This window comes from uncultured Gilliamella sp. (assembly GCA_945271295.1).
In the GTDB taxonomy this organism is placed as follows: Bacteria; Pseudomonadota; Gammaproteobacteria; order Enterobacterales; family Orbaceae; genus Gilliamella.
Genome location: CALYPG010000001.1, coordinates 230,686 through 314,554 on the forward strand (window position 1 = coordinate 230,686; position 83,869 = coordinate 314,554).

Consider the following 83,869-nt stretch of genomic DNA (forward strand, 5'->3'; position numbering starts at 1 on the left):
TCCACTGGCTAAAAATGGTGATACTCGTTCCATTATTGAAGAAGGGCGCGTACATCTTGATGTGTCATTGCTTGTAGAAGTTAAGGTTGAAGATCGTGAAACTTTGGATGATGACGAACAAAAACAAGCATTTATCAAGCAAATGCAGCAAAAACTGTTTCAACAACGTATTGCCGGTGGTCATGTAATATCAATTGAATCGGTAGAGTTATATTCCGCTTCAGAATCAAAAGATAATTTAATTAATGCATTATTACCAGCTTTTGTCTTAGTTGAAGCACCTCAAGATCTGCACAATATAACCGCGGAACTACAGCAGCAAGATCCTAATGCAACAGCGCTCGATGCATTAATCGAAACGGCAATGTTACATCATAATCCGCAAGAGAAAGATCATTGGCAAACCACCTCGGTTAAACAAGGTCGCGGTTGGCTAGTGCCATTGCATTTGGGTTATCAAGCGATTTCACCTTTATTTGCTGCTGGCAAATTGCAAGAAGCTCGCAGTAATCAGCATCAATCGCAATTTGTCGAATGTATTTATGGCATGGGTAAATGGGTATTTCCGTTACGTTTAAAGGAAGATTTTGCCCAAGCTTTTTGGCGTTATAACTGCAGTGAATTGCAAGCCAATGGCGCAGAAATTTATATTATTAATCAAACAACCAATTAAGTAAGTTTAGAATTATAGAATAAGGAATAAATTATGAGTAAAGATAAATTAACCACCGCAAGCGTACTGGCATTTGAACGTTGTTTTGACATCTCTGATGCGATTTTTGCCCAACAAAATAGTGCCGATACGAATAAATTAACGCCAGTTATTTTAACCGAAAAATCAGTACGCGGTACGATTTCTAACCGTTTAAAAAATGCTGTGGCAAGTGATCCCACCAAATTAGATGCGGAAATTCAAAAAGCTAATTTACAAACTGTTGATGTTGCAGCATTAGATGCCGATAAAGACACCTTAGTAGTAAGTTGGAGCTGTAAAGTATTAGCTTTCTTAGGTAAACCGTCAGTATGTAATGATATTGATTACCAAGAGGAATTAATTAAAACCACTCAAGACTATATAAACTCTGTAGGTATGACAACATTAGCTAAACGTTATGCTATTAATATCTTAAATGGTCGTTGGTTATGGCGGAACCGTATGGCAGCTGAGCATATTAGTCTTTCCATTACTCGTAAAGATAGTGAAGAACCGATAATTGCAGTGAGTGATATAAAACAATATCAGCTTAATTCATTCGATTATGATGATCAATCGGTGAATGATTTAGCCACCTTAATTGAAGCGGGATTAACAGGTAAAGAGTTTGTGATTTTTAATATTCAAGCCAATCTAAAAATGGGGCATGGTCAAGAAGTTTACCCTTCACAAGAGTTGATTTTAGATACCGGCAAAGCCAAAAGTAAAGTGCTATATGAAAAAAATAACCAAGCAGCAATGCATTCACAAAAAATTAGTAATGCTATTCGCACTATTGATACTTGGTATGATGAATCAGTTGAATTTCCAATTGCCATCGAACCTTATGGTGCCGTAACCACTATGGGGCATGCCTTCCGTCAACCTAAACAAAAATTAGATTTTTATAATCTATTTGATAATTGGGTGTTAAAAGGCGAAAAACCGGCGCTAGAACAACAACATTATGTGATTGCGGTATTAATTCGTGGTGGTGTATTTGGTGCCAGCGGTAAGGAGTAAATCATATGCTCACACATTATTTTGAATTGCGAGCGATCCCACAAATTGAGATAACCGAAGTGGATGTAATGAATCAACTTATGCAATCACTACATCAAGTTTTGGTTAATCATCAAGGCAATATTGGGGTTAGCTTTCCCTGTTATAACCTGCATCGTACTTTAGGCGGTATTATTCGCCTGTTTGGTACCGAAGCAGAATTAAATAAGTTGCTCGCAGATCTCAAACAAAAATCGTCAGTGACAGATTATGCTTTAGCGTTACCCATTACACCTATACCAACCAGTGTAACAGGTTACTTACGCTTGATTAGGGTAAATCCAAAAGGGCAAAGTGCTTTAAGGCGAGCCGAAAAACGGTTAACTGCCCAAGGTAAATGGTCTGATGAAGTAAAAAATAAAATGATAGAAAAATGGGGTAGTGTGAATTTAGCGTATCCACATCTACATTTTTCCAGTAAAAGTACGGGTCAACAATTTATCATGTGGTTAAAACAAGAACAATGTACTGAATCAATATCTGGGACATTCAATAGTTATGGACTAAGCCAAACAGCAACCGTCCCTAATTTTTAATTTACCAACCCTTTTTTTGAGACTATTTTTAACTAATTGATTTTTAACATAATTAAATAAAGCTCAAAAAAAGGGTGAAAATGATAAAAAGTATCATATGCTCTTTAACAATCAGGAAATTCTGGAAAAAATTTCTACTTCAATGCCGCATAGGCAGTTTAGAAATGTTACTGTTTTACTGCTGTTTGCTAGGTTTACTTCAATGCCGCATAGGCAGTTTAGAAATTTTGCCCCGAAGTTTGGGGCTTTTTTCGAGGCTTCAATGCCGCATAGGCAGTTTAGAAATTTAATGTGCCAGCAACAGGAGAGCTTGACCGCTTCAATGCCGCATAGGCAGTTTAGAAAAACATCGAGCTTGCAAATGGTATTAGGCTCTGCTTCAATGCCGCATAGGCAGTTTAGAAATTACCGTCGGGCAAATACTTAATATTTGCTTCCTTCAATGCCGCATAGGCAGTTTAGAAAAGCTGGATTAAATTTAAATGTACCTATTTTTACTTCAATGCCGCATAGGCAGTTTAGAAATCTAACCCTTTTAATGATTTGTTCAGTCGTTTCTTCAATGCCGCATAGGCAGTTTAGAAATACGTTAAAATCCATCCCGATGTAAAGAGTATCTTCAATGCCGCATAGGCAGTTTAGAAAAAATAGGTAATCAGAAAATGAATTTAGAGACTCTTCAATGCCGCATAGGCAGTTTAGAAACTATAAAATCACCTACACAAAAACAAAAGGACCTTCAATGCCGCATAGGCAGTTTAGAAAAACCGGCAGATTGATTTTTAATTTCATTCTGCCTTCAATGCCGCATAGGCAGTTTAGAAATCCATCATGGCCAGACATGATGACATTTAAATCTTCAATGCCGCATAGGCAGTTTAGAAATGCTGATGTATTAATTTGCTACAAGGCGCAGTCTTCAATGCCGCATAGGCAGTTTAGAAAATCTCAAGTGGTTTGCATGCATTATTATAAATCTTCAATGCCGCATAGGCAGTTTAGAAAAAATCGGGGAAAGCGCGGGCTTTATTGCTGAACTTCAATGCCGCATAGGCAGTTTAGAAAATATTGCAAAAACGCCTAATGATATTGTTAAACTTCAATGCCGCATAGGCAGTTTAGAAAGACGGCTTTGTTATGAGAAGGGCAGCGGTATGCTTCAATGCCGCATAGGCAGTTTAGAAAGGATCGGCTTCTGCGATAACTATACCGACCATCTTCAATGCCGCATAGGCAGTTTAGAAAGTATGGAAGATGTTGGCGCAAAAATTCGTCAGCTTCAATGCCGCATAGGCAGTTTAGAAATCTAACTTATTTTTAAGTTCTGCTATTTCTCGCTTCAATGCCGCATAGGCAGTTTAGAAAGCGTCGCGACGCTCTTCCGGTATGGGTTCTCCCTTCAATGCCGCATAGGCAGTTTAGAAAAGATTGTCTCAATGATTGAATGGCTAACGCACCTTCAATGCCGCATAGGCAGTTTAGAAAAATAATGATTTAATCAAAGGTAAACAGTGGCTCTTCAATGCCGCATAGGCAGTTTAGAAAAACAAACAAAAAGCGGCGTTCTACTTCGTCAGCTTCAATGCCGCATAGGCAGTTTAGAAAGTGTGTAAACTGTATTGACTCCGTAGGTGTTTCTTCAATGCCGCATAGGCAGTTTAGAAATCTAACCCTTTTGATAATTTGCTCGGTTGTTTCTTCAATGCCGCATAGGCAGTTTAGAAAGCTCATTTCATCACCCTTCGTTAACAACGTAACTTCAATGCCGCATAGGCAGTTTAGAAACCGATCGCAACCCCGCCGGCGGTCAAATCATGCTTCAATGCCGCATAGGCAGTTTAGAAAGCTTACCCAAACCCAGTTGCCGCATACTTCAACTTCAATGCCGCATAGGCAGTTTAGAAAAGATTATTAGAAGCGACATCAAAACTATTGCACTTCAATGCCGCATAGGCAGTTTAGAAACGTCGCCGGATTTGTAATAAGTTCTAAAATTTCTTCAATGCCGCATAGGCAGTTTAGAAAGTTTCAATTTCACGTAAGCTATTGGTCATTTCCTTCAATGCCGCATAGGCAGTTTAGAAATGCCTTATCAAGGTTGAACAACCGCAGGGCGTCTTCAATGCCGCATAGGCAGTTTAGAAAATTATCTCTATTTAAATTTAAATTTAACAATACTTCAATGCCGCATAGGCAGTTTAGAAAAGTCCTGATAAAGATATCCACCAGGGGAAGCACTTCAATGCCGCATAGGTAGTTTAGAAAAACTGATTAAAATATGTAAAACATGATACAATGTTTAGTGCCGTATAGGCAGTTTAGAAAATCTAGTTATTTTAGATAGTTTGAAGACATGGGTTCAATGCCGCATAGGCAGTTTAGAAATTAAGAAGTAATTACACTCTCCAAGTTTTGGGTTCATGGCTGTGTAAGTGATTTATAAAAAATAGTCGATAATTAAGAAACAGCAGAGCAAATAAAGACGAAAAAGTGAATTTAGGCTTTGTTTGATATTATTTATGATGTTAAAACTCCGATGTTTTGGTTTGCGTGTTTAAGGTTAATTTTATTATTATTTTGTTGAATTATTGTTGTTTAATCCTGTGATTATTAATAGAAATATATAAAATACAAATGACCAATATACCTAATAACATAAGATAAAGTTGGTTGTGTAAATAAGGGTATAAGCCCGATCCAATCAGTGGCCCTGCAATAAAACCTAATGACATTGCTGCTTGTAAAATTGCGGTAACTTGTCCTTGAATATTGGCTTCACAGCGTTGTGATGCATGGCTAATAATACCGGGATAAATAAAGCCATTGGCTATGCCAAAAAAAGCGAAAGCAATTAATATCATATAAATGTTAGATGATATAAACAGTAGTATTAAAGTCAGTAATAAAGCCATAATACCTAAATTAATCATTGTATTAGCTGATGGTTTCCAACGTTGGATAATAATCCCTTGGTTAATGACCGAGCTAATTGCACTCACGGTAAAAGCAATACTCACCCATTTAGCCGTCGCTATTGTTGATATTTGGTGATTATCTTGTATAAAAAAAGCGATGGTTTGTTGTGTGGATGAAAACACAATAAATGCAATAGACATAAGCACAATCGATGTTCTGAGTCTTTTATCGAACAAATTAAGCTTGTTAGTTTGAGGTTTGGTAGTTAAATCGGAATAACGGTTTGGTGAGATTGATTTAATTGCAATCGTTAGCGGTAATAACATCACAATTGACGATAAAATGAGTGGAATTAATATTCCCCATGGAATAATAATACTCGCAATTGCAGGGCCTAGTATCATGCCTAAACCAAACATCATGCCAACTATTGCCATTTTTGATGGGCGTTGATTTAACGTGGTGTGATTAATAATATAAGTTTGAGCTGCAGGCATAATGGCGGCAGAAAAAATAGCAAATAAGCAGCGGGTTATCAGTAATAAAGTAATGGTAACCAAGACATTTAAATGACGCAATAAAGCGTACCATAAAATAGCCGCAAATAAGAGATTAAACAGGGCATAGCCAATCACACCGGTAATTAAAACGCGTTTACTGCCAGAACTATCCACTTTACGCCCCCAAAATGTTGACGATAAAAATGAAATCAGTGCTGCCGAACTTATAATGAGGCCAGTTTGAAATTCGGTTATAGTCAGATCACGAGCCAAAGGTGGAAATATGGCAAATACAATCGATTGTCCTGCACCAACCATTAAAATAAAAAAATAAATTGTATTAAAACTGTTTTTTGAATTAATCATTTAATTTCCTTAATTTGGCTGTTTTTTCGGGTGTAACTAATAACAAACTTCTGCAAAAACACCAGAATAGTTGGTTTAGTATTATCTTTAACATATTAACTTTTATTAAAAATTCAGTTTTAAACTGAATAATACTGCAATACTGCGTAATGATGTCATCTTTATTTTTTATCGGATGATTTAAAATTTATGAAGTATTATAATGATAATCATTATCATTATTTTTTGGTAGTAAAAAGATCGGATTTTATTCCTTTAATTTAATGATAGTGGTGAAGTCATGATTGATTGGCAGTGTAAGATAAGAGGGATTTGGGTTGTGATCGTTAATGATCAGAATAACGATGAATCAAAATTAATTTTTAAAGTAAAAAGGTTGGGGGTGTAAGAATAAAATTAATAAAAAAGTCAATGGTTACATTAGGCTTGAGTTTCGCTTTAAATGGTATAAAATTTGAACTCAAATCATTTTTAATATGTTATTAATAAGGTAATGCAATGTTTAATTTAAGAAAATATTTAGTAGGTTTATTTTTGTTTTTTAGTGCATCTTGTTTTTCATTAGATCATGTTGTTACTTTTGTTTGTACTGGTAATACAGGGCGAAGTCCTATGGCCGAAGCGTTGGCAAAGGATTATGTTAACAAGCATGATTTAAATATTGTCGTTCAATCCAGAGGTGTGAATGTGGATCCGAACGAAACTGCCCCAGAGCAAGGTACTGTAACAATTTTAAAACAACGAGGAATTGATATTTCAACGCATAAAGCAGCACAATTGACCAAAGAAGATATTACTAAATCAGACTATTTATTAACAATGACGCAGAAACATAAAGATAAAATATTAACTCAATATCCAGACGTGAAAGGTAAAGTATTTACATTAGCCGAGTTTGCAACAGGTGATAACGATGATCTTTCAGATCCCTATCAACAACCACTTGAGGCTTATAAAAAAGTAGAAAGCCAACTAGATAAGTTTTTACCGCTAGCATTAGATAAAATTGCAAAACAAAAATAGTGTCAGTTAGCTGATAATTTAGTACCAATTGATTAAACAAACCGTCATTAAGGGCGATTTGTTTATTTAGTTTGATGAAAAACGCATTGTTAAATTAATAAAATCAACAGGCTACTTAGCGTTATTTTAGTAAATGTACTGTGTTAAGTTAACATTACCTTGATACGCTGCATTACAGCGCAGTGCCTTTTTTGGGTAGCACAAAATTGCGGGTATCGACGCCTTCAATTTGTAGTAATTTAATTTTTTTATCAATACCACCGGCATAGCCAGTTAAGTTACCGTTAGCACCAATAACACGGTGGCAAGGAATAATGATTGATATAGGATTATGCCCGACAGCACCACCGACCGCTTGGCTGGACATGTTGGGTTGGTTAGTCTGTAATGCAATTTGTTTAGCTATATCACCATAAGTTATGACTTCACCATAAGGAATGTTACATAAAATATCCCACACTTTTTGCCTAAATGGCGAGCCATTTGGTGCAAGTGGTAATTGGTTGATCGTTTGGTTTTTGCCTGCAAAGTAGTTATCTAACCACTTTTTGGTGAGATTAAAGACAGGTAAATTTGCTTTTTCTATTATGTCTGCCGTTACTATCGCACCAAAATACTTTTGCCCGTCAATCCATAACCCAACAAGTTGATTTTGCTGACTTGCTAAGGTTATTTTGCCCAATGGTGAACAATAACTGGCTGAATAAAACATAATCTTTCCTTAGTTTGTTATAATGGCTAAAGTAACGGTAGTAGATTGTATCGCTAATTTTTACATACAATTGATGTTATTACATTTTTTATTTTGTATAAAAATACTCTATTATGATTTATAACGTGTGTTCTTATTTGTGATAAGTAAAACAATTAGAACTAATTAATTCATCAATGCAAATAATCAATCTAGTTAGTCTCTAAAGTAACGCCAACATTCACTTTTCGGCTTGGTTAAGCAATAAAATTACAGGTAAGTTAACCTAATTGATAATTTGGCTATATTGCTTGCACTATTTATGGCTAATTGTATAGTTCCTTGTAGTAGTTTAACTTGCATTGATTTTTATGAATAAGTAGCATGTTAGTGAGCATCCATTGTTAACGGGTAATTAATGTGATAAAAATAGCTCTTTTTTTATGATAAAAGGGTAATGACTCATACAAATGAGTCATTATGCGATTTTTATTTAGCTAGATTTTTACCTTTCTCAACATAACTCATATCACCAAAACTTTCGACAATAAACTTACCATCGTCTGTATAGCGGATTTTTGTTACACTAGCATTACCTAAAGGGCTGGTAATTGGTTTATCTAACATTTCTTGTACCATAGCCATAATTGCCATACCATGTGATACTACAAGAACATTGCCACCACCTTGAGCTTTGGCTGATTCAGCTATAGTTTTTAAAGAATTTTGCATACGTGTTTTTACCGTTTGGTAATCTTCGGCTTCGCCTGATTTTTCTACTGCGGCAATGGCATCCATCATTTTATCTAATGTTGCATTACCTTTGCCTAAATCAGCCATCAACTCTTTGGATGATGGGTAACCTAGATACTGAGCGGCTGGATCCCACATATTAGGATCAAGATCGCCTTCAAATAATCCAAAGCAGGTTTCACGTAATCCTTCCATTTCATTAATACTCATAGTGTCCCCTTTTGATTCCAGAACGATACGAGCAGTTTGTCTGGCGCGACCTGAATCACTGGAATAGACAGCAATAAAGTTAACATCTCTTAAACCTCGTCCTAGTTGCTGTGCAACTTCAATTCCTGGCTTGGTTAATGGTGTATCAGACCAACCTTGTGCTCGGTGAGTGGTATTGAACATGGTTTTACCATGCCGGGTTACATATAGGTAAACATCAGCAGCGATTGCTTGAGATATACCATAAATTAAAATAAATACTAGACTAGTTAATTTAATAAAATGTTTCATTTCTTCATCCTTTGGTTGTAACAAATTAAAGCGATAATCAATATTTAGTTATTTAGGTTTTACCTGTAAATTCAGTAACAATCCTATCAAAAGCCAGAGCTTAATTTAAAGATGCAATTTTTTTTAGAGCTAGTTCTCCACGACTAACGTATGCTTTACTGCCAATCTCATCGATATGATATTGGCCATTTTTATAAGTGATTTTTACTATTGTGGCATTACCTAATGGTTTATTTTTATTAATATCATCAGTTAAATCATCAATCATAATTTGCATCGACATCCCAGAAGAGATCACTAATACTGTTTTATCACCATGTTTAAGTGATTTTTGTACAATTGTATTGAGTGCATCACGGGTTCTTGATTTTACTTGTTGATAATTTTCAGCCATTTTTTTACTGTCAGCTTTGGCAATAGCATTGGTGAGATCTTTTACAGGGATTTTCCCTTGTTTATATGCATCAAAAAAGGTTGCCTTAGATGTGTATCCAAGGTATTTGATACTTGCGGTTACCATGTTGCTATTGGTTTGACCTTCAAATCCACCATAAAAGACTTCACGCAAACCGGTTAGTTCATTAAGTGAATAATTTTTAGTTTCCATTTGCGTGGTGATAACTTGCATAGTTTGCCTTTGACGTCCAGCATCACTGGTATAATATGCATCAAAATGAATATCTTTTAAGCCTTCACCTAAATATTTAGCTACTTTTATACCTTGTTCAGTTAACGGGGAATCTGCCCAACCTTGCACTAAATCGAAGGTGTTAAACAGTGTTTTACCGTGGCGAGCAAAATAGATAGTTAATGTGTCATTATCTGTTGTTTCTGACTGTGAAGCACAACCAGTTAATGCTGTAAATAGGATAAGTGATCCTATAGTTAATAACTTTTTTAGCTTCATTAAGCTGTTTCCTTTAAGTTATTTTTTCAAAGTCTGACCATCAGATTGAATAACAGATTGATACCAATAAAAGCTCTTTTTACGACTACGTTGTAAAGTCCCAGTTCCATCTTGGTTTAAATCAACATAAATAAAGCCATATCGTTTGGTGATCTCCGCTTTCGAGGCACTAATTAAGTCAATTGGTCCCCAACTAGTGTAACCCATTACCTCAACACCATCTTTAATGGCTTCATGTACTTGGACTAAATGATCGTTCATATATTCAATACGATAGTCATCATTGATAGAGCCATCTGCTGCAACTTTATCTTTAGCTCCTAAGCCATTTTCAACAATAAATAGAGGTTTTTGGAAACGTTCATAAAGTAGATTTAATAAATAACGGATACCAATTGGGTCTATTTGCCATCCCCATTCCGATGCTTTTAAATGTGGGTTAGGTACCATATCTAAAATATTGCCTTTTTTGCGCATGGAATCATCTTCAGTACCACAACAACTCATGTAATAACTAAATGAGATAAAATCTACAGTTTGTTTCAGATCTTGTTTATCTTGTTCAGTAATTTCAAGTTTGATGTTATTTTCTTTAAAATAACGTGTCATATAAGTAGGGTAATACCCTCTTGCTTGTACATCACCAAAAAATAGCCAACCATGGTTTTCATTATGTGTTGCCCAAACATCTTGCGGTTTTGGTGTTAATGGATAAGCGATTGCACCTAATAGCATATTGCCTATTTTGGCATCGGGGATCATTTGATGACATAATTTTACTGCTCGGCTGCTTGCTACAAGTTGATGGTGAATAGCTTGATAAATTTGTTCTTTGGTACTGTTTCTTGGCAACCCGACACCAGTAAAGGGTTCGTGTAATGACATATTAATTTCATTAAAGGTTAACCAATATTTAACTTTATCTTTATAACGAGCAAAAACGGTTTTCGCATAATTAGTGAAAAAATCAATCACTTTGCGATTACCCCAGCCACCATATTTTACTGTTAAATTATACGGCATTTCATAATGTGACAGAGTCACTAGTGGAGTGATATTGTGTTTTAACATTTCATCAAATAATTTATCATAAAATGCAAGTCCCTTTTCATTGGGTTGTTGTTCGTCACCATTAGGGAATATCCGAGTCCAAGCAATCGAAGTACGTAAGCAACGAAAACCCATTTCGGCAAACAGGGCAATATCTTCAGGGTAACGATGATAAAAATCTATAGCCTTATCTTTGATGCTGGTAATTGGTTTTTCGTTGCGGTTAATGATGTCGCCAAAAATGCCATTAGGCGTACAATCAGAGGTGGATAACCCTTTACCATCTTCTTGATAAGCACCTTCTACTTGATTGGCAGCAATAGCGCCACCCCATAAAAAATCTTTTGGAAATTGGATAGTCATTTTTTCTCCTTATTGCTTAGCTAATGCTAATAACGCTTGACCACATTGAATATCTTCTTGTTCGAAAATACACTGTACTTGTTGATAGTTATCACTATTGGTAATAATTATTGGCGTGGTAACTTCATAGCCTGCTTGTTTGATGGCCTCAATATCAAAACTGACTAATAAATCGCCTTTTTTTACTTTGTCTCCAGCTTCGATATGAGCTTCAAAATGTTGACCAGCGAGTTTAACCGTATCAATACCAATATGAATTAAAATTTCGGCGCCAGAATCAGTTAAAAATCCAATCGCATGTTTGGTTCTAAATAGCGAAACAACTTCGCCATCTTCAGGGGCAACGGCTTTACCAATTGTTGGGATAATGGCGATACCTTTGCCCATTAATTCACTGGCAAAAGTTTGATCATTAACTTGATTAAGTGGTATAACTTTGCCTTGCATTGGGCTTGAAACTGTTATAGTTTCAACTTCGTCAGCATTTGCTTGATTTTCAGTAGTTGATTCTGTTGAATTTGTTTTTTGGTTATCGGTTTGGGCTTGTTCTTTAGGTATACCAAAGAAATAAGTGACGATAGTAGCAATTAAAAATGATAACAAGGTACCAATTAGAGCCGCATAAAATCTTTCATCAACACCCTCAGTAGGTATGATTTGTAAGAAAGTAAAAATACTAATCAAACCAAAAGAATAAGTTACAGTGTGGAAATAACCGATGATAGCACCACCAATGGTTGCCGAGATGCAACCAATCACAAATGGTTTTTTTAATGGTAGATTTACCCCATAAATAGCCGGTTCGGTCACGCCAAAAATACCTGATAAAACCGATGAACTGGCTAATGTTTTGAGTTGCTTATCTTTAGTGCGAAGTCTAACTGCTAGTACTGCACCTACTTGAGCAAACACTGCAGGTAAGAGAATCGGTAACATAAAGTCTTCATGACTGACAGTTAAGTTATTCATTGCAAATGGTACTAATCCCCAATGGATACCGAAAATCACCATAACTTGCCAGAAAGCTGCCAGAATCATTGAGGCAATAACCGAGTTAAGTTGGTAAACATAGATAATTCCGTAGGCGATTATATCGCTTAAAAATGTCACAACTGGCCCAATCACAGCAAAAGTCAATGGTACAGTGATTAATAATCCGCATAAAGGGGCAATGAAGCGTTTAAAAGAATCATGCATTATTTGATTAAAACTTTTTTCTAATATTGAATAGAACCAGCTTGCTATGATAACAGGGAAAACAGATGACGCGTATGGAATGAGTTTAATTGGAACATCAAACAATTGAGTTGTGACCTGTAACGATTTTCCCATCATGCCAACTATATCTGGATGAACTAAGGCGGCTCCGATCATCATACCGACAAATGGATTACCACCAAATTTTTTAGTGGCACAAAAACCTAAAATAATCGGTAAATAATAAAATGGCGCATCGGCAATGGCCCAAAGGAAATTAAAGTTTGGCGTTTTATCTTGAATAACATTGGTAACCAGTAATAAAGAAATTATACCTTTCAAAATACCGGCAGGGACAATAACGACTAAAGTTGGAATAAATATACCGGAAATAAGATCAATAAGTTTTGATAAAATGTTGGTATTTTTAGGTGGTGCTTCAGCGGCATTTTGCTCGTTCAATTGCGTGAGTTCCATAATGTCGTTAAATACTTCGTTAACATGATTACCAATAACAACTTGGAATTGTCCACCACTTTGTACAACGGTAATAATTCCTACTTGTTTTTTTAAAGATTCCGCATCTGCCTTAAGGTTATCTTTAAGTACAAATCTTAATCTTGTGGCGCAATGTACTAAACTAGATATATTATCTTTACCACCAACATGCGTAATGATTGATTCGGCAAGTTCTTTATTTTTCATGAAAAAAATCCTAAGTTTAAGCCAAAAAAAAGACCTAAATCCCTTCTAGGTTAAGGGATTTAGGTCTTGCCTGTCTATTATTAACAGTAACAATCCAAATTTGCCGTTAGCTTATCACTAAATAAATTAAACAAGTAAGTGAAAATAGCATAAAAACATTAATTTTGTGATCTAGCTCTCATTTTTAAGTGTTTTTTCGATATGTTGTGATTCATTACGTAGTCGTTCAATATGCATGGTTAGATACATGCTCTCTTCATCACTAAGGGGATGTTGATATTGTTGAATTAAATGTAAGTCAATTTGCTTAGTACAATGATAAGATTGTGCATATTTTTGCCGAATTAATTCATATAATGAATCATCTTGTTTGCTTGGTTTTCCGGGATTTAATATACGTTGAGCAAAGAACTTTAAGTGAGTGACGAAACGTTGGTAAGATAGACTTTCTTCATCATATTCGAAATTAAAATGATATTTTACAATATTAAGAATTTCACGCATGATTTTCGTCATATTAACGATATTAGGCATGGTGTCATTAAGTTGGGCATTAATAATGTGGAAAGTAATGAATCCGGCTTCGTCTTCAGGTAATTCAACAGATAAACGTTCTTTTATAATTTTCAAGGCATACAAGCCAATTTGAAACTCTTTAGGATAGAACTTTTTAGTTTCCCACAAAAAATTATTTGGAATATCAAATCCTTGTTTATGCCGTTCTATCGCAAAATGGATATGATCAGTCAGAGATATATAGATACTATCTTGTAATTTTCCATCTAAAAATTGTTTAGCATGATTAATGATAATTTCTGAAGCAGTTAGGACATTAATTGGAATTTCAGAAAGTAACTCAGCAAATTTCGGTAGTGTTTCTTTATTGGATAATGAAAACTTTTTTTCGATGAGTTTTGGATCAATTAAATCACCTTCATGCTTTTTAAATCCTACTCCTCGGCCAGTCACAATTAATTCATTGCCTTTAGGGTCAAGGGTAACAACAACATTATTATTTAGTATTTTATGAACTTTCATGTGTGTTACTGTCTAAATTGAAGTATCGGTATTATGAATTGGCTATTAAAAATAGAAAGAGGGAAAGTAAAAAAGTGTGATGGATATCCCGTTTTTAGTAAAATTATATTGCTATTAATTGAAAAAAAGTAACAAAAAAACCCGATATTAAGGCCAATATCGGGTGGGTAAAATAATAAATTATTCTGCTAATAATTTATTCATAGTTTGTATAAATTTGCTTGGATCATTTAATGAGCCTTTTTCAGCAAGTAGTGCTTGATCGAGTAACAATTCAACCCAATCACTAAATGCGCTGTCGTCTTGCGTATCAGCAATACGTTTAACCAATTTATGATCTGGATTAATCTCAAAAGTATATTTGATTTCAGGTGCTTTTTGTCCAGCAGCAGCAAATAGTTTAGCCATTTGTGTCGACATTTCATCCGCTGCTGTAGTCACAATCGCTGGTGTATCAGTTAAGCGATGAGTTAATTTCACATCTTTGACTTTATCACCTAGAACCGTTTTCACTCTCTCAATAAATGGTTCAAGTTCTTTTTCTGTTTGTTTTTGTTCTTCGTTATTTTGATCTGCAAGTTTTTCAATGGATTCGTCAGATTTACTGATTGATTGGAACTGTTTACCAGCAAATTCAGTTAAGTTGCTCATCATCCATTCATCAATACGATCAGATAACAATAATACTTCAATACCTTTTTTACGGAATAGCTCAAGATGTGGACTATTTTTAGCTGCACCATAACTATCAGCAGTGATGTAATAGATCTTTTCCTGACCTTCTTGCATTCGACTAATATAATCGTCTAATGAAATAGTTTGTGCATCACTATCATTTTGTGTAGAACTAAAACGTAATAATTTAGCAATTGCTTCACGATTTGTGAAATCTTCGCCAGTTCCTTCTTTCAATACTAAGCCAAACTCAGTCCAGAACTGTTGATATTGTTCTTGATCATCTTTAGCCAGTTTTTCTAACATTTGTAATACACGTTTAGTACAAGCATTACGTAAGTTTTGGGTCACTTTATTATCTTGCAAGATTTCGCGCGAAACATTTAATGGTAGATCGTTTGAATCAATTAAGCCTTTTACAAATCGTAAATAATTAGGCATAAATTGCTCAGCATCATCCATAATAAATACACGTTGTACATATAGTTTTAATCCATGTTTATTATCACGGTTCCACATATCCCAAGGGGCTTTTGAGGGAATATAAAGTAAGCTAGTATATTCTTGTTTGCCTTCAACACGGTTGTGGCTCCAACTTAGTGGATCAGCAAAATCATGAGAGATATGTTTATAGAACTCTTTATATTCATCATCACTGATTTCAGCCTTGCTACGTGTCCAAAGTGCTTGAGCTTTATTGACTTTTTCCCATTTTACTTCATTACTTTCTTCATCAGTGGTTTGTACTTCAACCGGTAATGAAATATGATCAGAGTATTTACTGATGATAGAACGTAAGCGCCAATCATCTAAAAATTCTTTTTCTTCTTCTTTTAAATGTAATATTATTTCGGTTCCGCGAGTTTCTTTGGTGTCGTCAGAAATAGTATATTCCCCTTCACCTGCTGATTCCCACTTAACTGCTTCATCAGCTTTAGCCGTTGCAGCTCGAGTTCGGACCGTCACTTTATCAGCAACAATAAAGGCAGAGTAGAACCCAACCCCAAATTGGCCGATTAATTGGCTATCTTTAGCTTGATCACTACCGATAGATTCTAAAAACGCTTTAGTGCCTGATTTAGCTATGGTACCTAAATTTTCAATTACTTCATCTCGCGTCATACCAATTCCGTTATCCGAAATGGTTAAAGTCCCCGCTTCTTTATTAGCCGAAATTCTTACGCCCAATTCACCATCACCAGCATAAAGATCTGGATTTTCCAATGCTCGAAATCGGAGTTTGTCTGCTGCATCAGAAGCATTTGAAATTAGTTCTCTTAAAAAGATCTCTTTATTGGAATATAAAGAGTGAATCATTAAATGAAGGATTTGTTTAACTTCGGATTGGAATCCTCGAGTTTCAGTACCTTGTTTACTCATTGACTAATACCTCAAATATAATTAGCAAACTCAATTAACAAAAAGCAAAGAATCAAATGTTCATTTTTACCGAATAATAAATGTCGGTATTGCGTTTTTAGTTAATTGAAATTTTATAGCTTAATGGTTTGATTAATGGTTGTGTTGATATATGGGAATTAAAAAAATAATTTCAAGAGAAACAATCAATTTTATCGGTTAATCATTACCAAAAGAACAATACTTAAACAAAAAATTTGATTAAAAGAGTTAGTCTCTATCAATAATTTAATAAAAAAGCCTTGATATTATCAAGGCTAATTAACAAAAATAGGTAAAATAAAATATATGACTAGCTTTCAGGCATAAAACCATAAACAAGAATTAATATAACCGCAATAGGGATAATAAAACGAGTTAAGAAAGTCCATACGGTAAACCAAGTTGGACTTAAATTAAGCTCTTGTTTAATAAGTGTTTGTTTCATCATCCAACCACCAAATAAGATGGTGCCAAGACCAGTAACAGGTAGCATTATTTTACTGGTTAGATAATCTAATAAATCAAAAATGTTTTTATTGAATAGTTTGACATCAGCCCATTCATTAAACGCTAACAAACAAGCAATACCTAATGCCCAAATAATAACACTACTTACTATTGTTGCTGCTTTACGTCCTAGCGGTGTTTTTTCTTCCAATAGCTCGACAGTTGGTTCAAGTAATGAGATAGAAGAGGTTAGGGCTGCAAATGTTAAAAAGATAAAAAATAGTACGCCCAAAATGGTACCACCAGCCATATTACCAAAGGCAATTGGTAAGGTTACAAAAATAAGTCCAGGACCAGAACCTGGTTGTAAACCATTAGCAAATACGAGAGGGAAAATAGCCAAACCAGATAACATAGCGACTAAGACATCTAAAATTACCACAGTACGAGCGGTAGAGAGTAAGTTAACATCTTTGCCAAGATAAGAACCATAAGCCATCATGATACCCATGCCTAGTGATAAACTAAAGAAAGCATGGCCTAACGCTGCAAGTACGGCTGTTCCATTGATTGCAGACCAGTTAGGAGTGAATAAAAATTTAAATGATTCACCAAATGCAGGGCCACTTACATAAGCAGCATAGGCAACTAAAATTAATAATAAAATCCCTAAACCAGGCATCATGACTTTACAAGCACGTTCCAGACCAGCACCAACACCCATCGCCACAATAAATGCTGTTGCAGCCATAAATACGGTATGCCATGTTAATAGGTGGTTCACATTACCAAGGAAATCAGTAAAAATTTGTCCAGTTATTTCGCCATTAGCATTAAGGAAAACGCCTTTCCCTGCCAAGAAAATGTAATCTGTGGCCCAACCACCAATTACACTATAGAATGATAGAATTAAAAACGAACCAAGTACGCCGATAATACCAACCCAGCGCCAAGATCGAGAACGACCTTCTGAGGCAGCCACATCTTCCATGGTATGAATTGGATTTTTTTGACCACGTCGACCAATTAACCATTCCATCACTAGAATTGGTAAGCCAATAACAAACATAAAAATCAAATAAGTGAGAACAAATGCAGAGCCGCCCATTTCACCTGCCATATAGGGGAATTTCCAGATGTTACCCAACCCCACAGCAGAACCTGCCGCCGCAAGCATAAATCCCATGCGTGAGCTCCATTGTGAATGACTTTTTTTCATCGTACTTGTCGTCATGAATATTATCCCTTGAATCTTAATTGGTTAATTCTAGTTTAAATGTGTTTATTTATAAAACGAGATCTTTAATCATGCCATGAAATTATGCTAGAAACAAGCAATGTTTTTTGATATTGAATAACAATTAAATTGTTTTTTGCTATTAAGATAACATAATCAAATAAGTCAAAAATTTTATTAAGCATAACAGCTATCTGTTTTCATGAATAATAATTAGGACATTGATTGATAATAGTGATTGCATAGATTATATTTAAACAATTAGGTTAAAATCACTAGAGTAAATAAAGAGAATTTATGTCAAAAAATATTGACGTTAATGAAATAAACAAATTTTCACAACTTGCAAGCCAATGGTGGGATCCTAATGGTCAATGTAAACCATTACATATTATTAATCCCTTACGGGTTGATTATATTCAACAGCAATGTGGTTCATTACAGCATAAAGAAATATTAGATGTTGGTTGTGGTGGCGGTATATTATCCGAAAGTTTGGCTAAATTAGGTGCAAATGTTACCGGCATCGATCTTGCAGACCAATCATTAGCCGTTGCTAAACTTCATGCTGAGCAAAACAGCTTAACGATAACCTACAAAAAACAGACCGTTGAAGATCTTGCTAATCAAACTCCAGCACAATATGATGTAATAACCTGTATGGAATTATTAGAACATGTCCCAGATCCAGCCTCAATTATTAGTGCCTGTGTAAAACTACTTAAACCAAATGGAAAACTGTTTTTGTCTACTATAAATCGTAATCACAAAGCAAGGTTACTCCTGATTCTCGGTGCCGAATATATAGCAAAACTAGTACCTAAAGGCACACACGATTTTAATCGCTTTATTCGTCCTTCAGAATTAATGACGTGGGTTGAGCGGTCAGGATTAGAAGTAAAGGATGTGATTGGTATGGAATATCATTTACTTAGAAATAAGTTTAAGTTAAGTACTAATATAGATGTAAATTATATTTTGTTAGCACAAAAACACGAATTCAATTGTAAAAACGTGATCTAATTCTCATTTTAGATAAATTTTTGAATATTATTTTTAGATTTCTCTATAATCCCCGCGTTACCGATAACATGGAGCAATAATTTTAGTTTAAAAGTAAATCCAATATAACCAAAATGGTGAAGTAAGGATTAATGCTTTTGGCTATTTATGAACTTGTTTCAATACCTCTATTATCTCTTGTTACCGGAAACATTTATTGTTTTATTAAGAGGAATTATTTATGCCGTTAATTATAATCGCTATTGGTGTAGCGTTATTACTTATTTTGATGTTACCACTAAGAGTCAATGGATTTATTGCTTTGATTCTGGTGGCCCTAAGTGTTGGTGTAATGGAAGGTATGCCAGTGATGAACGTAGTTACATCAATAAAAAACGGAGTAGGTGGTACATTAGGTAGTTTAGCCTTAATCATGGGCTTTGGTGCCATGTTAGGTAAGCTGCTTGCTGATTGTGGTGGTGCACAGCGTATTGCAACTACACTCATTACCACATTTGGTGACAAAAAAATCCAATGGGCAGTTACTTTAACTGGTTTTATCGTAGGTTTTGCTCTTTTTTATGAAGTAGGCTTTGTTTTATTGCTACCATTAGTATTGACGATTGCCGCAACCTTACGTATTTCGCCTCTTTATATTGGTATTCCAATGGCTGCCGCTTTGTCGGTAACACATGGATTTTTACCTCCTCATCCTGGTCCAACAGCCATTGCTGAGATTTTCAAAGCTGATATGGGGCGAACTTTACTTTATGGCACTATTATTGGTATCCCAACGGTTATTTTAGCGGGACCAATGTTAGCTAAATTACCATTTATTCGTGCTATTAATCGTCCTATTGAAGATGGATTATATAATTCAAAAAAATTTACTGATGAACAAATGCCAAGCTTTGCTGTTAGTGTTTTCACGGCATTAATTCCTGTCATTTTAATGTCTATCCGTGCGGTATGTGAGATGACATTAGACAAAGGTCACCTGGTATTACCGTATGTTGAGTTTTTTGGCGATCCAGTAATTGCAACCCTGATTTCAGTACTCATTGCGGTATTTACTTTTGGTATTTGGCGAGGACGTTCAATGGCCGAAATTAATAGTACACTTGGTGATTCAATCAAAATTATTGCCATGATGTTATTAATTATTGGCGGAGGTGGCGCATTTAAACAAGTGTTAGTTGATAGTGGTGTTAAGGTATACATTGAAGAAATGATGCATGCATCAAATGTTTCACCAATTATTATGGCATGGTTAATTGCAGCATTATTGCGATTGGCATTAGGCTCAGCAACAGTTGCAGCATTAACTGCTGGTGGTATTGTATTTCCATTAATTGCCACAACCGGTGTAAGCCCTGAATTGATGGTAATTGCCACCGGCTCAGGCAGTGTGGTTTTTTCGCATGTTAACGATCCGGGATTCTGGTTATTTAAAGAGTATTTCAATTTGAGTATAACTGAAACCATGAAATCATGGTCATTACTAGAGACCATTATATCAGTTTGTGGATTGTTAGGTTGTTTGGTTATTAATATGTTTATTTAATAATTATATTTGCATATATACTTCATCGAATTTTTTCGATGAGGTATAAAATAAATGCTTAAATCCAGCAGACTATTATGTTTAAATCCATCATTAAAGGTCGAACTTAACAGGGTTGCAATAAATAAAAAATTAAATTTCACTGGTTTTTTACCTGATAAGTAGGTAAAATGTTTCGGCAATATTTTATCAACAATTCTACTCAATGGTGAATATTGTCATGTCTCGTATAGTTAAAGAAGCCCTCACATTTGACGATGTGTTACTAGTTCCAGCTCATTCCACTGTATTACCTAACTCTGCCGATATTAGTACACAACTTACCCAAACAATCAAATTAAACATTCCTATGCTGTCAGCAGCAATGGACACTGTAACCGAATCTGAGCTAGCTATTGCTCTGGCACAAGAAGGCGGTATTGGATTTATCCATAAAAATATGTCAATTGACAACCAAGCTTACCATGTAAAACGGGTCAAAAAACACGAAAGTGGCATCGTTCAAGATCCAGTCACCGTCCTGCCAACGGCAACTATTAGCGAAGTGATTAAACTGGCAAAAGAATATGGATTTGCTGGCTTCCCGGTAGTGACGCAATCGCAAGAATTAGTGGGTATTATTACTGCTCGCGATGTGCGCTTTGCGACAGATTTATCATTACCAGTAACAGCTGTAATGACTCCCAAAGAACGTTTAGTTACTGTCAGGGAAGGTGAACAACGTGACATTGTACTTAAAAAAATGCATGAACACCGAGTTGAAAAAGTGTTAGTGGTTGATTCCGGATTTCATCTAAAAGGCATGATCACTGTTAAAGATTACAACAAAGCTGAACAAAAACCTAATGCTTGTAAAGACGAACAAGGTCGTTTGCGGGTGGGAGCCGCTGTTGGTGCTGGTGCGGGTAATGAACAGCGTATAGCAGCGTTAGTTGAAGCCGGTGTAGATGTGTTATTAATTGATTCATCTCATGGTCATTCCGAAGGCGTATTACAACGTATTCGTCAAGCTAGACAACTGTATCCAGATTTGCAAATCATTGGTGGTAATATTGCCACAGCACAAGGGGCTAAAGCACTAATTGATGCCGGTGTAAGTGCCGTTAAAGTAGGCATTGGTCCTGGTTCAATTTGTACAACTCGTATTGTAACAGGTGTTGGTGTACCACAAATTAGTGCCATTATGGATGCGGTGGAAATGGCACAAAAATATAATATTCCTGTGATTGCAGATGGTGGTATTCGTTTTTCTGGGGATATTGCCAAAGCGATAGCTGCTGGCGCATCTAGCGTTATGGTTGGTTCAATGTTTGCTGGCACAGAAGAAGCACCAGGTGAAATTGAGCTATTCCAAGGTCGTGCTTATAAATCTTATCGTGGTATGGGATCATTGGGTGCCATGGCAAAAGGATCTTCCGATCGCTATTTCCAAACCGATAATGCTGCTGACAAATTAGTTCCAGAAGGGATAGAAGGGCGCATTGCCTATAAAGGGCTATTAAAAGAAATTGTTCACCAACAAATGGGTGGTTTACGCTCTTGCATGGGGCTTACTGGTTGTGCAACCATTGAAGAATTACGCACCAAATCGCAATTCTATCGCATTACTGGTGCTGGTATGAAAGAAAGCCATGTCCATGACGTACTCATCACCAAAGAACCACCTAACTATCGTGCTGGTTCTTAATTTAAATTATTAAATCGGCGGTGCCAGTTGCCTTAGCGATAATCGCTTATGACCGACAACACCAACACTATGCCAATCAATGCCAGCCAATGCGCTGGCATTTTTATGCTTGCCAAGATGTTTCAGGAAAGCTATACGTTTGCGTATGAAATACCACAATTCATCACACATATTTTTTAAATAGATAATAACTCAATCCTCCCATTAAAATAGTAATGGCATAGAGTTTTATTAAACTTGACCAAATAACGTTAAAGCTGACGTCCTTTAAATAAATCTGTTTGCTCAGTTCAATAAAGTGGCGCACCGGATTGAGTTCGGTTAGGTAGCGTAAGCATAATGGCATGTTTTCAATCGGGGCAATAAAACCTGACAGTAAAATGGCGGGCACCATAAAGGTGATAATACCAATAAATGCCTGTTGTTGGGTTGAACACAGTGACGAGATGAATAAGCCAAATCCCACTAACGATAAGCCATAACTCATCATGCACAGGTAGAACAATAAGCAACTACCTTGAAACGGAATTTGATAAATGTAGACACTGGCAATAAGTATGGCGCTACCTTGTAAGGTGGCAACGATTATTGCCGGCATGGCTTTGCCAATAAAAATTTGCCAAGTGGCTAATGGCGAAATGCGTAACTGGTCAAGCGTGCCTTGTTCACGCTCACGTGCCACGGATAATGAGGTGACAATCATCACACCAATGGTGGTGATGAGTGCCACTAATGATGGCAAAATAAAATATTTATAGTCCAAATTACTGTTAAAACGGTGGCGAACAATCAAACCATTATGGGTTTGCCCTGAGCGTTGTTGCTGATACTGCATGATGATTTGTTGAATATAATTGGCAGCAATTTGCGCGCTATTGGATTTGCGACCATCTAAAATAATCTGCAATTGTGGTGATTCGTCATTGAGTAATTTTCGGGCAAAATCATCCGGAAATTGCACTACCACTAGGGCTTTTTGATGATTAATGGTGTCACAAATGGCTGCTTGCGAATCTAACACCAGTACTTTAGAAAAACTGTTGGCATGTGATAGCCGATTAATCAGCTCGGTACTGGGTTCATCTATATTGGGGCGATACACTGCAATGGTGGCGTTGGTCACGTCCAAGGTGGCGGCAAAAGGGAAGATTATAATTTGCATTAACACCGGCATAATTAGAATAATTCGGGTTTGTTTATCTTGCCATAATAGGGCCAGTTCCTTTTTGATTAAGGTTATGATGCGGTAACAAGTGGCATTGTTGATGAAGTTTAGCATGGTGTGAGTCCTTGTGCCTTAATCTAATTGTAAGCGGGTTTTTTTGAGGATGGCGATAAATAACAGCAACATAAACATCAATAAAAAACCAACATTGACCACTAATACTGAAACAATATCTCCCGCTAAAAACAAGGTTTGCAAGATGTTTACATAATAACGGGCGGGGATAATATAGGTAAAAATCCGTATTACAGCTGGCATACTACTGATTTCAAAAATAAACCCAGAAAGCATGACTGTTGGTAAAAAAGCGACATTTAAGGCGATCATGGCGGCATTAAATTGATTGCGAGCAATGGTGGAAATGAGTAAACCCAAACCCAGAATCACAAATAAAAACAAGCTGCTTAACATAAATAATAGCGTGATCGAACCACGAAAAGGCACTGCTAAGATGAATACCGTTACCACAAAGCAGATAACTAACGCCACTAAACCCAATAAGTAGTAGGGGATTAATTTGGACACAATAAATTCGAGTTTAGTCATCGGGGTGGAAAGTAAGGCTTCCATAGTGCCACGTTCCCATTCGCGGGCAACCACTAGCGAGGTTAAGATAGCGCCAATAACCGTCATAATGATCGTTATCGCCCCAGGTAAAATGAAGTTTTTACTAATTGCCGCTGAGTTAAACCAAGCATGTGAAGTTATGGCAATAGTTGGCGCTGGAGTGGTGAGTTGATTTTGGTTTTGCTGTTGTAACCAAATTTGCCAAATACCGGACAAATAACCTTGCACAAAATTAGCGGTGTTGGGCTCGCTACCATCGGTGATCAGTTGAATATTGGCTTGTTGATTATGCATTTGCTGGGCAAAGTTCACCGGAATAATGACCATGCCACGAATATCACCACGACTTAATTTTGCTGACAAGCTATGGCGGTTATTATCAAAAATGGGTTCGATATAAGCGGAACCCTTTAATACTTGTACAAAGTCATGAGCCGCTTGGCTCGGTTGTTCGATTAACACTCCAAGGCGGACTTTGTTGGAATCCAAACTAATACCATAACCAAACAGGAACAGCAGTAATAAGGGGATAATCACCGCAATCAGCCAACTGCTAGGGTCACGGATGATTTGTTTGAGCTCTTTTTTACACAGGGTAAGCGTGCGCGGTAATGAAAATATCATCAAGTTACCTCCGGCTGTGAATCTAGGACTAACTTAACAAAGGTTTGCTCCATGGTGGCATTGGTTGCGACTTGTTGTTTTAGTTGATTTGGCGAACCTAGGGCAATCACTTTGCCGTGATTAATTAAGGCAATGCGATCACAATATTCGGCTTCATCCATAAAGTGGGTGGTGACCATTACGGTAACACCTTTGTCAACTAAGCTGTTTATGTGGATCCAAAATTCTCGCCGCGTAATTGGATCGACCCCAGAAGTGGGTTCATCGAGAAACACAATTTCTGGTTTATGCATTAGTGCACAGGCAAGGGCTAAGCGCTGTTTAAACCCTAATGGCAAGGATTCCGGAGTTTGTTCTAAAATTGGTGCAAAATTAAAAGCGGTTATCATCTCGTAGATACGTTCGGTTTGTTGATGCCCCATTAAGCCATAAATTCCGGAAAAGAAGCTCAAGTTTTGCTGCACGGTTAATTTGTCGTACAGTGAAAAACGCTGCGCCATGTAACCAATTCGTTGCCTAACTTGAGTAGCACTATGTTTGAGATCCAAGCCTAGTACCAGTGCTTGCCCATGACTAATTGGCAACAAACCGCACATCATTTTAAAGGTGGTCGATTTGCCAGCGCCATTAGGGCCAAGCAGACCAAAAATCTCACCGCGTTTAATGGCAAAATTAACATGATCGGTCGCAACAAACGCCCCAAAAGTGCGAGTCAGATCTTTGGCTTCAATCACTATATCACTAGCTGCACCAGTCACTTTAGGCATGATTTTAGTTAAGATTGACTGTTTACTTTCAATGCCACCAAGTAGATCGATAAAGGCATCTTCAAAGCGCCCTTGGGTGGCAGTGGTAGTAATAGTGGTAGTTGGCAATTTGGCGATCACTTGCTCAATGGTTTGCTCCGGTTTAAGAATCAAACGAATGTTATCGCCCTCAATCACACCATCACTAACTTGCGGTAATTTAAGTGCCGCTTGTAATAGTTGCCGATGGGGGTAAGTGGCTGCCAGCAAATACACCCGATTGGTTACTCGTTGGTTGAGTTGGTTTGGATCGCCTTGATAAATTAGTTGCCCCTGATTGAGGAGCAAAATATTTTGGCACTGTTCGGCCTCGTCAAGGTAAGAAGTACTCCAGATAATCAGCATACCTTGATTAGCCAGTTGGTGCGCCATTTGCCACAATTCTTGGCGGGAAATAGGATCAACGCCAACGCCGGGTTCATCTAGTAACAAGATTTGCGGCTCACCAAGTAAGGTACACGCCAAGCCTAATTTTTGTTTCATGCCACCAGATAACTTGCCGGCGAGGCGATCGGTAAAGCGACCCAAATCGGTAAATTTAAGTAACTTGGCAAACAATGGTTGCCGATCAGCAGCCCCGATACTACGCAAATCAGCAAATAAATTGAGATTTTCTAATACGGTGAGATCTTCATACAAACCGAATTTTTGCGGCATATAACCTAAAATGGCACGTAATTGTGATCTGTCTTGGGTAGGGCTTAATCCGGCTACAGTGATTTGCCCTTGCGTAGGCGAAAGTAAACCAGCTAGCATACGCAGTAAGGTGGTTTTACCGGCACCGTCAGGCCCAACTAAGCCAGTTACCCCTTGACTGGCAATGGTTATTGATAATGGTTGCAGGGCAACCATTGGTGGTTGCTTTTTGCGGGTAAATTGCTTAGTAACATTTTGTAACACAATTTGCTTAGCTGGGTGCATAAAATGACCGTCACTGAGTAAATTTAATGGTTACCGGCATGCCTTGCCGCAACAGATCATCGGCTTGACCGCTGCCGGTAGCATTAATCTGAATGCGTAAGCGATAGACCAGATCGGTGCGTAATACTGGTGTTTCAACGGTTTTAGGCGTAAATTCAGCGGTAGGCGACACAAAGCCAATTTTGCCAATATAGGCCTGATCGGGTCGGCCATCGGTATAAATATAAACTTCACGGCCGGCAATGGCTTGCGCTAAGTTGACTTCGTCAATATAAGCCCGTACCCAAACGGGTTGATCTAAGGATATGGCATAAACAGGCGTGCCAGCGGTTAACATGGTGCCCGGTTCCACTGCGCGGGTTAAAATGGTGCCATTGGACGGGGCATAAAGTTCAGTATCAGCCAAATTAAGCTCTGCTTGATCTAACTGCGCTTTAGCCGCAGCGACGGAGGCCTGGGCTGCTTCAATCTCTTCTTTGCGGTAACCATTAGTTAATTGGTCAAGTTTTTGTTTGGCCGTTTGTAAGTTTGCTTGGGCTTGGTTGCGTAAGGTTAAACTGTTATCAAGCTGATCTTTGGATATCGAGGCGGATTTAATTAATTTTGCCATACGCTGATAATTGCTTTCGGCATAATCATAAGTAGCTTGATATTGTAATACTTGTGCCGCGGCTTGGGCGACTTCTTCTTTACGGTAGCCGGTGGTGACTAAATCAAGCTGGGCTTGTTGCACCATTAAATTGGCCTTAGCTTGCGCCAAAGCAATTTGGTAAGGTTCGGCATCGAGTTTGGCTAGCAGATCGCCTTGTTTAATATGGTCGCCTTCTTCATTGGCTAAGTGCAGTAAGCGCCCGGTCACCCGAAAACTACTATTAACGGTGCGAATGTCGACATTACCATACAATACTAGTGGCGGAGTGCTTTTGCAAACCAGCCACACACCATACCCCAGTGCTGCAATTACCACTAATGCGATTATTATGCTGCGTTTTTTCTTCATTGGTTATTCTCGCTTAGATTATTGGGCAATGTGTTTTAATAGTTTGTGTAAAATAGTGCGTAATTGTTGGCGTTCTTCTGCCGTAATAACTTGCCAGGCAGCAACAATTTTTTTCTCGATTGGTGGCATTTGTTTTTGAAAAAAGTGACTGCCCTTATCAGTTAGGATCAACCAATGCGAACGGCGATCGTTAGGAACTTGTTTACGAGCAACTAAATCGTTAGCAACTAGAGCATCGACAAAGCGGGTGATTTGTACTCGGGAAAAGTTAGTCAGTTCACTAATTTGTGAAGGTTTAACCCCTTCAGGGTGGTGCCATTGAACCACTAAAAGCACGGCAAATAATTTGTCGTCCAGTTGGTGCTTTTTGTAGATTTCATTAAGATTTTCGAGTAAAGCCTCAGTGCTGAACTGTAATAAACGGGTTAAATAGATTTCATCGTATTTGGCAGAAAACCCTTTAGATTGAAATTTATGAATGATCTTTTCTACCGTAGTAATTTCAATAGCCATAATCAGCACCTTATAAAATAGTTTCATTTGTAACTATATCAAATGAAACTATTTTGGCAATTAAATTTTTTGCTTGATTTAAAGTAAGGTTATGTTTTGGATTTGCTGGCTCCTTATTTTTTTATGTAATATTGTTTGGTTCTAAGTCACTGTAACTGTTTATTAGTAATAACTTTTAGGGTAATGACTTATCCTAAAGAAAGGTGCAGTACCGTATACAAATTATGATTGGTAGTAATTGGCCTTTGTTTAAAGAAAGTAAAAGTAACATATTGCCATTTGTCTGGATTATAGATTACGACTTTTGCTAGCTCATCTGGATATTGCATATTTTTAAAACGAAAATCTTTTAATTGTGCTTGTTTAGGAATATTTGCTACCTGCTCCAAAACATATCGGCATTGCGAAAATGACTGACTGAGTTCAATTGTAGCTGCCAGTCCAATATTAATATTTTGCCAGCCAAACGAATCAATAATATTGTCAAAATAACCATCAAAGATAAATTTAGTCATTCCAGTAGTTTGTTGCCAAACATAAAGTGGGCAATAACTATTAGCTAAATTATCGTTACCTTTTTCTGAGATTAGATAGGCTTTAAATAATAAATCTGCAAAACCATCCATTTGGTAACCATGTTGTTTAACCCGATTTTTTATGATCTGCATATCATAATCGGCAGGTAAGTTAATTTTATATTGCATTGCTTGCATAAGGTGTTCCTCATTGATTAAGTTGATTTATTTTAGGCAGTTAATTGAGGTTTGAATAATTCTAATTTATGATTGGGATATCAAAAATAATGATAAGGAGCAATTGATAATGGATTTTAAAGGATTAAAAATTTTTAAAACGATTTATGAAGTTAAAAGTTTGAATAAAGCCGCCAACATTTTAGGGTATACGCAATCTAATGTGACGGCGCACTTAAAAAAAATGGAACAGGAATTGAAAACTACGCTGGTTATTCGTAGCTTTATTGGAATTAAACCAACAGAAGCAGGTGAGCAATTTTACATTTTTGCCAGTCAAACTTTAAATAAATTGGCTAAACTACAACAATCATTTAAATCTATGCGTCCAACTTTACTGATTTCTGAACTACTATTCCAATTTGTGGTTATTGAGAGTGCAAAATATACAATTGAAAGCACGGATATTACTATCAAAAAAACCTGTGAAATGAATAATATTATTAATCAACAGAGTTATGATGACGTAATCTGTTTTACACAACTTAATCATCCTGATTATTATTTGATGCAAACGCAATTGTTACCTGTCTCATTGTTACAAAGTCAATCAGTAACAACGCCGAAGCAATTGCCAATATTGATTAATCATGATGAAGATTGCCCTTTAAGAGCTTTAACTTTAAGATTATATGGTGATTTTGCTAACCTCATTACGGTTGATTCGCTAAGTATGTTATTAAATTTAGTAGAACAAAGTCAGGGCATTGCTTTATTACCGTTGTTTTTGGTGGGTAATAATTATAAAACGGTCGATGATAACCGTTATAACCTTGATTATTATCATTATCGACATAAAATCAGTTAGTTACTTAAACCAGTTTTAAAGTGACTTATTACTATGATTAGGACAATTTACTGTGATATTGGCGGCGATATTCGGTTGGCGTACGTTCGGTTTGTTTGCGAAAAACGCGACAAAAGTAATTGCTGTCTTTAAAACCAGAGGCGAGAGCGATCTCTTTCACATTTAAATCATAATTTTTCAGTAACGATTTAGCATATTCTAGGCGAATTTGATTTAAATATTCATTCAAACCTATATTACCTTCACGCTGGAACAGGTGCGATAAATAATTAGGGGAAATGTAGAACATATTGGCCAAAAAATCGCGAGTCACATCTTCCCGAAAATGGGTATCAATATACTGGCGAATGGCCTCAAATAGGCTGGTTGTTTTTGATGCGGTTTCAACTTTAACATTAAGTAAATCAAGGGTATTACTTAGTAAGCCTTGAATCAAAAAGTGTGCCGTTTGGCTTTGCTTAGCTGGTTGGTTTTGCCAAGTCAGTTCGGATATGGCTTGAATAATAAAAGTACCAATTCTAGGGCCGCGTCGTGGTGTATTGATTTGCCCATAAGGAATCAATTGCTTGCCATCCCAATGTAATAAGCTCAAACCAATTTGCTGCTTACCAAATAAGATACTTAATGTGGTCACCGGCTGTTGCCAGATAGGTTTATTCCAACTGTTAGCAACAATGTAAAGCATGTCGTTAGGATAAAACGTTTTGCTGATCTGTTCACCTTTATCGTTAGCCCATAACATTTCTTGCTCACCATATAAGATGATTTCCAGACGAGGAAAATTAACTTGATAAGCAAGCAACGGTGCTGTTGAGGAATTATTGGCAAAGTAGATATTATTAATATCTCGGCTATTATTGACAAATTGTTGAAGTGTTTGTTCAATTGATATTTCCATATTTTATTCTAGTGATTGCCAATTTTTGCTTCATTATATACATATAGTTACTTGCTGTCAGGAGCATAATCAGGCTTATTGGTTAAAGGGTAGGCTTTAAATTAGGATCAGATATTGCATTAGATTATCTAATCCACAATAATAGTTAGATTTAAAGTTCAATAAAAGGTTTTAGTGAATGACTAAATTAAACGTATTAGCTGTTAGTGCATGTATTAGTGGTGTTGCCCATACTTACATGGCTGCGGAACGTTTGGCAAAACTCGCTAAGCAAGAAAATTGGACCATAAAAATTGAAACGCAAGGGGCTTTAGGTATTGATAATGTGATCACGCCTGAGGATATCCAATCAGCAGATCTGATTATTATTATTAGTAATGTTAATATAAAAAATAGAGAGCGGTTTGACTGTGCAAGGTGTATTGCTATGGATATTAGTCGTTTTTTATTGGATAGTAGTGATCTGCTAAATATCGTCAAACGAGTTGCAAAAGCACCTTATGGCACTTGTGTTCAGCTTTGATATATTGATGGTAGAAACAGTTTAGCTATTATTCCGTCAGCAAGCTATACTGACGGAATTGAGATTGTTTAGACTGGAAAATGCTAAATTTCTAACTCTTTGATTAAAATATTTTCAATTTCCTGTGCACTCGTGCTGGTCGTTAATAAAGTACGGAATTGTTCATGCATAATGCGTCTAGCTAATTTTGAAAAGATGCGCATATGTTGATCGCCTGCAGTATGTTTATTTAAGGTCAACATGATTACAAAGTTTACCTCTTCCTCTCCCCAAATTATCGGCGTAGCTAACTTAGTGACACTAATTGTTGATTGTTCAATATGTTCTGATTTGGTATGAGGAATTGCAAAACCAAAGCCTAATGCTGTTGAAAATACATCTTCACGTAACCAAATATCTTCGGCTAATTTTTGGGGATAACGGCACCTTCCTGCAACTAATAGATTATCAGTCATACCTTTAATCACTTCTTCTTTACTTAACCAGTCAGGGGCAATGGTAATAGTTTGGGTAGTGATAAGGGGGATTTCTGCTTGTTCCATACGAAATTGTGCCAGTAAATGTTCCACTTCTAGCGAAGTTCGACAATCCATGGCTTTATTTAATAATAGCCGGCAATCTGAACGATTTAATTTTGCTAGACGGGCTTTAGTGGCAAGAATATTGGGCGAATTCATACTCAGTTCATCTAATCCTAAGCCAACAAGTAGCGGTAATACTGAACCTTTGCTAGCTAATTCACCGCATATTCCAACCCATTTACCATAGTGGTGAACGGTTTTTACTATATGGTCTAATCCGCGTAAAAATGCCGGATTTAAGCTATTATAGTGTTTAGTGACTTTGGCATTATCACGATCCACGGCTAATAAATATTGGGTTAAATCATTACTGCCAATACTGAAAAAATCAATCTCTTCACAACATTGGTCAATGATGAACATTACCGAAGGAACTTCTAACATAATACCGAGAGGAATTTTTTCATCAAAGGGGATTTTTTGATTACGTAGTGATTGTTTGATGTTGGCTAACTCTTCTTTGATCCATAATATTTCTTCCATTGAAGATATCATTGGGATCATAATTTTTAATTTGCCATGCGCTGAGGCTTTTAAAATTGCCCGTAATTGGGTTCTAAATAAGGTTAAATATTCTTGATAAATACGTACCGCTCGGTAACCTAAAAATGGATTATTTTCACTCGGAATATTCAGGTAATTTACTGGTTTGTCTCCGCCAATATCAAATGTTCTTATAATAATTGTTCGTTGCTTCGCAACTTCAATTGCTTGGCAAAAGGTATTATATAGTTCATCTTCTGATGGTTCATTATGGCGATCCATATACAGCATTTCGGTACGAAATAATCCAATTGATTCGGCGCCACTATTAAATGCAGCTTGAGCTTCGATTGAGTGAGCAATATTGGCGGCAATCTCAACTTTAGTGCCATCAGCAGTTGTGCCTGCAACATCAATAAAGACTTTTTGTTTTTCAGCTAATTTAGCGTTCAAATTAGATTCTAATTGATAATAACGCATCACTTGAGGTGATAGATTATAAGCGATAAATCCTAAATCACCATCAATTTGAACTTGCTTATCCATATGGTTTTTTAATATTTCAATATCCACACCAACCAAAGTTGGAATATTGAATGATCGGGCTAATATCACAGTATGTGAAGTGGTGCCACCTTGTACTAACAAAAGTCCTTTGAGGTATTTTTTATCTAATTCTAAAAATTGACTTGGCGTTAGTTCTTCAGCGATGCAAATGGTTGGGGCGGTGAGTTTTTGGTGAGCAGAAAATTGATTTTCACCATAAATTTGTTGTAGTAGTTGAAAACAGACGTCACGGATATCTAATACTCGTTCTTTTAAATACTCACTACCGGAATTAATCAGTTGATCACTAAAGAATTTTGCGGTGTTGATAATTGCCGCACCAGCCGTTAAATTGGAGCTGAGGTTTAGTTCGATTAGTTCATAAAATGAGGGATCTTCTAAAATTGCTTGATGAGCAGATAAAATATCTTTTGAGGTTTCAGCTGCACACTCAATTTGTAACGCAATGACTTTGGTTAATTTTGTTAGTGCATTTTTGACCTTGTTTTGTTCTTTCTCGATTGATTCAGCTGCCGGGAAGTCACCAATTTTATTAAGATCTATATTAGCAACTTGTTTCAAAACTCCAGTTGCAACCCCACCGCAAACCGCTTTTGCTCGGATAATGTGTGGATTTAAATTACTCAGTGAGCGTGGTAAGGGGGTAATTTCATCATCAGTAGTGGATGTTAATGCTTCATCACAAAATGGAAATTCATTTTCAATAAAAGTGCTCAATCGTTGATAGGCTTGCTCTTCATCTATTCCATCAATTAATAAATGACAGTTATCATTAAGTAAGGTATTGGAACTAATTAATGACAGAACACTTTTAGCATCTGCTGTTACGTTAGTACGTAGATTATGCCACTCAATTGCACTGACGAATTGTTTACAGATTTTTTCAATATTGCTAGCCGGGCGCGCATGTATACCATTTGGTAACACACAGGCAAAGGTAATTTTTTTCACCATATCTATTCTCCTAATTAATTACGGCTAATTAATTACAGTGCTCCTAATTGCACGAATCAAATTAATAATTAATTAAGAGCATAAATGACTAGCTAAATAAAACTATGTGAAAAAATTGACAATAACTGGACAAAAGTAATGTAAAAATTGATTTGTGATCTTTGTCACATTTTATTTAACCTTGTTAATATGGTAAAAACTATAAAATTTGATGTAGATCTCATTTTTTTAGGATGAGTACAAAAATCCAGTAAATAGCATGTTTCTCCTCTGTGGTTGATGGTAAACATTTTCTACTATGATAGCCAATTAATAATAAAAATTAAAAAGTGCAGCAGGAGGTATAAAAAGTATGAAAGATTTAGTTTTAATATTAAAAAATACCCGACAACATTTAATGACTGGTGTTTCGCATATGATTCCATTTGTGGTTTCTGGTGGTATTTTGCTAGCGGTATCAGTGATGTTATTGGGGCAAGGTGGTGTACCGGATCCAGTTAATGATCCTTTTTTAAATAAGTTATTCCAAATTGGTGGAGCTGGTTTAACACTAATGATTCCTTTTTTGGCGGCTTATATTGGTTATTCTATCTCAGAAAGAGCAGCATTAGCGCCTTGTGCTATCGGTGCTTGGGTTGGTGCATCTTTTGGCGCTGGTTTTTTTGGTGCTTTAATTGCCGGGTTATTAGGTGGTATTGTGGTGTTTTACCTTAAAAAAATCAAAGTGCCACCCATTTTTCGTTCAGTTATGCCCATTTTTATTATTCCTATAATTGGTACTTTCCTAACCGCCGGAACAATGATGTGGGCCCTTGGTGAGCCAATTGGTATGTTAACTACCTCTTTAACCACATGGTTACGCGGTATGCAAGATGGCAGTATTGTGGTGTTAGCGTTAATTATGGGAGCAATGTTGGGCTTTGATTTAGGTGGACCAGTTAATAAGGTGGCCTATGCCTTTATGTTAATTTGCGTAGGTGAGGGGATTTACACGATTGTTGCTATTGCCGCTGTTGGTATTGCATCGCCTTCGTTAGGTACTGGTTTGGCTACATTAATTGATAGAAAACTATTTGATACTGAAGAAAAAGAGGCCGGCAAAGCATCGATTGTAATGGGACTGGTTGGTGTTACTGAAGGTTCGATTCCGTTTGCCGCATCCGATCCGTTGAGAGTTATTCCTTCTACTATGTTGGGCTCGGCTGTGGGTGGCGCTGTTGCGGCATTGTTAGGTGCAGAATGCTATGCCGGTTGGGGGGGATTAATTGTTTTACCTGTGGTAACAGGAAAATTAGGTTTTATTTTAGCACTTGCAGTTGGTGCAATTACATGCGCTTTATCTATTGTACTTTTAAAGCGCTTTACTAGTAGCAAAAATAAATCAGTTAGCAATCAATCCAATGATGATGATTTAGATATTACATTTGACATCGGTTAATAATGTTTTTGTTTGAAAAGGAGAAAGATATGGTAAATATTATCGCGGTAACCGCTTGCCCATCTGGAGTTGCACATACTTATATGGCGGCAGAATCTTTAGAAAAAGCTGCTAAAGAAAAGGGTTGGTCTTGCAAAGTTGAAACTCAAGGTTCAATCGGTATTGAAAATGAACTCACTAATGAAGATATTGCAAATGCTGATTTTATTATATTGACCAAAGATATTGGTATTAAAAATGAAGATCGGTTTAAAAATAAACCCATTGCCCGTATCGCTATTAGTGATGCAGTAAAAAAGGCAGATTTAATACTCAATAAAATCGAAGAAAATTTAAATAAATAGTACTGGTCGGTTTGATTATCTATTTTTTTAATTTAAAGTAATAAAGGTTATAGATTCAATGCTATAACCTATTTATCAAGAGGTAAGGTTATGGTCACTCGCATTGAACAATTAAAGGCAGATTTGTTTAGACAAACAAGAGAAATTTCATTAGAAAGAGCACTCCTTTATACCGAGAGCCATAAACAGACGGAAGGTGAGCCGACTATTATACGGCGGGCTAAAGCTACAGCCAATATTTTAGCTAAAGTTGCAATATCTATTCGTGATAATGAACTTATTGCTGGTAATAGAACCATAAAACCACGCTCTGGTATTATTTCACCAGAGATGGATCCTTATTGGTTATTGAAAGAATTAGATGGCTTTCCAACTCGCCCTCAAGATCGTTTTAATATTTCACCACAAGATAAGCAAATTTATCGCAACCAACTTTACCTATATTGGGAAAATCGTTCGATGAAAGACTTTATTAATCAGCAAATTCCCGAAAATGTAAAAGATGCTGAACATAAAGCCATTTTTAGTATTAATCAAACCGACAAAGGCCAAGGCCATATTATTATTGATTACCCAAGATTGCTTGAAAATGGTTTACATCGTTTAAGCGAAGAATTGAGTGAACTGTGCAATAATCACCCTGATAATCATTTTTACCAAGCGGCAAAAATTGTGTTAGATGCCGCGCAGTTACACATTTTACGTTATGCAGAACTCGCTCAAAAAATGGCAGCAAGTTGTCAAGATCGTCAGCGTCAGCAAGAGCTAGAAAAGATTGCGGTTATATCTAAACGAATTGCTCATGATAAGCCAACTGATTTTTATGAAGCTTGCCAGTTATTTTGGTATATGAATATTATTTTACAATATGAATCTAATGCCAGCTCAATTTCATTAGGTCGCTTTGATCAGTATATGTGGCCATTTTATCAGGCTTCGTTAGCCAAGAGTGAAGATCCTGCTTTTTTAAAAGAGTTACTCGCATCATTGTGGGTTAAATGTAATGATATTGTGTTATTGCGTTCTACTTCTAGTGCTAGATATTTTGCTGGATTCCCTTCTGGCTATACTATTTTATTAGGAGGCTTGAATGAAATAGGACATAGTGCAGTAAATGATCTATCAACATTATGTTTAGATGCTTATCAAGAAATTCGCTTACCGCAACCTAATTTAGGCGTAAGAATTAATGAGCTAATCGATCGTCAGTTTTTAATTAAAACCGCTGAAACCGTTCGTTTAGGAACCGGAATTCCACAAATTTTTAATGATGAAGTAATTATTCCTGCTTTTTTAAATCGTGGTGTTTCTTTAGAAGATGCTCGCGATTATTCAGTGGTTGGTTGTGTGGAGTTGTCTATTCCGGGTAGAACATATGGCTTACATGATATTGCGATGTTTAATTTACTTAAAGTAATGGAAATTACTTTATTTGAAAATGAAAATAATCCTAATGTGACTTATGAGAGTCTCTTGGAGCAGATTAAAGAAAATATTCGCTACTATGTCAAATTGATGGCTGAAGGCAGTAATATTTGTGATATTGGTCATCGAGACTGGGCTCCGGTGCCATTGTTGTCCTCTTTTATTTTGGATTGTATTGAAAAAGGTAAAGATATTACCGAAGGTGGCGCACGCTATAATTTTTCTGGTGTTCAAGGTATTGGTATCGCCAATTTAAGTGATTCTTTATTTGCCCTTAAAGGCATGGTATTTGACGAAAAAAGGATCTCTTTCAAACAATTATTAGCCGTATTGAAAGATAATTTTAGCGGGGCAGAGGGCGAAAAAATTAGAACCCGCTTAATTAATCGTTTTGGCAAATATGGTAATGATATTGAAGAAGTCGATAATATTAGTGCCGAGTTACTGCGAGTTTACTGTAAAGAAGTTGAAAAATATGGTAATCCACGAGGAGGTAAATTTACTCCGGGATCGTATACTGTTTCGGCTCATGTTCCTCTTGGTGCGGTTGTTGGGGCTACTCCTGATGGTCGCTATGCTGGTGAGCAGCTTGCTGATGGTGGTTTATCGCCAATGTTAGGACAAGATATGAATGGCCCAACAGCGGTATTAAAATCGGTGAGTAAATTAGATAATTATCTTTTATCCAATGGTACTTTACTTAATGTTAAATTTACCCCAAGTACTTTAGAAGGTGAAAATGGTTTACATAAATTGGCTAACTTTTTACATGCCTTTAGCAAATTAAAATTGCAACATGTGCAGTTTAATGTAGTTAATGCTGATACCTTAAAAGCAGCGCAACAAAGACCACAAGATTATGCAGGTTTAGTGGTGCGAGTTGCAGGTTACAGTGCTTTCTTTGTTGAGCTATCTAAGGAGATTCAGGATGATATCATCCGCCGAACTGCTCATCAATTGTAATGATATGTCTAAGGATTTGAGCAGTAATTCGCATGTTCAATTAAATTGCTCACCTGAAATTACTCAGGTGAGTCACAACAATATTGCTCGAATTTTTAATATTCAACGTTATTCTTTAAACGACGGTAGTGGTATTCGTACCGTCGTTTTTTTTAAAGGTTGTCCACATCGTTGCCCATGGTGTGCAAATCCTGAATCCATTTCCCGCAAAATTCAAATTGTTAGACGAAAATCCAAATGTATTAAATGTCATGTTTGTGCTAATGATTATGATGAATGCCCAAGTGGAGCATTAGAAAAAATTGGTTACGATATTCATTTAGATGAATTGATTAAACAAATTTTAAAAGATGAGATCTTTTTCCGTTCTTCTGGTGGTGGAGTAACATTATCGGGTGGTGAAGTGCTTTTACAGGCAAAATTTGCCACTCAATTACTTCGAAAACTAAAACAATTAGATGTGAATACTGCGATTGAAACCGCAGGTGATGGTCGATTTGCGGATTTTTTAGCGCTAGCTAGTCAGTGTGATGAAGTGTTATTTGATTTTAAAATTATGGAGCCTTTAAAAGCGCAGCAAATACTTAATATTCATTTAACACGGGTATTGGATAATTTTAGGCAATTGTATTTTCATAATATTAATTTAATCCCAAGATTACCATTGATTCCTGGGTATACTTTATCAGAAGAAAATGTCTTAAAAGTATTATCTTTCTTGACGGGATTTGAACGCATTAAAGAAGTTCATATTCTACCTTTTCATAAATTTGGTGAACCGAAATATGAACTTATTCATCAACCTTACCAATTGAAAGAGATAAAGGTACCAACAGCAGAACAAATTAATAATATTAAACAACTTATCGAAAGTTATGGATACCAAGTTGTTAAAGGTGGATAAAATGGTTTTTGAACAGGTACAATGAACAATGAATGTAATAAGTTATCATATTTTAATAGGAGTTAATCATGGAATTATATTTAGATACCGCTGATATTGCAGCCATTAAACGATTAGCCGCAGTTTTGCCCATCAGTGGCGTAACCACTAATCCAAGTATTGTGGCTAAATCTGGAAAGGCTATCTTTTCGTTACTTGCTGAGCTACAAGATATTTTAGGTGCTGATAAATTATTATTTGCTCAAGTCCTTGCTGGTGATGCTAAACAGATGATCAAAGAATCAGAGCAATTAAGAAAAGTCGTCCCTAATTTAGTGACTAAAATTCCGGTTAATGCAGAAGGGTTAATTGCCATTAAAGAGTTGACCAAACAAGGGGTACCAACATTAGGAACAGCTGTTTATGGGGCTGGACAAGGATTTTTAGGTGCACTAGCTGGTGCCAAATATATTGCGCCTTATGTTAATCGCATTGATGCTCAAGGTGGTAATAGTAAAGATACCGTGCAAGAATTACAAAAATTATTGGAATTACATTGCCCGGAATCTATGGTGTTAGCGGCGAGTTTTAGAACCCCAAGACAAGCGTTAGATTGTATGTTGGCAGGCTGTAAAGCCATTACATTACCGGTTGATGTGGCTGAGTTATTTATTGGTGATCCCGCTGTGGATGCGGCGATCACTAAGTTTGATCAAGACTGGTGTGCCGCATTTGGCTCATTAAAGTATTAATAAATTAAATCATCATATTTAAAGTTACTAACCCAACACTATTAATAGGATTGGGTTAGTTGTTTATTTGCTAAAAAGATAGGCTAGTTTTAGCAATTTTAGTGTATGATATTTCGCATATTCATCATGAAGAATGCGGAGTTACATCATGGCAGAGAAATCATCAAGAATAATAGTCAATGGGCTACTAACTGTAAGTAAGGTTGTGCGCTTATCACACAATTTTATTCGCATCTATTTTAGTTGTGATAAATCGTTACAAATAAATCCACTCTGGGTGGGGCCTCATTTAAAACTACTTTTCGCTGATCCTATCACTAAAGCAATTACTTTCCCTGAATTTGATGAAAAAGGTAAAGTACTATTAACCGACAATGTACGTAAACTCGCTCGCACTTATAGTATTCGCCAATATGATAAAATCACTAATCAATTAGTTGTAGATTTTGCTATCCATGCTAATGGTGTTGCTACGCTTTGGGCTCAGTGTGCTAAAGATGGCGATCAAATTGGTCTGATTGGTATGGGATCGAAAACAGTATTTGACAATAGTTATTTGGTTTTAATCGGTGATATGGCAGCAGTTCCTGCTATTTGTTATAGCTTAGAACATTTACCTGACAACCAAAAAGCAAGTGCTTTTATTGAGGTTAATCATCAATCTGACGTAATGCCATTACCCAAAAATGATAACGTTGAAATTAACTGGTTAATAGCAAATAGTCAGCAACCCAACCAATTGATTGAAGCGATATTGAAAGCTGATTTTGCTTATCATCCGCAACTATTATTTTGGGGTGGTATGGAAAGTTCATTAGCTCAGCAGCTACGCCATGCTATAAAAGATAAGTATCCCGATCTTAAGGCTGATGCGGTGCAAATTATCAGTTATTGGCGTGAAGGATTTGCCGAAGGTGAGTTCTGCCGTCGTGATTAATCAATCAACTGACTCATGAATATTCTTGCTCATCTACATTTGGCCACGTTAGCCAATAGTTCCTTAATTGGTAATACGCTGGCTGATTTTGTGAAAGGTGATCCTTATGCCATTTATCCCGATATTATTGCCGATGGTATTATGTTGCACCGTAAAATCGATATGATGACCGATAGTTTGCCCGAAGTTAAACAAGCCAAATCATTATTTCGAAAAACGCATCAACGCGTTGCTGCTATTAGTTTAGATATTGTTTGGGATCATTTTTTGTCTAAATATTGGCAAGATTATGGTGTAACCAGTAATGTCAGTGAATTTAATCAAGCAACACAGCAACAAATCCTACCATATATTGATGTTTATCCATTAGATTATCAGCATTTTATGCAAGCGATGTGGCAAGGTAAATGGTTAGAAAATTATGCCGCAATTGACTTTGTTGGTAAGGTGTTAGCTGGCATGGCGACAAGGCGACCAAAACTGTATTTATTGAAACAGACCATTGATGATATCAAACAACACTATGCTCAATTAGAATCTTTGTTTTTTATGCTTTATCCTAAGATGTGTTTAGCGATAGAGTCGGTTAACGATGCTAACTAGTAGACTGGAATTATCGGGTAAACTATAACAAATTACCCGATAACTATTGCAATAAGATTTTAAAATGGCTTAATTTGGTAGAATAATTTTGCCATTTTGTTTTATGATCAGATTTTTACGATTAGGCAATTGTGATATTGGGATTAATTGTTTAGTTGTTACGCCTGGTGCATAGCCGCTTTTGCCCCCCTGAGCTTTGGCTCGTACTATTTGACTTTCTGGTAGGGTAGCATTGGTGGTTAGGTTTGCCCATAGCCATTCCATGGCATCTTCCCCATAATAATCAATCGGGAGTAAAGTGTTATCAAATGGCACCTCTCCACTTAAATAACTGGTATTTTCAACTTCGATATAACGTAATTGTGATGTTTTATTTTCAACTAGGCTATTCAAGGCTACATAAGCACGCGCGGTATCGGGTAACTGTTTGACATTATTACGGGCATGTACAATAAACGTCTTAATTTCATTTAAATTACCTGTCATTGTTACTTGATTGAGTCCTTCTTGAACGCGTGGATCTTTTAATTTATTACGCAAACAAATTGCCCCATTCGTATTGTAATCAATTTTACCTTTCTGTTGTGAACTTGAATAGAAATCGCGTTTTGGTGAGTCAAGATCTTTATTATTAACTAGATCCAATACAGTAGCATCATCGTTAAGCCATAATGGTAAATGACCATTAGCAAGTCCCCAAAGTTGTTCAAAACTAACTTCTTTTAGGGGCTCTACATCGCCTTTATAGTAAATTGGATTTTGTTGGGTGCTGGCCACTGAATAATTACACATATTGTCATTTACATCAAAGCGACCATATGCACTAATATACTGGTATGGCAAGCCAATGGACTCTTTGAAGTAAAAATAAGGAAGTTGAATATCCATATTGGCTGTCCAACCATATTGACGTAATTTTTTCAATGCTTCTTGCGGCGTTGCTTTTTTTAATAATTTTGCTTTTTTCAGTGCATTACAGCGATTTTTGGCATAAAGAAATCTATCAGCATATGGTATATAGCTTTTAGTATTTTTGGCAACAATTGCTGGCACTGCGCAAGGAATATACAATGCTGCATAAGTGCTGTAATCAGCAATAGATTTTGATGCTATTTTTTTTGCGGAATTTTTACCATACTTAATGGTAATAGGGGTTTTAGGTAAAATAGAATAAATTTGTGGATTAACGGCAACAATTCCTTTGATAATGTTATCTTTATCCAATTCGCCTGCTTTTAGTGCCGCCCCAGCTCCATCACTAGCACCATAAACTAAAACAAGGGTGTTATCTTTGTTAAAAATAATAGTTTGCGTTGTAGAGAATTTTAAATTGAGTTGATAAAACGCAAATTCAATCGATTTTAGGATATATTCTGCCCAATATTGTTCTAAATTCGCTTTAGAATGTAATTGTTTTATTGCAAAACGGTTGGGATATTCTTGGATGAAGCTGTTGTGATCATCAATGGTTGGATGAAATAACAAATTGGTGGTTTGGGTCATCCCCGCTAAACTATATCCACGTTGTTGAGTAATATCATAAATACTGTTTGCTAAGCCTTTGTCATTATACACCACCGCACAGTTATGCCGTAGTCCCCATAAACCACGGATTTGCAGATCTTTGGCGTTAAATAATCCATCTAAATCTGTTGAAGGAACCGCAATAATGCAGGGTTTATTTTTATCAAAATCAAGTGGGATTTGTAATAATAAACCCACTTTTTCATTATTACTCTCGATGGTCGCTAATATTTCAGTGCCGGCTATTTTACCATCAAATAAAGGCGTTAATTCTTGCTGTCTAAAGCCAAACAACGAACCTTCCCCAGTTTTGCTATTGATAAAGCGATTTAGTTTCGCTTGCCTCAGTTCTTGCAAGGTAGGTTGCTTAGGATTAGTAAAAGTTGTTTTAAATGCGTTATTAGATAAACGAGTAAAGCCTAAACCAGCTGTGACTAAATCATCACTATCGCCATCATAGTAAGTTGAACTGATAATGGTTAAATGTTCGGGTGATTTAATTAATTGAGGATTAACACCAGTTAATGTTAGGCGTTTGCTTGGTGTAGCGAGTAAAGTTAATGGCGTAATAATAGCAGAGAAAAGCAGTATAGATATTAAGGTTGTTATTGTTGTTTTTGGCGTATTCATTGTAATTATTTCCTATTCTTTCTTCCGGCAACAACTAAATGATTTCAAATAAGTTGTAAACATTTATGAGTAAATTATATATTTTATGTTAGATATGTGTTGTTATAATTTAATTATACATTAATATTTTAATCGTGTAGTTGTTTGCTTAACGAGTAGTTGTTTGCTTAATTTAGACTAGCAAGTGTCCAAAAGGCTGCAATAATTTTTTCGGATAAACGCCTTTTTTGTACACATATTCCTACATCGAAAGGTTGCATCAAATTGGTTGACCATTCGGTAATACGTTCTCTAACTCTTTCGGGACTGTTTTCCATAACCACTTTAGGCAGTAGCGCAACACCACAACCTAAAGCCACCATAGATACAATTGCTTCATGACCAGCAACGGTGGCATAAATTTTGGGGCTGGTGATTTTTTGTTGTTTAAACCATAAATCAATTCGATGCCGGCTTGGTCCATGTTCCGGTAAAATGAATGGTATATTGTGCCAGTCTGGCTTTTTTTGATGTAATTTGTCACTAAATGAGCTATTTAGTTTTGGTATAAGTAATACCATTTCAATTTCGCCTAATTTTAAAAATTCGACGCCTGCCGGTAATTGTTTTGGCCGACCAGCAATAGCGAGATCTGCTTCACTCGATTGGATTTTTTCAACGGCATCGGCCGCATCACCTGTTGATAATTTAATTTCAACTAAGGGAAAACTAATTCGATATCGATCTAATATATCCGGTAAGTGACTGTAGGCGGCGGTAACTGAACAAAAGAGTTTAAGTTCGCCTATTAATTGTTGATCTGACTGATCAATATCTTGCCGTAATTGTAAATGTTGATTGATAACGTTACGGGCAAAACGTTTAACTTTTTCACCAGCCTGGGTAATTTGTACTTGCCGATTATCGCGAATAAAGAGCGGATGGCCAAAATGTTCTTCCATGCGCTGAATCTGCCGCGACAAAGTTGATGGACTTACATGCATGGCATCGGCGGTCATACCAAAATGGCAGGTTTCACACAAATGTAAAAATAATTTTAAATCACGTAAATTCATTGTCGGTGCCGTTTTATACTCAAACGTTAGGTTAACCTGAAACTTTTTGTCAGGCTATAACCATCATTGTTCAATGTTAGCTAAGTATTATGCATAGATAATTAGCTAAGGTAAATAGCCTGAGTTGTAACATGCATGGCAATATAAAATGATACCTGCTAGAATATGCGATTATTTTTAAATGATAAATACAATTATTTCTATGACTGAACAAGCTTATTTAGATGAAGTTAATGCTCGTCGCACGTTTGCGATAATTTCTCATCCTGATGCCGGTAAAACCACTATTACCGAAAAGGTATTATTATTTGGACAAGCTATTCAAACCGCCGGTACGGTAAAAGGACGTGGTGCCAATGCGCAGCATGCCAAATCTGACTGGATGGAAATGGAAAAACAGCGAGGGATCTCAATTACGACTTCTGTAATGCAATTTCCTTATAACGACTGTTTAGTTAATTTGTTAGATACGCCAGGACATGAGGACTTTTCTGAAGATACTTACCGCACACTTACTGCCGTTGATAGTTGCTTGATGGTGATTGATGCTGCTAAGGGGGTCGAAGATCGTACCCGTAAACTAATGGAAGTGACACGTTTACGTAATACGCCAATTTTAACTTTCATGAATAAACTCGATCGTGATATTCGCGATCCAATGGAACTATTGGATGAAGTCGAGAATGAACTTAATATTATGTGTGCCCCGATTACTTGGCCAATCGGTTGTGGTAAGTTATTTAAAGGTGTTTACCATTTAGCTAAAGATGAGACTTATTTGTACCAGTCAGGTCAAGGGCATACCATTCAAGAAGTGCGCATTATTAAAGGCTTAACCAATCCGCAACTCGATGCCGCTGTCGGTGAGGATTTAGCTCAGCAATTGCGTGATGAACTTGAATTGGTACAAGGGGCATCTAATGAGTTTGATTTAGAGGCGTTTTTATCGGGTGATTTGACGCCAGTATTTTTCGGTACGGCCCTCGGTAATTTTGGCGTTGATCATATGTTGGACGGATTAACCGCTTGGGCACCAACCCCACAACCACGACAGACCGATAAACGTGAAGTGGCGGCAAGCGAAGATAAATTCACTGGCTTTGTTTTCAAAATTCAAGCCAATATGGATCCAAAACACCGCGACCGGGTAGCCTTTTTGCGGATCGTATCGGGTAAATATGAAAAAGGCATGAAATTACGTCATGTAAGAATTGCCAAAGATGTGAACATTTCTGATGCGTTGACCTTTATGGCGGGTGATCGTGAGCAAGTTGAACAGGCTTATGCTGGAGATATCATTGGTTTGCACAATCATGGTACTATTCAAATTGGTGATACTTTTACTCAAGGCGAAGATCTTAAGTTCACAGGTATTCCTAACTTTGCGCCCGAATTGTTCCGCCGTATTCGTTTAAAAGATCCTCTCAAACAGAAGCAATTATTAAAAGGTTTGGTGCAGTTATCCGAAGAAGGTGCAGTGCAGGTATTCCGACCAATAATTAATAATGATTTAATTGTGGGTGCGGTTGGGGTACTTCAGTTTGATGTAGTGGTCGCTCGCTTAAAATCAGAATATAATGTCGAAGCGATTTATGAACCAGTTAATGTAACTACTGCCCGATGGGTTGAGTGTAGCGATACGAAAAAAATGGAAGAGTTTAAACGTAAATGTGAGCAGAACTTGGCATTGGATGGCGGAGATAACTTATCTTATATTGCCCCAAGTATGGTTAATCTTAATTTAACACAAGAACGTTATCCTGATGTTGAGTTTAGAAAAACTCGCGAACATTAATTTTATAATCGGGCACTTAAATCATATTGTTATAAAAAAATAGTGTTAAATTAACCTGGTGCCTTAAAAATTTCTGCTGATCCCATTAAGAGAGTGCTTATTATGATCTATAAAACCAGTAAACTTGTTAATTTGATAAGTAGTTTTTGTTTATCTTTGTTGATTACTGCTTCTTCTTTTACTTTCGCTAGTGAAAACAAGCTTACCCATCCGGTTTTGCTCGAGAAAGTTCAACAAAGTGATCGTGATAATCGCCAATATGAAGTCATTGAATTGGCAAATAAGATGCGAGTTTTATTGGTTTCTGATCCTAAAGCGGTAAAATCTCTTGCAGCACTGGCTTTGCCAGTAGGCTCATTGCAAGATCCAAGTGATCAGCAAGGTTTAGCCCATTATACTGAACATATGGTACTAATGGGGTCTAAAAAGTATCCAGAGCCAGCGAGTTTTTCACAGTTTTTGAACCGTCATTCTGGTAGTTACAATGCTAGTACTGCCCCTCATCGAACTGCTTTTTATTTTGAAGTTGAAAATAGTGCATTAGATACTGCACTTGATTATTTAGCTGATGCGATTGCTGAGCCTAAATTAGATCCTAATTTTGCTGATAAAGAGCGTAATGCAGTAAATGCCGAAATGACTATGGCAAGATCTAATGATGGTTTTCGAATAGAGCAGGTCAATGCTGAAACTATTAATCAAGCGCATCCAGCAGCCCAATTTTCGGGTGGTAATTTACAAACGTTAAGTAACAAACCAAGCAGTAAATTACAAGATGCATTAGTTAATTTTCATAACGACTATTATTCTGCCAATATCATGGTGGGTGTGATTTATAGTAATCAAGCCATGAGTAAATTAGCTAAATTAGCAGCAACTACCTTTGGTCAAATTTCGAATAAAAATATTCAAGCTCCTCAAATTGATAAACCGGCACTCACACCTAATTGCCTAGGTAAACAGATTGCTATGGTACCAGCACAACCGAAAAAATTGCTGTTGTTACAATTCCCTATGGAAAATAATTTAACCAAATTTGCAAGTAAGAGTGATGAATATATTGCTTATTTGCTGAGTAACCGTAGTCAAAATACAGTGTTTGATTTGTTACAAAAACAAGGTTTGATTGAGAGTATTAGTGCAACTAATGATCCAATCCGTTATGGTAACAGTGGTATGTTCAGTATTAATGTGAGTTTAACTGATGACGGACTAGCTCAAAAAGATAAAGTAATTGCTGCTATTTTCAATTATTTACAATTAATTCAAAAACAAGGCATTGCTGATGCTTATTATGAGGAGCTAAAGAAAGTTTTAGCATTAGAATTTAAATATGAAGATATTAACCGTGATATGTCGTATGTAGAATGGTTATCAGATCAAATGTTGTTATATCCGGTTCAAAATGTGTTAAATTCTGATTATATTGCTACTAATTTAGATAAAACAGCAATCATTGCTCGCCTAAAAAGCTTAACTCCAGATAATGTCAGAATCTGGGTGATTTCGCCAGATCAAACCACTAACAAAATGGCTTATTTTGTCGAAGCTCCTTATAAAATCGATAATATTACTGCTGAACAAAAAGCGAATTGGCTAAAGTTAGGTAAATCTTATTCATTTTCACTACCTGAGTTAAATCCGTTTATTCCTGATGATTTTTCAATTACTAAGCAAAATAGTAATCAGGCTCAACCGGCTGAATTTAGTAAACGTGGTAATCATATCCATTTTGTTAGCCAGTATTTTAAAAATGAACCTAAAGCCGCTATTGTGGTTTCGTTACGTAATAATCAAGCTTTTGCATCGGCCAAATCAGATGTCGCTTTTAAATTACTTGATTATATTGTTAGCCGAAATTTAGATAATTTACAATTTCAAGCAGGGGTTGCGGGAATTTCATTATCTACTGGCAGCGATAGTGGCTTGATGATTTCAGCAAGTGGTTTTAGTCAACATTTACCAAAAATGGTTACCGCAGTACTTGATAGTTATCGTAATGTTACTATTGATGAACAAACTTTAGCTTTGGCTAAATCTTGGTATCTGCAAGAACTTGATAAAGCAGAACATGCTAAAAGTTACTGGTTAGCGGTTCAGCCGGTTAATGTGTTGTCAGTATTACCGCGTTATTATGAACGGGATGAAAAACGCCAAATTACCGCTAATATTAGCATTGAAGATATTGTAGCTTACCGTGATAATTTACTTACTCGCTCAGTACCTTATATGATTAGTTTGGGTAACTTGTCTAACGAGGATTCTTTAGATCTTTATCATTCTATTCAAAAAAACTTAGTGCGAGATGTTGAATTTACACCGATTGATAATGTTAAAATTAAAAATTCGTTAGATGCTAAAATTACTCAGCAAGCTAAAAGCACGGATCATGCTTTGATGATGAGTTATATTCCAACCGACTACGATAGAATCAGTAGCGGTATGTTAAGTTATACTTTGTCTAAAATGATATCACCATGGTTTTTTGATCAATTACGTACTAATGAGCAACTCGGTTATGCTGTATTTGCTGGTCCTGTGACTGTAGGTGATTTTGCCGGGATGAGTTTTATTGTGCAAAGTAATCAGTATGATCCAGCATATTTGTTTAAACGTTATCAAGAATTTTATCCGGTTATGCTAAGTAAGTTACAAGCATTGTCTAAACAAGATATTGAGCAATACAAAAAAGCCGTACTTGATGAATTAAATATGCCACCGCAAACATTAGACGAAGAGTTTAGTCGTTATATGCCAGACTATCAAAATTCCCGCTTTACTTTTGATTCTCGGAATAAAAAAATCGCTCAACTCAAAAAAATCACTCAGCAAGATTTGATCGATTTTTATAAACATTCAGTAATGGAATCAAAAGGATTAGTGTTGGCTTCACAAGTATTAGGTAAATCTTCAGATGGTGCTAAACAGCCACAAGCTATTACAGAGTTTACAGAATTCAAAAATGCGTCAGCCTTGCAAGATGTTTTATTAAAATGACATACTAAAACGTATAGCTGACCTGAAACATTTTGACAGAAATTGGCATTGTTATCACCTTATGATACACTGCCAAAAACCGTTTTAATTGAGTTGATTATGATTACAGGTTCGATTGATTATTGTGCTATTGGGCAACGGTTACGTGCTTATCGTATTGCTGCTTCTTTACGAGCAGAAGATGTAGCTGAAAGTCTTAAAATTTCAAGGGCTGCGGTTTATCGGTTGGAAAAAGGTGAGATTGTCAAAATTGAAACCTTAGAACGGTTAGCAATTTTATTAGATACTTCGTTGGCTAGCTTACTTGGTATTGATACTGAATATTATTCAAGTGGTGAGGGCTTTTTTGAACGAATGCGTCAGTTGGAACAGCAATCGACTCATATCTATTCGCATTTTGATCCATTTTCTTTTTTATTAACTTCACCCGATTACTTGAATCATTTAGCTTTAATGTTAGATGAATCAAGTGAATTGCAAAATAAACCTGATTATGCTATTACCTTATCTATTTTAAAAGAACGTAAAAAACAGTTTTATCAGTCAGTTCCAAAAATTATGAATTTGATTAGTTTACGCAATGTAGAACGTTTTTTACATATTGGATTAGTTGGTAATTTGAATATTCCACCAGGTAAAAAATCTGAACGAATATTATTAGCACGTAAAGAAATTTATCATCTAATTGAATTATTAGAGCAACAAACTTTTGCACCAACTATTGCTATTACTAAGGAAGCTATTCCGTCAATTACCTTCCAAATTTTTTATCGTGATAAAGACCCAATCTCACTGGCAATGAGTCCGTTTCGATTAGGCGAATTGCCAAATGTAACCACTGGTATTGCATCTATTACTTCATCTAATGATGCAATCAAGCGCTATCGTCATTTGTTTGATAAGGCATGGCAAAATAGTGCTAAAGATCATCAAGCAATTGATTTGTTAAAAGCAACACTTGAAAAATTTTAAAGAGAGTCATCATGTTATCCTTAACATTACAACCAATCAAAAGATTTAATGGTACGATTAATTTACCTGGTTCCAAAAGTGTTTCAAATCGTGCACTGTTATTATCGGCTTTAAGTAAAGGCTCTACCTGTTTAACTAATTTGCTTAATAGTGATGATGTGCGTTATATGCTTTTCGCCTTATCTGCTCTCGGCGTGTCCTACCAATTATCTCATAATCGCACCATTTGTGATATTGAAGGGAAAGGGGGAATATTACAGACTCCATTTCCTTTAGAATTGTTTTTGGGTAATGCTGGTACAGCTATGCGTCCATTAACTGCAGCTTTGTGTCTGGGGCGCAATAATGTGATTTTAACTGGTGAACCACGCATGAAAGAGCGGCCAATTGGTCATTTGGTTGATTCGCTTCGTCAAGGTGGAGCCAAAATTGATTATCTTGAAACTCACGGTTTTCCACCTTTGCATATTCAAGGAGGCTTTGGCGGAGGTAAGATTCAAGTCAATGGCTCGGTTTCCAGTCAATTTTTAACGGCATTATTGATGGCGGCACCGTTAGCATCTAAAGATACTGAGATCCGCATTATAGGCGATTTGGTATCTAAACCTTATATTGATATTACCATTAACATGATGGCAACATTTGGTGTGACGGTTGTTAACAATAATTATCAAAATTTTGCAATTAAAGGGCAACAATACTATCAATCACCAGGTAACTATTTAGTAGAAGGTGATGCTTCGTCCGCCTCTTATTTTTTAGCGGCAGCAGCGATTAGAGGTGGCACTGTTAGAGTGACCGGCGTTGGTAAAAATAGCCTGCAAGGCGATACCCAGTTTGCCCATGTATTGGAAAAAATGGGTGCTAAAATAACCTGGGCTGATGATTATATTGAATGTACAAAAGGTGAATTAAATGGGATTGATATGGATATGAATCATATTCCAGATGCAGCAATGACTATTGCCACTACCGCCTTATTTGCTAAAGGACCTACTACTATTCGCAATATTTATAATTGGCGAGTTAAAGAAACCGATCGTTTATCGGCAATGGCAACTGAGCTACGTAAAGTTGGAGCGACGGTTGATGAAGGGCAGGATTATATTACTATCGAGCCACCTACAAAATTAAATCATGCCGAAATCGAAACCTATAACGATCACCGTATGGCAATGTGTTTTTCTTTGGTTGCATTATCTGATACCCCAGTAACCATATTAGATCCTAAATGTACCATGAAGACTTTTCCTGATTATTTTGAACAATTTAAACTACTAAGTGAAGAATAAAATGCATAAAACTGTTCCGGTCATTACAGTTGATGGACCAAGTGGCGTGGGTAAGGGCACTTTGTGCCAAGCATTGGCTAATCATTTTAATTGGCACCTATTAGATTCTGGTGCTATATATCGGGTGCTAGCGCTATCAGCACTCCAACATCAAATTGCGTTAGATGATGAGCATCAACTCGCTAAGTTAGCGCAAAATTTGCCTTTAATGTTTGATTCAAGCGGTTCAGAGGTAAAAGTTATATTAAATGGTATTGATGTTTCGCGAAACATTCGTACTGAACAAACCGGTGGAGCGGCCTCTAAAGTGGCGTCACTTAATCAAGTGAGAAGTGCATTATTACAACGTCAACGTGATTTTAGGCAAGCGCCAGGGCTGATTGCTGATGGTCGTGATATGGGCACAGTGGTGTTTACAGATGCGCCTGTGAAGATATTTCTTGATGCTAGTGCTCAATCTCGAGCACAAAGACGCATGAAACAGTTGCAACAAAAACAAAATCATGCTAAATTCGCCGAAATTTTGCAAGAGATAACAGCGCGTGATGAACGTGATCGTAATCGTTCTGTAGCACCGTTAAAACCTGCAAACGATGCGTTAATAATTGATACCACATCACTTTCTATTCAAGATGTTTTTAATCAATCTATTACATATATAACAGAAAAACTCGCATTGTAAGAAGTCTTACTTGGCGAACCAAGCTCCATTATAAGGATGAGTGGAGTATCGTAAACAACCCCACAAGACATGATGTAATGTGGACGTTAATAATTAACTTAAGTAAATTTAATATGACTGAATCTTTTGCTCAACTCTTTGAAGAGTCTTTAAATCAACTAGACACTCGTTCTGGTAATATGATCCGTGGTACTGTCGTTGCAATCGACAAAGATGTGGTGTTAGTTGATGCTGGTTTAAAATCTGAATCGGCAATTCCAGTAGAGCAGTTTAAAAATGCCCAAGGCGAATTAGAAGTACAAGTTGGCGACGAAGTCGATGTCGTACTTGACTCAATTGAAGATGGCTTTGGTGAAACTATTTTATCTCGTGAGAAAGCTAAACGTCATGAAGCGTGGCTAACACTAGAAAAAGCAGTAGATGATGCTGCAACAGTTTTAGGTGTAATCAATGGTAAAGTTAAAGGTGGCTTTACGGTTGATCTTAATGGCGTTCGTGCGTTCCTACCAGGTTCGCTAGTCGATGTTCGTCCATTACGCGATACTTCTCATATTGAAAACCGAGAAATCGAATTAAAAGTTATTAAATTAGATCAAAAACGTAACAACGTTGTGGTTTCACGTCGTGCGGTTATCGAATCTGAAAATAGTGCAGAAAGAGAACAACTTCTTGAAAATCTACAAGAAGGTTCTGAAGTTAAAGGTATTATCAAAAATCTTACTGATTACGGTGCATTCGTTGATCTTGGTGGGGTTGATGGTTTACTACATATCACTGATATGGCTTGGAAACGTGTTAAACACCCAAGTGAAGTGGTTGAAGTAGGTCAAGAACTATTAGTTAAAGTACTTAAATTTGACAAAGATCGTTCACGCGTTTCACTTGGCTTGAAACAATTAGGTGAAGATCCTTGGGTTTCAATCGCTAAACGTTACCCAGAAGGTACTAAAGTAACAGGTAAAGTCACTAACTTAACTGATTACGGTTGTTTTGTTGAAATCGAAACAGGTGTTGAAGGTTTAGTTCACGTTTCTGAAATGGATTGGACTAACAAAAATATTCATCCATCTAAAGTGGTTAGTTTAGGTGATGTAGTTGAAGTTATTGTACTTGAAATTGATGAAGAACGTCGTCGTATTTCTCTTGGTCTTAAACAATGTAAACCAAATCCATGGTTACAATTTGCTGAATCACATAACAAAGGTGATAAAGTTAGTGGTAAGATCAAATCAATCACTGATTTCGGTATCTTTATTGGCTTGGAAGGCGGTATTGACGGTCTAGTTCATCTTTCAGATATCTCTTGGAATATACCAGGTGAAGAAGCGGTTAAAGCTTATAAAAAAGGTGATGACATCGAAGCAGTTGTGTTACAAGTTGATGCTGAACGTGAACGTATTTCACTAGGTGTGAAACAACTAGAAGACGATCCTTTTAATAGCTTTGCAGCTAACTACAAAAAAGGTGCTATTGTTAAAGGTAAAGTGACTGCTATTGATGCTAAAGGCGCAAATGTTGAAATCGCTAATGGTATTGAAGGTTACTTAAAAGCACAAGACATTGCCCGTGAACGTATCGAAGATGCGACTGCGGCACTGAAAGTTGGCGATGAAGTAGAAGCAAAAATTGTTAATATTGATCGTAAAACACGTGCAATTTCATTATCTGTGCGTGCTAAAGATGAAGCTGACGAAAAAGAAGCGCTTGCTGCGGTAAATAATACGACTACTCAAGAAGACGCATCATTTACTAATGCAATGGCAGAAGCATTTAAAGCTGCATCAAAAACTGAATAAAATTATTTATTCTAAAAGAAAAAGAGGGCTTGCCCTCTTTTTCTTTTGTAGTATAGAATAGGTAGAATGATTGCCACATTAATAACTTAGGAGTGACCATGAACAGATCGGATTTAGCAGAAAAGATAGTTAACTGGCGGGTACACCTTCCTGTACAACTAGTTGATGATGCTGTAAGAGATATTATAGAACAGATCGCGTTAGCCATGGAAAATAATGACCGCGTAGAAATTCGAGGTTTTGGTAGTTTTAGTTTAAATTACCGAGCTCCACGTAAAGCAAGAAATCCGAGAACCGGGGGGAATGTAGAGGTTAAACATAAATATATTCCTCATTTTAAACCAGGTAAAGAATTACGTGAAAGAGTTAATAATGCTGCAAAAGCATAGTAGCTAAATATCATTCAGTACAAGCCTTTGATATATATCAAAGGCTTTATTGCTTTATAAGTTAACCCTCACCAATCATTTTGACTCACATTATTCAAAATAATCAAAGCAAAATTCTCAATAATTCGTTTATAATTATTAAATTGGCAGTTTTGCAACAGTATTAAATGAATGAAATAATTTTACATAAATTAATGACAACCCACAATACCGATACTCAGTCGCTAGAAATTAAAACAATTATGGAAAAAATATGGTCGATGATTCAATGCGGTTGAGTCGTTATCCTGATAAAGACCAAATAATTACGTTAATAGTCCCCATTAAGGAGTAAGTTTATATGCTATGGTGGTTAAAACAACCTACAGAATCTCAACAACAAAGCTATCAACAACAGATTAAATGGCAATATCCTGAACAGCCAGTTTCAAAAAGCTGGGCGATTGAAATTAGAGACTATGATACTAAGTCATCTAATTGGATTTATGTTATAGGAAATCTTTTTATTCTGTTACTTTTTGGATCAATCACTTTAGCGGTTGCAAAACCCCCGGAGTACATAGTTTTTATTATTGGCTTTGGTATTGGTTTTTTGCTTCTTCATTGGCTAATATATTCAGTTTGCTTTTCTAAAAAGTTTGTAGTTTATCGTTTTACTCATGACGGCTTTGAAGTGGCAGCATGGGATAGTCATGCAGAAGGGGTGAAAAAAATATTTATTAGCGTGGCGATTATATGTTCTGTTATCGTGTTGTTCATTGTAATATTGGTGCCTCAAGCGTTTTTTCTATTATTTATTGGACCTGGTGGAATGATCTTAACTATGCTTACCCAAACTACTAATAAACAAGTATGGGAACAACAAAAGGACTATTCCCAAAAATATTTTGACTGGGATTTATTTACTGAAATTTTACTGTATAAAAAGCGACATATTTTAACCCTGTTTATTGATGTAAAAGAACGTAATAAACGCTTAGATAAATACTCAAATAAGAAGGTAATTCATATTTTTTGTTACCCTGATAGTTATCAAACCATGATTGAATTTATACAGAGCAAAGTTAACCCTAACACTCCTTGTAAAGAAGGCCATATTGAATTGTATCCCGATGAATGCTGTTAGTTAATCAAGATGCTAGGTTTATAGAGTAATTTAATTTTAATATCTTTAATCATAGTTTAATTGAATCGGCGTTATTAACCCATATGAAAACCGACATTGTATTGACCCCTTTATGGAAATTGAATCATAGAATTGATGTCGGGTTTTTAAGGTGAGGCTTCAATTACTAAGCGTGTAGGCTGAATTGCTTATTAAGCTAAATCCATTATTACTGGAGCGAAGCTTTTAATCGGATGGCTAATCACATAGTATCGCTACAAATAAGTATAAAGAGAGGTTATTTAACCCTAAAGCAGGTCAATGGCTAAATTGATGACTGAATAAAGCTGTCTACCCATTAAAAAACCAACCAATTACAATCAAATAATAACAGACTCAAGCTTAACAGTGATAAAACTGGAAGCTAACTTCAAATTATTACATTGTTTTATTTTTTTGTAATAACAACATGATAGGCTTAATTATCATTTATTTGAAATGTTGTAGTTATTAATGCGTCAATTTTATTCATTTGATTTGCTAGCACTTATTTTTTCATTAGGTTGTTTGCCATTAATGTGGTTATCGGCATTACCTTCTGATAAACAGTGGTATATTACCGCAGGTATGTTAGTTATTATTGTATTAATTGTACCACTCAAATACCGTAACTATTTAATAGTTATTGCGGTATTTACATTAAGTTACTTATGGTCGACGGCTTATTCAAAGCAATATTTAGCTAATATTGTTCCTTATATTGATAAAACCGTATTGGTAAAAGCTAAAGTCATGAGTGTTAATACTCACGAGCAATTCATTCCATCATCACCTTACTATATAAAATTTGCTATTTATGAAATAGATAATCATTCATTAGATTCACAGATCCCTATTTCAGTTTACTGGGACAAATCTGATAATCCTATGGCCGGCCAAATTTGGCAGTTAAAGTTAAAAACTAAAGCGGTACATAGCTATCTGAATCAAGGTGGATTTGATAGCCAGCGTTATGCAATAGCCAATCGTAGTTTGTTAACGGCAAAAGTAGTTAAAGCTAATTTATTAAGTGATAAATGCAATTTCAAGCAGGCAGTGGTTAATCACACTCTGCAATATATTAATTTATTTTTTTATCGGGACATATTACTCGCACTGGCGTTTGGTGATCGCTCTCAATTGAAAGAGGATAATCGGCAGATTATGTTACAAACTGGTGTTGCGCATTTAATGGCGATATCAGGAATGCATATTTTACTGGTTTTTATGATTAGCTCTAGCCTTGCTAAAATTATATTGTTTATTGTTCCGCAACGCTTTATTTATTATGGTATACCAATTGGGTTAGGATGGTTATGTGCCTTTTTTTATGCTTGGTTAACTGGCCTTAATCCGCCTGCATTACGTGCAATTTTAGCGCTGTCTGTGTGGATTTATTTACGTTTTCGCAATTATCAAATTAGCTCGTGGCAGAAGATTAATCGTATCATCGCTATTTTATTGTTGTTTGATCCTTTAATGATTTTATCGGAGAGTTTTTGGTTATCATGTTATGCAGTGGTGAGCTTGCTGTTCTTATTTGAATGGTTACCATTGCCTAAATATATGCGACAACGAAAACGTTGGTACCCCGTTAGATTATTGCATTTACAATTTGGTTTAATATTACTTTTATTACCACTCCAGCTTTTGGTTTTTCATGGTATAAGTTTGGTGTCATTATTCACCAATTTACTCGCCATTCCCATGATTTCGGCGTTAACTTTTCCTGCTATTTTATTCGCTCTATTATTTAGTTTAATTAATTGCTTTGATATGGCTTTAGGTTGTTGGTTTGTTGCCGAACAATCGCTTGAATGGTTATTTTATTGTTTAAATCAGTTTAATTTTGGCTGGCTTAATATTTCTAATGATGGTTATTTATTGAGCGCTATTGGCTGGTTGGTGATTGTTGTTTTACGAACTGAATGTTGGCGTCGCTTCTTTGGCACTTTGTTAGTTATATTGATAATTTTAATTACCCCATTTTATAAACAACAAGACTATTTGTGGCGATTGGATATTTTAGATGTTGGGCATGGACTAGCGGTGGTTATGCATAATGGCAAGTCAGCTATTTTGTATGACACTGGTGCAAAGTGGGAAAAAAGTTCAGCGGCGCAGCGAGTTATTATTCCGTTTTTGCAGTGGCATAATTTAGAGGTACAAGGCATAATCATTAGCCATCAACATAATGATCATATCGGTGGGTTGGCTAAGCTACAGCAGCTTTATCCCAAGGCATGGTTGTTAAGTTCATCTACCAACCTTAACAATACTTATCACTGTATAGCTGGTAATAGTATCACCTGGAATAATCTGACTTTGCAAGTGTTATGGCCTGATAAATTAGTCGATTATGCGCAGAATCATGATTCTTGTGTAATACAGGTTAGTGATGGTAACTTTAAAATATTACTCACTGGAGATTTGGAACGTCATCAGGAATATCAATTAATATCTAAGTACCAACAAAAGCTAGCGTCAACTTTTTTGCAAATACCTCATCATGGTAGTGCAACTTCATCTAGTTATGCTTTTTTAAATTCTGTGGCACCCGATTTTTCTTTTGCTAGTACCTCTCGTTATAACCCGTGGAAGTTACCATCGCATAAAGTTATTGCTCGTTATCATGAGTTGCATTTACCATACCATGTTACAGCTAAATCAGGGCAAATTAGTTTATTTTTTAATAAACAATTTTGGACGTTAAAAACCATGCGCACAGAAATTAACCCAAGATGGTATCATGATTGGTTTGGTAGTTTACCAATTTATGAGTAAAATAGACCATCTCTGTAAAGAGCAAATATTAATACTCTGGTTAGATTGCTAGTTATTCCCAACACAAATGAGTGAAAATCAAGTTATGATAGAAAAATTATGGTATGGTAAAAATCGGTTATATTGGTTACTGTTGCCATTTTCTTGGATATATGGATTAATTGCTTGTGTTCGGCATAGATTATATCAAATGAGGATTTTAAAATCCTGGCGGTCACCAGTACCAATCGTAATTATTGGTAATTTATCGGTAGGTGGTAATGGTAAAACACCTTTAGTTATTGCTTTAATTGAAGCGTTGACTAGCAAAGGACTACAAGTTGGTATTGTCTCACGAGGTTATGGTGGCAAAGCCGATAATTATCCACTACTGTTAAACGATAATACTACCACTGAACAAGCGGGTGATGAACCTGTTTTGATTTATCAGAGAACTAAAGTCCCTGTTGCGGTTGCACCTAATCGTAGCCAAGCAGTACAATTACTTTTAAAGCAGCATAAACTAGATGTAATTTTGACGGATGATGGCTTGCAGCACTATGCTTTAGCACGTGATATAGAAGTGGTGGTGGTCGATGGTAAACGCCTGTTTGGTAATGGTTGGTGGATGCCGGCTGGGCCGATGCGGGAGCGAGCTAATCGATTGAAATCGGTCGATTTAATTATAATCAATGGCGACAGTGTTAATAATATAGCTGAGCTGTATCCTAGTAAGACCTATACTATGCAACTAGCACCCCTGTATGCGGTGAATTTGTTGACCCAAGAAAAAAGAGAATTAGTTAATCTGCATAATATCTGTGCCATCGCCGGAATTAGTAATCCACAACGTTTTTTTACTATGTTAACCACACTTAAAGCAGATGTGATTAAAACAACATCTTTTGCTGATCATCAAAAATTTACCCCAGCATTATTGGCTAATCTTGTTACTAATGAACAAACACTGCTAATGACCGAAAAAGATGCAGTAAAATGTTGGCAATTTGCATTACCGAATTGGTGGTATTTGCCGATAGATGCGGTACTACCAATTGCGGCAGTAGATCAGATTTGTTCATTATTAGCTAATATGAAATCATCAAGAGAATAAAATATGAAACCAATACTCCTTAGTGCTATTGCTTGTCCTAAATGTCATGGTGGGCTGCAATATGATGAAGAACATCAGCAGTTAATTTGCCAATCAGATATGTTGGTTTATGCAGTGAAAGAGGGTATACCTGTATTACTCGAAAGTGAAGCTCAACCGTTAGTTCAACCTCCGATCACTCAAGAATAGAATAGTAAGGTCTTAGTTATGAAATTTTCAGTTATTATCCCAGCTCGATATGCATCAAGTCGCTTACCAGCTAAACCTTTAGCCGATATTCATGGCAAACCTATGATTGTGCGAGTAATGGAACAAGCCCAAAAATCATCGGCTAACCGTGTGATTGTGGCGACTGATCACCAGCAAGTCTTTGAAGTCGTCAAAAATTATGGTGGTGAAGTTATCCTTACTAGTGATAAACACAATTCCGGTACCGAACGTTTAGCCGAAGTAATTAATGCTTACCAATTGGCTGACGATGAAATTATTGTCAATGTTCAAGGCGATGAGCCTTTAATTCCACCTATTATTATTGATCAAGTAGCAGCAAATTTAGTGCAATATAAAACGGGGATGGCCACGCTAGCAGTGCCGATTACTGCAGTTGAGGAAGCCTTTAACCCTGGAGCGGTTAAAGTTGTGACTGATAAAGATGGTTATGCATTGTATTTTTCGCGCGCGACTATTCCGTGGGATCGTGATCGTTTTGCTAAAACAGCTGATTTATATAAACAAACCAGTATAGGCAATTTTTATTTGCGCCATATTGGTATTTATGCCTATCGTGCTGGTTTTATCCGTCAATATGTTAATTGGGCACCTTCAACGCTTGAACAGATCGAAATGTTAGAACAACTTAGAGTGCTTTGGTATGGTGAAAAAATTCATGTTGAAGTAGCTAAGCAAGCACCGGCAATTGGTGTGGATACGCAAGCAGACTTAGAAAAAGTAAGAGCATTATTTAAGGAGCAATAATGGCACAGTTTACCGGATTTACCCAAGCAGGACTGAATTTTCTCCAAGATGCTTGGATTAATAATAGCCGCGCATGGTTTGAAGAACATCGTGCGATTTATGATAATGATTTGGTTAAGCCTTTTCGATTACTTGTTGAACAGTTAACCCCTGCAATGCTAAAAATTGATGAATGGTTTGAAACGCGCCCAGCTATTGGCAAAACCATATCTCGTATTCATCGTGACACTCGTTTTTCACACGATAAATCCCTGTACCGAAGTCGTTTATGGCTTACTTTTAAACGTCCTAATCGTGACTGGAAAGAAGCGCCGGCTTACTTTTTTGAGATCAGTCCGGATAGTTATCAATATGGACTTGGCTATTACTGTCCATCTAAGCAAACTATGGATATTTTCCGTGAAGAAATACTAAATGATACCGCTAAATTTTTAGATGTTATCCGTTGTGTAAAAAAGCCATTTACGTTGGTTGGCGAAAGTTATAAACGGCCATTAATTAAACAGCAAGATGAAAAGATTGCCACATGGTATAATCGTAAAAATCTGGCGGTTATGGTAAGTAGCCAGCAAATTGATGATGTGCTTAATGGTGATTTGCCTAACAAATTAGCCAAAGGCTTTAAGCAGTTAATGCCGCTTTATGATTATTTTATGCGGGTGGAAATAATAAAAAATATCCCTAAACTATAATTGTTTTCCATTATAAATTTATTATTGAATTATGTTGCTATCCCTATTCGATTGTTGAAATTAACGGTAGTGGCAAAGCTTAAATATTGGGGAAATTCAAAATTAACTCTTTGATACCGTTAATAATGAATTGCGTACCAACACATACCAGTAAAAAGCCCATAATTCGTGATGTGGCTTCAATACCACTTTTACCCATAAAGCGCATGATACTACCAGCGCTACGCATACAAAACCATAAAATGATGCATAATAGCAAAGGTACCAAAATGGAAGCCGTATAAACTACCCATGTTGAAACATCATAGCCACCATTATTTACTGTAGAGGCCATACTAATAATCATAGCGATAGTTCCTGGTCCAGCTGTACTTGGCATAGCTAAAGGTACAAAAGCAATGTTATTTGACGGTTCTTTCTTTTTAGCATCAGCTTCTAATGTTTTATGCGATGGTTGCTGGGGAAAGAGCATTCTAAAACCAATCACCCCAACAATTAAACCACCGGCAATGCGTAACCCTGGAATGGAAATGCCAAATGTGCTCATGATGAGTTGCCCACAATAAAATGAAGCAACCATAATAATAAACACATAAATACAAGCCATTTTTGACTGGTAGTTTCTCTCTTCGTTGGTCATATCTCCAGACAGACCAAGTAACAACACTACAGTCGTTAACGGATTAGTTAATGGTATGAATAAAATCAACCCAAAGCCAACAGTTTGAATAAGTTCTAACATAGATTTATTTCAGGACGTAATAACAAAAAGATGAGGCAGATTATAATTGAAATATGCAAAATAAGATATATGGGCGATGTGACGCCCAATAATGTATAATATGGATCTAAAAAGTTAGAATGGAATATCATCATCGAAATCCATTGGTGGTTCAGGCGATTTTGGTTGCGTTGTCGGTGTAGCTTGTGTTGTAGGGCGCGCTGGTGAAACTGGTGCTGATGAAATATTATTAGCACTTTGTCCCCAATGTTGTGAACTATCATCAACGTTTTCACTATTACGCGAACCTAAAATTTGTAAGGTGCCACCAATTGGATTAATGACTACTTCTGTAGTATAGCGATCTTGGCCAGATTGATCTTGCCATTTTCGGGTTTGTAATTGACCTTCAAGATAAACTTGAGTGCCTTTTTTTATATATTCGCCAGCAATTTCAGCTAATTTACCAAAAACAACAACACGATGCCATTCAGTACGATCACGATTTTCACCAGTTTGTTTGTCCTTCCATGATTCTGATGTCGCAATGCTAAAATTAGCTACCGCATTACCATTTGGCATGTAACGGACTTCCGGATCTTGTCCTAAATTACCTACTAAGATGACTTTATTTATTCCTCGGTTTGCCATTATAAACTCCTAAAAATTGCATATATATTTAAGTGGCATATTGTATCATGAGACAGGAGTAACATCATCGATTTTAATTTAATATTGGAAGATAGTCCTCAATTTGTAAAGATATAGAAAGATTAGCTTAGTCGTAGGAATTTATTACTATAACGAGTATAATGCCACACATTTGTTGATGCAATGTGCTAAATAATATTCCTCAAAGGAGGCCTTATGATTAATGCGTTTGGTTTAAAAAACAAACAATTAGTAAAAATTAATGAAGGCGATATAAATAATGCGACCTGGATTGATTTAATTGAACCAGAAGAAGCCGATCGCGAGTTTGTTTTAACTCATTTAGGACAAAACTTAGCAACGAGTATAGAACTGGATGATATCGAAGCATCAGCTCGTTTTTTTGAAGATAACGAAGGATTGCATGTTCACTCATTCTTTTTTTATGAAGATGCCGAAGATCGCGCGGGCAATTCAACTGTAGCTTTTACAGTGCATAATGGACGTTTATTTACGCTACGTGAGCGTGATTTACCGGCATTTCGTTTATATCGCATGCGTTCTCGCTACCAAGGAATGAACGATGGCAATCCTTATGAAGTATTACTCGATTTATTTGAAGTTAAAGTTGAACAATTAGCCGATCAAATTGAAAATATTTACAGTAAACTTGAAGAACTGAGCTTAATTATTATGGATCGTTCAGCTCAGGAACATTATGACGAAGCTATAACTTCTCTTGCTGAACTTGAAGATACCGCGTGGAAAGTACGACTTTGTTTAATGGATAGTCAGCGAGCGGTTAACTATCTAGTACGTCGAGCAAAAATGCCAGTAGATCAATTAGAACAAGCACGCGAAGTTATTCGGGATATTGAGTCGCTAGTGCCACATAATGAATCATTATTTCAAAAAGTGAATTTTTTGATGCAAGCTGCTACTAGTTTTATAAATATTGAACAAAGTCGCATTATCAAAATATTCTCAGTGGTGTCAGTGGTATTTTTACCGCCAACAGTGGTTGCCTCTGCATATGGAATGAATTTTGAGTTTATGCCCGAACTAAAATGGGAATATGGTTATCCATTTTCTTTAATATTAATGTTACTTGCTGGCATCGCCCCATATATCTATTTTAAACTTAAAAAGTGGTTGTAACTTTTAACGGTTTTTAAATCATTAGAAATTCTGTTATTGATTATAATCAGGAAGAATCACTTTAATATTTAATTGAGTTAAATTAATTGAATTTATATAAATAATTTATCGTACTGTTTATTTTATTTTTTGTAATTGATAAGGTAACAGCTTGTTGCTTGCATAAAAAGGTCGATTTGTTAGAAAAGGGAATAATATGAATCAATATGCATTAGTAACCGATATCGGTGGCACCAATGCCCGCTTTGCGCTTTATAATTTAGTAACTAATGAATTATCAGCAATTACGAAAGTTGTTCTGGCAAAGAATGATGTCTTATTAACATTAATTAAAGACTATTTAATTGCTCAGTCAGTAAAAATTGATATGGCCTGCATTGCAATAGCGTGTCCGATTGGTGATGAAGATACTGTTATTATGACTAATAATGATTTGTCATTTTCCCGTTCGGAGTTGATTAAACAGCTTAATTTAACTAAGCTTGAAGTTATTAACGATTTTACCGCAGTTTCCTATTCTATTCCTAAATTACCAAAACAAGATTTAGTTCAAATAGGTGGAGAAAAACCCGATTTAAATTATCCAATTGCCATTTATGGCGCCGGAACCGGACTTGGAGTTTCGCATTTAATTAACGTAAATCAACAGTGGATCAGTTTATCGGGTGAAGGTGGTCATACCGAATTACCCATGACAACCGCAGAAGAAGATCTTATCTTAGCGCAACTGCGTAAAAAATTCGGACGTGTTTCTTCTGAGCGATTTTTATCTGGCAATGGTATTGTTAATATCTATCAGGCATTATTACAAATCAATAACCAATCAGTTGAAGATATTACGCCAGATATTATAGTGCAAAAAGCATTAACCAACAGTTGCCCAATTTGTTTACAAGCATTAACCCATTTTTGTACTTTTATGGGGCGATTTGGCGGTAATTTGGCGTTAACACTCAATACGCAAGGCGGAGTGTATATTGCTGGTGGAATTGTGCCACGATTCATTGAATTTTTTAAATTATCACCATTTAGAAGCGCATTTGAAACTAAGGGGCGCATGTCATATCTAGTCAAAAAAATTCCTGTCTATGTCATTATCCACAAAGATCCAGGTTTATTTGGTGCAGGTGTTTATTTGCAAAATAGTCTTAAATAATGTTGTTGAAGAAGGATGTTATTTTATGATGTGGTGTCATGTTTATCGTAGTACTAAAAAAGAAAACTGCTATTTATATACGGAAATGGAAGGTGATTTTTCATCGATCCCAACAACTATACTTTCAATTTTCGGTACTCCTGTGTATGTTATGAAAGTATTACTTGATGGCAAAAGACGTTTAGCTGTGGGCACTTCAGCGGAACTTGAAGAAAAAATAAGAAAAGATGGATTTTTTTTACAAATGTTACATGAAGATGATTTTAAAGTATGATGGATCCATTTTGGGAATACAAAACATTGGATCAAATGACTGACCATGAATGGGAATTATTGTGTGATGGTTGTGGTCAGTGTTGCTTAAATAAGCTGATGGATGAAGATACCAATGAGATTTTATATACTAACGTCGCTTGTAATTTGCTAGATTCGCATACTTGTCAATGCCGACATTATCATAATCGATTTGATTATGAACCTGACTGTATCAAATTAACTCGTAACAATCTATTTACCATTGAATGGTTACCATTAAGTTGTAGCTATCGTTTTTTTTCTAAACATGGTCATCTGCCTGAGTGGCATCCATTAATTGTAGGCAATAAAAAGCAGATGCATCAGTTAAAAATTTCTGTTAAAAATCGTATTGTCTATGAAAAAGATGTAATTTGTTGGGAAGATCATATTATTTAAAGGGAGCAAGTGCTCCCTTATTTTTATGGGTCATTTAAATTAAAATCCATAAAATACCAAAAATATCAATTGCAAGCATATTTAAAAAAATAAGGATAAATACCACAATCATAAACGAAATATCAATAACCCCAATCGGTGGCACGATGCGGCGAATAGGCGCAACTAAAGGCTCTGTTAACTGAGTAAGTAGCTCATCTGCTGTTGATTGCCCTCGACTTACCCAACTTAAAATAGCCCTAAATAGTAACAACCAAAATAGTAAATATCCTAGCGCGTGAGCTATAGCTGCAAAGGCAAAAAACAGATAATCAATATTCCAAATAGGCGCATTAATTGTTCCATAATATAAAACAAAAATGACTTTAATTAAAGCAACTAGATATAAAAGGATCCAAGAGGCAGTATCAAACCGTCCAATTGACGGAATAAGTCGGCGTAATGGCCCAATGATAGGTTGGGTTATGCGGACAATGAATTGAGTAAATGGATTATAAAAGTTAACGCGTACAAATTGCATCCATAATCGTAAAATAATAATGTACAGACAAACGGTTAAAATTGTTTTCCCTAAAAAGAAAAGCGATGTCATTTAAGACTCCTCAGAATATTATTACCAAGCAATATATCATAAATACTGCCGCGCACCAAAGATTGCAGTACCTATCCGAACCATAGTGCTACCGGCAACAATTGCTGCCTGCATATCTCCAGTCATACCCATTGAAAGTGTATCCATAAATGGATAATTAGTTTGTAACGATTGTAAAAGTTGTTGCATTTTATTAAATACATATAATTGATTGTCAAAATTATTGTCAATTTCAGGGATGGCCATTAATCCACGTAAATTTAAATTAGGTAATGTGATAATTTGTTTGACTAAATCAGGTACTTCTTGCGCAGCGACACCAGACTTACTCGATTCTTGACTAATATTAACCTGAATAAGTATATTTAATTTAGCTTTATCAGCAGGGCGTTGATCATTTAATCGCTGGGCAATTTTAAAACGATCAATGGTATGCATCCAATCAAAATTTTCTGCTACTAATTTGCTTTTATTGGATTGCAATGGACCTATAAAGTGCCAAATTAGTGGTGTGTCAGGCATCATTTGCTTGAAATAGTGGATCTTTTCCACACCTTCTTGAACATAATTTTCACCAAAAGAAAACTGACCAGCATTAATTGCTTCTGTGATTTGAGTTACAGGTTTGGTTTTACTAACAGCAATAAGCTCAATCGTGTTGGGATCTCTTTCACATTCTAAGGCAATTTTTTGAATTTTATTTTTTATTACAAGTAAATTGTCATGTACGTTATTCATTTTAGTTCCCAATTGATAATTAATATGTCAGATTTAATGTTAAACTCTCTGTTATCAGTTAGTGTAACTCAAAAAGCTTCGGATTTGCATCTTTCCAGCGGGGAAGCACCACGTATTCGTCTAAATGGTCAATTACAATTGCTAACCGACGAAAAAATACCCCCTTCAAGGTTGGAAAGTGAACTGCTTAATTTACTTAACGCATCCCAAAAAATACAATTACAACAAAATGGATATGTTGATTTAGCTTATCACGTTAGCGAAATAGGTCGTTTTAGAGTCAATATTTTTTATCAGTATCGTGGTATTTCAGGTGTTTTTAGAGTGATTAATCACGATATTCCAAGTTTGTCACAATTGAGTATTCCTGATGTGTTGCCAGCACTCGTAAAAAATACTCATGGTATTATTTTAGTTACAGGTGCTACTGGGAGTGGTAAATCAACAACCTTAGCATCACTCATTCAACATATCAATTTGACTGAATCTAAACATATTATCACGCTGGAAGACCCAATCGAATTTATTTATCAAAATGTACAATCATTAATTGAGCAACGTGAGGTTCCTCACTTCACAATAGCTATTGATAGCCTTTTAAGGCAAGATCCTGATATTATTTTATTTGGTGAACTGAGAAATAAAACCACGATTCAAGCAGCGTTAACTACTGCAGAAACAGGGCATTTGGTCCTTGCTACATTACATACTAGCTCAGCCATTGAAAGTATCAATCGAATTATTAATGTATTTAGTGAAACTGAACGTGACTTTATTCGTGCTCAGTTATCCAGTAGTTTAAAAGCAATTATTAGCCAAAAATTAGTTGCTACTAATAATGGACGCAGAGCGTTATTTGAAATACTCATTAATACTCCGGCGGTAAGTAATTTGATTAATGAAGGTAAAATTAAGCAGATTTATTCACTAATGCAAACAGGACAACAATACGGCATGCAAATAATGCCTGGTAATTAAATGTGGTTAACATTATTGGTTAGTAATTTGCTATATAGCTATTATCGTTTAACTTTTTGCAAAGATATAATAATAGATTAAAACTGATATTAATTAGATATAAAAATGCAATTTGGCTAATTAATATATTGAAAGATAAAATTTTTAGTTTTATGTTAAAAATACTCTATAATTATTTAATACATAATTAATACAGAGGGGTATTATTAGATGGAACAACGAATTGGTTTTATTGGTTTAGGTAATATGGGCAATGCAATATTGCAAGGCATTTTAGCAAGTAAAATTGTACCTGGGAATCAGTTATATATTTATGATACTCATCCAGAAAAAGGCATAGCTTTAAATCAGTCCCATTTTATCAATAATCTTGAATCAGCCAGAGATGTAGCTCGAGAATCTGATATTGTTTTTGTTGCAGTTAAACCGAATGTTATTATTGATGTGTTAACTGATATCCAAAAAGAACTGAAAAAGAATACTATTATTGTATCAATTGCAGCTGGTGTTACTATTAAAACGATTGCTAAAAATGTTGGATATGAACAAAAAATTGTTCGCGTCATGCCAAATACACCAGCACTAGTTAATGCTGCGATGTGTTCAATCACACCAAATACAGAAGTTACTGATGATGAACTTGCTATTATCCAAACATTATTAAATTGTATTGGTGAAACGGAAATTGTGCCTGAGTACTTAATTGATGCGGTAGTCGGTGCAAGTGGTTCATCTCCGGCATTTGTATTTATGTTTATTGAAGCGCTAGCAGATGGTGCGGTAAAAGGTGGTTTATCAAGAAAGCAAGCTTATAAATTTGCCGCTCAAGCGGTTATGGGGTCGGCAAAATTGCTTCTTGAATCAGGCAAGCATCCAGGTGAACTTAAAGATATGGTTTGTTCTCCTGCTGGGACGACAATTGAAGGTGTTCAAAAGCTCGAACAACATGGTTTTAGAGCAGCGTTAATGGAAGCTGTTGAGGCAACTATTATAAAATCACAAGCACTAGCTGAAAAATAACCTAATTACTTTTATCCGCCTTAGTTTTATAGCGGCGGATAATTGCCTGATAATTATCATTTTTATAGCAATCAATAAAATAATTTAAAACATTCCTTGCATTAGTATCGAATATATGAGTTAATAGCGTCTAGCATATGACGTGCAGATTTATTTAGTAACATTTTGGTACAAGCAGTTTGTGGTTTACTTTCTATCTTAGATAAGCATTAGTTCTCTTCAACTCCACCTCTCAGTGTTTATAAGTAGTCTAAGTTTTATGTTTTTTGAATATAGCCTTATATGGCTGAGATTATTTTTAATAGGAAGATTATTATGTCTAAGAAAACAGGTCAAGTTAAATGGTTTAATGAAAGTAAAGGTTTTGGTTTTATCTCTCCAGCTGATGGTAGCAAAGATGTATTTGTACACTTTTCTGCAATTTCTGGTGATGGATTTAAAACCCTAGCTGAAGGTCAACAAGTGGAATTTTCTATCCAAGATAGCCCACGTGGACCAGCTGCTGCAGATGTTGCTTTAATCTAATCTGACATTTTATATCAGCAGGATAAGTCCTTGCTGATATAAGAAAATCAATTTTACACTTCAAGTTCTGTCTTATTAATATTTTAAATCAATTAGTAAATCAAATAATTTAAATCGTCTAATAGCATAAGTAAAATTTAGTTAATTAAATTAGTCTGATATACTCAGTTAATTTACACGAATTATATGCAAAATTATGCTATGAAACTGCAATAAATTAGTGACGATTTTGATATCGAAAATCCCATGGCGCGATCGGTTTTTTGTCTTTCCATAGACCTCTACGGTTTTGTTTAGCAATTGATTCTAATTCGACCATTTTTTTACTATTAGCCTTTCCTTTGTATCGATAAGCCCATGCATAACCGTTTTCCACCATTTTGGCATTAATATTAACACTATTATAAAAAATAGTGGCTAGTGTTCTTTTGTAAACATCTTTTCCTTTTTCTTTAACCGTAACAGTGTTACCTGCAATCAATGACGCAAGGTATTTTTTTGAGGCATTGCCATATGCTTGACGGCTTTCAGGGGCATCAATATCTAGTAATCGAATGCGAATTTTTTGCTTTTGGGAGGTTAATATGTCGATAGTATCACCATCAATAACTTTAACGACTTTACCTCTAATATCAGCATGAACTGGGAGTATTAAAGAAATAAAAAGAACGGAAAATATGAAAAAACGTTTTAACAAAAGCATAATAACAAATAACTAATAAATGAAAAATCTTGAATATTATATACTGAATATAAATAAATACACAATTGATACTCAGACGCCGATTAAAATTATTAATTTTCTTTACAATAACGTTTGCGAACTTAAAACAAACAAAAGCATATTGGTGTTAATTGATTATGAAGTTATTTACTCTTAAATATACAGTATATTTAGAGCGTTTAAATATTAACAACTCGATTAGCTTTCTTCTAAAATTGTAATGGTTGGTTTATGGTTTCCATGTAAAAAAAAGTAAAGAACGATAGCTAACAAACTTATTAATGCGCAAACTAAATATAAACCATGATAACGAATGTAAGGGATAAGCAGGCCCATAAAATAAGGTCCGAGCCCAATACCAAAATCAAATAATATAAAATAGGTTGAAGTAGCTTGTCCCACTTTATGATGGGGTGCAACTTTTACGGCAATAGCTTGCGCTGTAGATTGAAAATTGCCAAAGCCGAGTCCTATCAGGGCACTTGAAAGCAGTAACAGCCAAGTATTATAGGCAACACTTAATACAATAAAACCAATAGTTAATAATAACAAAGTAGGATAGATAATCACATTTTCACCTTTTAGATCGAACAGCCTGCCACTAAAAGGTCGTGAAATTAAAATAAATATGGCATAGATAGCAAAAAAGAAACTAGCCGCTTCCATTAAGTCAAGTTCTTGAGCATAAAATGAAAGATAAGCTTGTATGGTTGCGTAACCAATAGAAACTAACATTACAATAAATGAAATACGTAATACACTAGGTTCAATATAACTCGATAGTTGTAACCATGAGGCCCTTTGGTTATTAGCTTGAGTTTGCGGTTTACTGATCACCAATTTATTAGCTTTAAGTTGATAAGCAATGAATAAGCAAATGGCACCAATAACAATACCAAAGTAAAACAGGATATTGAAATGAACATATTGAACTAATAATATTCCGGCAAAAGGACCTAATGCAGTAGCTAAAATAGTGCTTAAACTAAAATAACTAATCCCTTCGCCACGTCGATTAGGTGGGACCACATACACTACAATAGTTCCGGTTACTGTACCAATTACACCAACAAAAATGCCACTTATAAAACGAATTAAAATTAATAATGGTAGATTAAAAGCAGTGAGATATAACGCCATAGTGATGATAAAGCCAATAATGCCAACAAAAAGCGCTTTTTTACAACCGATCATTTCTAGGAAAAATCCAGTGATGAATCTTCCGACCAAGCAACCAATAACCATCATTCCGGTAACTAATCCAGCGATACTTTTGCTTGCAGCAAACGTATCGACAACGTAATTACCAATGGTGACAAGTAACATGTAATAGTTTATGAGAACAAAGAGATTAATTGCAGAAACGACAACAAAGTCAACACTCCACAATTTTGTTTGTGTTTGATTATCCATAATATTTTTGATCTTCACAAATAAATATACTTATTTTTCATCCATACTATTTCGTGATTAAGTTAGCTGTGAAAAAGCCCGAAGGATTTATTTTGACCCGAAACGATTAGGGTACCAATGAAGTATAGCTATTTCAATAATTAAATATGAATAATTGTACTCTTATCAATATTATGAGCAAATAAAAAATGATGCTGCCTATATTTACCGTTAAATTGATTTGATCAAAAGGTGGGTTATTTTAGCTGTGTTCATTCACTTAGGATAAAGCAATATGAATTAAATCAAACCTTACTGGCAATTTAGTAGTAAGGTTCAACTTTTTGATTATAGTTAAAAACTGCTAGGGTCTTTAAATAGACCGACTTTGAGATCGGTGGCTTCGTAAATTAGTTTGCCGTCAACCAACACTTCACCATCACCAATCCCCATAATTAATTTACGATTAATAACCCGTTTAAAATGGATTTTATAAGTCACTTTTTTATTGTTTGGTAATATTTGCCCTTTTAGTTTAAGTTCACCTACTCCCAAAGCTCGACCTTTACCTTTACCACCAAGCCAACCTAAGTAGAAACCAACTAATTGCCATAAGGCATCAAGACCAAGGCAACCAGGCATAACTGGGTCATTTTTAAAATGACATTTAAAGAACCATAAATCGGGATTAATATCAAGTTCAGCTTCGACATAACCTTTACCATAATTACCGCCATCTTCATTCATTTCGATAACCCGATCCATCATTAACATTAAATCAGACGGTAAAGGCGGACCGTCATGGCCAAATAATTCATTATTACCTGATTTAATCAGATCTGCTTTATCGTATGAAGATTTACGTTCAAATGTCATAAAAAAACCTTTTCCTTGATGTTATTACAAACATGATTATGAAAATAAAGTCATTAATAATCATATTATGAAAAATTAATAGTGATAATACTAAAATGCTTCCCATTATTATGTTAATGGGATTTTGAGTTAAAGTTTATTGGCAATTGCTATTTTTTGCAATATTTTTGCCACTTACTCAACCAGCTGTCTTGCTTTTTGTCTTGTAACAGCATTGCTTGCATGCGTGCATGAATGAGTTTATAAAGACTAATGCTGGCTTCGTCTTTATAAGGAATACCCGTTAATAAATAAAGTGCTTCGGCTATATGCTCAACAGTCCAAATCGAAAATTGCTCTTGTTCAATTGCTGCTATCACATTATCATTTAAACTTAAATGACGTTGATTACTAGCCGGTATAATAACACCTTGTTGACCAGTTAATCCCTGATGCTGACATACTGCAAAAAAGCCTTCAATTTTCTCGTTAACCCCGCCAATTGATTGAACATGGCCAAACTGATCAACTGAACCGGTTACGGCTAATTGTTGATCTATTGGTTGCTGAGAAAGAGCACTGATTAAGGCACAAAGTCCAGCGAGTGAAGCACTATCTCCGTCGATTTCACTATAGGATTGCTCAAAAACCAAAGATGTTGAAAAGGGTAATTGATGATTGAGTGCAAATTCAGACATAATAAATGCTTGCATAATCATCATGCCTTTGGAGTGAATATTGCCAGCAAGGTCTGTTTTACGTTCAATATCGATTAATTCACCATCGCCAAAGTGAACCAGACAACTTAAGCGTGTCGGCTCACCAATCATTTTTGGATAACCGGGATATTCGATTACAGATAAACCATTAACCTGTCCAACCACTTGATCTTTGGTATTAATCATTATTTGGTTACTGAATATTTCGTCATGGAATCGCTCAATTAAGTAACTTTCACGCCATGATTTTTGTTCAATAGATTTGCTTAATGATGCATCATCAATTGCGTTGTGTTGCATAAAATAGGTCGCATTCACAAGTAGTGACTCAATCCATTCAATAGCAAGTGGTAAATAGTATTGATCACCTGTATAACGAGTGGCCTCTTTATAAATTTTAGCAAAAGCAGATTTATCAATAGTAGGTAACTGTTGATTATTAGCAATAAATTGTAAATAACAAAACCACTTTTCAACTTGTTCTGCTGATTGAATTTGTAGCTCGTTTTCAAACTCAGCATATATTGAAGTTGAATAGAACTCAGGTTCAAATTCTTGTAATTCTGCTAGACTTAACCTATCGCCAACTAAAATGATGCGTAAATCAAGTGGCATAGTCGGAATAGTTAATGGTAAAGGGTGAGATTCATCGGTTGAAAACCATTCAAACTCTTGTTTAATTACCATTTGTTTTAATCTTGTCCATAACATAGGTTGACTAAGTAGTGAACGTAAACCTAAAATTAAAACGCCACCATTAGCATGATGAACTAAACCAGCTTGCAGTTTAATGGGGTTATTTTCTGGTTGTCTAACACAACCGAATAGTTTTTCACTGTCAACCGCAGTTGCGGCTATACAATTATCAAGTGTGGCAAAATTATCTTGCCTACTTTTAGCCTCAGTTAAAGTGATTTTATTGTCACTGAAATAATAGCTATAACCTAGATTGGTAAGCGGCAAATTTGACTTAATAGATTGCCTGAGTAAATCAAAAAATAATTCACTTTCAGTTGCTTTAAGTAACATAAAGCGTGGGTGATAAGCTGCTCTTTTATTTGGACATAACATTGATAATGCAGAGGCAATACGAGGCTGCCAGACAAGTAAATTACCTTGCTCATCGGTGGCTAGTGTTGTATTGGTGTTAGCGTTATTAACAAGTTCTAAGATTTGATCTAAATTAGGTTGAATATGTTGTGTTGTGAGTTGTGTTATCGCCAAAGTTATTATCTTTTTTGTTAGCTAATCAATTAGTAAATTATAGCAAGTATAGCTTTCAACGCCAACTGATTACCAGAATCTTTATAGCAACAAATGAAAATTTTACAGAAAGATTTTTGAAAATCAGGTAAACTAATTACCAAATTACAGTTTATTTACCATCTTTATCATCATTATCAACAATTAAATATGCTCAAACTCAAAAATAATCATTCCAAAGATGACCAAGCCTCGCAAATTGTCAGCTGGGGGCATTGGTTTACATTATTCAATATTTTTGTTGTGATCTTGTTTGGTAGTCAATATTTATTGATCGCTGATTGGCCTCATACTTTTATGGGACGATTTTATGCTATTATCAGTGTGATTGGACATTTTAGTTTTTTGACATTTGTTACTTATCTGATATTACTTTTTCCATTTAGTTTTTTTATCCATTCATCGCGTTGGCAACGGATAATTGCAACGGTGATAGCTACATTGGGTATTTCCTTACTATTAATTGACATTGAAGTGTTTTCGCATTTTAGAATGCATCTTAACTTTTCCATTTGGCAATTATTTACTACAGAAAAAGCCTCTTTTTTTAATTCTATATTTATTTTTATTCCATCTATTTTATTGCTGGAAGTTTTGTTTGCGGTTTGGAGTTGGAAAAAACTACGTAGTTTGAGTAAACGTCGGCGTTATGCTAAACCGGTTGTCATTTTATTTATTATCAGTTTTGTTTCATCGCATTTAATTCATATTTGGGCCGATGCTAATTTTTATCGGCCGATTACTATGCAGCGATCGAGTTTGCCGCTTTCTTACCCTTTGACCGCTCGTCATTTTTTAGAAAAATATGGATTTATTGCCGAAAATAATTATCGCGATCGTGTGGTCCAAGAAGGTAACCCCTTTGCGATTGCGATTGAATATCCACTTGGTCGAATTAAGTTCGAACAACCAGAAAACCCTAAAAATGTCCTGATAATTGTAATTGAGGGCTGGAATGATAAATTATTAACAAATAATATGCTGTGGTTAAATAATTTTGCGCAACAAAATATTTTGTTTACTAATCATTATGGCACAAGCCAGCAGGCGCATTTGAATGATTTTTCACTTTTTTATGGTCTAGCGCCTAATTATTACAATAGTATTTTAGTTGGTCATAAACCTTCGGTATTGCTCGATGTTGTTGCCAAACAACACTATAATTTAGGGCTATTTTCGACCAATGGTTTTGCTAAACCTCTTTATCGCTATGCGCTACTTTCAAACTTTAGTATGCCAGAGCCAAAAAAACAATCGAATAAACAAATTACCGATTATTGGATGGCATGGCATGATGAGCAAAATAAATTGGCAAACCATGCACCGTTATTTTCAATTATTCAATATAGTTTAGACAATAAAAACAAAAAAATGTCCTTAGCCGACCTTGAATCGGATGCGAAAAAATTAGATCAACATCTCGAATCGTTGATTGCGTATTTAAAATTATCTAATAATTATGAAAATACAGTTATTATCATTACCGGCTCAAATGATATTAAGATTGATGAAGTAAACAAAGTAGTGATACATAATAATGATAATAACTTTAATCGTGATTCGCTTAAGGTGCCATTGATTATGGCATGGCCAAATAAAGCAAGTGAGCAAATAACACGAGTAACTTCACAAACAGATATTATGCAGACGTTAATGCAAGATGTCTTTAATGTTACCACTCCAGCACAACAATACAGTCAGGGTTATAATTTATTCAATAATAATTCTCGACAGTGGTTAGTGGCAGGCAATGAAAATCAAATAGCTGCGCTTTATGATGATAAAACGATTGTGCTTGATGCTTATGGACGGTCAAAAATTTATAATCCGGAAGGTAAATTACAAAAACATGAAACAATTAGTCTGCCAACTTTTTTACAGATTGTAACTGAAAATCGACGGTTTATGGTGGTTGATAATTAACGTTGACCATCATTACGGGTTATTTATACGCAAAGTGATGAAAGCAGTAATTGTGTAAAGATGTTTCAGGTCTGGCATACGTTTAAGTATAAATTTTGACACCAACAGTTGTGATAAATAAGGTGAACTTTACTTCACCTCTTTACCTAACGCTTGTAAATCTGCATGATAGGAAGAACGAACAAAAGGTCCACAAGCTGCATGAGTAAAGCCTATATCTAAAGCGATACTTTTAAGTTCATCAAATTCTTGTGGTGTGACATAGCGTTCAACGGGTAAGTGATATTTACTTGGCTGCAAGTATTGACCTAAAGTTAACATTGTCACCCCATGGGTACGTAAATCTTTTAATACTTGAATTAGTTCTTGATTGGTTTCACCAAGGCCAACCATTAATCCAGATTTGGTTGGAATTTCGGGGTGTTTTTCTTTAAAAGATGCCAGTAATTTAAGCGAACCTGCATAGTTAGCGCCCGGACGGATCTTTTTATACAAGCGCGGAATATTTTCTAAATTGTGATTAAAAACATCAGGAGGATTATCACTCAATACTGCAACTGCTTCATCAATACAACCACGAAAATCAGGCGTTAACGTTTCCACTTTAATATTCGGGCTCAAAGCTCGTATTTCCGACGTACAAGCCGCAAAATGGCTCGCGCCACCATCTTTGAGATCATCACGGTCTACCGAAGTAATCACCACGTAACGTAATTTCATTTCTTGAATAGTTTGCGCGAGTTTATTTGGCTCTTCACGGTCAGGGGGAAGCGGGCGACCATGAGCAACATCACAAAATGGACAACGACGAGTACAAATATCACCTAATATCATAAAAGTAGCAGTACCATGATTAAAACACTCAGCTAAGTTAGGGCAAGAAGCTTCTTCACAAACTGAATGTAATCCATGTTTGCGCATAGTATTTTTAATATGGGCAATATTATCGGAATGAGCGGACAATTTGATTCTCATCCATTCTGGTTTTTTTAGTGGAGTACTATCTTCTAAAGTTACCGTTGGAATTAATCGTGTTTTGTCGGCATCACGGTATTTTGAACTTCTGATTTGTGTTTGTTCATTCAGCATAATTTATGTCTTATTGGTTAGGTAACTGTTTAATAAAGTTATCTGTTAGTAATTGTTGTATCTCATGAGTATTAATATGTGAAACGTATTGTTTTAATTGGGTCATTTGTAGCCCAGCATAGCCGCAAGGATTAATATAGTTAAAAGGAGTAAGATCCATATCGATGTTTAATGCTAGCCCATGTAAAGTACAACCATGCTTTATATGCAAACCAAGCGAACAAATTTTTTTATGATCGACATAAACTCCTGGCGCATCCATTTTGGCATAAGCCCTAATATTGTAATAATCTAATGTTTGAATAACACAATTTTCTAAATAGCTAACAACTTGGCGAATAGTTATTTTACCTCGCTTTAAATCCAACAAAATATACATGATTTGTTGGCCCGGCGCATGATAAGTAATTTGACCACCACGATCAGTATGCACCACAGGAATAATTGTTTTAGTTAATAAATGTTCAGCTTTACCTACTTTCCCTTGTGTAAATACCGGTGGGTGCTCAACTAACCAAATCTCATCAAGGGTATTAGCATCACGATTTTGAGTAAAATGATGCATCGCTTGATAAGTTTGCATATATGGTTTTATACCCAAATTTTTAATGATAACATCATTTCTCGTCATGGCATTTGTCAAATCATAATTAACACTATATTTATTCTTATATAACAGATTTTACTATCACTTGACAACTCATTGCCTATGGCGGTATAACAAAACTCACAATCTTTATATTCTTCAGCTTTAAAAAATTTGATTTATATCAAATAATTACTCTTTTACATTATAGTCTTATTGAAATAGTTGATTAATTTAATAGGAATTAACATTCTTTTCTACACGGTGGTTTGCTTTACTTTTTCTTTGGAGATGGCAGACTGATATGAATAAAGCTCCGTAATGCAGAATTAAAATATTATTGTTAGTTAGAGCGTTAGTTGCAGCTAATGATAGTAGTAAAGACTGCGTTTTTTATAACAAAAAAGAGGTTTTAATATGTCGGACATGCAAATGAATGATATCGATCCCATCGAAACACAAGATTGGCTCAAAAGCGTTGAGTCTATCATTCGTGAAGAAGGAATCGAACGTGCACAATATATTATTGAACAAATTGTCAATAAAGCTAAGGATGGTGGTGTTCCGCTACTATTTGGCTCCTCAACCAGTAATTACATAAATACCATTCCAGTAGAAGAACAACCTACTTATCCTGGTGATTGGGAAATTGAAAGGCGCATTCGTTCAATTGTCCGTTGGAATGCCATTATGATGGTATTAAGAGCGTCAAAAAAGGATTTAGAATTGGGTGGACATATGGCATCGTTTCAGTCTGCTGCTACTTTTTATGAAGTCTGTTTTAACCACTTTTTTAGAGCACGTAATGAAAAAGATGGTGGTGATTTGGTATACTTCCAAGGGCACATTTCACCGGGTATTTATTCCCGAGCTTTTGTTGAAGGTCGTTTGACTGAAGAACAATTAGATAATTTCCGCCAAGAAGTTCATGGCAAAGGTTTACCATCTTATCCTCACCCGAAATTACTATCTGAATTTTGGCAATTTCCAACCGTTTCTATGGGATTAGGGCCTATTAGTGCAATTTATCAAGCACGCTTTTTAAAATATCTAAATCATCGTGGCCTTAAAGATACATCTGAACAAACTGTCTATGCGTTTTTAGGTGATGGTGAAATGGATGAACCAGAATCAAAAGGGGCCATTACGGTTGCCACGCGGGAAAAATTAGATAATTTGGTATTTGTTATAAACTGTAATTTACAGCGCTTGGATGGACCGGTAACAGGCAATGGTAAAATTATCAATGAACTTGAAGGGGTATTTGCTGGTGCTGGTTGGAATGTGATTAAAGTAATTTGGGGTGATCGTTGGGATAAACTTCTACAAAAAGATAAATCCGGTAAGTTAATCCGCCTTATGAATGAAACAGTGGATGGCGATTATCAAACTTTCAAGTCTAAAGATGGTGCTTATGTGCGTGAGCATTTCTTCGGCAAATATCCGGAAACAGCAGAATTAGTTAAAGATATGTCAGACGAAGAGATCTTTAGACTCAATCGTGGTGGTCAAGATCCAGCTAAAATGTTCGCAGCATTCAGTCGCGCGAAAGCAAATAAAGACCGACCGACAGTTATTTTAGCGCATACCATTAAAGGTTATGGCATGGGTGAAGCCGCAGAAGCTAAAAATATTGCCCACCAAGTGAAAAAAATAAATATGGATGGTGTCCGCCATGTTCGAGACTTTTTCAATATTCCAGTAACCGATGAAGCGCTCGAAAAATTACCTTATATTAAATTTGAAGCACATACACCTGAATATAAATATATTCATGAACGTCGCAATGCTTTACATGGTTATGTTCCCTCCAGATTAACTAAATTTTCAGGTACAGTTTCAATCCCTGCATTAAGTGAATTTGCACCATTACTTGAAGCGCAAACAAAAGAGATTTCAACGACTATTGCATTTGTGCGAGCACTGAATATCATGCTGAAAGATAAAGCATTGGCACCTCACTTAGTACCAATTTTAGCTGATGAAGCCAGAACCTTTGGTATGGAGGGGTTATTCCGTCAAATTGGTATCTATAATCCGCACGGGCAACAATATACGCCACAAGATAAAGAGCAAGTGGCTTATTATCGTGAAGATGAAAAAGGTCAAATTTTGCAAGAGGGTATTAATGAATGTGGAGCAACCGCCTCATGGTTAGCTGCGGCAACGTCTTATAGTACTAATGACTTCCCGATGATTCCTTTCTACATTTATTACTCCATGTTTGGTTTACAACGGGTAGGTGATTTAATGTGGGCGGCAGGGGATCAACAAGCACGTGGTTTTATGATTGGTGGCACTTCTGGACGTACTACTTTAAATGGTGAGGGTTTACAACACCAAGATGGTCATAGCCATATTCAAGCCTTAACCATTCCAAATTGTATTTCTTACGATCCCGCTTATGCTTATGAAGTGGCTGTGATTATGCAAGATGGTTTACGCCGTATGTATGGCGATCAAGAAAACGTTTATTACTATATCACCACATTAAATGAAAACTATGCTCAACCAGCAATGCCAGAAGGGGCTGAAGAAGGCATTCGTCGTGGTATTTATAAACTTGATACGGTCAAAGGTCAAAAAGGTAAACCGTCAGTTCAACTGCTAGGCTCTGGGGCGATTTTACGTCATGTGCGTGAAGCTGCCGATATTTTGGCTAAAAACTACGGTATTAGCTCAGAAATATACAGTGTGACATCTTTCACGGAACTTGCGCGTGAAGGTCAAGATTGTGAGCGTTATAATATGCTACACCCAAGTGAAACGCCAAAAATCCCATATGTAACTCAAGTGATGAACAACAATCCAGCAGTAGTTGCAACCGATTATATGAAATTATTTGCTGAACAAATTCGTGCTTTTGTACCGGCTGAAAGCTATCGTGTACTTGGAACTGATGGTTTTGGTCGTAGTGACAGCCGTGAAAATTTACGTCATCATTTTGAAGTTGATGCCTCTTATGTCGTGGTTGCAGCATTAGGTGAACTTGCTAAACGTGGTGATATTGCAACAAGCGTAGTCGATAAAGCCATTAAAAAGTTTGATATTAATCCAGATAAACTCAACCCACGTATAGCATAAGAGGTGACAATAATGAGTATTGAAATTAAATTACCCGATATTGGCAATGATGAAGTTGAAGTCACTGAGGTTTTAGTTAAAGTGGGTGATAAGGTTGATGTCGATCAATCATTATTAACGGTTGAAGGTGATAAAGCCTCGATGGAAATTCCCGCACCTCAAGCAGGAATTGTTAAATCCATTATTGTTCATGTTGGCGACAAGGTAACCACGGGTGTTAGCATCATGGTGTTTGATGAAGCAGGTGCTAGTACACCAGCCGCTAAAACAGAAGCGCCAGTTGCAACCTCGGCAGCGACCGCTACCCCAACAACAGCAACACCAACCGCAGCAACTAGTCAAGTTGTTGATGTTAATGTCCCCGATATTGGTGGCGATGAAGTTGAAGTTACCGAAATTCTTGTCAAAGTAGGCGACACTATAGCGGTAGATGATTCCTTGATAACGGTTGAAGGCGATAAAGCATCAATGGAAGTACCTGCCACCATTGCTGGGGTAGTGAAAAGCATCACCGTGAAAATAGGTGATAAAGTCAAGACCGGTTCCAAAATCATGGAATTTACGACCAGTGCTAGTGATGCACCGGTTAACGCTCAATCAGCAGCAGCAACTGAAAAAACGCCTGCTCCTGTGTCGGTAACTAGTTCGCCTGGTACTCCAGCTCAAACCGCGGTTACAACTACATCAACATCAACAGTTACAACTACTTCCACAGTTAATCCTACGGCTGGTAATGATTTTGTTGAAAATGACGCTTATGCGCATGCAACGCCATCAGTCCGTCGTTTAGCGCGTGAATTTGGTGTGAATTTGGCAAAAGTTCCAGCAACAGGTCCTAAACATCGTATTTTACGTGAAGATATCCAAACCTACGTTAAAAATGCTGTCAAGCAGGTTGAAACTGGTACATCTGGTGGCGCATTACCTGGTTTATTGCCTTGGCCAAAAGTCGATTTTAGTAAATTTGGTGAAGTGGAAACACTACCATTAACTAAAATTCAAAAAGTTTCGGGTGCTAACTTACACCGTAACTGGGTAATGATTCCACATGTTACCGAATTTGACGAAACTGATATTACCGATCTAGAAGCCTTCCGTAAGCAACAAAATGCCGAAGCGACTAAGAAAAAGCTGGATCTTAAGATCACCCCACTAGTGTTTATTATGAAAGCGGTAGCGAGCGCCCTCACTGCTTATCCACGCTTTAATAGTTCTTTATCGGAAGATGCGCAAACACTCATTATTAAAAAGTACATCAATATTGGTGTAGCTGTTGATACGCCAAATGGTTTAGTGGTGCCGGTATTTAAAGATGTTAATAAAAAGGGCATTGTACAGCTTTCACATGAACTAGCTGAAATATCGAAAAAAGCGCGTGAAGGCAAATTAACTGGTGCTGATATGCAAGGCGGTTGTTTCACTATTTCAAGTCTTGGTGGCATTGGTACTACGGCGTTTACACCAATTGTTAATGCGCCAGAAGTTGGTATTTTAGGTGTTTCGCGCTCCAGCATGAAACCAGTTTGGAATGGTAGCGAGTTTACACCACGTTTAATGTTACCTTTGTCACTTTCATTTGATCACCGAGTCATTGATGGTGCTGATGGTGCACGCTTCTTAAGCCATATTGTTAACGTCTTATCCGACTTACGTCGTTTAGTGATGTAGTAGAGGGGAATATACTATGAGTCAAGATGTTAAAACACAATTAGTGGTGTTAGGCGCAGGGCCTGCCGGTTATTCAGCTGCCTTTCGTGCTGCGGATTTGGGATTAGATGTGACTTTAGTTGAACGTTATTCAACGCTAGGGGGAGTATGTTTAAATGTGGGTTGTATTCCATCCAAAGCACTACTTCATGTTGCCAAAGTAATGACAGAAGCTAAATCACTGACTAATCATGGTATTGATTTTGGTACACCTAAACTTGAATTAGACAAGGTGCGAGAATGGAAAAATAAGGTCATAAACCAACTGACCAATGGTCTTGCCGGTATGGCAAAAATGCGCAAAGTTAATGTCATTCAAGGTGAAGCCCAATTTACGGGTAGTCACAGTATGGAGGTGAAAACAGCAAAAGAGATCATTAAAATCACATTCGATAATGCCATTATTGCCGCAGGTTCTCGCCCAATTACACTGCCATTTATTCCCCATGACGATCCACGAATTTGGGATTCAACTGATGCTTTGGCATTAACCGCTATTCCTAAAAAGTTACTGCTAATGGGGGGTGGGATTATTGGTCTGGAAATGGGCACCGTTTATCACGCATTGGGTTCAGATGTGGACGTGGTCGAAATGTTAGATCAAGTAATTCCTGCTGCTGATAAAGATGTGGTTAAAGTATTTACTAAGCAAATCCAAAATAAATTCACTTTGCATTTAGAAACGAAAGTCACAACAGTTGAAGCTAAACCTGATGCTATTTATGTCACCATGGAAAAGAAAGATGGCACTAGGCAAACGCTTACTTATGATGCAGTATTAGTTGCCATTGGCCGTGTGCCAAATGGTAAACTCATTAGTGCTGATAAGGCTGGCGTTAACGTGACTGATCGTGGCTTTATTGAAGTTGATAAGCAGATGCGAACTAATGTCCCGCACATTTATGCGATTGGTGATATTGTCGGTCAGCCGATGCTTGCGCATAAAGGTGTGCATGAAGGGCATGTAGTTGCAGAAGTCATTGCTGGCAAAAAACACTTTTTCGATCCTAAAACCATTCCTTCTATTGCCTATACTGATCCAGAAGTGGCTTGGGTGGGTTTAACTGAAAAAGAAGCTAAAGCTAAAGGGTTAGATTATGAAGTCGCTATTTTCCCATGGGCAGCCTCAGGCCGAGCCATTGCTTCGGATTGTTCTGAAGGGATGACTAAATTGATTTTCAATAAAGCTGACAATCGCTTGTTAGGTGGCGCGATTGTTGGAGCCAATGGGGGTGAATTACTTGGCGAAATTACGTTAGCTGTTGAAATGGGCTGTGATGCGGAAGATATCGCACTAACCATTCACGCCCATCCAACTTTGCATGAATCAATAGGCTTAGCTGCTGAAATATTTGAAGGTACAGTCACTGATTTACCCAATGCCAAAGCCAAGAAAAAATAATCTAAGTTGATCATATTATTTTACCAAGTCATACCGTCAGTAATAACTGGCGGTATTTTTTCACTAAACTAAAATAAGACCAATAAAAATCATGACAAGATGTTTCAGGTTAGCCATATGTTTCAGTATAAAATAGACCCTACATTCAACATCTAAGTGCGAATCCAGTCAGTAAAAGGCTTCATAAGGTG

At 36.2% G+C, this 83,869-nt stretch carries 70 protein-coding genes and 1 CRISPR repeat array (1 of these 71 cut by a window edge); of the genes, 40 read left to right on the forward strand and 30 right to left on the reverse strand.

The features are described from left to right. The 3 genes in view from csy2 to cas6f are tightly spaced (at most 33 nt apart) and all read left to right on the forward strand, a layout consistent with a single transcriptional unit that may run on beyond the window. On the forward strand, positions 1-673 hold the 3' portion of the coding sequence (gene csy2, locus Q0K76_RS01105) for a type I-F CRISPR-associated protein Csy2 (RefSeq protein WP_294609941.1). The gene continues 251 nt to the left of window position 1, outside the view; only the last 673 of its 924 coding nucleotides appear in the window; the start codon falls outside the window, past its left edge; its stop codon occupies positions 671-673. A gap of 33 nt (positions 674-706) precedes the next feature. Next, positions 707-1,717 carry a type I-F CRISPR-associated protein Csy3 gene (csy3, locus tag Q0K76_RS01110; RefSeq protein ID WP_294609944.1) on the forward strand — a complete coding sequence of 337 codons (1,011 nt, stop codon included), beginning with the start codon at positions 707-709 and terminating at the stop codon, positions 1,715-1,717. Positions 1,718-1,722: 5 nt separating this feature from the next. Then, positions 1,723-2,292 (forward strand): type I-F CRISPR-associated endoribonuclease Cas6/Csy4, encoded by a 570-nt coding sequence (gene cas6f / locus Q0K76_RS01115; RefSeq protein WP_294609947.1) that lies wholly within the window; start codon positions 1,723-1,725, stop codon positions 2,290-2,292. 137 nt (positions 2,293-2,429) lie between these two features. Then, positions 2,430-4,677: direct repeats of the CRISPR family, unit length 28 nt; unit sequence CTTCAATGCCGCATAGGCAGTTTAGAAA. A gap of 200 nt (positions 4,678-4,877) precedes the next feature. Here the strand turns inward: cas6f and Q0K76_RS01120 are convergent. Then, positions 4,878-6,074 (reverse strand): MFS transporter, encoded by a 1,197-nt coding sequence (locus Q0K76_RS01120; protein ID WP_294609950.1) that lies wholly within the window; start codon positions 6,072-6,074, stop codon positions 4,878-4,880. A 498-nt stretch (positions 6,075-6,572) separates the two neighbouring features. On the opposite strand from Q0K76_RS01120, the gene Q0K76_RS01125 reads away from it, so the two are divergent. Further along, complete coding sequence (locus tag Q0K76_RS01125) at positions 6,573-7,097, forward strand: low molecular weight protein arginine phosphatase (RefSeq protein ID WP_294609953.1); 525 nt, start codon at positions 6,573-6,575, stop codon at positions 7,095-7,097. A gap of 172 nt (positions 7,098-7,269) precedes the next feature. Here the strand turns inward: Q0K76_RS01125 and Q0K76_RS01130 are convergent, their stop codons facing one another. The 8 genes from Q0K76_RS01130 to Q0K76_RS01165 all read right to left on the reverse strand — a co-directional run bounded on the left by Q0K76_RS01130 (position 7,270) and on the right by Q0K76_RS01165 (position 18,059). After that, complete coding sequence (locus Q0K76_RS01130; protein WP_294609957.1) at positions 7,270-7,809, reverse strand: methylated-DNA--[protein]-cysteine S-methyltransferase; 540 nt, start codon at positions 7,807-7,809, stop codon at positions 7,270-7,272. 468 nt (positions 7,810-8,277) lie between these two features. Then, on the reverse strand, positions 8,278-9,042 hold the full coding sequence (locus tag Q0K76_RS01135) for a histidine phosphatase family protein (protein ID WP_294609960.1): 765 nt from the start codon (positions 9,040-9,042) through the stop codon (positions 8,278-8,280). Positions 9,043-9,142: 100 nt separating this feature from the next. Beyond that, a complete protein-coding gene (locus Q0K76_RS01140; protein WP_294609963.1) occupies positions 9,143-9,949 on the reverse strand; it encodes a histidine phosphatase family protein in 807 nt (268 codons plus the stop codon). A gap of 18 nt (positions 9,950-9,967) precedes the next feature. Further along, positions 9,968-11,362, reverse strand: a complete 1,395-nt coding sequence (gene ascB, locus Q0K76_RS01145; protein WP_294609966.1) for a 6-phospho-beta-glucosidase — start codon at positions 11,360-11,362, stop codon at positions 9,968-9,970. A gap of 9 nt (positions 11,363-11,371) precedes the next feature. Further along, positions 11,372-13,264, reverse strand: a complete 1,893-nt coding sequence (locus Q0K76_RS01150; RefSeq protein WP_294609969.1) for a beta-glucoside-specific PTS transporter subunit IIABC — start codon at positions 13,262-13,264, stop codon at positions 11,372-11,374. 171 nt (positions 13,265-13,435) lie between these two features. Beyond that, a complete protein-coding gene (gene licT, locus Q0K76_RS01155) occupies positions 13,436-14,302 on the reverse strand; it encodes a BglG family transcription antiterminator LicT (RefSeq protein ID WP_294609972.1) in 867 nt (288 codons plus the stop codon). Positions 14,303-14,482: 180 nt separating this feature from the next. Then, complete coding sequence (htpG, locus tag Q0K76_RS01160; RefSeq protein ID WP_294609975.1) at positions 14,483-16,357, reverse strand: molecular chaperone HtpG; 1,875 nt, start codon at positions 16,355-16,357, stop codon at positions 14,483-14,485. Positions 16,358-16,688: 331 nt separating this feature from the next. Further along, positions 16,689-18,059, reverse strand: coding sequence for a sodium-dependent transporter (locus tag Q0K76_RS01165; RefSeq protein ID WP_294609978.1), 1,371 nt, complete (start codon positions 18,057-18,059; stop codon positions 16,689-16,691). Between the two features lie 300 nt (positions 18,060-18,359). Here Q0K76_RS01165 and ubiG point away from each other — a divergent pair, with 300 nt between their 5' ends. The 3 genes from ubiG (at position 18,360) to guaB (ending at position 22,315) form a co-directional block, all read left to right on the forward strand. Beyond that, on the forward strand, positions 18,360-19,085 hold the full coding sequence (gene ubiG, locus Q0K76_RS01170; protein ID WP_294609981.1) for a bifunctional 2-polyprenyl-6-hydroxyphenol methylase/3-demethylubiquinol 3-O-methyltransferase UbiG: 726 nt from the start codon (positions 18,360-18,362) through the stop codon (positions 19,083-19,085). Between the two features lie 220 nt (positions 19,086-19,305). Beyond that, the gene (gene gntT, locus Q0K76_RS01175) at positions 19,306-20,628 is read left to right on the forward strand and encodes a gluconate transporter (RefSeq protein ID WP_294609985.1); all 1,323 of its coding nucleotides are present in this window, start codon (positions 19,306-19,308) and stop codon (positions 20,626-20,628) included. 220 nt (positions 20,629-20,848) lie between these two features. Then, positions 20,849-22,315: an IMP dehydrogenase gene (gene guaB / locus Q0K76_RS01180; protein ID WP_294609987.1), complete on the forward strand. Its 1,467-nt coding sequence runs from the start codon at positions 20,849-20,851 to the stop codon at positions 22,313-22,315. Positions 22,316-22,324: 9 nt separating this feature from the next. Here guaB and Q0K76_RS01185 read toward each other — a convergent pair whose 3' ends face one another. The 7 genes from Q0K76_RS01185 to Q0K76_RS01215 all read right to left on the reverse strand — a co-directional run bounded on the left by Q0K76_RS01185 (position 22,325) and on the right by Q0K76_RS01215 (position 28,684). Continuing rightward, positions 22,325-22,474: a hypothetical protein gene (locus Q0K76_RS01185; RefSeq protein ID WP_294609989.1), complete on the reverse strand. Its 150-nt coding sequence runs from the start codon at positions 22,472-22,474 to the stop codon at positions 22,325-22,327. A 4-nt stretch (positions 22,475-22,478) separates the two neighbouring features. After that, complete coding sequence (locus Q0K76_RS01190; protein WP_294609992.1) at positions 22,479-23,594, reverse strand: ABC transporter permease; 1,116 nt, start codon at positions 23,592-23,594, stop codon at positions 22,479-22,481. 18 nt (positions 23,595-23,612) lie between these two features. Continuing rightward, complete coding sequence (locus Q0K76_RS01195; protein ID WP_294609995.1) at positions 23,613-24,731, reverse strand: ABC transporter permease; 1,119 nt, start codon at positions 24,729-24,731, stop codon at positions 23,613-23,615. Next, positions 24,731-26,458: an ATP-binding cassette domain-containing protein gene (locus Q0K76_RS01200; protein ID WP_294609999.1), complete on the reverse strand. Its 1,728-nt coding sequence runs from the start codon at positions 26,456-26,458 to the stop codon at positions 24,731-24,733. The genes Q0K76_RS01195 and Q0K76_RS01200 overlap by 1 nt, the downstream gene beginning before the upstream one ends. A gap of 10 nt (positions 26,459-26,468) precedes the next feature. Beyond that, positions 26,469-27,458: a secretion protein HlyD gene (gene hlyD / locus Q0K76_RS01205; RefSeq protein WP_294610002.1), complete on the reverse strand. Its 990-nt coding sequence runs from the start codon at positions 27,456-27,458 to the stop codon at positions 26,469-26,471. An 18-nt stretch (positions 27,459-27,476) separates the two neighbouring features. After that, complete coding sequence (locus Q0K76_RS01210) at positions 27,477-27,971, reverse strand: MarR family transcriptional regulator (protein WP_294610005.1); 495 nt, start codon at positions 27,969-27,971, stop codon at positions 27,477-27,479. 188 nt (positions 27,972-28,159) lie between these two features. Further along, on the reverse strand, positions 28,160-28,684 hold the full coding sequence (locus Q0K76_RS01215) for a DUF4865 family protein (protein WP_065556836.1): 525 nt from the start codon (positions 28,682-28,684) through the stop codon (positions 28,160-28,162). A 109-nt stretch (positions 28,685-28,793) separates the two neighbouring features. Between Q0K76_RS01215 and Q0K76_RS01220 the strand changes: the two genes are divergently transcribed. Next, the gene (locus tag Q0K76_RS01220; protein ID WP_294610012.1) at positions 28,794-29,531 is read left to right on the forward strand and encodes a LysR family transcriptional regulator; all 738 of its coding nucleotides are present in this window, start codon (positions 28,794-28,796) and stop codon (positions 29,529-29,531) included. A 37-nt stretch (positions 29,532-29,568) separates the two neighbouring features. On the opposite strand, the gene Q0K76_RS01225 is transcribed toward Q0K76_RS01220, so the two are convergent. Next, positions 29,569-30,429 (reverse strand): AraC family transcriptional regulator, encoded by an 861-nt coding sequence (locus tag Q0K76_RS01225; protein WP_294610015.1) that lies wholly within the window; start codon positions 30,427-30,429, stop codon positions 29,569-29,571. Positions 30,430-30,607: 178 nt separating this feature from the next. On the opposite strand from Q0K76_RS01225, the gene Q0K76_RS01230 reads away from it, so the two are divergent. After that, positions 30,608-30,952 (forward strand): fructose PTS transporter subunit IIB, encoded by a 345-nt coding sequence (locus Q0K76_RS01230; RefSeq protein WP_294610018.1) that lies wholly within the window; start codon positions 30,608-30,610, stop codon positions 30,950-30,952. An 83-nt stretch (positions 30,953-31,035) separates the two neighbouring features. On the opposite strand, the gene ptsP is transcribed toward Q0K76_RS01230, so the two are convergent. After that, positions 31,036-33,537 (reverse strand): phosphoenolpyruvate--protein phosphotransferase, encoded by a 2,502-nt coding sequence (ptsP, locus tag Q0K76_RS01235; RefSeq protein WP_294610019.1) that lies wholly within the window; start codon positions 33,535-33,537, stop codon positions 31,036-31,038. A gap of 352 nt (positions 33,538-33,889) precedes the next feature. On the opposite strand from ptsP, the gene Q0K76_RS01240 reads away from it, so the two are divergent. The 7 genes from Q0K76_RS01240 to Q0K76_RS01270 all read left to right on the forward strand — a co-directional run bounded on the left by Q0K76_RS01240 (position 33,890) and on the right by Q0K76_RS01270 (position 40,882). Then, a complete protein-coding gene (locus Q0K76_RS01240; protein ID WP_294610021.1) occupies positions 33,890-34,975 on the forward strand; it encodes a PTS fructose transporter subunit EIIC in 1,086 nt (361 codons plus the stop codon). 29 nt (positions 34,976-35,004) lie between these two features. Beyond that, positions 35,005-35,319, forward strand: coding sequence for a PTS fructose-like transporter subunit IIB (locus Q0K76_RS01245; protein ID WP_294610023.1), 315 nt, complete (start codon positions 35,005-35,007; stop codon positions 35,317-35,319). Between the two features lie 90 nt (positions 35,320-35,409). Continuing rightward, positions 35,410-37,707 (forward strand): formate C-acetyltransferase, encoded by a 2,298-nt coding sequence (locus Q0K76_RS01250; RefSeq protein ID WP_294610026.1) that lies wholly within the window; start codon positions 35,410-35,412, stop codon positions 37,705-37,707. Between the two features lie 16 nt (positions 37,708-37,723). Further along, on the forward strand, positions 37,724-38,611 hold the full coding sequence (locus Q0K76_RS01255) for a [formate-C-acetyltransferase]-activating enzyme (protein WP_363322361.1): 888 nt from the start codon (positions 37,724-37,726) through the stop codon (positions 38,609-38,611). A 68-nt stretch (positions 38,612-38,679) separates the two neighbouring features. After that, entirely contained in the window at positions 38,680-39,342 is a 663-nt protein-coding gene (fsa, locus tag Q0K76_RS01260; protein ID WP_294610033.1) for a fructose-6-phosphate aldolase, read from the forward strand. A gap of 148 nt (positions 39,343-39,490) precedes the next feature. Then, complete coding sequence (locus Q0K76_RS01265; protein WP_294610036.1) at positions 39,491-40,279, forward strand: siderophore-interacting protein; 789 nt, start codon at positions 39,491-39,493, stop codon at positions 40,277-40,279. A 15-nt stretch (positions 40,280-40,294) separates the two neighbouring features. After that, complete coding sequence (locus Q0K76_RS01270) at positions 40,295-40,882, forward strand: ACP phosphodiesterase (RefSeq protein WP_294610038.1); 588 nt, start codon at positions 40,295-40,297, stop codon at positions 40,880-40,882. A gap of 69 nt (positions 40,883-40,951) precedes the next feature. On the opposite strand, the gene Q0K76_RS01275 is transcribed toward Q0K76_RS01270, so the two are convergent. Together Q0K76_RS01275 and ilvY are read right to left on the reverse strand one after the other, a co-directional pair. After that, a complete protein-coding gene (locus Q0K76_RS01275; RefSeq protein ID WP_294610041.1) occupies positions 40,952-43,036 on the reverse strand; it encodes a 3-hydroxybutyrate oligomer hydrolase family protein in 2,085 nt (694 codons plus the stop codon). Between the two features lie 167 nt (positions 43,037-43,203). After that, positions 43,204-44,091 (reverse strand): HTH-type transcriptional activator IlvY, encoded by an 888-nt coding sequence (ilvY, locus tag Q0K76_RS01280; RefSeq protein ID WP_294610044.1) that lies wholly within the window; start codon positions 44,089-44,091, stop codon positions 43,204-43,206. A gap of 202 nt (positions 44,092-44,293) precedes the next feature. On the opposite strand from ilvY, the gene prfC reads away from it, so the two are divergent. The 13 genes from prfC to Q0K76_RS01345 all read left to right on the forward strand — a co-directional run bounded on the left by prfC (position 44,294) and on the right by Q0K76_RS01345 (position 60,702). Then, on the forward strand, positions 44,294-45,886 hold the full coding sequence (gene prfC / locus Q0K76_RS01285) for a peptide chain release factor 3 (RefSeq protein WP_294610149.1): 1,593 nt from the start codon (positions 44,294-44,296) through the stop codon (positions 45,884-45,886). 102 nt (positions 45,887-45,988) lie between these two features. Then, on the forward strand, positions 45,989-48,883 hold the full coding sequence (gene ptrA, locus Q0K76_RS01290; RefSeq protein WP_294610048.1) for a pitrilysin: 2,895 nt from the start codon (positions 45,989-45,991) through the stop codon (positions 48,881-48,883). Positions 48,884-48,982: 99 nt separating this feature from the next. Further along, the gene (locus Q0K76_RS01295) at positions 48,983-49,855 is read left to right on the forward strand and encodes a helix-turn-helix transcriptional regulator (protein WP_294610051.1); all 873 of its coding nucleotides are present in this window, start codon (positions 48,983-48,985) and stop codon (positions 49,853-49,855) included. Positions 49,856-49,866: 11 nt separating this feature from the next. Further along, positions 49,867-51,147, forward strand: a complete 1,281-nt coding sequence (gene aroA / locus Q0K76_RS01300) for a 3-phosphoshikimate 1-carboxyvinyltransferase (protein WP_294610054.1) — start codon at positions 49,867-49,869, stop codon at positions 51,145-51,147. Between the two features lies 1 nt (position 51,148). Continuing rightward, positions 51,149-51,829: a (d)CMP kinase gene (gene cmk, locus Q0K76_RS01305; protein WP_294610057.1), complete on the forward strand. Its 681-nt coding sequence runs from the start codon at positions 51,149-51,151 to the stop codon at positions 51,827-51,829. A gap of 113 nt (positions 51,830-51,942) precedes the next feature. Further along, positions 51,943-53,625 carry a 30S ribosomal protein S1 gene (gene rpsA, locus Q0K76_RS01310; protein WP_294610060.1) on the forward strand — a complete coding sequence of 561 codons (1,683 nt, stop codon included), beginning with the start codon at positions 51,943-51,945 and terminating at the stop codon, positions 53,623-53,625. Between the two features lie 98 nt (positions 53,626-53,723). Beyond that, on the forward strand, positions 53,724-54,014 hold the full coding sequence (gene ihfB, locus Q0K76_RS01315; RefSeq protein ID WP_294610064.1) for an integration host factor subunit beta: 291 nt from the start codon (positions 53,724-53,726) through the stop codon (positions 54,012-54,014). 340 nt (positions 54,015-54,354) lie between these two features. Then, a complete protein-coding gene (locus tag Q0K76_RS01320; protein WP_294610067.1) occupies positions 54,355-55,140 on the forward strand; it encodes a hypothetical protein in 786 nt (261 codons plus the stop codon). Positions 55,141-55,632: 492 nt separating this feature from the next. Then, positions 55,633-57,942, forward strand: coding sequence for a DNA internalization-related competence protein ComEC/Rec2 (locus Q0K76_RS01325; protein WP_294610070.1), 2,310 nt, complete (start codon positions 55,633-55,635; stop codon positions 57,940-57,942). Between the two features lie 85 nt (positions 57,943-58,027). Then, positions 58,028-59,035 (forward strand): tetraacyldisaccharide 4'-kinase, encoded by a 1,008-nt coding sequence (lpxK, locus tag Q0K76_RS01330; RefSeq protein WP_294610073.1) that lies wholly within the window; start codon positions 58,028-58,030, stop codon positions 59,033-59,035. Between the two features lie 3 nt (positions 59,036-59,038). Then, positions 59,039-59,224, forward strand: coding sequence for a Trm112 family protein (locus Q0K76_RS01335; protein ID WP_294610076.1), 186 nt, complete (start codon positions 59,039-59,041; stop codon positions 59,222-59,224). A gap of 18 nt (positions 59,225-59,242) precedes the next feature. After that, positions 59,243-60,010 (forward strand): 3-deoxy-manno-octulosonate cytidylyltransferase, encoded by a 768-nt coding sequence (kdsB, locus tag Q0K76_RS01340; protein ID WP_294610079.1) that lies wholly within the window; start codon positions 59,243-59,245, stop codon positions 60,008-60,010. Next, positions 60,010-60,702 (forward strand): DUF2461 domain-containing protein, encoded by a 693-nt coding sequence (locus Q0K76_RS01345; RefSeq protein ID WP_294610082.1) that lies wholly within the window; start codon positions 60,010-60,012, stop codon positions 60,700-60,702. Before kdsB ends, Q0K76_RS01345 begins: the two co-directional genes overlap by 1 nt. 79 nt (positions 60,703-60,781) lie before the next feature. On the opposite strand, the gene Q0K76_RS01350 is transcribed toward Q0K76_RS01345, so the two are convergent. Both Q0K76_RS01350 and Q0K76_RS01355 read right to left on the reverse strand, forming a co-directional pair. After that, positions 60,782-61,444, reverse strand: coding sequence for a MarC family NAAT transporter (locus tag Q0K76_RS01350; protein ID WP_294610085.1), 663 nt, complete (start codon positions 61,442-61,444; stop codon positions 60,782-60,784). Positions 61,445-61,558: 114 nt separating this feature from the next. Beyond that, the gene (locus tag Q0K76_RS01355) at positions 61,559-62,074 is read right to left on the reverse strand and encodes a single-stranded DNA-binding protein (protein ID WP_294610088.1); all 516 of its coding nucleotides are present in this window, start codon (positions 62,072-62,074) and stop codon (positions 61,559-61,561) included. A 216-nt stretch (positions 62,075-62,290) separates the two neighbouring features. Between Q0K76_RS01355 and corA the strand changes: the two genes are divergently transcribed. The 4 genes from corA to Q0K76_RS01375 all read left to right on the forward strand — a co-directional run bounded on the left by corA (position 62,291) and on the right by Q0K76_RS01375 (position 65,081). Continuing rightward, entirely contained in the window at positions 62,291-63,232 is a 942-nt protein-coding gene (gene corA / locus Q0K76_RS01360; protein ID WP_294610091.1) for a magnesium/cobalt transporter CorA, read from the forward strand. Between the two features lie 196 nt (positions 63,233-63,428). Next, complete coding sequence (locus Q0K76_RS01365) at positions 63,429-64,388, forward strand: glucokinase (protein ID WP_294610095.1); 960 nt, start codon at positions 63,429-63,431, stop codon at positions 64,386-64,388. 25 nt (positions 64,389-64,413) lie between these two features. Further along, the gene (locus Q0K76_RS01370) at positions 64,414-64,662 is read left to right on the forward strand and encodes a YcgL domain-containing protein (protein ID WP_294610098.1); all 249 of its coding nucleotides are present in this window, start codon (positions 64,414-64,416) and stop codon (positions 64,660-64,662) included. Continuing rightward, positions 64,659-65,081, forward strand: a complete 423-nt coding sequence (locus Q0K76_RS01375; protein WP_294610101.1) for a YcgN family cysteine cluster protein — start codon at positions 64,659-64,661, stop codon at positions 65,079-65,081. Before Q0K76_RS01370 ends, Q0K76_RS01375 begins: the two co-directional genes overlap by 4 nt. Positions 65,082-65,115: 34 nt before the next feature. Here the strand turns inward: Q0K76_RS01375 and Q0K76_RS01380 are convergent, their stop codons facing one another. Then, a complete protein-coding gene (locus Q0K76_RS01380) occupies positions 65,116-65,673 on the reverse strand; it encodes a YggT family protein (RefSeq protein WP_294610103.1) in 558 nt (185 codons plus the stop codon). 36 nt (positions 65,674-65,709) lie between these two features. Beyond that, positions 65,710-66,411, reverse strand: a complete 702-nt coding sequence (locus Q0K76_RS01385; RefSeq protein ID WP_294610107.1) for a YggS family pyridoxal phosphate-dependent enzyme — start codon at positions 66,409-66,411, stop codon at positions 65,710-65,712. A gap of 24 nt (positions 66,412-66,435) precedes the next feature. Here Q0K76_RS01385 and Q0K76_RS01390 point away from each other — a divergent pair, with 24 nt between their 5' ends. From Q0K76_RS01390 to Q0K76_RS01400, 3 genes are all read left to right on the forward strand, one after another. Further along, on the forward strand, positions 66,436-67,389 hold the full coding sequence (locus tag Q0K76_RS01390) for a PilT/PilU family type 4a pilus ATPase (RefSeq protein ID WP_294610110.1): 954 nt from the start codon (positions 66,436-66,438) through the stop codon (positions 67,387-67,389). Between the two features lie 210 nt (positions 67,390-67,599). Next, positions 67,600-68,409: a pyrroline-5-carboxylate reductase gene (gene proC, locus Q0K76_RS01395; RefSeq protein ID WP_294610112.1), complete on the forward strand. Its 810-nt coding sequence runs from the start codon at positions 67,600-67,602 to the stop codon at positions 68,407-68,409. Between the two features lie 315 nt (positions 68,410-68,724). Beyond that, on the forward strand, positions 68,725-68,934 hold the full coding sequence (locus Q0K76_RS01400) for a cold shock domain-containing protein (RefSeq protein ID WP_294610114.1): 210 nt from the start codon (positions 68,725-68,727) through the stop codon (positions 68,932-68,934). A gap of 217 nt (positions 68,935-69,151) precedes the next feature. Here the strand turns inward: Q0K76_RS01400 and Q0K76_RS01405 are convergent, their stop codons facing one another. The 4 genes from Q0K76_RS01405 to Q0K76_RS01420 form a co-directional block, all read right to left on the reverse strand. Then, complete coding sequence (locus Q0K76_RS01405; protein WP_294610117.1) at positions 69,152-69,637, reverse strand: thermonuclease family protein; 486 nt, start codon at positions 69,635-69,637, stop codon at positions 69,152-69,154. Between the two features lie 219 nt (positions 69,638-69,856). After that, a complete protein-coding gene (locus Q0K76_RS01410) occupies positions 69,857-71,071 on the reverse strand; it encodes an MFS transporter (protein ID WP_294610119.1) in 1,215 nt (404 codons plus the stop codon). A 333-nt stretch (positions 71,072-71,404) separates the two neighbouring features. Then, positions 71,405-71,926: a bifunctional 3-hydroxydecanoyl-ACP dehydratase/trans-2-decenoyl-ACP isomerase gene (gene fabA, locus Q0K76_RS01415; RefSeq protein ID WP_294610122.1), complete on the reverse strand. Its 522-nt coding sequence runs from the start codon at positions 71,924-71,926 to the stop codon at positions 71,405-71,407. A gap of 149 nt (positions 71,927-72,075) precedes the next feature. Next, the gene (locus Q0K76_RS01420; RefSeq protein ID WP_294610125.1) at positions 72,076-73,848 is read right to left on the reverse strand and encodes a Lon protease family protein; all 1,773 of its coding nucleotides are present in this window, start codon (positions 73,846-73,848) and stop codon (positions 72,076-72,078) included. Positions 73,849-74,037: 189 nt separating this feature from the next. Between Q0K76_RS01420 and Q0K76_RS01425 the strand changes: the two genes are divergently transcribed. Further along, a complete protein-coding gene (locus Q0K76_RS01425; RefSeq protein WP_294610129.1) occupies positions 74,038-75,810 on the forward strand; it encodes a DUF3413 domain-containing protein in 1,773 nt (590 codons plus the stop codon). Positions 75,811-75,939: 129 nt separating this feature from the next. Here Q0K76_RS01425 and lipA read toward each other — a convergent pair whose 3' ends face one another. Both lipA and lipB read right to left on the reverse strand, forming a co-directional pair. Next, positions 75,940-76,896 (reverse strand): lipoyl synthase, encoded by a 957-nt coding sequence (gene lipA / locus Q0K76_RS01430; protein ID WP_363322362.1) that lies wholly within the window; start codon positions 76,894-76,896, stop codon positions 75,940-75,942. A 13-nt stretch (positions 76,897-76,909) separates the two neighbouring features. Further along, on the reverse strand, positions 76,910-77,530 hold the full coding sequence (lipB, locus tag Q0K76_RS01435) for a lipoyl(octanoyl) transferase LipB (RefSeq protein WP_294610134.1): 621 nt from the start codon (positions 77,528-77,530) through the stop codon (positions 76,910-76,912). A gap of 372 nt (positions 77,531-77,902) precedes the next feature. On the opposite strand from lipB, the gene aceE reads away from it, so the two are divergent. The 3 genes from aceE to lpdA are packed head-to-tail and all read left to right on the forward strand — an operon-like array spanning position 77,903 to position 83,678. Further along, positions 77,903-80,569, forward strand: a complete 2,667-nt coding sequence (gene aceE / locus Q0K76_RS01440) for a pyruvate dehydrogenase (acetyl-transferring), homodimeric type (protein WP_294610137.1) — start codon at positions 77,903-77,905, stop codon at positions 80,567-80,569. Between the two features lie 12 nt (positions 80,570-80,581). After that, complete coding sequence (aceF, locus tag Q0K76_RS01445; protein WP_363322354.1) at positions 80,582-82,237, forward strand: pyruvate dehydrogenase complex dihydrolipoyllysine-residue acetyltransferase; 1,656 nt, start codon at positions 80,582-80,584, stop codon at positions 82,235-82,237. A 16-nt stretch (positions 82,238-82,253) separates the two neighbouring features. Beyond that, positions 82,254-83,678: a dihydrolipoyl dehydrogenase gene (gene lpdA, locus Q0K76_RS01450; protein ID WP_294610140.1), complete on the forward strand. Its 1,425-nt coding sequence runs from the start codon at positions 82,254-82,256 to the stop codon at positions 83,676-83,678. Positions 83,679-83,869: the final 191 nt, after the last annotated feature.

Excerpts from the sequence above, each read along its gene's own strand:
- rpsA (WP_294610060.1), top strand. The coding sequence starts at position 51,943 with ATGACTGAATCTTTTGCTCAACTCTTTGAAGAGTCTTTAAATCAACTA.
- cmk (WP_294610057.1), top strand. The coding sequence starts at position 51,149 with ATGCATAAAACTGTTCCGGTCATTACAGTTGATGGACCAAGTGGCGTG.
- kdsB (WP_294610079.1), top strand. The coding sequence starts at position 59,243 with ATGAAATTTTCAGTTATTATCCCAGCTCGATATGCATCAAGTCGCTTA.
- fsa (WP_294610033.1), top strand. The coding sequence starts at position 38,680 with ATGGAATTATATTTAGATACCGCTGATATTGCAGCCATTAAACGATTA.
- Q0K76_RS01295 (WP_294610051.1), top strand. The coding sequence starts at position 48,983 with ATGATTACAGGTTCGATTGATTATTGTGCTATTGGGCAACGGTTACGT.
- Q0K76_RS01385 (WP_294610107.1), bottom strand. The coding sequence starts at position 66,411 with ATGAATAACGTACATGACAATTTACTTGTAATAAAAAATAAAATTCAA.
- Q0K76_RS01210 (WP_294610005.1), bottom strand. The coding sequence starts at position 27,971 with ATGGCTATTGAAATTACTACGGTAGAAAAGATCATTCATAAATTTCAA.
- gntT (WP_294609985.1), top strand. The coding sequence starts at position 19,306 with ATGCCGTTAATTATAATCGCTATTGGTGTAGCGTTATTACTTATTTTG.
- Q0K76_RS01345 (WP_294610082.1), top strand. The coding sequence starts at position 60,010 with ATGGCACAGTTTACCGGATTTACCCAAGCAGGACTGAATTTTCTCCAA.
- guaB (WP_294609987.1), top strand. The coding sequence starts at position 20,849 with ATGTCTCGTATAGTTAAAGAAGCCCTCACATTTGACGATGTGTTACTA.
- hlyD (WP_294610002.1), bottom strand. The coding sequence starts at position 27,458 with ATGAAGAAAAAACGCAGCATAATAATCGCATTAGTGGTAATTGCAGCA.
- proC (WP_294610112.1), top strand. The coding sequence starts at position 67,600 with ATGGAACAACGAATTGGTTTTATTGGTTTAGGTAATATGGGCAATGCA.
- aroA (WP_294610054.1), top strand. The coding sequence starts at position 49,867 with ATGTTATCCTTAACATTACAACCAATCAAAAGATTTAATGGTACGATT.
- Q0K76_RS01365 (WP_294610095.1), top strand. The coding sequence starts at position 63,429 with ATGAATCAATATGCATTAGTAACCGATATCGGTGGCACCAATGCCCGC.
- ptsP (WP_294610019.1), bottom strand. The coding sequence starts at position 33,537 with ATGGTGAAAAAAATTACCTTTGCCTGTGTGTTACCAAATGGTATACAT.
- Q0K76_RS01370 (WP_294610098.1), top strand. The coding sequence starts at position 64,414 with ATGATGTGGTGTCATGTTTATCGTAGTACTAAAAAAGAAAACTGCTAT.
- lpxK (WP_294610073.1), top strand. The coding sequence starts at position 58,028 with ATGATAGAAAAATTATGGTATGGTAAAAATCGGTTATATTGGTTACTG.
- csy3 (WP_294609944.1), top strand. The coding sequence starts at position 707 with ATGAGTAAAGATAAATTAACCACCGCAAGCGTACTGGCATTTGAACGT.
- Q0K76_RS01265 (WP_294610036.1), top strand. The coding sequence starts at position 39,491 with ATGGCAGAGAAATCATCAAGAATAATAGTCAATGGGCTACTAACTGTA.
- Q0K76_RS01165 (WP_294609978.1), bottom strand. The coding sequence starts at position 18,059 with ATGACGACAAGTACGATGAAAAAAAGTCATTCACAATGGAGCTCACGC.
- Q0K76_RS01225 (WP_294610015.1), bottom strand. The coding sequence starts at position 30,429 with ATGGAAATATCAATTGAACAAACACTTCAACAATTTGTCAATAATAGC.
- Q0K76_RS01150 (WP_294609969.1), bottom strand. The coding sequence starts at position 13,264 with ATGAAAAATAAAGAACTTGCCGAATCAATCATTACGCATGTTGGTGGT.
- Q0K76_RS01130 (WP_294609957.1), bottom strand. The coding sequence starts at position 7,809 with ATGTTTTATTCAGCCAGTTATTGTTCACCATTGGGCAAAATAACCTTA.
- Q0K76_RS01240 (WP_294610021.1), top strand. The coding sequence starts at position 33,890 with ATGAAAGATTTAGTTTTAATATTAAAAAATACCCGACAACATTTAATG.
- Q0K76_RS01400 (WP_294610114.1), top strand. The coding sequence starts at position 68,725 with ATGTCTAAGAAAACAGGTCAAGTTAAATGGTTTAATGAAAGTAAAGGT.
- Q0K76_RS01425 (WP_294610129.1), top strand. The coding sequence starts at position 74,038 with ATGCTCAAACTCAAAAATAATCATTCCAAAGATGACCAAGCCTCGCAA.
- fabA (WP_294610122.1), bottom strand. The coding sequence starts at position 71,926 with ATGACATTTGAACGTAAATCTTCATACGATAAAGCAGATCTGATTAAA.
- Q0K76_RS01375 (WP_294610101.1), top strand. The coding sequence starts at position 64,659 with ATGATGGATCCATTTTGGGAATACAAAACATTGGATCAAATGACTGAC.
- Q0K76_RS01250 (WP_294610026.1), top strand. The coding sequence starts at position 35,410 with ATGGTCACTCGCATTGAACAATTAAAGGCAGATTTGTTTAGACAAACA.
- Q0K76_RS01140 (WP_294609963.1), bottom strand. The coding sequence starts at position 9,949 with ATGAAGCTAAAAAAGTTATTAACTATAGGATCACTTATCCTATTTACA.
- Q0K76_RS01320 (WP_294610067.1), top strand. The coding sequence starts at position 54,355 with ATGCTATGGTGGTTAAAACAACCTACAGAATCTCAACAACAAAGCTAT.
- htpG (WP_294609975.1), bottom strand. The coding sequence starts at position 16,357 with ATGAGTAAACAAGGTACTGAAACTCGAGGATTCCAATCCGAAGTTAAA.
- Q0K76_RS01390 (WP_294610110.1), top strand. The coding sequence starts at position 66,436 with ATGTCAGATTTAATGTTAAACTCTCTGTTATCAGTTAGTGTAACTCAA.
- ascB (WP_294609966.1), bottom strand. The coding sequence starts at position 11,362 with ATGACTATCCAATTTCCAAAAGATTTTTTATGGGGTGGCGCTATTGCT.
- Q0K76_RS01245 (WP_294610023.1), top strand. The coding sequence starts at position 35,005 with ATGGTAAATATTATCGCGGTAACCGCTTGCCCATCTGGAGTTGCACAT.
- Q0K76_RS01195 (WP_294609995.1), bottom strand. The coding sequence starts at position 24,731 with ATGATATTTTCATTACCGCGCACGCTTACCCTGTGTAAAAAAGAGCTC.
- Q0K76_RS01190 (WP_294609992.1), bottom strand. The coding sequence starts at position 23,594 with ATGCTAAACTTCATCAACAATGCCACTTGTTACCGCATCATAACCTTA.
- Q0K76_RS01230 (WP_294610018.1), top strand. The coding sequence starts at position 30,608 with ATGACTAAATTAAACGTATTAGCTGTTAGTGCATGTATTAGTGGTGTT.
- licT (WP_294609972.1), bottom strand. The coding sequence starts at position 14,302 with ATGAAAGTTCATAAAATACTAAATAATAATGTTGTTGTTACCCTTGAC.
- lpdA (WP_294610140.1), top strand. The coding sequence starts at position 82,254 with ATGAGTCAAGATGTTAAAACACAATTAGTGGTGTTAGGCGCAGGGCCT.
- Q0K76_RS01405 (WP_294610117.1), bottom strand. The coding sequence starts at position 69,637 with ATGCTTTTGTTAAAACGTTTTTTCATATTTTCCGTTCTTTTTATTTCT.
- cas6f (WP_294609947.1), top strand. The coding sequence starts at position 1,723 with ATGCTCACACATTATTTTGAATTGCGAGCGATCCCACAAATTGAGATA.
- Q0K76_RS01120 (WP_294609950.1), bottom strand. The coding sequence starts at position 6,074 with ATGATTAATTCAAAAAACAGTTTTAATACAATTTATTTTTTTATTTTA.
- ubiG (WP_294609981.1), top strand. The coding sequence starts at position 18,360 with ATGTCAAAAAATATTGACGTTAATGAAATAAACAAATTTTCACAACTT.
- corA (WP_294610091.1), top strand. The coding sequence starts at position 62,291 with ATGATTAATGCGTTTGGTTTAAAAAACAAACAATTAGTAAAAATTAAT.
- Q0K76_RS01410 (WP_294610119.1), bottom strand. The coding sequence starts at position 71,071 with ATGGATAATCAAACACAAACAAAATTGTGGAGTGTTGACTTTGTTGTC.
- Q0K76_RS01325 (WP_294610070.1), top strand. The coding sequence starts at position 55,633 with ATGCGTCAATTTTATTCATTTGATTTGCTAGCACTTATTTTTTCATTA.
- aceF (WP_363322354.1), top strand. The coding sequence starts at position 80,582 with ATGAGTATTGAAATTAAATTACCCGATATTGGCAATGATGAAGTTGAA.
- Q0K76_RS01380 (WP_294610103.1), bottom strand. The coding sequence starts at position 65,673 with ATGACATCGCTTTTCTTTTTAGGGAAAACAATTTTAACCGTTTGTCTG.
- Q0K76_RS01350 (WP_294610085.1), bottom strand. The coding sequence starts at position 61,444 with ATGTTAGAACTTATTCAAACTGTTGGCTTTGGGTTGATTTTATTCATA.
- aceE (WP_294610137.1), top strand. The coding sequence starts at position 77,903 with ATGTCGGACATGCAAATGAATGATATCGATCCCATCGAAACACAAGAT.
- ihfB (WP_294610064.1), top strand. The coding sequence starts at position 53,724 with ATGAACAGATCGGATTTAGCAGAAAAGATAGTTAACTGGCGGGTACAC.
- ilvY (WP_294610044.1), bottom strand. The coding sequence starts at position 44,091 with ATGAATTTACGTGATTTAAAATTATTTTTACATTTGTGTGAAACCTGC.
- Q0K76_RS01335 (WP_294610076.1), top strand. The coding sequence starts at position 59,039 with ATGAAACCAATACTCCTTAGTGCTATTGCTTGTCCTAAATGTCATGGT.
- Q0K76_RS01135 (WP_294609960.1), bottom strand. The coding sequence starts at position 9,042 with ATGAAACATTTTATTAAATTAACTAGTCTAGTATTTATTTTAATTTAT.
- ptrA (WP_294610048.1), top strand. The coding sequence starts at position 45,989 with ATGATCTATAAAACCAGTAAACTTGTTAATTTGATAAGTAGTTTTTGT.
- Q0K76_RS01275 (WP_294610041.1), bottom strand. The coding sequence starts at position 43,036 with ATGAATACGCCAAAAACAACAATAACAACCTTAATATCTATACTGCTT.
- Q0K76_RS01200 (WP_294609999.1), bottom strand. The coding sequence starts at position 26,458 with ATGCACCCAGCTAAGCAAATTGTGTTACAAAATGTTACTAAGCAATTT.
- Q0K76_RS01355 (WP_294610088.1), bottom strand. The coding sequence starts at position 62,074 with ATGGCAAACCGAGGAATAAATAAAGTCATCTTAGTAGGTAATTTAGGA.
- Q0K76_RS01215 (WP_065556836.1), bottom strand. The coding sequence starts at position 28,684 with ATGCAAGCAATGCAATATAAAATTAACTTACCTGCCGATTATGATATG.
- prfC (WP_294610149.1), top strand. The coding sequence starts at position 44,294 with ATGACTGAACAAGCTTATTTAGATGAAGTTAATGCTCGTCGCACGTTT.
- Q0K76_RS01220 (WP_294610012.1), top strand. The coding sequence starts at position 28,794 with ATGGATTTTAAAGGATTAAAAATTTTTAAAACGATTTATGAAGTTAAA.
- Q0K76_RS01270 (WP_294610038.1), top strand. The coding sequence starts at position 40,295 with ATGAATATTCTTGCTCATCTACATTTGGCCACGTTAGCCAATAGTTCC.
- Q0K76_RS01125 (WP_294609953.1), top strand. The coding sequence starts at position 6,573 with ATGTTTAATTTAAGAAAATATTTAGTAGGTTTATTTTTGTTTTTTAGT.
- lipB (WP_294610134.1), bottom strand. The coding sequence starts at position 77,530 with ATGACGAGAAATGATGTTATCATTAAAAATTTGGGTATAAAACCATAT.